108 protein-coding genes and 4 tRNA genes (2 of these 112 only partly in view) are annotated in these 113,536 nt (G+C 69.7%); 87 read left to right on the top strand and 25 right to left on the bottom strand.

Annotation, left to right across the window (positions count from 1 at the left end; translation table 11 throughout):
- On the top strand, window positions 1-329 hold the 3' end of the coding sequence (locus IPV10_RS00995; protein WP_307861022.1) for an alanine racemase C-terminal domain-containing protein. The gene continues 376 nt to the left of window position 1, outside the view; the window shows 329 of its 705 coding nt (coding positions 377-705); the start codon falls outside the window, past its left edge; the stop codon is at window positions 327-329.
- Entirely contained in the window at window positions 326-1,408 is a 1,083-nt protein-coding gene (locus IPV10_RS00990) for an alanine racemase (RefSeq protein WP_207479449.1), read from the top strand. Before IPV10_RS00995 ends, IPV10_RS00990 begins: the two co-directional genes overlap by 4 nt.
- Window positions 1,409-1,415: 7 nt before the next feature.
- Here the strand turns inward: IPV10_RS00990 and IPV10_RS00985 are convergent, their stop codons facing one another.
- Complete coding sequence (locus IPV10_RS00985) at window positions 1,416-1,634, bottom strand: hypothetical protein (RefSeq protein WP_207479446.1); 219 nt, start codon at window positions 1,632-1,634, stop codon at window positions 1,416-1,418.
- 182 nt (window positions 1,635-1,816) lie between these two features.
- Here IPV10_RS00985 and IPV10_RS00980 point away from each other — a divergent pair, with 182 nt between their 5' ends.
- A complete protein-coding gene (locus tag IPV10_RS00980) occupies window positions 1,817-3,916 on the top strand; it encodes a DNA topoisomerase IV subunit B (protein WP_307861021.1) in 2,100 nt (699 codons plus the stop codon).
- 6 nt (window positions 3,917-3,922) lie between these two features.
- Here IPV10_RS00980 and IPV10_RS00975 read toward each other — a convergent pair whose 3' ends face one another.
- Window positions 3,923-5,140, bottom strand: coding sequence for a glycosyltransferase (locus IPV10_RS00975; RefSeq protein WP_207479443.1), 1,218 nt, complete (start codon window positions 5,138-5,140; stop codon window positions 3,923-3,925).
- A 32-nt stretch (window positions 5,141-5,172) separates the two neighbouring features.
- Here IPV10_RS00975 and IPV10_RS00970 point away from each other — a divergent pair, with 32 nt between their 5' ends.
- Genes IPV10_RS00970 through IPV10_RS00955 form a run of 4 tightly spaced genes read left to right on the top strand, consistent with a single transcriptional unit; the run spans window position 5,173 to window position 9,176 of the window.
- The gene (locus IPV10_RS00970) at window positions 5,173-6,162 is read left to right on the top strand and encodes an NAD(P)-dependent oxidoreductase (RefSeq protein ID WP_207479439.1); all 990 of its coding nucleotides are present in this window, start codon (window positions 5,173-5,175) and stop codon (window positions 6,160-6,162) included.
- Window positions 6,159-6,956, top strand: coding sequence for an MBL fold metallo-hydrolase (locus IPV10_RS00965; RefSeq protein WP_207479436.1), 798 nt, complete (start codon window positions 6,159-6,161; stop codon window positions 6,954-6,956). Before IPV10_RS00970 ends, IPV10_RS00965 begins: the two co-directional genes overlap by 4 nt.
- Window positions 6,956-8,257 carry a F390 synthetase-related protein gene (locus IPV10_RS00960; RefSeq protein ID WP_207479433.1) on the top strand — a complete coding sequence of 434 codons (1,302 nt, stop codon included), beginning with the start codon at window positions 6,956-6,958 and terminating at the stop codon, window positions 8,255-8,257. The genes IPV10_RS00965 and IPV10_RS00960 overlap by 1 nt, the downstream gene beginning before the upstream one ends.
- On the top strand, window positions 8,244-9,176 hold the full coding sequence (locus IPV10_RS00955; protein ID WP_207479430.1) for a 3-oxoacyl-ACP synthase III family protein: 933 nt from the start codon (window positions 8,244-8,246) through the stop codon (window positions 9,174-9,176). Before IPV10_RS00960 ends, IPV10_RS00955 begins: the two co-directional genes overlap by 14 nt.
- 93 nt (window positions 9,177-9,269) lie before the next feature.
- Here the strand turns inward: IPV10_RS00955 and IPV10_RS00950 are convergent, their stop codons facing one another.
- A complete protein-coding gene (locus IPV10_RS00950; protein ID WP_207479427.1) occupies window positions 9,270-11,711 on the bottom strand; it encodes a DNA topoisomerase (ATP-hydrolyzing) subunit A in 2,442 nt (813 codons plus the stop codon).
- Between the two features lie 59 nt (window positions 11,712-11,770).
- Here IPV10_RS00950 and IPV10_RS00945 point away from each other — a divergent pair, with 59 nt between their 5' ends.
- Window positions 11,771-12,892 carry an alkaline phosphatase family protein gene (locus IPV10_RS00945; protein ID WP_242684465.1) on the top strand — a complete coding sequence of 374 codons (1,122 nt, stop codon included), beginning with the start codon at window positions 11,771-11,773 and terminating at the stop codon, window positions 12,890-12,892.
- A 36-nt stretch (window positions 12,893-12,928) separates the two neighbouring features.
- On the opposite strand, the gene sepH is transcribed toward IPV10_RS00945, so the two are convergent.
- On the bottom strand, window positions 12,929-13,960 hold the full coding sequence (gene sepH / locus IPV10_RS00940) for a septation protein SepH (protein ID WP_207479425.1): 1,032 nt from the start codon (window positions 13,958-13,960) through the stop codon (window positions 12,929-12,931).
- 198 nt (window positions 13,961-14,158) lie between these two features.
- Between sepH and IPV10_RS00935 the strand changes: the two genes are divergently transcribed.
- The gene (locus IPV10_RS00935; protein ID WP_207479422.1) at window positions 14,159-14,452 is read left to right on the top strand and encodes a DUF4193 domain-containing protein; all 294 of its coding nucleotides are present in this window, start codon (window positions 14,159-14,161) and stop codon (window positions 14,450-14,452) included.
- Window positions 14,453-14,513: 61 nt separating this feature from the next.
- Here the strand turns inward: IPV10_RS00935 and IPV10_RS00930 are convergent, their stop codons facing one another.
- Window positions 14,514-14,978 (bottom strand): DUF3093 family protein, encoded by a 465-nt coding sequence (locus IPV10_RS00930; protein WP_207479419.1) that lies wholly within the window; start codon window positions 14,976-14,978, stop codon window positions 14,514-14,516.
- A gap of 12 nt (window positions 14,979-14,990) precedes the next feature.
- Here IPV10_RS00930 and dut point away from each other — a divergent pair, with 12 nt between their 5' ends.
- From dut to dxs, 5 genes are all read left to right on the top strand, one after another.
- Window positions 14,991-15,482, top strand: coding sequence for a dUTP diphosphatase (gene dut, locus IPV10_RS00925; protein WP_207479417.1), 492 nt, complete (start codon window positions 14,991-14,993; stop codon window positions 15,480-15,482).
- Window positions 15,475-16,062, top strand: a complete 588-nt coding sequence (locus IPV10_RS00920; RefSeq protein WP_207479414.1) for a DUF3710 domain-containing protein — start codon at window positions 15,475-15,477, stop codon at window positions 16,060-16,062. Before dut ends, IPV10_RS00920 begins: the two co-directional genes overlap by 8 nt.
- A complete protein-coding gene (locus IPV10_RS00915) occupies window positions 16,059-16,793 on the top strand; it encodes a DUF3159 domain-containing protein (RefSeq protein ID WP_207479410.1) in 735 nt (244 codons plus the stop codon). The genes IPV10_RS00920 and IPV10_RS00915 overlap by 4 nt, the downstream gene beginning before the upstream one ends.
- 152 nt (window positions 16,794-16,945) lie before the next feature.
- Window positions 16,946-19,780 (top strand): aconitate hydratase, encoded by a 2,835-nt coding sequence (locus tag IPV10_RS00910; protein WP_207479408.1) that lies wholly within the window; start codon window positions 16,946-16,948, stop codon window positions 19,778-19,780.
- Between the two features lie 158 nt (window positions 19,781-19,938).
- Window positions 19,939-21,879, top strand: coding sequence for a 1-deoxy-D-xylulose-5-phosphate synthase (gene dxs, locus IPV10_RS00905; protein ID WP_207479405.1), 1,941 nt, complete (start codon window positions 19,939-19,941; stop codon window positions 21,877-21,879).
- A 16-nt stretch (window positions 21,880-21,895) separates the two neighbouring features.
- Here dxs and IPV10_RS00900 read toward each other — a convergent pair whose 3' ends face one another.
- The 3 genes from IPV10_RS00900 to IPV10_RS00890 form a co-directional block, all read right to left on the bottom strand.
- On the bottom strand, window positions 21,896-22,591 hold the full coding sequence (locus IPV10_RS00900; RefSeq protein ID WP_207479402.1) for an SPFH domain-containing protein: 696 nt from the start codon (window positions 22,589-22,591) through the stop codon (window positions 21,896-21,898).
- Window positions 22,592-22,732: 141 nt separating this feature from the next.
- The gene (locus IPV10_RS00895; RefSeq protein ID WP_207479398.1) at window positions 22,733-24,178 is read right to left on the bottom strand and encodes a glycerol-3-phosphate dehydrogenase/oxidase; all 1,446 of its coding nucleotides are present in this window, start codon (window positions 24,176-24,178) and stop codon (window positions 22,733-22,735) included.
- The gene (locus IPV10_RS00890) at window positions 24,175-24,783 is read right to left on the bottom strand and encodes a TetR/AcrR family transcriptional regulator (protein WP_207479395.1); all 609 of its coding nucleotides are present in this window, start codon (window positions 24,781-24,783) and stop codon (window positions 24,175-24,177) included. Before IPV10_RS00890 ends, IPV10_RS00895 begins: the two co-directional genes overlap by 4 nt.
- Window positions 24,784-24,803: 20 nt before the next feature.
- Between IPV10_RS00890 and IPV10_RS00885 the strand changes: the two genes are divergently transcribed.
- Genes IPV10_RS00885 through IPV10_RS00875 form a run of 3 tightly spaced genes read left to right on the top strand, consistent with a single transcriptional unit; the run spans window position 24,804 to window position 28,948 of the window.
- On the top strand, window positions 24,804-26,426 hold the full coding sequence (locus tag IPV10_RS00885) for an FAD-binding oxidoreductase (protein WP_242684464.1): 1,623 nt from the start codon (window positions 24,804-24,806) through the stop codon (window positions 26,424-26,426).
- A 1-nt stretch (window position 26,427) separates the two neighbouring features.
- Window positions 26,428-27,333 (top strand): YegS/Rv2252/BmrU family lipid kinase, encoded by a 906-nt coding sequence (locus tag IPV10_RS00880; RefSeq protein WP_207479392.1) that lies wholly within the window; start codon window positions 26,428-26,430, stop codon window positions 27,331-27,333.
- A complete protein-coding gene (locus tag IPV10_RS00875) occupies window positions 27,326-28,948 on the top strand; it encodes a GMC oxidoreductase (RefSeq protein ID WP_207479390.1) in 1,623 nt (540 codons plus the stop codon). Before IPV10_RS00880 ends, IPV10_RS00875 begins: the two co-directional genes overlap by 8 nt.
- 50 nt (window positions 28,949-28,998) lie before the next feature.
- Here the strand turns inward: IPV10_RS00875 and IPV10_RS00870 are convergent, their stop codons facing one another.
- From IPV10_RS00870 to IPV10_RS00855, 4 genes are all read right to left on the bottom strand, one after another.
- Window positions 28,999-31,143, bottom strand: a complete 2,145-nt coding sequence (locus IPV10_RS00870; protein WP_207479387.1) for a 3-hydroxyacyl-CoA dehydrogenase NAD-binding domain-containing protein — start codon at window positions 31,141-31,143, stop codon at window positions 28,999-29,001.
- Window positions 31,144-31,149: 6 nt separating this feature from the next.
- A complete protein-coding gene (locus tag IPV10_RS00865) occupies window positions 31,150-32,355 on the bottom strand; it encodes a thiolase family protein (RefSeq protein ID WP_207479384.1) in 1,206 nt (401 codons plus the stop codon).
- 73 nt (window positions 32,356-32,428) lie between these two features.
- The gene (locus IPV10_RS00860) at window positions 32,429-33,622 is read right to left on the bottom strand and encodes an HRDC domain-containing protein (protein WP_207479382.1); all 1,194 of its coding nucleotides are present in this window, start codon (window positions 33,620-33,622) and stop codon (window positions 32,429-32,431) included.
- Complete coding sequence (locus IPV10_RS00855; RefSeq protein WP_207479379.1) at window positions 33,615-34,196, bottom strand: DUF3000 domain-containing protein; 582 nt, start codon at window positions 34,194-34,196, stop codon at window positions 33,615-33,617. Before IPV10_RS00855 ends, IPV10_RS00860 begins: the two co-directional genes overlap by 8 nt.
- A gap of 25 nt (window positions 34,197-34,221) precedes the next feature.
- On the opposite strand from IPV10_RS00855, the gene IPV10_RS00850 reads away from it, so the two are divergent.
- The gene (locus tag IPV10_RS00850; protein WP_207479376.1) at window positions 34,222-35,376 is read left to right on the top strand and encodes a S9 family peptidase; all 1,155 of its coding nucleotides are present in this window, start codon (window positions 34,222-34,224) and stop codon (window positions 35,374-35,376) included.
- Here IPV10_RS00850 and IPV10_RS00845 read toward each other — a convergent pair.
- A complete protein-coding gene (locus tag IPV10_RS00845) occupies window positions 35,360-35,791 on the bottom strand; it encodes a SufE family protein (protein ID WP_207479373.1) in 432 nt (143 codons plus the stop codon). The two genes, IPV10_RS00850 and IPV10_RS00845, sit on opposite strands and share 17 nt — an antisense overlap.
- A 19-nt stretch (window positions 35,792-35,810) precedes the next feature.
- On the bottom strand, window positions 35,811-36,707 hold the full coding sequence (locus IPV10_RS00840) for a sulfurtransferase (protein WP_207479370.1): 897 nt from the start codon (window positions 36,705-36,707) through the stop codon (window positions 35,811-35,813).
- A 145-nt stretch (window positions 36,708-36,852) separates the two neighbouring features.
- Here IPV10_RS00840 and zapE point away from each other — a divergent pair, with 145 nt between their 5' ends.
- The 3 genes from zapE (at window position 36,853) to IPV10_RS00825 (ending at window position 39,884) form a co-directional block, all read left to right on the top strand.
- On the top strand, window positions 36,853-37,902 hold the full coding sequence (gene zapE / locus IPV10_RS00835) for a cell division protein ZapE (RefSeq protein ID WP_207479367.1): 1,050 nt from the start codon (window positions 36,853-36,855) through the stop codon (window positions 37,900-37,902).
- A gap of 114 nt (window positions 37,903-38,016) precedes the next feature.
- Window positions 38,017-39,255 carry an ammonium transporter gene (locus IPV10_RS00830; protein WP_207479365.1) on the top strand — a complete coding sequence of 413 codons (1,239 nt, stop codon included), beginning with the start codon at window positions 38,017-38,019 and terminating at the stop codon, window positions 39,253-39,255.
- A 20-nt stretch (window positions 39,256-39,275) separates the two neighbouring features.
- Entirely contained in the window at window positions 39,276-39,884 is a 609-nt protein-coding gene (locus tag IPV10_RS00825; RefSeq protein WP_307861020.1) for a type II toxin-antitoxin system PemK/MazF family toxin, read from the top strand.
- Here IPV10_RS00825 and IPV10_RS00820 read toward each other — a convergent pair.
- Entirely contained in the window at window positions 39,850-40,992 is a 1,143-nt protein-coding gene (locus tag IPV10_RS00820; protein WP_207479363.1) for a DUF1611 domain-containing protein, read from the bottom strand. The genes IPV10_RS00825 and IPV10_RS00820 overlap by 35 nt on opposite strands.
- Window positions 40,993-41,227: 235 nt before the next feature.
- On the opposite strand from IPV10_RS00820, the gene IPV10_RS00815 reads away from it, so the two are divergent.
- Window positions 41,228-41,611: an SPW repeat protein gene (locus IPV10_RS00815; RefSeq protein WP_207479360.1), complete on the top strand. Its 384-nt coding sequence runs from the start codon at window positions 41,228-41,230 to the stop codon at window positions 41,609-41,611.
- A 54-nt stretch (window positions 41,612-41,665) separates the two neighbouring features.
- Here the strand turns inward: IPV10_RS00815 and IPV10_RS00810 are convergent, their stop codons facing one another.
- Window positions 41,666-42,088, bottom strand: a complete 423-nt coding sequence (locus tag IPV10_RS00810; protein ID WP_307861019.1) for a GIY-YIG nuclease family protein — start codon at window positions 42,086-42,088, stop codon at window positions 41,666-41,668.
- A gap of 68 nt (window positions 42,089-42,156) precedes the next feature.
- Between IPV10_RS00810 and IPV10_RS00805 the strand changes: the two genes are divergently transcribed.
- Entirely contained in the window at window positions 42,157-42,405 is a 249-nt protein-coding gene (locus IPV10_RS00805) for a hypothetical protein (protein WP_207479357.1), read from the top strand.
- A 41-nt stretch (window positions 42,406-42,446) separates the two neighbouring features.
- Here IPV10_RS00805 and IPV10_RS00800 read toward each other — a convergent pair.
- Window positions 42,447-42,522: transfer RNA gene (locus tag IPV10_RS00800), tRNA-Val, on the bottom strand.
- A 152-nt stretch (window positions 42,523-42,674) separates the two neighbouring features.
- On the opposite strand from IPV10_RS00800, the gene IPV10_RS00795 reads away from it, so the two are divergent.
- The 8 genes from IPV10_RS00795 to IPV10_RS00760 all read left to right on the top strand — a co-directional run bounded on the left by IPV10_RS00795 (window position 42,675) and on the right by IPV10_RS00760 (window position 47,342).
- Window positions 42,675-42,747: transfer RNA gene (locus tag IPV10_RS00795), tRNA-Gly, on the top strand.
- Window positions 42,748-42,801: 54 nt separating this feature from the next.
- Window positions 42,802-42,872 (top strand) — tRNA-Cys (locus tag IPV10_RS00790).
- A 27-nt stretch (window positions 42,873-42,899) separates the two neighbouring features.
- Window positions 42,900-42,971 (top strand) — tRNA-Val (locus IPV10_RS00785).
- 138 nt (window positions 42,972-43,109) lie between these two features.
- Window positions 43,110-43,295 carry a hypothetical protein gene (locus IPV10_RS00780; RefSeq protein WP_207479354.1) on the top strand — a complete coding sequence of 62 codons (186 nt, stop codon included), beginning with the start codon at window positions 43,110-43,112 and terminating at the stop codon, window positions 43,293-43,295.
- A gap of 30 nt (window positions 43,296-43,325) precedes the next feature.
- Window positions 43,326-43,565 carry a hypothetical protein gene (locus tag IPV10_RS00775; protein ID WP_207479352.1) on the top strand — a complete coding sequence of 80 codons (240 nt, stop codon included), beginning with the start codon at window positions 43,326-43,328 and terminating at the stop codon, window positions 43,563-43,565.
- Window positions 43,558-44,616, top strand: coding sequence for an FUSC family protein (locus IPV10_RS00770; RefSeq protein ID WP_207479349.1), 1,059 nt, complete (start codon window positions 43,558-43,560; stop codon window positions 44,614-44,616). Before IPV10_RS00775 ends, IPV10_RS00770 begins: the two co-directional genes overlap by 8 nt.
- A gap of 156 nt (window positions 44,617-44,772) precedes the next feature.
- Window positions 44,773-46,719: a threonine--tRNA ligase gene (thrS, locus tag IPV10_RS00765; RefSeq protein WP_242684495.1), complete on the top strand. Its 1,947-nt coding sequence runs from the start codon at window positions 44,773-44,775 to the stop codon at window positions 46,717-46,719.
- 98 nt (window positions 46,720-46,817) lie between these two features.
- Entirely contained in the window at window positions 46,818-47,342 is a 525-nt protein-coding gene (locus IPV10_RS00760; RefSeq protein WP_207479627.1) for an HIT domain-containing protein, read from the top strand.
- A 77-nt stretch (window positions 47,343-47,419) separates the two neighbouring features.
- Here IPV10_RS00760 and pdxY read toward each other — a convergent pair whose 3' ends face one another.
- Window positions 47,420-48,271, bottom strand: coding sequence for a pyridoxal kinase PdxY (gene pdxY / locus IPV10_RS00755; protein WP_207479344.1), 852 nt, complete (start codon window positions 48,269-48,271; stop codon window positions 47,420-47,422).
- Window positions 48,268-49,608, bottom strand: a complete 1,341-nt coding sequence (locus IPV10_RS00750; RefSeq protein WP_207479341.1) for an aminotransferase class I/II-fold pyridoxal phosphate-dependent enzyme — start codon at window positions 49,606-49,608, stop codon at window positions 48,268-48,270. Before IPV10_RS00750 ends, pdxY begins: the two co-directional genes overlap by 4 nt.
- 107 nt (window positions 49,609-49,715) lie before the next feature.
- On the opposite strand from IPV10_RS00750, the gene pdxS reads away from it, so the two are divergent.
- Window positions 49,716-50,609: a pyridoxal 5'-phosphate synthase lyase subunit PdxS gene (gene pdxS / locus IPV10_RS00745; RefSeq protein WP_207479338.1), complete on the top strand. Its 894-nt coding sequence runs from the start codon at window positions 49,716-49,718 to the stop codon at window positions 50,607-50,609.
- Window positions 50,599-51,210 carry a pyridoxal 5'-phosphate synthase glutaminase subunit PdxT gene (pdxT, locus tag IPV10_RS00740; protein ID WP_207479336.1) on the top strand — a complete coding sequence of 204 codons (612 nt, stop codon included), beginning with the start codon at window positions 50,599-50,601 and terminating at the stop codon, window positions 51,208-51,210. Before pdxS ends, pdxT begins: the two co-directional genes overlap by 11 nt.
- Here the strand turns inward: pdxT and IPV10_RS00735 are convergent.
- A complete protein-coding gene (locus IPV10_RS00735; protein ID WP_207479333.1) occupies window positions 51,207-52,571 on the bottom strand; it encodes an aminotransferase class V-fold PLP-dependent enzyme in 1,365 nt (454 codons plus the stop codon). The two genes, pdxT and IPV10_RS00735, sit on opposite strands and share 4 nt — an antisense overlap.
- A gap of 123 nt (window positions 52,572-52,694) precedes the next feature.
- On the opposite strand from IPV10_RS00735, the gene IPV10_RS00730 reads away from it, so the two are divergent.
- From IPV10_RS00730 to IPV10_RS00695, 8 genes are all read left to right on the top strand, one after another.
- Entirely contained in the window at window positions 52,695-53,453 is a 759-nt protein-coding gene (locus IPV10_RS00730; protein WP_207479330.1) for a YebC/PmpR family DNA-binding transcriptional regulator, read from the top strand.
- Between the two features lie 64 nt (window positions 53,454-53,517).
- The gene (gene ruvC, locus IPV10_RS00725; RefSeq protein ID WP_307861018.1) at window positions 53,518-54,102 is read left to right on the top strand and encodes a crossover junction endodeoxyribonuclease RuvC; all 585 of its coding nucleotides are present in this window, start codon (window positions 53,518-53,520) and stop codon (window positions 54,100-54,102) included.
- Between the two features lie 9 nt (window positions 54,103-54,111).
- Window positions 54,112-54,732 (top strand): Holliday junction branch migration protein RuvA, encoded by a 621-nt coding sequence (gene ruvA, locus IPV10_RS00720; protein WP_207479328.1) that lies wholly within the window; start codon window positions 54,112-54,114, stop codon window positions 54,730-54,732.
- Window positions 54,725-55,750: a Holliday junction branch migration DNA helicase RuvB gene (gene ruvB / locus IPV10_RS00715; protein WP_207479325.1), complete on the top strand. Its 1,026-nt coding sequence runs from the start codon at window positions 54,725-54,727 to the stop codon at window positions 55,748-55,750. The genes ruvA and ruvB overlap by 8 nt, the downstream gene beginning before the upstream one ends.
- An 80-nt stretch (window positions 55,751-55,830) precedes the next feature.
- Window positions 55,831-56,259 (top strand): preprotein translocase subunit YajC, encoded by a 429-nt coding sequence (yajC, locus tag IPV10_RS00710; protein WP_207479322.1) that lies wholly within the window; start codon window positions 55,831-55,833, stop codon window positions 56,257-56,259.
- A 59-nt stretch (window positions 56,260-56,318) separates the two neighbouring features.
- Window positions 56,319-58,067 carry a protein translocase subunit SecD gene (secD, locus tag IPV10_RS00705; protein WP_207479319.1) on the top strand — a complete coding sequence of 583 codons (1,749 nt, stop codon included), beginning with the start codon at window positions 56,319-56,321 and terminating at the stop codon, window positions 58,065-58,067.
- Window positions 58,067-59,056, top strand: a complete 990-nt coding sequence (gene secF, locus IPV10_RS00700; RefSeq protein WP_207479317.1) for a protein translocase subunit SecF — start codon at window positions 58,067-58,069, stop codon at window positions 59,054-59,056. The genes secD and secF overlap by 1 nt, the downstream gene beginning before the upstream one ends.
- A gap of 69 nt (window positions 59,057-59,125) precedes the next feature.
- Complete coding sequence (locus IPV10_RS00695; protein WP_207479314.1) at window positions 59,126-61,381, top strand: bifunctional (p)ppGpp synthetase/guanosine-3',5'-bis(diphosphate) 3'-pyrophosphohydrolase; 2,256 nt, start codon at window positions 59,126-59,128, stop codon at window positions 61,379-61,381.
- Here IPV10_RS00695 and IPV10_RS00690 read toward each other — a convergent pair.
- The gene (locus IPV10_RS00690) at window positions 61,368-61,919 is read right to left on the bottom strand and encodes a hypothetical protein (RefSeq protein WP_207479311.1); all 552 of its coding nucleotides are present in this window, start codon (window positions 61,917-61,919) and stop codon (window positions 61,368-61,370) included. The two genes, IPV10_RS00695 and IPV10_RS00690, sit on opposite strands and share 14 nt — an antisense overlap.
- Window positions 61,920-61,986: 67 nt before the next feature.
- Window positions 61,987-63,357 carry a DUF349 domain-containing protein gene (locus IPV10_RS00685; RefSeq protein ID WP_207479308.1) on the bottom strand — a complete coding sequence of 457 codons (1,371 nt, stop codon included), beginning with the start codon at window positions 63,355-63,357 and terminating at the stop codon, window positions 61,987-61,989.
- 214 nt (window positions 63,358-63,571) lie between these two features.
- Here IPV10_RS00685 and nirB point away from each other — a divergent pair, with 214 nt between their 5' ends.
- Genes nirB through IPV10_RS00665 form a run of 4 tightly spaced genes read left to right on the top strand, consistent with a single transcriptional unit; the run spans window position 63,572 to window position 68,401 of the window.
- Window positions 63,572-66,148, top strand: a complete 2,577-nt coding sequence (gene nirB / locus IPV10_RS00680; protein ID WP_207479305.1) for a nitrite reductase large subunit NirB — start codon at window positions 63,572-63,574, stop codon at window positions 66,146-66,148.
- The gene (gene nirD / locus IPV10_RS00675) at window positions 66,145-66,513 is read left to right on the top strand and encodes a nitrite reductase small subunit NirD (protein ID WP_207479302.1); all 369 of its coding nucleotides are present in this window, start codon (window positions 66,145-66,147) and stop codon (window positions 66,511-66,513) included. Before nirB ends, nirD begins: the two co-directional genes overlap by 4 nt.
- 11 nt (window positions 66,514-66,524) lie before the next feature.
- Entirely contained in the window at window positions 66,525-67,277 is a 753-nt protein-coding gene (cobA, locus tag IPV10_RS00670) for a uroporphyrinogen-III C-methyltransferase (protein WP_207479299.1), read from the top strand.
- On the top strand, window positions 67,274-68,401 hold the full coding sequence (locus tag IPV10_RS00665; RefSeq protein WP_207479296.1) for a uroporphyrinogen-III synthase: 1,128 nt from the start codon (window positions 67,274-67,276) through the stop codon (window positions 68,399-68,401). The genes cobA and IPV10_RS00665 overlap by 4 nt, the downstream gene beginning before the upstream one ends.
- Before the next feature lie 71 nt (window positions 68,402-68,472).
- On the opposite strand, the gene IPV10_RS00660 is transcribed toward IPV10_RS00665, so the two are convergent.
- Both IPV10_RS00660 and IPV10_RS00655 read right to left on the bottom strand, forming a co-directional pair.
- Complete coding sequence (locus IPV10_RS00660; protein WP_207479293.1) at window positions 68,473-69,381, bottom strand: formate/nitrite transporter family protein; 909 nt, start codon at window positions 69,379-69,381, stop codon at window positions 68,473-68,475.
- Between the two features lie 141 nt (window positions 69,382-69,522).
- Window positions 69,523-69,834, bottom strand: coding sequence for a hypothetical protein (locus tag IPV10_RS00655; RefSeq protein ID WP_207479291.1), 312 nt, complete (start codon window positions 69,832-69,834; stop codon window positions 69,523-69,525).
- An 87-nt stretch (window positions 69,835-69,921) separates the two neighbouring features.
- Between IPV10_RS00655 and IPV10_RS00650 the strand changes: the two genes are divergently transcribed.
- The 11 genes from IPV10_RS00650 to IPV10_RS00600 all read left to right on the top strand — a co-directional run bounded on the left by IPV10_RS00650 (window position 69,922) and on the right by IPV10_RS00600 (window position 81,203).
- Window positions 69,922-71,253, top strand: a complete 1,332-nt coding sequence (locus tag IPV10_RS00650) for a replication-associated recombination protein A (RefSeq protein ID WP_207479288.1) — start codon at window positions 69,922-69,924, stop codon at window positions 71,251-71,253.
- 172 nt (window positions 71,254-71,425) lie between these two features.
- The gene (gene rpsD / locus IPV10_RS00645) at window positions 71,426-72,055 is read left to right on the top strand and encodes a 30S ribosomal protein S4 (protein WP_045280244.1); all 630 of its coding nucleotides are present in this window, start codon (window positions 71,426-71,428) and stop codon (window positions 72,053-72,055) included.
- Between the two features lie 114 nt (window positions 72,056-72,169).
- On the top strand, window positions 72,170-72,358 hold the full coding sequence (locus IPV10_RS00640) for a hypothetical protein (protein ID WP_207479286.1): 189 nt from the start codon (window positions 72,170-72,172) through the stop codon (window positions 72,356-72,358).
- 60 nt (window positions 72,359-72,418) lie between these two features.
- Entirely contained in the window at window positions 72,419-75,079 is a 2,661-nt protein-coding gene (gene alaS, locus IPV10_RS00635; RefSeq protein ID WP_207479284.1) for an alanine--tRNA ligase, read from the top strand.
- Window positions 75,076-75,549 carry a Holliday junction resolvase RuvX gene (ruvX, locus tag IPV10_RS00630; RefSeq protein ID WP_207479283.1) on the top strand — a complete coding sequence of 158 codons (474 nt, stop codon included), beginning with the start codon at window positions 75,076-75,078 and terminating at the stop codon, window positions 75,547-75,549. The genes alaS and ruvX overlap by 4 nt, the downstream gene beginning before the upstream one ends.
- Window positions 75,550-75,551: 2 nt before the next feature.
- The gene (gene mltG / locus IPV10_RS00625) at window positions 75,552-77,054 is read left to right on the top strand and encodes an endolytic transglycosylase MltG (RefSeq protein ID WP_242684463.1); all 1,503 of its coding nucleotides are present in this window, start codon (window positions 75,552-75,554) and stop codon (window positions 77,052-77,054) included.
- Window positions 77,051-77,887 (top strand): shikimate dehydrogenase, encoded by an 837-nt coding sequence (locus IPV10_RS00620; protein ID WP_207479281.1) that lies wholly within the window; start codon window positions 77,051-77,053, stop codon window positions 77,885-77,887. The genes mltG and IPV10_RS00620 overlap by 4 nt, the downstream gene beginning before the upstream one ends.
- 30 nt (window positions 77,888-77,917) lie before the next feature.
- Window positions 77,918-79,147, top strand: coding sequence for a chorismate synthase (aroC, locus tag IPV10_RS00615; RefSeq protein ID WP_207479279.1), 1,230 nt, complete (start codon window positions 77,918-77,920; stop codon window positions 79,145-79,147).
- A complete protein-coding gene (locus IPV10_RS00610; protein ID WP_207479277.1) occupies window positions 79,131-79,649 on the top strand; it encodes a shikimate kinase in 519 nt (172 codons plus the stop codon). Before aroC ends, IPV10_RS00610 begins: the two co-directional genes overlap by 17 nt.
- A 25-nt stretch (window positions 79,650-79,674) precedes the next feature.
- The gene (gene aroB, locus IPV10_RS00605; RefSeq protein ID WP_207479276.1) at window positions 79,675-80,763 is read left to right on the top strand and encodes a 3-dehydroquinate synthase; all 1,089 of its coding nucleotides are present in this window, start codon (window positions 79,675-79,677) and stop codon (window positions 80,761-80,763) included.
- Window positions 80,760-81,203 carry a type II 3-dehydroquinate dehydratase gene (locus IPV10_RS00600; protein ID WP_207479273.1) on the top strand — a complete coding sequence of 148 codons (444 nt, stop codon included), beginning with the start codon at window positions 80,760-80,762 and terminating at the stop codon, window positions 81,201-81,203. Before aroB ends, IPV10_RS00600 begins: the two co-directional genes overlap by 4 nt.
- Window positions 81,204-81,209: 6 nt before the next feature.
- On the opposite strand, the gene IPV10_RS00595 is transcribed toward IPV10_RS00600, so the two are convergent.
- Window positions 81,210-81,572, bottom strand: coding sequence for a hypothetical protein (locus IPV10_RS00595; RefSeq protein WP_207479271.1), 363 nt, complete (start codon window positions 81,570-81,572; stop codon window positions 81,210-81,212).
- 371 nt (window positions 81,573-81,943) lie between these two features.
- Here IPV10_RS00595 and IPV10_RS00590 point away from each other — a divergent pair, with 371 nt between their 5' ends.
- From IPV10_RS00590 to gltB, 31 genes are all read left to right on the top strand, one after another.
- Window positions 81,944-82,207: a hypothetical protein gene (locus IPV10_RS00590; protein WP_207479268.1), complete on the top strand. Its 264-nt coding sequence runs from the start codon at window positions 81,944-81,946 to the stop codon at window positions 82,205-82,207.
- 25 nt (window positions 82,208-82,232) lie between these two features.
- Entirely contained in the window at window positions 82,233-83,195 is a 963-nt protein-coding gene (locus tag IPV10_RS00585) for an IS1595 family transposase (RefSeq protein WP_207479265.1), read from the top strand.
- 162 nt (window positions 83,196-83,357) lie between these two features.
- Window positions 83,358-83,918, top strand: coding sequence for an elongation factor P (gene efp, locus IPV10_RS00580; protein WP_207479263.1), 561 nt, complete (start codon window positions 83,358-83,360; stop codon window positions 83,916-83,918).
- Window positions 83,919-83,921: 3 nt separating this feature from the next.
- Window positions 83,922-84,332 carry a transcription antitermination factor NusB gene (nusB, locus tag IPV10_RS00575; protein ID WP_207479260.1) on the top strand — a complete coding sequence of 137 codons (411 nt, stop codon included), beginning with the start codon at window positions 83,922-83,924 and terminating at the stop codon, window positions 84,330-84,332.
- 55 nt (window positions 84,333-84,387) lie between these two features.
- Entirely contained in the window at window positions 84,388-87,681 is a 3,294-nt protein-coding gene (locus tag IPV10_RS00570; protein WP_242684462.1) for a DEAD/DEAH box helicase, read from the top strand.
- 78 nt (window positions 87,682-87,759) lie between these two features.
- The gene (locus IPV10_RS00565; RefSeq protein ID WP_207479258.1) at window positions 87,760-89,346 is read left to right on the top strand and encodes a Rieske 2Fe-2S domain-containing protein; all 1,587 of its coding nucleotides are present in this window, start codon (window positions 87,760-87,762) and stop codon (window positions 89,344-89,346) included.
- 77 nt (window positions 89,347-89,423) lie between these two features.
- A complete protein-coding gene (gene pyrR / locus IPV10_RS00560) occupies window positions 89,424-89,954 on the top strand; it encodes a bifunctional pyr operon transcriptional regulator/uracil phosphoribosyltransferase PyrR (protein WP_207479254.1) in 531 nt (176 codons plus the stop codon).
- Entirely contained in the window at window positions 89,951-90,916 is a 966-nt protein-coding gene (locus IPV10_RS00555) for an aspartate carbamoyltransferase catalytic subunit (protein ID WP_207479251.1), read from the top strand. Before pyrR ends, IPV10_RS00555 begins: the two co-directional genes overlap by 4 nt.
- Window positions 90,913-92,217 (top strand): dihydroorotase, encoded by a 1,305-nt coding sequence (locus IPV10_RS00550; protein ID WP_207479249.1) that lies wholly within the window; start codon window positions 90,913-90,915, stop codon window positions 92,215-92,217. The genes IPV10_RS00555 and IPV10_RS00550 overlap by 4 nt, the downstream gene beginning before the upstream one ends.
- Window positions 92,218-92,225: 8 nt before the next feature.
- Window positions 92,226-92,747, top strand: coding sequence for a hypothetical protein (locus IPV10_RS00545; protein ID WP_242684461.1), 522 nt, complete (start codon window positions 92,226-92,228; stop codon window positions 92,745-92,747).
- Complete coding sequence (gene carA / locus IPV10_RS00540) at window positions 92,744-93,910, top strand: glutamine-hydrolyzing carbamoyl-phosphate synthase small subunit (protein WP_207479244.1); 1,167 nt, start codon at window positions 92,744-92,746, stop codon at window positions 93,908-93,910. The genes IPV10_RS00545 and carA overlap by 4 nt, the downstream gene beginning before the upstream one ends.
- Window positions 93,910-97,197, top strand: coding sequence for a carbamoyl-phosphate synthase large subunit (gene carB / locus IPV10_RS00535; RefSeq protein WP_207479235.1), 3,288 nt, complete (start codon window positions 93,910-93,912; stop codon window positions 97,195-97,197). Before carA ends, carB begins: the two co-directional genes overlap by 1 nt.
- The gene (gene pyrF, locus IPV10_RS00530) at window positions 97,194-98,039 is read left to right on the top strand and encodes an orotidine-5'-phosphate decarboxylase (RefSeq protein ID WP_207479230.1); all 846 of its coding nucleotides are present in this window, start codon (window positions 97,194-97,196) and stop codon (window positions 98,037-98,039) included. Before carB ends, pyrF begins: the two co-directional genes overlap by 4 nt.
- Window positions 98,032-98,940, top strand: coding sequence for a guanylate kinase (gene gmk, locus IPV10_RS00525; protein ID WP_207479228.1), 909 nt, complete (start codon window positions 98,032-98,034; stop codon window positions 98,938-98,940). Before pyrF ends, gmk begins: the two co-directional genes overlap by 8 nt.
- A gap of 65 nt (window positions 98,941-99,005) precedes the next feature.
- Window positions 99,006-99,263: a DNA-directed RNA polymerase subunit omega gene (rpoZ, locus tag IPV10_RS00520; protein ID WP_207479226.1), complete on the top strand. Its 258-nt coding sequence runs from the start codon at window positions 99,006-99,008 to the stop codon at window positions 99,261-99,263.
- A 91-nt stretch (window positions 99,264-99,354) separates the two neighbouring features.
- Entirely contained in the window at window positions 99,355-100,548 is a 1,194-nt protein-coding gene (gene metK, locus IPV10_RS00515) for a methionine adenosyltransferase (RefSeq protein WP_207479224.1), read from the top strand.
- 52 nt (window positions 100,549-100,600) lie between these two features.
- On the top strand, window positions 100,601-102,559 hold the full coding sequence (locus IPV10_RS00510; RefSeq protein WP_207479223.1) for a primosomal protein N': 1,959 nt from the start codon (window positions 100,601-100,603) through the stop codon (window positions 102,557-102,559).
- A 33-nt stretch (window positions 102,560-102,592) separates the two neighbouring features.
- Window positions 102,593-103,510, top strand: a complete 918-nt coding sequence (gene fmt, locus IPV10_RS00505; RefSeq protein WP_207479221.1) for a methionyl-tRNA formyltransferase — start codon at window positions 102,593-102,595, stop codon at window positions 103,508-103,510.
- The gene (locus IPV10_RS00500) at window positions 103,507-105,012 is read left to right on the top strand and encodes an RsmB/NOP family class I SAM-dependent RNA methyltransferase (RefSeq protein WP_207479219.1); all 1,506 of its coding nucleotides are present in this window, start codon (window positions 103,507-103,509) and stop codon (window positions 105,010-105,012) included. Before fmt ends, IPV10_RS00500 begins: the two co-directional genes overlap by 4 nt.
- A 4-nt stretch (window positions 105,013-105,016) precedes the next feature.
- Window positions 105,017-105,697 carry a ribulose-phosphate 3-epimerase gene (gene rpe / locus IPV10_RS00495; protein WP_207479218.1) on the top strand — a complete coding sequence of 227 codons (681 nt, stop codon included), beginning with the start codon at window positions 105,017-105,019 and terminating at the stop codon, window positions 105,695-105,697.
- The gene (locus tag IPV10_RS00490) at window positions 105,694-105,957 is read left to right on the top strand and encodes a phosphoribosyl-ATP diphosphatase (protein ID WP_207479216.1); all 264 of its coding nucleotides are present in this window, start codon (window positions 105,694-105,696) and stop codon (window positions 105,955-105,957) included. Before rpe ends, IPV10_RS00490 begins: the two co-directional genes overlap by 4 nt.
- Window positions 105,958-105,995: 38 nt before the next feature.
- Window positions 105,996-106,838 carry an ATP phosphoribosyltransferase gene (gene hisG / locus IPV10_RS00485; RefSeq protein WP_207479214.1) on the top strand — a complete coding sequence of 281 codons (843 nt, stop codon included), beginning with the start codon at window positions 105,996-105,998 and terminating at the stop codon, window positions 106,836-106,838.
- Window positions 106,838-107,599 (top strand): imidazole glycerol phosphate synthase subunit HisF, encoded by a 762-nt coding sequence (gene hisF / locus IPV10_RS00480; protein ID WP_207479213.1) that lies wholly within the window; start codon window positions 106,838-106,840, stop codon window positions 107,597-107,599. Before hisG ends, hisF begins: the two co-directional genes overlap by 1 nt.
- Window positions 107,596-107,988 (top strand): phosphoribosyl-AMP cyclohydrolase, encoded by a 393-nt coding sequence (gene hisI, locus IPV10_RS00475; RefSeq protein WP_207479211.1) that lies wholly within the window; start codon window positions 107,596-107,598, stop codon window positions 107,986-107,988. Before hisF ends, hisI begins: the two co-directional genes overlap by 4 nt.
- Window positions 107,985-108,575 (top strand): Trp biosynthesis-associated membrane protein, encoded by a 591-nt coding sequence (locus IPV10_RS00470; RefSeq protein WP_207479208.1) that lies wholly within the window; start codon window positions 107,985-107,987, stop codon window positions 108,573-108,575. Before hisI ends, IPV10_RS00470 begins: the two co-directional genes overlap by 4 nt.
- A 49-nt stretch (window positions 108,576-108,624) precedes the next feature.
- Complete coding sequence (locus IPV10_RS00465) at window positions 108,625-108,855, top strand: HGxxPAAW family protein (protein WP_207479206.1); 231 nt, start codon at window positions 108,625-108,627, stop codon at window positions 108,853-108,855.
- A complete protein-coding gene (gene trpC / locus IPV10_RS00460; RefSeq protein ID WP_207479204.1) occupies window positions 108,855-109,628 on the top strand; it encodes an indole-3-glycerol phosphate synthase TrpC in 774 nt (257 codons plus the stop codon). Before IPV10_RS00465 ends, trpC begins: the two co-directional genes overlap by 1 nt.
- 1 nt (window position 109,629) lies before the next feature.
- Window positions 109,630-110,865 carry a tryptophan synthase subunit beta gene (gene trpB, locus IPV10_RS00455; protein WP_207479203.1) on the top strand — a complete coding sequence of 412 codons (1,236 nt, stop codon included), beginning with the start codon at window positions 109,630-109,632 and terminating at the stop codon, window positions 110,863-110,865.
- A complete protein-coding gene (gene trpA, locus IPV10_RS00450) occupies window positions 110,862-111,665 on the top strand; it encodes a tryptophan synthase subunit alpha (protein ID WP_207479202.1) in 804 nt (267 codons plus the stop codon). Before trpB ends, trpA begins: the two co-directional genes overlap by 4 nt.
- A gap of 10 nt (window positions 111,666-111,675) precedes the next feature.
- On the top strand, window positions 111,676-112,716 hold the full coding sequence (gene lgt, locus IPV10_RS00445; protein WP_207479199.1) for a prolipoprotein diacylglyceryl transferase: 1,041 nt from the start codon (window positions 111,676-111,678) through the stop codon (window positions 112,714-112,716).
- Between the two features lie 111 nt (window positions 112,717-112,827).
- Window positions 112,828-113,536, top strand: partial view of a glutamate synthase large subunit gene (gene gltB, locus IPV10_RS00440; RefSeq protein ID WP_242684460.1) — the beginning only. Its footprint extends 3,839 nt past the window's final position; only the first 709 of its 4,548 coding nucleotides appear in the window; it begins with the start codon at window positions 112,828-112,830; the stop codon falls past the right edge of the window.

The following is a 113,536-nucleotide window of genomic DNA, read 5'->3' as shown; positions in this document are numbered from 1 at the left end:
CCTACGGCTACACGCATCGCGCCGCCGCTGACACCGTGGTGGCACTGGTCACCGGCGGCTATGCGCAGGGCATCGTCCGCGCGCTCGGCAACGAGGCGCATGTCGAGGTCGATTCGGTCGTGCGGCCGATCGTCGGGCGCGTCGCGATGGACGTGTGCGTTGTCGACCTGCAGGGCGCGGATGCGGCGGTCGGCACCGAGGTGACGTTTTTCGGCGGCAGCGGACCCGCGGCGCCGGCGCTGGCGCGCTGGCATGCGGTGACCGGGCTCAGTGTCGCCGAGCTCGTGACGGTCGCCGGTGCCCATGCGATCCGGGGGTGGGAGGCGTGAACCGGCCCGAGCTGCGCATCCACACCGAGCGCTTCCTCTCGAACATCCGGGCCGTGCGAGAGCGGATCGCCCCCTCGGAGCTGATGCTGGTCCTGAAGGACGACGCATACGGTCACGGCCTGAGCTGGGCGGTCGAGGCCGCGGAGCGCGGTGGAGTGGGCTGGTACGGCAGCTACGACGTCCGCAGCGCACTGGAGGTGCGCAGAGTCCTCCAGGCGGACGCGCGGATCTTCGCCTGGGCGACATCGACGGATGCCGAGATCGACGAGGCGCTGCTCCACCGGATCGATCTCGGCGTCGGCACGGCGGAGTACCTCGCGCGCATCGTGTCCCGTGCGCAGACGCTGGGCCTCCGCGCCGGCGTGCATCTGAAGATCGACACCGGCCTGCATCGCAACGGCCTGCTGCCCGAGGAGTGGGAGCAGACCGTCGCGGCGGCGCGCGCCGCAGAGGCCGGAGGGCACGTCGCGCTGGTCGGCGTCTGGAGCCACCTCGCCGAGGCCAGCGATGCGGAGGACGACGAGGCGCAGCGGGTCTTCCTCGAGGCCGTCAACCTGACGGGGGACCCGGCAGAGGCGCCGCAGGTGCTTCACCTCACGGCATCCGCCGCGTCATGGTGGCGGTCGGAGCTGCGCGGATCCCTGTCGAGGATCGGAGCGTTCTGCTACGGCATCCGCTCCGCAGACGGCCCCGAGCTCGCCGGAATCACGCCGGTGGCGGAGCTGGTCGCAACCGTCGTCGACGTGGTCGACGACTGCGCCCTTGTCGGCATCGGGTCCTTCGACGGGCTGCCCTCGACCCTCGCCGGAGCCGCCGTGGGCACACCCGCCGGAGCCAGGGCCCTGGAGCGGATCGATCATCTGGCGTCAAGGGTCGCCGGCTGGCCCGGGATGGCCGTCGGCGACGAGATCGTGCTCTTCGGCCCTGGGGGCCAGGGCGAGGAGAGCGCCACCTCCCTCGCAGAGCGCATCGGCACCGTCGGCGAGGAGATCCTCACCCGGCTCACCCCACGGGTGCGCCGAGTGATCGTCAGCCCTTCGACAGCCTCAGGGACCCAGGCGCTTCTGCGGGGCGACTGAGCGGCTGTCAGACCGTCTCGACGAGGCGCGCGGTCTCGTCGTGCCAGCTGGTGGCGATGCTGCGGAGCTTCTCCTCGTACTTGCGGCCGTGGTGGGCGCAGAAGAGCAGCTCGGATCCGTTGACCTCGGCGGCGATGTACGCCTGAGCGCCGCAGGAATCACAGCGATCCATCGCGGTCAGGCGGAACTCGACGGCGGAGGTCTCACGTTCGGTCGTTGCGTTCATCTCGGTGCCTCCTAGAGTGTCGGGTTCACGGTCGGGACTTGATCAATACAACCATGCTCAACCTGGAGGCATGCCCGGATATCGGCGTGTTTCGCTCACCGCGTACGCGGGCGCCATGGGATGGACAAACGCGGGGAGTGTCTGCCGGGTCCGAGACCCGGCCGCGAATAGACTCGGAGATTGTGACCGCCGAGTATTCCGCCCATCATCTCCAGGTGCTCGAAGGGCTCGAGGCCGTCCGCAAGCGACCGGGCATGTACATCGGCTCGAACGGATCGCCGGGCCTGATGCACTGCCTCTGGGAGATCATCGACAACGCCGTCGACGAGGCCGTCGCGGGCAACGGGTCGAGGATCGACATCATCCTGCACCCCGACGGCAGCGTCGAGGTGCACGACCAAGGCCGCGGCATCCCGGTCGACGTCGAACCGCGCACCGGACTGACGGGTGTCGAGGTCGTGTTCACCAAGCTCCACGCCGGCGGCAAGTTCGGCGGCGGGTCGTATGCGGCATCCGGCGGTCTGCACGGCGTCGGCGCGTCCGTCGTGAACGCGCTCTCCGAGCGGCTCGACGTGGAGGTCGACCGCGGCGGCAAGACCCACGCGATGTCCTTCCACCGTGGTGAGCCGGGGATCTTCAAGGACTCGGGGGAGAAGCGCCCGGATGCGCCGTTCTCGCCGTTCGAGGACAAGAGCGAGCTGCGGGTCATCGGCAAGACCGCCCGCGGGGTGACCGGCAGCCGCGTCCGGTACTGGGCCGATCGGCAGATCTTCACGAAGGACGCGGCGTTCCAGCTCGCCGAGCTCGAGACCCGCGCAAGGCAGACGGCGTTCCTCGTGCCGGGGCTCGAGATCGTGATCAGGGACGAGCGCGCCGCGGCGGCCGAGGGCGACCGCGCGCTGAACGAGACCTCCCACCGCTACGAGGGCGGCATCTCCGAGTTCGTCGAGTACCTCGCCACCGACGCCCCGGTCACAGACACGTGGCGGATCCAGGGCGAGGGCGTCTTCAAGGAGACGGTCCCTGTGCTCCAGGCCGACGGGCACATGGTCTCGACCGAGGTGGAGCGGGTCTGCGGCGTCGACATCGCGCTGCGCTGGGGAACCGGCTACGAGACGACCGTGCGCTCGTTCGTGAACATCATCTCGACGCCCAAGGGCGGCACCCACCAGCAGGGTTTCGAGCAGGAGATGCTCAAGACGCTGCGCGCGCAGGTCGAGCAGAACGCGCGCCGGCTGAAGGTCTCGGCGTCCGACAAGCTCGAGAAGGACGACGTCCTCGCGGGTCTCACCGCGGTGCTCACGGTCAACGTGCCGGAGCCGCAGTTCGAGGGGCAGACCAAGGAGGTGCTCGGCACGCCGGCCGTGCGCCAGATCGTCGCGCAGGTGCTCCGCAACGACCTCGGGGCCCGATTCAGCTCCACGAAGCGCGACGACAAGAGCCAGGCGACCCAGCTTCTCGACAAGATCGTCGCGGAGATGAAGGCCAGGGTCTCGGCACGCGCGCACAAGGAGACTCAGCGCCGCAAGAACGCGCTCGAGTCCTCGACGCTGCCGACGAAGCTCGTGGACTGCCGCACGAACGAGGTCGAGCGCAGCGAGCTGTTCATCGTCGAGGGCGACTCGGCGCTCGGCACAGCGAAGAACGCCCGCAACAGCGAGTTCCAGGCGCTGCTGCCGATCCGCGGCAAGATCCTCAACGTGCAGAAGGCGTCGGTCGGCGACATGCTCTCAAACGCCGAGTGCGCGTCGATCATCCAGGTGATCGGGGCCGGCTCCGGCCGCAGCTTCGACATCGACGCCGCTCGCTACGGCAAGGTGATCCTGATGAGCGACGCCGACGTCGACGGCGCGCACATCCGCACCCTGCTGCTGACGCTGTTCTTCCGGTACATGCGGCCGCTGATCGAGGACGGCCGGGTGTTCGCCGCAGTCCCGCCGCTGCACCGGGTGATCGTGATGAACCCCGGCTCCAAGCCGAACGAGACGATCTACACGTACAGCGAGCAGGAGATGCACGCGCTGCTCGCGAAGCTCCGCAAGGCGGGCAAGCGCTGGCACGAGCCCATCCAGCGGTACAAGGGTCTCGGAGAGATGGATGCCGAGCAGCTGGCGACCACGACCATGGACCGCGGCGGGAGGCTCCTGCGCCGTGTGCGGATGGAGGACGCCGAGGCCGCAGGTCGCGTCTTCGAGCTGCTGATGGGCAACGAGGTCGCGCCTCGCCGCGAGTTCATCATCGATTCGGCAGGTCATCTGTCGCGCGAGTCGATCGACGCCTGACCTGCGTTACGCTCCTGCGGCGCGAGCCGCGTCGTACACGCGGAGGAGTGCGTCCCGGTGCGTGGTCTGGGCGACGTGGTCGCGGTGCGCGACCGCGGCGGCGCTCATCCGCGTGACGAGGGCAGGGGCGTCGCGGAGCTCACGGAGGGCTGTGGCGAGGCCTGCGGCATCCGGTGTCCTGGTCACCAGCCTGCCGCCCGGCGGCAGCGACTCGGCGAGATCGGGGTCGGTCACGATGACCGGCAGTCCGGAGGCGATCGCCTCCAGCAGCACCATCGGCTGATTGTCGAAATCCAGAGAGCTGGACACCACGACGTGCGCCTCGCGCATGGCAGCCAGCACCCGCGCCTGCGGGACGCCGCCGTGGACGACGATGCGTCTGGCAGGCAGGCCCGCGACGCGCCGTCGCACGGCGCCGCCGGCGACACCGTCACCGAACATGTCCGCCGTGATCCCCGGCACCTGCGCGATCGCGTCGACGAACACCTGCGGGCGCTTCTCGGGGGAGAGCCGGCCGCACCACAGCACCCGCAGCGGTTCATCCGCGTCGACGACGCGCGTCACCGGTTCGCCGATGTCGTCGAGCACCGATGCCTCCAGCCCGTTCGACAGCACCGTGACCGGCGTCCGCACGCCCTGTGCGATCAGCTTCGACGCGAAGTGTGCGGAGGGGACGATCACCTGATCGGCGTGGTTGGCCTGACTGACCATGAGGCGCCACATCCGGCGCGCCGTCCGCGTGCGCGCATACGGCTGCGCAGGATCGATCGATGCGCGGCCGTGACTCATCCGGCGCCGGTGCATTACGGCGAGAAGTGCCGTGGTGACCGACGGCATCGGGAGCACGGAGCGGGTGTACACGTCGATGCGTCCGTGCATGGTCTGCACGACCGGGATGCCGATGGCCCCGGCAGCCTCGAAACCGGCGAGGGCCGCGAACATCTCGGTGTGCACGTGAACGACGTCGATCCGCCGTGCCCGCAGCTCCGCCGTCAGGAGCTCCGCGGCCGCGGCAGGACTCCACGTGAACGGGTAGCCGTCGGGAGCGAAACGGCGGGCGGTGGGGAGCCGCACGATCGCCGGATCCGTGCTCGGCGCGGACAGCGGGGCGAACACGGTCACCTCGTGTCCGTCCTGCTCCAGCGACTCCCTGTGCGCCTTGATCACGGTCTGCACGCCGCCGAGCGTCGGCAGGTAGTAGTCGGTGACCATGGCGATGCGCACCTCACCACAGTAGGGCCGCTAGGGTGTTGACCATGTCCGGAGCCCGTGTGCTGGTGACGGGGGCGAGCGGGTTCCTCGGCGGCCATGTGGTGCGCGATCTGCGGACGCACGGGCACGAGGTCTTCGCCGCCGGACGCAGCGCCGCCGCCCTCGCGGAGGTGGCCGATGCCGAGCATCGAATCGTCGGCGATCTGGCGTCGCTCCGGACCGAGACGCTGACGGTCGACGCCGTCATCCACTGCGCAGGGCTGTCGACTCCATGGGGTTCGTGGCCGGCGTTCCGCGAGGCGAACGTCGACGGAACGCGGCATGTCGTGGAGTTCGCGCGGCGCAATGGCGTGCGCCGCATAGTGCACGTCTCCTCGCCGAGCGTCTACGCCGCGGCGCGGGACCGCGTCGGCATCCGCGAGGACGAGTTCGATCCGGCCAACCGCCTCAACGGCTACATCCGCTCGAAGATCGCCGCCGAGCGGCTGCTGCAGGATGCGCGCAGCGCCGGCGAGATCGGCGAGCTCGTGATCGTGCGGCCGCGGGGGCTGATCGGGGTCGGCGACCCGAGCCTGATGCCGCGGCTGCTGGAGGTGCATGCTCGCATCGGCATCCCGTTGTTCGACGGCGGGAGCACCCTGATCGACGTGACCGCCGTCGAGAACGCCGCAGCCGCCCTGCGCCTGGCGCTCACGCGCGGCGACGCGGCGGGCGGCGTGTACAACATCTCCAACGACGACCCCCGCCCGTTCCGCGAGCTTCTGGTCACGCTCCTGGACCTGGTGGGGGAGACCCCGCGGCTGAGGCGGGTCAGCAGACGAGCAGCGTGGGCTGCAGCATCCGCTCTCGAAGCGGTGTGCGGCGTGATCCCCGGCCGGCCGGAGCCTCCGCTCACCCGCTACACGCTGAGCACGATCGCGTTCTCGCAGACGCTCGACATCTCCCGCGCGAAGGACGAGCTCGGCTATCGTCCGCAGGTCTCGCTCGACGAGGCCCTCGCCAGGGTCGCCGCCCATCTGCGGGCCGGCGCATGACGGGCCGGCTCCGTCACTACACGTGCGGCAGCACCACCCACGACGTCGGCGCGATGTTCCGCGGCGCCGCGAAAGACGTCAGGGAGTTCCCGTCCGGCGTCTTCCTCTTCGACGCGGCCGACGGCCGCCGCGTGCTGTTCGACACCGGCTACCGCACCGGTGAATGGCGCACCGGATGGCGCGGCGCCGCCTACCGCCGCCTTCTTCCTCCCCGCGTCGCGGATGCTGACGACATCGCCGCGCAGCTCGAGGGCGACGGCGTCGACCCCGGCTCAGTCACTCACGTCGTGCTGTCGCACCTGCACCCGGATCACGTCGGCGGCGTCCACCGGTTCCCCACTGCGACCTTCGTGCTCACCGAGGGGATGCTGCGCACACTCGCCGCCCCGCGGCTGCGCACAGGTGTGCTGCCGCGACTCCTCCCGGAGTGGTTCCCGACTGCGAGCCGCATCGTCCTGGACGACGCGGCCTTCCGTCAGGTCGAGGTGCACGGCGTACGGCTGCGCGCGGCGGATGTGCTCGGCGACGGCTCGTACCTGGTCGTCGAGCTGCCGGGACACGCCGACGGTCACGTCGGAGCGCTCGTCGAGGGGAGCGTGCTGCTCGCCGGCGATGCGGCCTGGGGCAGAGACCTCCTGGACGCGAGCTCAGGACTCCGGCCGATCCCGAGAGCCGTCCAGCACGACCCCGCGCGCTACGAGAGCACCGCGCGGGCCCTGCGCGCCCTCACTGATGCCGGCATCCGGATCGTCTGCAGCCACGACCCCCTCGGGGAGAGGGAGCTGCTGACCTGATGGGGAGGCTGCGCATCCTCGCCGAGTTCGCCGCCGTGCGCTGGCTGCGTCCACTGCGTTCGCGCGCCGCGATCGAACGGCGCCAGCGCCGGCTCCTGCGCGCGCATCTGCGGTTCCTTCGGCGGAAGTCGCCCCACTTCGGCGAACTCCTCGCGAGCGGCGGCTTCGCGGAGCTTCCGCTGATGGACAAGAGCATGATGATGGGGGCGTTCGACCGGATCAACACCGTCGGAGTGCACCGTGACGAGGCGCTCTCCCTCGCGATCGCGAACGAGCGGTCCAGGGAGTTCGACGCCGACCTCGGCTCGCACTCTGTCGGTCTCTCCAGCGGCACCAGCGGTCACCGCGGACTGTTCGTCGTCAGCAGCGCCGAGCGCGACGCCTGGGTCGGCACGGTGCTCGCCCGCACGCTCCCTCGCGGCCGGCTGCTCGGTCACCGCATCGCGCTCTTCCTGCGTGCCGACAACAGCCTCTACGAGTCCGTCGGCTCGAGGGCCGTGTCGTTCTCCTACTTCGACGTGTACGCCGACATGACGGAGAACATCGAGCGTCTGCGGCGCTACCGCCCGACGCTCCTCGTCGCCCCGCCTTCCGTGCTCAGGATGATCGCGCGGGCGGCGGACGACGGGCGCTTCGACGTGATCCCGCAGAAGGTGTACGCCGTCGCCGAGGTGCTGGAGATCGCCGACGTGCAGCGCATCGCCGCGTCTTTGCATCAGACCGTCGTGCACCAGCTCTACCAGTGCACGGAGGGCTTCCTCGCGCACACCTGCGAGCGCGGCGTGATCCACCTGAACGAGGACGCGATCCTGTTCGAGCGGGAGCCGCTGGATGACGAGAGATTCACGCCGATCGTCACCGACCTGCGCCGCCGGGCGCAGCCGATCGTGCGCTACCGGCTCGGCGACGTGCTCCGGACCCGCACCGAGCCGTGCGCGTGCGGCAGCGCCCTCACCGCGATCGAGCGGATCGAGGGCCGTGAGGGCGACACCCTGGCCTTCCGCGGCCCGGACGGATCCACGGTCCCGGTGTTCGCCGACCTCGTCGCCCGTGCGCTGCTGTACGCCGACGGGTTCGACGAGTACCGGGTCGTCCAGACAGGAGCGAACCTGCTGGAGGTCGGGCTGGATGTGCGGGACGCACGCGCCCGCGAGAGCGTCCGCGCGGAGCTGCGGACGCTCGCCGACCGGCTCGGGTGCGAGACACCGGAGATCATCTTCGTACCGTACGCGCACGACGGTTCGGTCAAGCTGCGCCGAGTGGTGCGGGCATGGAGGGGGGACGGCGATGAGGAGCTGTGAGATCGCAGGGTGGGGCACGGTGCTGCCGGAGCGCACGGTGCGTTTCGGCGAGGAGGTGCGCTACCGCATCGAGGATCACGTCTCCCATCTGGACATGCTCGCCGGCGCGTGCGAGAAGGCTCTGGGGCACGCCGGCATCAGCGCGGATGACGTCGACCTGGTGCTCGGCGCCTCTGCGGCCGGCATCCAGCCGATCCCGTGCACGGCCGCGCTCGTGCTGGAGCGCCTGACGCTCACCGGCCACGCGGCGGCCTTCGACGTGAATTCGACGTGCACGAGCTTCATCACGGCGCTCGACATGGCCTCGCACCTGCTCGAGTCCGGGGCGCATGAGACGATCCTGGTGTTCTCGGGCGACGTCGGATCCCGCTTCCTCAACATCGAGCAGCGGGAGAGTCACCAGCTCTTCAGCGACGCCGCCGCGGCCGTCGTGCTGCGACGGTCGGAGGACCCGGAGCAAGGGGTCATCGCGAGCGCCCAGCGCACCTGGCCCGCCTACGCCCACGACACGGAGATCCGCGGCGGCCTGTCACGCTCGCCTGCGCAGAACTACGCGGATGCCGACCCCGCCGACTACCTCTTCGACATGGACGGGCGACGGGCGCTGCTCGCGATGATGCGGGTGCTCCCGGAGTTCTTCGCCGCGTTCCACGCCTCGTCTGGCATCGCCCACGACGACGTCGCCCTGTGGATCCCGCATCAGGCGTCGGCCGCGCTGGGGCCGATGCTCGACCGGATCGGGGTGCCAGCCGATCGCCGCATCGACGAGGTGTCCGCGTTCGGGAACATGGTGTCGGCATCCGTGCCGTTCATGCTCGCCCGCGCGCTCGATGCCGGCCGGATCGGCCGCGGCGACACCGTGATCCTGTGCGGCACTGCGGCCGGACTCACCGCGAACGTCCTCGCGCTGCGCCTCTGACGCGCGACGCGCCCGCTCACAGCCCGCGAGACTTCACGAATGTCACGTTTTTCGCCGCAGAACGTGACATTTGTGAAGTCTCGCGAGCCGGGGTCAGACGAGGGTGCGGCCGATCGAGCCGATGACGCCGTCGATGGGCTGACCCGAGGCGTCGCGCCTCGCGCCGGCCTCGGGGAGCTTGCGCACCGCGCCGGTGGGGTCGACGGCCTGCGCGGGGCTCGGGCCGACCCAGGCGACCGTCAGGCGGTCCTCGCCCTTCAGGAACGCGTGCGCGCGCACTCCGCCGGTCGCACGGCCCTTGGCCGGGTACTCCGAGAACGCGGAGACCTTCGCGCGTCCAGGGTCGGTGCCCGGCAGGATGCTCTCGGCCCCGGAGACCGTGGCGACGACCGCCTCGGCGTCGGGGGAGACGGTGCCGAAGAAGAGCACCGAGGCGCCCCCGCCGAGCTTGATCCCGGCCATGCCGCCGGCGGGTGCTCCCTGCGGGCGCACGGCGGATGCCGGGAAGTGCAGCAGTTGCGCGTCGGTCGTCACGAACACGAGCTCGACGTCATCCGGCGCCTCCGCGGCGCCGACGACGCTGTCGCCCGGCTTCATGCCGATGACCTCGACCTCGGGGCGCACCGGGAGCGATGACGGGACGACGCGCTTGACCGTGCCCTGCGCGGTGCCGAGCGCGATCGGGATGTCGCTGTCGAACTTCACGAAGCCGACGATGCGCTCGCCCTTGGTGCTGATGACGAGATAGTCGCGCAGCACGGCGCCGGCGGCGAGCTGCACCGAGGTCGACGGCACTGAGGGCAGATCGACGGGGGAGAAGCGCACCACCCGGCCGGCGCTCGTCAGGGCACCGAGCTCCGCCCGCACCGTCGTCTCGATGGTCGTGAGGATCGCGTCGTGCTTGCTGCGGCGGGCGGGAACCGTGAGCTCCTGGCCCTCGCCGAGGTCCACGCGGACGGCGCGACCGGTGGTCGACAGCACGAGCACGGTCGGCGCGTCCGCGATCTGCAGGTCGACGGCGCCCCTGGTCGCGCGGGGCTTGGGCGGAGCGGCGTTCATCAGCAGCGTGCGACGAGGTGTCCCGTATGCGTCGGCCGCGGCATCCAGCTCCTTCGCCACTACCCCGCGCAGGAGGACAGGACTGCCGAGCAGCTCGCGGAGCGCGGCGATCTCGGCGAGCAGCGCGTCGCGCTCCGACTCGAGCTCGATGCGGGAGAACTTCGTGAGGCGCCGCAGGCGGAGCTCGAGGATGTACTCGGCCTGCAGCTCGCTGAGGTCGAAGACCGAACGCAGTCGCGCGCGGGCCTGCTCCGAGTCGTCGGACGAGCGGATGACCTGGATGACCTCGTCGATGTCGAGGATGGCGATGAGCAGGCCCTCGACCAGGTGCAGGCGCTCCTCGCGACGCGCGAGCCGGTAGCGGCTGCGGCGCGTGATGACCTCGAGCCGATGCGCCACGTAGACGCTGAGCATCTCCTTGAGGCCGAGCGTGCGCGGCTGCCCCTCGACGAGTGCGACGTTGTTGATGCTGAAGGAATCCTCCAGCGGGGTCAGCCGGTACAGCTGCTCGAGCACGGCGTTCGGGTCGAACCCGGTCTTGATGCCGATCGCGACGCGCAGGCCGTGGTTGCGGTCGGTGAGATCCGTCACATCGCTGATGCCCTGGAGCTTCTTGGACTGCACGGCGTCGCGGATCTTCTCGATCAGGCGCTCGGGGCCCACCATGTACGGCAGCTCGGAGACGATGATGCCGGTGCGCCGGGGGCCGAGCGGCTCGACGGACACCTTGCCACGGACCTTCAGCGCCCCGCGTCCGTTCGTGTACGCGTCCTTGACGCCGTCGAGGCCCATCAGGATGCCGCCGGACGGGAAGTCCGGACCTGGCACGAACTCCATGAGCTCTTCCGTCGTGGCGTCCGGGTGCTCGAGCAGGTGCGTGGCCGCGGCGACGACCTCGATCAGGTTGTGCGGAGCCATGTTCGTCGCCATGCCGACCGCGATGCCGCTGGCGCCGTTGACGAGCAGGTTCGGGAAGGCGGCCGGCAGGACCGCCGGCTGCTGGAACTGGCCGTCGTAGTTGGGGATGAAGTCGACGACGTCCTCATCGAGGTTCTCGGTGAGCGCGATCGCCGGCGACGCGAGGCGGGCCTCGGTGTACCGGGCGGCGGCCGGGCCGTCGTCGAGCGAGCCGAAGTTGCCGTGGCCGTCGACGAGGGGCACGCGGAGGGCCCACTCCTGAGCCAGGCGCACCAGCGCGTCGTAGATCGCGGTGTCGCCGTGGGGGTGCAGCTTTCCCATCACCTCGCCGACGACACGGGCGCTCTTCACATGGCCGCGGTCGGGGCGAAGGCCCATCTCGGCCATCTGGTACAGGATGCGTCGCTGCACGGGCTTGAGGCCGTCGCGGGCGTCGGGGAGTGCGCGCGAGTAGATGACCGAGTACGCGTACTCGAGGAACGAGCCCTGCATCTCGCTTTCGAGATCGATGTCCTGGATTCTCTCAGGGGCGAGCTCGGGCGGCGGGGTCTTCGGCATGGACATCCTGAATGGTGCGTGACTGAGGGCTTTCGGGAGCCTGTGTCAGACTGGCTCGGATGTCCCTCATGCTACCGTCCGAGTCGCCGACAGCCCGGAGCGTCGTCGGGGTGGCGGACGACCTGTTCGCCGCTCTGCGCGGAGAATCGCCGACGCTGCCGCGCCCGGACTCCGCAGTGCTCGTGCTCGTCGACGGCCTCGGAGCCATCAGCCTGCGCGCGCACGCGGGTCACGCGAGGGCGCTCACGGCCGGGATGGCGAAGAAGGATGTCGCGTACTCGGTGTTCCCCTCGACGACCGCTGCGGCGCTCACCAGCATCCTCACGGGCGTCGGCCCCGGCGAGCACGGACTGGTCGGCTACCGGGTGCTCGACCGTTCGAGGGACATCCTCGTGAATCAGCTCTCCGGCTGGGAATCCGAGGGCATCGACCCTCTCGTCTGGCAGCCGGCGCCCACCCTGTTCGAGCGCGCTCGGGGCGAGGGGCGGCCGTCGTTCGCCGTCGGGTTCGCCGGCTACGCCGACAGCGGGTTCACCAGAGCCACGCTGCGAGGAGCGGACTTCGTGGCTGCCCGCACGCCCGCCGACCGGGTCGCCGCTGCGTACGAGCTCGCTGAGCGGAATCCCGGCGCGATCGTCTACTGCTACCTCCCGGAGGCCGACAAGGCAGGGCACAAGCACGGCATCGCCTCGTCGAAGTGGGTGTCGGCGCTGGAGGAGATCGACGCGGCCCTGTCGGTGGCGGTCCCCGACGGCGTCGGCGTCATCATCACCTCGGATCACGGGATGCTCGATGTGCCGGAGCACCGTCAGGTGGTGCTGGAGGCGGAGCATCTCGACGGCGTGCGGCATGTGGGCGGCGAGCCGCGGATGCTGCACGTCTACCTGGAGCCGGATGCCGACCTCGGCGGCGTGGTGGCCCGTATGCGCGCGGATCTCGAGGGGCTCGCCGACGTCTGCGCGAAGGCCGAGGCCATCGCGGCCGGCATGTTCGGGCCGGTCGTGACGGATGCCGCGGCCTCGCGCATCGGCGACGTGCTCGTCGTCGCGCGCGGAAACGGGGCACTGTACGACGGCACGGCGGACGATCAGCGCAGCCGGGGCATGGTCGGACAGCACGGCGGCATCAGCGTCGAGGAGCGGCAGGTGCCGCTGCTCAGGCGCGGAGTGTTCGCGCGCTGACAGCCGGCTGCCGGCAGCCGGTGCTGACAGCCGGTGTCACTCGTCGGTGCGTGCTCCGAACACGATCTCGTCCCAGGACGGCATCGCGTTGCGCCTGCGGCGGCGTGCGCTGCCGTCGGTCGCAGGCTCGGGGGCCGGCTTCGCGTCATCGTCGTCGGCACTCGACTCGAACGCGTCGAACAGCGCGATCGGGCTGGACTCCTGGACGTCGTCCTCGAGATCATCGATCAGCGGAGCGGTCTCGCGCTGTCCGCGACGACGACGGAGCGCCTCGAGGAGATCGGCAGTCTCCGGGCTCGTGGTCTGGTGCTCCGGTGCGCGATTGATCGCGGCGTCCTGTGCGGCGGAGCCCGAGCGCTCCGGAAGCTCGCCCTCCAGGACGTCGGCTTCCGGCGCCGGAAGCAGTCGCGGACCGAACGCGCCGGAGTCGAAGCGGCTCTCGTCCTTGTACGGCGAGTTGGTGCGTTCCGCCTCGACCGCGCGAAGGCGCGGGATCAGGCCGTCCGGCAGGGATCCCTGCCGGGAGAGCTGGGTGGCGTCGGCGTTCAGCGGAGACAATGCGCTGCGCCGCGGGTCGAAGCTCCAGCGGGCGTCGTGATCGACGTCGTTGGCGGCGAACTCGAGCTTCACGATCCAGCCCGACTCGTCCTTCCAGCTCGCCCAGCGCTCCGCGGAGGCCTCGACGTCGGCGAGTTTGGCGCGGATGGCGGTGCCGAAGGTGGGCTGGGCGTCGGGTTCGACCTCGCTGCCGATCAGCACCGGCACAGCGAGGGCCTGGTCGATGATGTGCTCGCGCTCGGCGAGGACGGGACCCTCGAAGCGCACGACGTCCTCGATGCTGATGCCGAGGAGCTCCGCGACCTCGATGGCGGTGAGGCCGGCGCGGATCTGCGCCTGGATGTCGCGGGGGCTTGCGGCGAGGCGCTGCGTGGTCGGCTCGCTCTGACGGGTCGCTCGGCGGATCTCGCGGTGCAGCACGTCGTCGATGGGCAGCGAGAACCGCTCGCCCGACTCGGTCGCGAGTACGAGGACTCCTGCCTCTGTGCCGACGATGGTGACGTTTTCCATGCGAATGCCCCTCTGATGGGTGTTCGCTCATGGTGTCACGCGACGCCCGCCGGAGCCGGGAATACGGTGGGCGTGCCGCGAGTTTGCACTGTCGCAGCCCCTGGCATTTGCTTATTCGCCCGCGGTCGTGCAAACTATGGCCGCCGATTACCCGACGGCACACCACCCACTCGCACCATGAACGTGGAGATTTACCGCATGGCAACCGATTACGACGCTCCCCGCAAGAGTGAAGACGACTCCGAGTCGATCGAAGCCCTCAAGGAGCGTGTGCCGGACAAGCTCTCCGGCTCGTCAGGCGACGAGGACTCGGACAATCCGTCCAGCTTCGACCTCCCGGGTGCCGACCTGTCCGACCTCGAACTCGACGTCGTCGTGCTGCCTGCGCAGCAGGACGAATTCACCTGCATGAGCTGCTTCCTGGTGAAGCACCGCTCGCAGCTCGATCACGAGGACTCGTCCGGCCCCATCTGCAAGGAGTGCGCTGCCTGAGCGCACGACAGAGCGAGACATCACGCGCCCCCGGCCTGACGGTCAGGGGCGCGTCGTCGTCTCAGCCGCGCGCTGCGCGGATGGCCGCCGCCAGGCGATCCGGGGTGCGCGTGGAGATCGTCCACGAATCCACGGGGTCGTCTGGATCGATGTCGGGCACGACGACCACGCCGTCGATCCCGCCGCGGATCAGATGCCAGCCCCGTGCGGGCAGCCCGGGCCCGCGGGCCTGCCGTGCATCGTCGCCGGAGAGCGCCGCCGGCTCACCGAGGTGGCGGACGTCGATGTGCGCGCGCCCGGCGCGCAGCACCGTGCCCTCGACCGACACCACCGGCGTGAACGCGATGAACGCAGCGACCAGCAGGGCGGAGACGGCCGCGCCGATGACAAGGGCGGTCGTCGAGCCGACGGGCGTGAAGATCAGCGAGACCATGGGGCCGGCGAGTGCGACGGTCACCAGCAGCCACAGGCTCGGCGACAGCCGCTCGCGGTAGCGCGGGCGTGTCTCGGGGGCGGGGTTCTGCATTAGCCTCTTGGGGTGACTGATTCCGTTGATGTCCCCATTATCGCCCCTGTGCTGAACGGCGATGCTGTGGTCCCCTTCTACGCCCACCCCGGCGACGCCGGCGCTGACCTCGTCGCGGCCGAAGCGGTTCGCCTCGGACCGGGCGAGCGTGCGCTCGTCGCGACCGGAGTCCGCATCGCACTGCCCGAGGGCCACGCCGCCTTCGTCGTGCCGCGCAGCGGGCTCGCCGCGAAGCACGGCATCTCGATCGTGAACTCGCCGGGCACCGTCGACGCGGGGTACCGGGGCGAGATCAAGGTGAGCCTGATCAACACGGACATCCGCAGCGCGTACGATGTGGCGGTCGGCGATCGCATCGCGCAGCTGATCATCATGCCGGTGACACGTGCGACGTTCATCCCGGTCGACGAGCTGCCAGACAGCGTTCGCGGCGAGGGTGGATTCGGCTCCACCGGCTACCAGGCAGGACTCCACGAACAGCAGGCAGGCAAGGCCAATGACTGACAACAGCGCCACCCCTTCGAAGTCCGCACCCGAGAACCGGGCCAGCGAAGGACCGTTCGACGACTCCGAGGCGAATCCGGTCCGTCCGTACATCGACCTCGGCGGGATCAAGATCCTGCCGCGCGAGGGTCTGAACCTGCGCCTCGAGGTCGAGGAGCAGTCCAAGCGGATCGTCGCGGTCGGGCTCGACTACGCCGAATCCTCGCTGCAGGTGCAGCCGTTCGCCGCTCCTCGTTCCGGCGGGCTCTGGGATGAGACCCGTGTGCAGCTGCGCGACCAGGTCCGTGCCCAGGGTGGCCGCGTCGAGGAGCGCGAGGGCCCGCTCGGCCGGGAGCTTCTCGCCGAGGTGCCCGCGCCCGCGAGCGAGGGTTCGGAGCTGCGCCTGGCCCGTTTCATCGGCATCGACGGTCCTCGGTGGTTCCTGCGCGGCGTGATCGGGGGAGCGGCGGCATCCGATCTCGAGGCGGCGGCCAAGGTCGAGGACCTGTTCCGGTCGATCGTCGTGGTGCGCGGCAGCGCGCCGATGCCCCCGCGCGATCTGATCCCGCTTAAGATGCCGGCCACGCCGGGCTCGGCGTGAGCACCCCGGAGCCGGACGCAGATCGGGAGCCGAGCGCCTCCGAGCTGATCGGCGCGGCTCTCGGCGGCGCCGCACGGCGCGCAGGACTCGACCCGGCCGACAGCGCCAGCACGCAGAAGGTCGTCTGGTCGGCCATCGGCGGGTGGCGCGGCATCCTCGAATCGGTGCTGCCCAGCCTCGCGTTCGTCGTGCTTTTCACCATCCGCCCTGAGCCGCTGATCCTCGCGCTCGGCGTGTCGGTCGGTCTCGCGGCGGTGTTCACGATCGTGCGTCTCGTCCAGAAGTCGCCGCCGTCCGCCGCCATCGGCGGTCTGGTCGCCGCGGGAGCGGCGGCAGGTCTGGCTCTGTGGACCGGCCGCGGGCAGGACAACTTCGTGCCCGGGCTCATCACCAACGCCGCCTACGGCACGGCGATCCTCGTGTCGGCGCTGATCGGCTGGTCGCTGATCGGGATCGCCGTCGGATTCCTGATGGGCGAGGGCACCGCGTGGCGCCGGGACCGGCGCAAGCGCCGCGCCTTCCTCTGGCTCGGCATCGCCTGGGGTGCGCTCTTCCTCGCACGGCTCGCCGTGCAGCTGCCGCTCTATCTCGCAGGTGAGGTCACCGCGCTCGGCACGCTCAAGCTGATCATGGGGCTGCCGCTGTTCGCGCCGATGATCGCCGTCACGTGGCTCGTCGTCCGTGCGCTCTATCCGCGCGCGCCGACTGCGGACGTCTCGACGCAGGCGTGATAGATTTATCTTGACATCAAGATAAATCTACGGCTTCTGCCGAGAAGCCGAAGGGCGCAGACTGGTTAGGTCCGCCTTGCTAGCCGCGGCACGTCGTCGGCGAGCAAGATGGAGTCGCCTGTCGCTCCCATCCCATAGAAGGAGACGGATTCGTGTCCACGGTGAACAGCTTCGGTGCCAAGAGCACCCTGACGGTCGGCAGCACCGACTACGAGATCTTCCGCATCGACACGGTGCCCGGTTTCGACAAGCTCCCCTTCAGCCTCAAGGTCCTCCTGGAGAACCTGCTTCGCACCGAGGACGGCGCGAACGTCACGAAGGCGCAGATCGAGGCGCTCGGATCGTGGGATGCCGCGGCCGAGCCCAACACCGAGATCCAGTTCACGCCGGCACGCGTGGTCATGCAGGACTTCACGGGTGTGCCCTGCATCGTCGACCTCGCCACCATGCGCGAGGCCGTCACCGCCCTCGGCGGCGACGCGAACCGGATCAACCCGCTGTCTCCCGCCGAGATGGTCATCGACCACTCGGTGATCGCGGATCTCTTCGGCTCGGAGAACGCGCTCGAGCGCAACGTCGAGATCGAATACGAGCGAAACGGCGAGCGCTACCAGTTCCTGCGCTGGGGCCAGACCGCCTTCCAGGACTTCAAGGTCGTCCCGCCGGGCACCGGCATCGTCCACCAGGTGAACATCGAGCACCTGGCCAAGGTCATCTACGACCGCGACGTCGACGGCGTGCTCCGCGCATACCCCGACACCTGCGTCGGCACCGACTCGCACACCACCATGGTGAACGGCCTCGGCGTGCTCGGCTGGGGCGTCGGCGGCATCGAGGCCGAGGCCGCGATGCTCGGCCAGCCCGTGTCGATGCTCATCCCGCGCGTCGTCGGCTTCAGGCTCACCGGCGAGATCCCGGCGGGCGTCACCGCCACCGACGTGGTGCTCACGATCACCGATCTGCTGCGCAAGCACGGCGTGGTCGGCAAGTTCGTCGAGTTCTACGGAGCCGGCGTCGCATCGGTGCCGCTCGCGAACCGCGCCACCATCGGCAACATGTCGCCGGAGTTCGGCTCCACCGCGGCGATCTTCCCGATCGACGACGTCACCCTCGACTACCTGCGCCTCACCGGCCGCAGCGAAGAGGCCGTCGCGCTCGTCGAGGCGTACGCCAAGGAGCAGAAGCTCTGGCACGACGCCGCCCACGAGCCCGTCTTCAGCGAGTACCTCGAGCTCGACCTCGGCACGGTCGTGCCGTCGATCGCAGGCCCGAAGCGCCCGCAGGACCGCATCCTCCTCTCCGAGGCGAAGACGCAGTTCGAGAAGGACATCCAGAACTACGCATCCGCCTCGACCTCGGACGACATCGTCGATCTCGAGTCGAAGCACTCGTTCCCGGCATCCGACCCCGGTCAGGTCCCCGGCGAGGAGGAGACGACCACGCGTCCGGTGCACATCAACAGCGGTGCCCCCGCGCACGCGTCGACGCCCGTGCCCGTCACCACGCCCGCCGGGGAGAAGTACATCCTCGACAACGGCGCCGTCACGCTCGCGGCCATCACCTCGTGCACCAACACCTCGAACCCGTCGGTCATGATCGCCGCGGGCCTGGTGGCGCGCAAGGCGCTCCAGAAGGGCCTCAAGCAGAAGCCGTGGGTCAAGACCACGCTCGGCCCCGGCTCCAAGGTCGTCACCGACTACTACGAGAAGTCCGGTCTCGACAAGGACCTCGAGGGCCTCGGCTTCTACACCGTCGGATACGGCTGCACGATCTGCATCGGCAACTCGGGGCCGCTGATCGAAGAGGTGTCGGAGGCGATCAACTCGCACGACCTCGCGGTCACAGCGGTGCTCTCCGGAAACCGCAACTTCGAGGGCCGGATCAGCCCCGACGTGAAGATGAACTACCTGGCGAGCCCGCCGCTGGTCATCGCCTACGCGCTGGCAGGTTCCATGCACTTCGACTTCGAGGCCGACGCGCTCGGCAAGGACACCGACGGCAACGACGTGTTCCTGAAGGACATCTGGCCGACGCCCGACGAGGTGCAGGAGATCGTCGACTCGTCGATCTCGCGCGACCAGTTCATCAAGCAGTACGCCACCGTCTTCGACGGCGACGAGCGCTGGCGCAGCCTCCCCACCCCGGACGACGCGATCTTCCAGTGGGACGAGAACTCGACGTACGTCCGCAAGGCGCCGTACTTCGACGGCATGACGATGGAGCTCACCCCGGTGCGCGACATCCAGGGTGCGCGCGTGATGGCGACGCTCGGCGACTCGGTCACCACCGACCACATCTCCCCGGCCGGCAACATCAAGCCGGGAACGCCCGCGGCGAAGTACCTCGAGGAGCACGGCGTCGACCGCAAGGACTTCAACTCCTTCGGCTCGCGGCGAGGCAACCATGAGGTCATGATCCGCGGCACCTTCGCGAACATCCGCCTGAAGAACCTGATGCTCTCCGCCGTCAACAACGGCCAGGTCGTCGAGGGCGGCTACACCCGCGACTTCACCCAGGCGGACGGCCCCCAGTCGTACATCTACGACGCGTGCCAGAACTACGCCGGGCAGGGCACCCCGCTCGTCGTGTTCGGCGGCAAGGAGTACGGCTCCGGGTCCTCGCGCGACTGGGCGGCCAAGGGCACGAGCCTGCTGGGCGTCAAGGCAGTCATCACGGAGAGCTTCGAGCGCATCCACCGCTCCAACCTGATCGGGATGGGCGTCGTGCCGCTGCAGTTCCCGGCGGGCGAGAGCTGGGAGTCGCTGGGCCTCGACGGCACCGAGATCGTCTCGATCACCGGTCTCGAGGAGCTCAACAACGGCGTCACCCCGAAGACGGTGCACGTCACCGCCACGCCGAGCGAGCACTCGGCCGAGGGCAAGCAGATCGTCGAGTTCGACGCGGTCGTGCGCATCGACACCCCCGGCGAGGCGGACTACTACCGCAACGGCGGCATCCTGCAGTACGTGCTGCGCTCGCTGGTCTGATCGAACCGCGAAGGGGCTCGGATCCGACGGATCCGGGCCCCTTCGCCGTCTGTCAAGGGCGCCTCGTTCTCCGGGGTTTCCCGGGTGGGCGCGATAGGATCGACGAGATGTCCGCACCGGAAGCGGATGCTTTTCTGGGAGCCTGTGAGGAGGTGCAGATGCCCATTCTTCCGAGCATCTCAGGACCCCGTGATCTCGACGCCCTGTCTGCGGAGCAGCTGGTGGAGCTGGCGGCGGAGGTCCGTGAGTTCCTGGTCGAGAACGTCTCGCGAACCGGGGGCCATCTCGGCCCGAACCTCGGTGTGGTCGAGCTGACGATCGCCTTGCACCGCGTCTTCTCCTCGCCGGACGACCCCTTCATCTTCGACACCGGTCACCAGTCGTACGTGCACAAGCTGCTGACCGGGCGGAGCGACTTCTCCGGCCTGCGCCTGCGCGGCGGCCTGGCCGGTTACCCGCAGCGCGGCGAGAGCCCGCACGACGTCGTCGAGTCGTCCCACGCGTCCAGCTCGCTGAGCTGGGCCGACGGCATCTCGCGCGCCCTCACCGCCACCGGCCGCTCGGACCGCCATGTGATCGCCGTCGTCGGCGACGGCGCCCTCACCGGGGGCATGACGTGGGAGGCGCTGAACAACATCTCCGACGACAACGACCGCAACCTCATCATCGTCGTGAACGACAACGGACGCTCGTACGCCCCGACGATCGGAGGCATGTCCCGTTACCTGAACCGGGTGCGCACGGCCGCCGCGTACAAGGACCTGCACCGCAAGTCGGACCGCCTGTTCCGGGCTTTCGGACCGGTGGGCCGCGCGGTCTTCCGCGGAGTCCGCGGCGGCACGCACGGCTTCCTCTCGCGCTTCACGAACAACGAAGCGCTGTATTCCAATCTCGACATCAAGTACCTCGGCCCGGTGGACGGTCACGACCTCCCCGCCCTGCTCGAGACGCTCGAACTCGCCAAGTCCTACGGCGCGCCGGTCATCGTGCACACGATCACCGAGAAGGGCCGCGGCTTCCAGCCCGCCCGCGACGACGAGGCCGACCAGTTCCATGCCGTCGGGCGCATAGACCCGACGACGGGGGAGACGCTGTCGTCCGGCGGACAGGGCTGGACGGATGTCTTCTCCGATGCGCTCGTGCAGGTGGGGGAGCGCCGTGACGACGTGATCGCCATGACCGCCGCCATGCTGCGCCCGACAGGACTCGCGCCCTTCGCGGAGCGCTTCCCCGACCGCGTCTACGACGTGGGCATCGCCGAGCAGCACGCGGTCGCGTCCGCGGCCGGCCTCGCATACGGCGGTCTGCACCCGGTGGTCGCCCTGTACGCGACCTTCATGGGCCGCGCGTTCGACCAGGTGCTGATGGACGTCGCGCTCCACCGTGCCGGTGTCACGTTCGTGCTCGACCGCGCCGGCGTCACCGGCCCTGACGGGCCCAGTCACCACGGCATGTGGGATCTGGCGATGCTGCAGATCGTCCCGCACATCCGCATCGCCGCTCCGCGTGACGGTGCGCGGCTGAAGGAGGCGCTCGACGAGGCCGTCGCCATCGACGACGCGCCGACGGTCATCCGCTTCCCGAAGGGGGAGGTGGCTCCGGACCTTCCCGCCCTCGAGAGGCTGCGGGACGGCGTCGACCTGCTGGCGCGAGGAGAGTCCGAAGACGTCCTGCTGGTCGGGATCGGGCCGTTCGCGGCACTCGCGATGGATGTGGCGGCGCGCCTGCGGGCGCAGGGCATCGGCGCCACCGTGATCGATCCGCGCTGGGCGATCCCCGTGCAGCCCTCGGTCGTCGAGCTCGCCGCGCGTCACCGCCTGGTGATCACGCTGGAGGACGGCATCCGGGTCGGCGGCATCGGGACGCGCGTGCGGCAGGTGCTGCGCGAGGCTGGCATCGACACAGCCGTGGATGAGCTCGGTCTTCCGGACGAGTTCATCGATCACGGCTCGCGCGACGAGATCCTCGTGGATGCGGGGCTGACGGCGTCGAAGATCGCGCAGGACGTGGTGGCACAGGTGCTCGGCACCCGGATCCCGATCGCCCGCAACGCGGGGGAGACCGGCGCGATCGACCTGCCCCTGCACGAACGGCGCTGAGGAGACTTCTCGGTCGTCAGTTCAGGGCGTGCAGCGAAGCGATCGCCTGCGCTCCGCGGTCGGTGTCGCGCAGCGCCGTCGAGAGCAGGTAGCCGTCGGTCAGCGCATCGCCGGTGACCATCACGCGCACGAGCTCGACGCCGCAGGCGCGGCGGACCTCTTCGTCGCTCGCGGCGATCACGAGCGCGTTGATCTCGTCGTTGTGCGGCAGCTCGGCGCCGTCGAAGCCGCGGATCACATCTCGCAGAGTCGCGCTGACGATGTTCGAGGCGCGCTCCTTGACGTTCACGACGTCGAGCTCGAACACGCGCAGGTCGCGTCCCGTCGGGATCGGCCGCCATTCGAAGGATGCGTGCACCCGGTGCTGATGCCCGCTCGCACCGCTCATCTCCCTGACCGGCAGGTCTGTCGCCCGGCAGCGGACGTCGATGAGCTTGTACCAGTAGAAGAGCGGGAACGCGCCGTGCGAGCCCGGATCCAGGACGACGACCTCTCCGACCGCGCCACCACGGTTGGTCGGACGACGCTGCGGACGGTTGCGGATGATCGGCTTGCCGTTCCGGGTGCGGATCGCGGCCCAGCCCTCGTCGACCGTGACCACGAAGAGCTTGAGCAGTGCGGGGACCACCAGGAGCGTCGTGAGGATGGCGGTGCCGGTCTTGAACAGCCCCGACATCCCCTTGCCGCCCATCATCGAGAAGAGCATGTCCATGTCACCACTGTGCCGGGTCGCGGGACGTGAGGACCTCGTCTGAGGACCTCTCGTCCGGGTGTTCATGCGCTGTTCCGCCCGCGTTCCCCCCGGCGCCGCGCGGTGTCAACGCACTGCAGCGGAATCGCCCTCAGACCGGCGTCAGCCGAGTTCGGCCAGCGTCCGCGCGACGATCTCCTCGACTCGCGGCAGGCTCCGCTCGCGATCGGACTCGACGAGCCCGATGCGGGTTCGCCGGTCGAGCACATCGGCAGCCGTGAGCGCGAGCTCGGAGCGCACCGCGAACTCGATCTCCGCGGTGGCAGGCCAGGCCGCGGCGGGGGAGCGCTCCGGGTGCGTCACATCGTCGACCAGGCGCAGAGCAGAGGTCCTGCTGGGCGGTGCGTCCAACCCGCGGACACGGACGGCGAGGTCGACGGCATCCTCCGCCATCCGGCGATACGTGGTGAGCTTGCCGCCCAGCACGGTGACGAACCCCGCTTCGGATGCCGTGACGAGGTGCTTCCTCGACACGTCGGACGTGGCATCCATGCCGCTGTCCACCAGCGGGCGGAGTCCCGCGAACGCCCCGCGCACCTGGTCGCGGCGCAACGGCGCTCCGACCACGCGGTTGAGGCTCGCGAGCAGGAAGGCGATCTCGCCCTCCGTGGGCTGGGCCACGGACGGAACGGGCCCAGGCGCGTCTTCGTCGGTGAGCCCGACGATCAGTCGGCCGTGCTGCTGCGGCAGCGCGAAGACGTACCGGCTGATCGAGCCCTCGTGGGGGACCGTGAGCGCTGCGGCCGGCGAGCCGAGGTCCTGAGCGTCGAGCACGATGTGCGTGCCGCGACTCGGCCGGACCGTGATCGAGTCGTCGAGCGAGCCTGCCCAGACGCCAGTGGCGTTGATCACGCTGCGGGCACGGATCTCCAGCCGTGCGCCGGTCAGCGCATCCTCGGCGGTGATGCCGTCGGCACGCAGGGCGACCGCGCGCACGCGGGTGAGGATGCGCGCGCCGAGCGCCGCCGCGGTCCTCGCGACGGTGACCACCAGCCGGGCGTCATCCAGCAGCTGCCCGTCGTACGACAGCATCCCGCCGCGGAGTCCGCGAGAGGAGAGCGCCGGCACGAGGCGCTGCGCGGTGCGTGCCGAGACCACGCGCGGCGGAGGCAGGATCGCGCGCGGGGTGCGGGCGCGCAGGCGGAGGAGGTCTCCCACTGCCATCCCCGCGGCGCCCGCCGCGCGCTGGACGAGGGAGACGCCGGGGGCGAACGGCAGCAGCTGCCCGAGCGGGCGGATCAGGTGCGGTGCGATCGTCGTCATCAGCAGATGCCGCTCGATCGCGCTCTCCCTCGCGGTGGCGACGTCGCCGGTCGCGAGGTACCGGAGTCCGCCGTGGACGAGCTTGGAGCTGAAGCGGCTGGTGCCGAAGGCCAGGTCCTCCGCTTCGACGAGGGCGACGCTGAGCCCGCGGGAGGCCGCGTCCAGCGCGGCGCCGGCACCGGTGATGCCGCCACCGACGACGAGGACGTCCACGGTGCCCTGGGCGGCGCGCTGCAGTTCGTCCGCACGCCGTGCCGCGTGAAGATGAGGGGTGCCGGCTGTCATGGGCGCAGCAGCCCGTCCAGTGCGGCCCGGAGCTCGCGCTCCCACCCCGCCTCGTCGATGAGATCGGCGACGGTGCCGTGCGACAGCACGGCCGACTGCGCGATGAGCAGGAGCATGACGGCGATCTCCCGCGGCTCACCGGCGCGGACGGATCCTCCCTCCTGCGCGGCGCCGATCGCGACGCCGAGCCAGTCGAGGATCAGGCGCTGGCTGGAGCCGACGCGCCGCAGCGTGTAGCGCGTGAACGCCTCCGGCTCCTCCTCGAGGAGCCTGCCGTAGACCTCGTCCGTGCGGAACTGCGTGGAGAATCGAAGCACGTCGTCGACGAGCTGCGCTCGGGTCGGCGGATGCGAGGTGAAGGTGTCGATGATGCGGCTCACCCGGCGGAGCAGGGCCGCCCGGACCACATCGTCGGCGTCGTCCCAGTTCCGGTACACGGTGGGACGGCTGATCTCGGCACGCCTGGCGACCTCGGCGATCGTGACGCCCTTCAAGCCGCGCCTGCGGATCAGCGCGTCCGCGGCGTCGAGGACGCGCGACTGGGTGGCGTCCCATTCCGGTCGGCTTCCGGTGACCGGATGCTCCCTTGCGTGACGTTCTTCCATGATGTGTCAAACTGTAACGCATGAGTCGAGATGACGGCGGGGTCGACGACGATCCGCCGATGAAGTGGAACGGCTGGGGTGACCCCGAGAAGGCCAGGGACCTGCCTCTCGCGGTGCGCACGCTGCTCCCGCTGCTCCTGGGCCGGATCCGCAGGCCTGAGCCGGCGGTCGAGCTCGATGCCGTGCACATCTCCGCGTCGGCACTGAGCGCTGAGGATCGTGCGGCGTTCCGCGCCGCTGTGGGCGCGCAGCATGTGGACGAGTCCGCCGAGGCGCGCATCCGGCACGCCGGAGGCCGGTCGACGCCCGACCTGCTGCGTCGGCGACTCGTCGAGCAGGATGTGCCGGATGCGGTCATCCTCCCGGCCGATCATGACGAGGTGCGCGCGTGCCTTGCCGTCGCGGTCGAGCGCGGCATCGCGATGATCCCGCACGGCGGCGGGACGAGCGTCGTCGGGGCTCTCGATCCCGAGCGCGGCAGTCACCACGCGGTGGTGAGCCTCGACCTGCGACGGCTCTCCGGACTCATCCGCCTCGACGAGCGCAGCGGCGAGGCGGTGCTCGCAGCCGGCACCACGGGGCCGGACGCGGAAGCGTCGCTGGCCGCTCACGGGCTCGAGCTCGGCCACTATCCGCAGAGCTTTCGCTACGCCACGATCGGCGGCTTCGCCGCCGCCCGCTCGTCGGGTCAGAACTCCGCAGGCCACGGCCGCTTCGACACGATGGTGACCGGGATCCGCGTCGCCACCCCGACCGGCGACATCGAACTCGGCAGATCGCCCGGCACCGCAGCCGGACCCGACCTGATCAAGGTGTTCCTCGGCTCGGAGGGGATCTTCGGCGTGATCACCGAGGTGCGCGTGCGCGTGCACCCCGTCCCGCACGGCCGCGTGCTCGAGTCATGGTCCTTCCCCGACTTCGCCGCCGGCGCCGAGGGCCTGAGGCTCGTCGCGCAGCAGGGGGGCGGCCCCACCGTGATCCGGCTGTCGGACGAGGCCGAGACCGCCGTGAGCCTCGCCCAGGTCGGCAGGATAGGGAAGGCACTCGCCAAGGGTGCGAGCGTCGTGACGGTGTACGAGGGCGACGACATCGCCCAGCGCCGCGCGCGCATCAGCGCCCTGCTCGCCGAGGCAGGCGGCACGTCCGAGGGTGAGGGAGCCGCGGAGGAGTGGCTGAAGGGCCGATTCGACGGGCCGTACCTGCGCGACGCGCTGCTCGACGCCGGTGTCTTCTGCGAGACGCTCGAGACAGCGACCACCTGGTCGAACCTGCAGGCGCTGCGCTCCGCCGTGGACAGCGCCCTGAAGGCGGGCTTCGCGGATTCCGGGGCCAGGTCGTACGTCATGTGCCACGTCTCCCACGTGTATCCCACCGGGGCATCGCTGTATTTCACGGTGCTGGCCGGCGTCCGCTCCGATCCGCTCGCAGTGTGGGAGCCCGTCAAGTCCCGTGTGAACGACGCGATCATCGCGACCGGAGGCACCATCAGCCACCACCATGCGGTCGGCAGAGACCACGCGGCCTGGCTGGCGCAGGAGATCGGCGACACCGGCATCCGCATCCTCGCGGCGATCAAGCGCGAGCTCGACCCCACCGGCATCCTGAATCCCGGCGCCGTGATCCCGATCGAGCGGACGCACTGAGGTGGCCGAGCACATCGCCGTGCTCGCGAATCCCTTCGCAGGCAAAGGCCGCGGCCGGAAGGTCGCGGAGACGGCCGTCCGGCACCTCCGGGCACGCGGCGTCGAGGTGCGCGTGTTCGGGGGCGGTTCCGCCGCCGACTCGGCGCGGCTCACCGAGACCGCCCTGGCGGAGAACCCGCGCGCGCTGATCGTGGTCGGCGGGGACGGCACGCTGTCCGGCGTGCTCGACACGCTGTGCGCGGCATCCGTCCCCGTGGTGCTGGTGCCCGCCGGCACCGGCAACGACCTTGCGCGGGCGCTGGATCTGCCCAGCGGTGATGCCGCAGCCGCTGCCGAGCTCGCGCTCACCGGGGTGCCGCGCGCGATCGACGTCGGGGAGGTGCGCACCGCCTCCGGCGCGCGCAGGTTCCTCACCATCGCCGCACTCGGCTTCGACGCGAAGGTCAGCGACCGCACGAATCGCCTCCGCTGGCCGCACGGCGCGCTGCGCTACTATCTGGCGCTCGTGATCGAACTGGCGCGACTGCGCCCGATGTCGTTCACTCTCGCCCTGGACGACGACACTCCCGAGACGGTGCCCGCGACCCTGATCGCCGTCGGCAGCACGTCGACCTATGGCGGCGGGATGCCGGTCTGCGCGGGTGCGCTCCCCGACGACGGCCTGCTCGATGTGGTGCGCGTGGCGCCGCTCGGCCGGCTGCGGCTGCTGAGGCTGTTCCCGGAGCTGCTGCGGGGGACGCACCTCTCGCGTCCGGAGGTCGTGCACCGGCGCGCACGGAAGGTCAGCGTGTCGGCGACAGGACTCGTCGTCTATGCGGACGGCGAGCGGATCGGCGAAGCCGACTGCACCATCTCGGTGCTTCCGGCGGCGCTCACGATGATGGTGCAGAAGGAGAGAGATGAATGAGTTCGACGAGGACGTGATCGTCGTCGGTTCCGGTTTCGGCGGCTCCGTCGCGGCGCTGAGGCTGGCCGAGAAGGGCTATCGGGTGCGCGTCTACGAAGCCGGACGCCGCTTCGAGGACGAGGACTTCGCGAAGACGAGCTGGGACGTGCGCCGGTACCTCTGGGCACCCGCGTTCGGATGCTTCGGGGTGCAGCGCATCCACCGTCTCCCGCACGTGATGATCCTGGCCGGCGCCGGGGTCGGCGGCGGCTCCCTGAACTACGCCAACACGCTCTACCAGCCCGGAGCCTCGTTCTTCGCGGATCCGCAGTGGTGGGGGATAGCCGACTGGGCGTCGGAACTCGCCCCGCACTACGCGACCGCGAAGCGCATGCTCGGGGTCGTCGAGCACTACCCGCACACCGGCCCCGTTGAGCGGATCATGGCGGGCGCCGCCGCGGATCTCGGCGTCGGCGACACGTTCCGCCACGCTCCGGTCGGCGTGTTCCTCGGCACGCCCGGGGTGCGGGTGCCTGATCCGTACTTCGGCGGGGAAGGCCCCGAGCGCACCGGCTGCACGCTGTGCGGCAACTGCATGGTCGGCTGCCGCGTCGGCGCCAAGAACACGCTGATGAAGAACTACCTCGCGCTGGCCGAGCGCCGCGGCGTCGAGATCGAGGCTCTGCGCACCGTCAGCGAGGTGCGCGAGCTCCCCGAGGGCGGGTTCGCGGTGACGACCCGGCGCAGCGGCGCCTGGCTCCGGCATTCGCCGAGGACGGTGACGGCCGGGCACGTCGTCCTCGCGGCCGGCACCTGGGGCACCCAGCAGCTGCTGCACCGGATGAAGGAATCGGGGGCGCTGCCGCGGATCTCGGATGCCGTCGGCCGCCTCACCCGCACGAATTCCGAGGCTCTCGACGGCGCGATCGCGGTGAAGGTCCCCGAGTCCCTGCAGCTGGCCCGCGGCGTGGCGATCACCACCTCCTTCCACGTCGACGAGCGCACCCACGTCGAGAACGTCCGCTACGGTCCCGGCTCGAATCTGATGGGGGCGCTCGCGACGATCCTGGTGCCGGGCGATCTGCCGCTCTGGCGTCGCCTCGGCGCGCTCGTCGTGCATGCTCTCCGGGCTCCGGAGCGCCAGCTGCGGATCGGCACGCTGCGGCACTGGAGCGAGCGCGGGATCATCGCGCTCGTGATGCAGACGGCAGACAACTCGCTCACGCTGTCCCTGCGCCGCCGCCTCGGACGCCTGGTGATGACAAGCGCCCAGGGGCACGGCGAGCCGAATCCGAGTCACCTGCCGCAGGCGCACGCGGCCGCGGCGGCGATCGCCGCGCGCATGCAGCAGGACGGCGGAGAACCGGCGGAGGCCAGGGGAACGTGGCCGGAGGTGTTCGGCATCCCGTTGACCGCGCATTTCCTCGGCGGAGCAGTGATCTCGGCGACGCCGGAGGGTGGCGTGATCGACGCCTACCACCGGGCGTGGGGACACCCGGGCCTGCACGTCGTGGACGGTGCCGCGGTGCCGGCCAACCCCGGTGTGAACCCTTCGCTCACGATCACGGCGCTGGCCGAGCGCGCACTGTCGCACTGGCCGCGCAAGGGCGAGGCGGACCTGCGTCCGCCTCAGTAGACGCGGAACGGGGCCGCACCCGGAAGGAGCGGCCCCGTTCGCATAGGCGGTCAGCGCTGTTCGATGCCGCGGATCTGCGGGGTGTGGAAGGAGCTGCCGAACGCCCGCTCCGACGCACCCTCGCGGTCGAGGTACGGCGAGGCCCCGCCGTCGATGAACGGCCAGCCGGCGCCGAGGATGAGGCACAGGTCGATGTCCTCGACCTCGGGCACGACGCCCTCGTCGAGCATCAGCTTGATCTCGGTCGCGAGACCGTCCTGCAGGCGCTGCAGGATGGTCGCCGCCGACGCCGGCGTCTTGCCGACCGCGGGCTTGATCACCTTCTCGGCCTGCTTGGTCCAGCCGGTGACCCGACCGCCCTTGTCCTTCTCGACGACCGAGTCCAGCTCGGCGAGAGCGTGGAAGTTCTCGTTCGCGTAGAAGCGCTCGGGGAACGCGTGCACCATCGTGTCCTGCACGTGGGCCGCGACCTTCCAGCCGACCAGGTCGATCAGCTGGAACGGTCCCATCGGCAGGCCGAGCGGGGCGAACGCCTTCTCGACGTCTGCCACGGGAGTGCCCTCGTAGACGGCGCGGGCAGCCTCGCCCATGACCTTCGCCAGGAGACGGTTGACCACGAAGCCCGGAGCGTCCGCGGTCAGCACCGCACTCTTCCCGAGGTTCTTCGCGACGACGAACGCCGTCGACAGCGCAGCCTCCGACGTCACCGGCGTCTTCACGATCTCGATCAGCGGCATGACGGCGACCGGGTTGAAGAAGTGGAAACCCACGAGCCGCTCGGGGTGCGCGAGCTTCGAGCCGATCTCCTCGACCGACAGCGACGAGGTGTTGGTCGCGAGGATCGCGTCCTCGGCGATGATCCTCTCGATCTCGCCGAACACCTGCTGCTTGACGCCGACCTCCTCGAACACGGCCTCGATCACGAAGTCGCAGTCCGCATAGAGGCTCTTGTCGGTGGTGCCCGTGACGAGCGCACGGAGCCTGTTCGCGGCATCCGCGTCCAGACGGCCCTTGCCCTCGAGCTTGCCGATCTCCTCGTGTATGTAGGCGACGCCCTTGTCCACGCGCGCCTGGTCGAGGTCCGTGATCAGCACCGGCACCTGCAGCTTGCGCACGAAGAGCAGCGCGAACTGGCTGGCCATGAGACCGGCACCGATGATGCCGACCTTCGAGACCTTCTTCGCCAGCTCCTTGGGCGGTGCCCCCACCGGGCGCTTCGCCCGCTTCTGCACGAGGTCGAAGGCGTACATGGATGCCGCGAACTGGTCGCCGGTGACGAGCTCGGCGAGGGCCTCGTCCTCACGGGCGAAACCGTCTGCCCTGGTGCCGCTCTTCGCCTTGTCGAGCAGCTCGAGCGCGGCGTAGGGCGACTTCGGCACCGTTCCGATCTTCGACTCGAGCATGCCGCGCGCCATCTTGATCGCGATCGGCCACTTGGTCAGGCGTTCGATCTTGCCTGGCTCGTTCTTGCGCTCGACCTTCTTGCCGCCGAGGACGGAGTCCGCCCAGGCGAGCGAGTTCTCGAGGTAGTTCGCCGCCGGGAAGATCGCGTCGACGATGCCGAGCTCGAACGCCTGCTGCGGCTTCAGCATCCGGTTCTGCTTGAGCGGGTTCGAGATGACGACCTCGAGCGCGTTCTCGATGCCGATCAGGTTCGGCAGCAGGTAGGCACCGCCCCAGCCGGGGATGATGCCGAGGAACACCTCGGGCAGCGCGATCGCGGCGGCCGAGGCGTCGACTGTGCGGTACGTGGAGTTCAGCGCGATCTCCAGCCCGCCGCCGAGCGCGAGGCCGTTCACGAACGTGAACGACGGCACGCCGAGCTCGGAGAGCCGCCCGAGGACCTTGTGGCCGAGCTGTGCGATCAGGCGCGCGTTGTCACGCGAGCCGACCTTGCTGATGTCGGACAGATCGGCGCCTGCGGCGAGGATGTACTGCTTGCCGGTGATGCCGACCGCCTGGATCTCCCCGGCGGCCGCACGCGCCTTCAGCGCGTCGAGGGTCTCGCCGAGCTCGGTGAGGGTCGCGGGGCCGAGGGTGTTCGGGCGGGTGTGATCGCGGCCGTTGTCGAGCGTGATCAGGGCGAGGACCTTGCCGGAGGCGAGGCGGACGTCACGCACGGGGGAGTGCGTGATCACCTCGCCCTCGGTCAGCGCCTGGATGGGGGAGAAGTCGATCTCGTCGTAGTTCGTCATCGCGACTTACCTCTTCTTCTTGCCGTCGAAGTGCGGGTTCTCCCAGATGACCGAGCCGCCCTGGCCGAGGCCGACGCACATTGCAGTCAGGCCGTATCGGACGTCGGGACGCTCGGCGAACTGCGCCGCGAGCTGGATCATCAGGCGAACGCCGGATGCCGCGAGCGGGTGTCCGAGAGCGATAGCGCCGCCCCACTGGTTGACCCGGGGGTCGTCGTCGGCGATGCCGAAGTGGTCGAGCAGCGAGATCACCTGGATTGCGAACGCCTCGTTCAGTTCGAACAGGCCGATGTCGTCGATCGTGAGACCGGCGCGCTTCAGCGCCTTCTCGGTCGAGGGGATCGGGCCGATGCCCATGATCTCCGGCTGGACGCCGGCGAACGCGAACGAGACCATCCGCATCTTCGGGGCCAGGCCGAACTCCTTCACCGCGCCGCCGCCGGCGAGCAGCGACATCGTCGCGCCGTCGGTGAGAGGCGAGGAGGTGCCGGCGGTGACGCGGCCGTGCGGGCGGAACGGCGTCTTCAGGGCCGCGAGGTCCTCCATCGTGGTCTGCGGGCGGCGGCCCTCGTCCTCGGTGGCGAGTCCCCAGGCGCCGTCGGCGCCCTTGATGGCGACCTGGACGAGATCCGGCTGGATCCTGCCGGCGTCGTACGCGGCCTGCACCTTGTGCTGGCTGAGCATCCCGAATCGATCGGAGCGCTCCTTGGTGAGGTGCGGGAATCGGTCGAAGATGCGCTCCGCCGTGACACCCATGTTCAGGGCGCCGGGGTCGACCATCTTCTCCGCCACGAAACGCGGGTTCGGGTCGGCATTGCCGCCGATCGGGTGGTGCCCCATGTGCTCCACGCCGCCGGCGAGGGCGAAGTCGTACATGCCGACGCCGATCGACGCGCCCATGGTTGTCACGCTGGTCATCGCGCCGGCGCACATGCGCTCGATGGCGAGGCCGGGGACCGTCTGCGGGAGCCCGGCGAGGATCGCCACGGATCGTCCGAGCGTGAGGCCCTGGTCTCCGGTCTGGCTGGTCGCGGCGATCGCGACGTCGTCGATGCGGTCGGCCGGAACGGCCGCGTTCCGCTCCATCAGGCCGATGGTCGCCTTCACGGCGAGGTCATCAGCTCGGGTGTTCCAGTACATGCCCTTTTCGCCGGCGCGCCCGAAGGGGGTGCGCACTCCATCGACGAAGAAGACGTCCGAGATCTCGGCCACTCTGCCTCCAAGTTTGTGCGGTCGGCTCAGTCTACGAAGCGCCGAAAACCCGGAGGAATCGGTTGGATCGAACCTACGAAGCCGGTGCCGAGGTCGTGTCGGGCGCTTGCATGGCCTCTACAAAGGCGGCGCCGATCTTCTGTGCAGTCTGTTCAATCTGCCACGGACGAGCGCCGAGCGCTGCGAGCGCCTCGCCGATCTCCTCGGCCGTCGTCCCGGGCATATCCCACGCGACGCGCCGCAGGAACTCCGGGGTGAGCAGGTTCTCGGTGGGCATGGCCAGCTCCTCCGCGATCGCCTCGACGACCGGGCGGGCGATCTTCAGCCGCACATCCGCCTCGGGATTGCGGTCCGCCCACGCCCTCGGTGGCGGGAGCGCATCGCTGGGCACGCGCTCCCTGGGGAGCTCCTCCGTCGCGCGGCCGTCCACGAAGGCCTGCCACCAGCGGTCGATCTGGGTCCGGCTCGCGCGACCCTGGAAGTCCTTGATGCCCGCCAGCGCCTGCTTGCTCTGCGGGTTGGCGAGCAGAGCTGCGACCAGGGAGCGATCGGGGACGAGTCGTCCCGGGGAGACATCCTGCTCCTGGGCGTACGCCTCCCTGGCCCGCCACAGCTCGCGCGCGACGGCGAGGTTACGGGCGCCTCTGACCTGGTGGAGTCCGTTCAGCCGACGCCAGGGATCCTCGCGCGGCGGCTTGGGCGGGCGGGTGAGCGTTGCCGCGAACTCCTCCGCGGCGAACTCCGTCTTGCCCTGCTCCTCGAGCTCGGCCTGCAGCACCTCGTGCACGTCGATCAGGTGCAGGACGTCCAGCGCCGCGTACTCGAGCCAGGCGGCGGGAAGCGGCCTGGTCGACCAGTCGGCGGCGGAGTGCTCCTTCTTCAGCGTGATGCCGAGGGCGTTCTCCACGACCGCAGCGAGGCCGACGCGCTCGTGGCCGAGGAGGCGCGACGCGAGTTCGGTGTCGAAGATCGAGGCGGGAACCAGCCCGAGCTCGCGCAGAGACGGCAGATCCTGACTGGCGGCATGGAAGACCCATTGCACGTCGCCGATCGCGTCCTGCAGGGGCGCGAAGTCGCCGATCGGCGGCGGGTCGAACAGGAAGACCCCGGCACCACGGCGGAACACCTGCACCAGATAGGCGCGCTGCGAATATCGGAAGCCGGACGCCCTCTCGACGTCGACCGCGACCGGACCTGCGCCTGCCGCCAGTGCGGCGCACGCCGCGCGGAACTCCTCGGCATCCGAGATCACGGAGTATTCAGTCACGCGCAGCCTTTCGAGCGCCGATCACGGCGATGCCCTCGGAACCAGGCGGAAGACCCGCCAGCATTCCGACCAGCTCGGCCCATGCTTCGACGTGGGGTCGGAACGGGCCATCCGGAGTCCAGGACGCCCGCAATTCTATCTGTGCTCCGTCGCCTTCGACCGCGAGACCGCCGAAGCCCTTGGATAGCGTCTTGGTCGACGTGCCGGATGCCGAGCGGTAGGTGGCGTCTCGGGAGTCGAGCGCGTCGATGAGCCAGGACCACGTGACGTCGGCGAGCAGGGGGTCGGTGCCGATCTCGGTCTCGAGCGGCGCCTGCGCGAAGATGACGATCCGCCAGGGGCCGTCCCAGGCGCCCGGCTCGTCCGGATCGTGCAGCAGGACGAACCGCCCGGTGCCGTACACGGACTCGCCGTCTTCGCCGGGGCGCACGTCCGCCGCGAGCGCGATGGCGTACGGCGCGAGGCCCTGGGGCGTGGCGATCTCCCGAACGGTGATGTCCGCGCGGAACGCGGTGTCACGCAGTTCGGCCACGGCGGCGTCGAATCGGGTCCCGTCATCGGGCAGTGCGGTCACGGCAACAGGCTAGAGTCAGGAGGCGATGAAGAGTCTCAGGCACGCCGTTGCGCTCCTTGTCCCCGCACTGATCGCGCTCGGGGCCGCCATGGCCGTGCTCGTGTTCAGCATCGCGAGGAGGGTGGTTACCCCTGCCCGGCGAGCGGCCGACACCGTCATCCGCGCCGTCGACACCGGTGCGCAGACGATCGAGCTGAAGAGGACCCTCGACACCGAGCTCCCCGGACGCTATGGGCTCTTCACCACCGGGACCTACGGGTATGTCAAGCTCGGCGCCGTGCTGAGCGCGGATGCGACGACCGTGCGACGCAAGCTGCTCACCCAGATCGAGCCCGGTGCGAGGGTGGACCGCGACGCGACCTTCAGCGGCTGGTACTACTCCTCGCCGAGCGAGCTGCATCTGCGCTGGGAGAACCTGCTGATCGGCTCGCCTGCCGGCCCGTGTCCTGCCTGGCTCTTCCCCGCGGAGTCCACGACGTGGGTGATCCAGGTGCACGGCCGCGGCGCATCCCGCGCGGAGTGCCTGCGCGCGGTGCCGGTGCTGCACGCGGCCGGGCTCCCGAACCTGGTCATCTCGTACCGCAACGACGGTGAGGCGCCTCGCAGCCGTGGCGGCGCATACGCGCTCGGTGCGGCCGAATGGCGGGACGTGGATGCCGCGATCGCCTATGCGCTCCGGCACGGAGCTGAGAACGTGATCCTGATGGGCTGGTCGATGGGCGGCGCGGTGTCGCTGCAGGCCGCCGTCAACTCCGGCCACCGCGATCGCATCGCCGGCCTCATCCTCGAGTCGCCGGTCGTGGACTGGCGCACCGTGCTGCGCTTCCAGGCCAGGGAGGAGGGTATGCGGGCGCCGCTTCCCGATCTCGCCATGGGTGCGCTCTCACTGCCCCTCACTGCGCGGCTGAGCGGCGCGGAGGATGCGATCCCGTTCGACCGGCTCGACATGGTCGCGCGGGCCGAGGAGCTCACCGCGCCGATCCTGATCCTGCACAGCGAGGACGACGGGTTCGTTCCGACCGATGCATCCCACGCGCTGCAGGACGCGCGCCCAGGACTGGTCACGATGCCGCGGTTCACGGTCGCGCGGCACACGAAGCTGTGGAACTACGATCAGACCGGCTGGACCGTCTCGATCACCGACTGGCTCGAGGCCCAGGGCTTCAGCGCTTCTGCCTGACCTGGTTCTTCGCGCGCATCAGCATCCCCGTCATCCCGCTGATCCGCAGCGGCGACACGACCTTCGTCAGGCCGATCGACTGCGGGTAGTCGTCGGGGATGGCGAGCACCTCGTCGGCCGTCAGGCCCGTGATGCCCTGCGCCAGGATGCTGGCGAACCCGCGGGTCGTCGGCGCCTCAGGAGGCGCGGTCGCGTGCATGGTGACGACGCCGTCTTCGACCTCGACGAAGATGTACACCGGCGACTGGCACTCGGCGACGCGCTCGTACATCTCCGGGTGGCTCGCGACCTCCTCGGACACGGGCGGCAGCTCGTCCGAGTACTCCAGAAGGAGCAGCAGACGATCGGTCTCCGGGGTCTCCAGGAACCCGTCGCGGATCTCGGCGAGGGTGTCAGGAACGGCGCTCGTGCTCATCCCTGCCATTGTTCCACGGTCAGAGCGTTCCGGGCTCTGCGCCGGTTGCGATCGGCACGCGCACGGCGCTGCCCCACTCGGTCCACGATCCGTCGTAATTGCGGACGTTCTCGAATCCGAGCAGGTGCTTCAACACGAACCAGGTGTGGCTCGAGCGCTCACCGATGCGGCAGTACGCCACCACGTCGTCGCCGTCCTTCAGGCCGGCGCCCTCGCGGTAGATCGAGTCGAGCTCGGCTCGCGTCCTGAACCCGCCGTCCTCGGCCACGGCCTTCGCCCACGGCACGCTCTGCGCGGTGGGGATGTGGCCGGCGCGCAGAGCGCCCTCCTCGGGGTAGGCCGGAGCGCTGGTGCGCTCACCGCTGTACTCCTCGGGCGAGCGGACATCGATCAGCGGTCCCTGTCCGATGAACGCGACGACGTCCTCCCTGTAGGCGCGGATGACGGAGTCGTCGCGCTCCGCGACCGGATAGTCGGTCGGGGCCGGCGTCGGCTTCTCACGGGTGAGCTCACGACCCTCGGCGATCCAGCGGTCGCGTCCGCCGTCGAGCAGGCGCACGTCCTCGTGGCCGAAGAGCGAGAACACCCAGAGCGCGTATGCGGCCCACCAGTTGTTCTTGTCGCCGTAGATCACGACGGTGTCGTCGCGCGAGATGCCCTTGCGGCTGAGCAGGGCGGCGAAGCCCTCGCCGTCGACATAGTCGCGGACCACCGGGTCGTTCAGCTCCGTGTGCCAGTCGACCTTGACCGCCCCGGGGATGTGACCCGTCTCGTAGAGGAGGACGTCCTCATCCGATTCGACCACCACGAGACCGGGGGAGCCGAGCCGCTCGGCGAGCCACTGCGTCGTCACCAGCCGGCCGGGCTCGGCGTACTCGGCGAACTTGGACGAAGACGAATCGAACTCGATTGCCACAGGGATCTCCTAGACGTTGAGCGGGCGATGAAGGCGGTGCCGACGGCGTAATGTGGAGCCGTCCCTTCACGATAGATCCCCGCTGTGCGCCCGGAGGCGGATTCGTAAGACTTCGACACAGGCGGCGCCCGAATTCAGGATGGCGATGACCGATACCACGAGCCGCACGGGCGTCGTGCACCTCACCGACCGTCAGCCGACCGTGACGGGCCCCGAGATGCTGGCGAGCCTGGTGCCGCCGCCCCAGTTCGACGACGCCACCTTCGACAGCTACCGGGCGGATGCCGCGTACCCCTCTCAGGAGGAGGCGAAGGAGACGCTGATGCGCTTCGCCGGCCGCGGCGCTCCCGCGAAGCGCGGCGGATTCTTCAGCCGCGCGAAGAAGGAGCCGGAGGTCAAGCCCGGGGTGTACCTGGACGGCGGCTTCGGCGTGGGCAAGACCCACCTCCTCGCGTCGATCTACCACGCGATGCCGGCTCGCCGGAAGTACTTCGGATCCTTCATCGAGTACACGGCGCTGGTCGGCGCGCTCGGTTACAAGAACACCGTCGACCTCCTGAAGGGCGCGGATCTGCTCTGCATCGACGAGTTCGAGCTCGACGATCCGGGCGACACGATGGTGATGACCCGGCTTCTCGGCGAGCTGGTGCCGACGGGCACGCGGCTGGCCGCGACGTCGAACACGCCGCCGAACGCTCTCGGCGAGGGGCGATTCGCCGCGCAGGACTTCCTCCGCGAGATCCATGCGATGTCCGACAGCTTCCAGACGCTGCGCATCGACGGCGTCGACTTCCGTCAGCGCGCCCTCGACGGGCACGCCGTCGTGAGCAGCCCGGACGAGTACGCCGAGGCGATCGACGCCGGCGCGGCATCGGGCTCGGCATCCGACGACGCGTTCGGCGACGTCATCCGCCATCTCGCCAGGGTGCACCCCTCCCGCTACCTCCGGGTGATCTCGGGGCTCGGCCTGGTCGGCCTGAGCGACGTCCACGTGCTCACCGATCAGTCGGAGGCGCTGCGCTTCGTCGCGTTCGTCGACCGCGTCTATGACGCCCAGATCCCGATCGTCGCGTCCGGCGTGAGCCTCGACCAGGTGTTCGCCGAGGAGATGCTCGGCGGCGGTTACCGCAAGAAGTACCTGCGCGCGATCTCGCGCCTGAACGCTCTCACGCATGCGCAGCGGTCAGCCGCGTAACGTGAAGTTCACACAGGGCCGCCGCCTGTAACGTGCCGGCAACAAACCTCACGCTTTCCGGAAATCGGGCGTCGCCACACTGAAGCTCACACTTTCCCGAATGTGAGGTTCGACATGGATGCTCCAGGCAACATCTCCTGGGCGATCACCGCCACTGCTCTCGTATTGCTCATGACGCCAGGCGTCGCCTTCTTCTACGGCGGTCTCGTCAAGGCGAAGAGCGTCGTCAGCATGATGATGATGAGCTTCGGCTCGATCGGTCTCGTCGCCGTGCTCTGGGTTCTCTTCGGCTTCTCGATGAGCGCCGTCGAGAGCCCGACGCAATTCGCCGGCAACCCGTTCGCCGATTTCGGCCTGAGCTCGCTGGCGAGCGGTGAGGGCTCGAACGTCGCACTTCTCGGCGTCGCCTACGGCGCCACGTTCGCGATCATCACGGTCGCGCTGATCTCCGGCGCCATCGCCGACAGGGCGAAGTTCGGCTCCTGGCTGATCTTCGCCGGCGTCTTCGCGACCGTCGGCTACTTCCCGGTCGCGGCTTGGGTCTGGGGCGGCGGCTGGATCATGAATCTCGGCACCACGCTCTTCGGTGAGGAGAGCGGCATCGCCGTGATCGACTACGCCGGCGGAACGGCCGTGCACATCAACGCGGGTGCAGCCGCCCTCGCCCTCGCTCTCGTCCTCGGCAAGCGCATCGGCTTCCAGAAGGGCATCCTGAAGCCGCACAACGTGCCGCTGACGCTGCTGGGCGCCGCACTGCTGTGGTTCGGCTGGTTCGGATTCAACGCGGGTGCGGAATGGCTCGCGGAGGACATGGGCAAGGTCGGCCTGATCGGCATCAACACGCTCGGCGCAACGGCTGCCGCGATCCTCGGCTGGATCCTCGTCGAGCGCATCAAGGAGGGCAAGGCGACCTCGGTCGGCGCGGCATCCGGTGCTGTGGCGGGTCTCGTCGCGATCACCCCGGCCTGCGCGAACCTGACTCCGGGCTGGGCGCTCCTGCTCGGCGCCCTCGCCGGTGTGCTGTGCGCACTCGCGATCGAGCTGAAGTTCCGTCTCGGCTTCGACGACTCGCTCGACGTGGTCGGCATCCACCTCGTCGGCGGCCTGTTCGGAACCCTGTACCTCGGCTTCTTCGCCACCGGCACCGGCCTGTTCGTCGGAGGCGACTTCCGTCAGCTCGCGGTGCAGGCGATCGCCGCCATCGGCGTGCTGGTCTACTCGTTCGTCGCCGCGTACGTCATCGGCTTCGCCATCCAGAAGACGATCGGATTCCGCATCACCAACGAGGACGAGATCGCCGGCGTCGACCTGGTCGTGCACGGTGAAGAGGGCTACGCGCTCGCAGAGGCCTGAACTGCGGTTAGGGTGACCGTGTGAGCAACACCAACGGCATCCTGGCGGCACTGGCGCAGATCCTTCTCAAGATATTGGGATCGAACCGGGCGTCTCGGACACCAACAGGTCCGAGGCGCCCGGACGCGCGTCTGCGCACCTCATCCGACGAGGCTCCCACCGCCCAGGGCGCATCCGGCGGAACGGCCGTCGTCGTGGACGCGGGTCGCGGCGCCGGCACCGAGACCATCCGGATCGACCCGGATCGCATCCCCGGCGTCCGCATCTCCTATGCGCCGGATCGCGACGGCGCTCCGGACGCAGGTGAGATCGTCTGGACCTGGGTCCCCTACGAGGAGAACGACGGGCGCGGCAAGGACCGGCCTGTGCTCGTCATCGGCCGGGAATCGGCAGAGCGCGTGTACGCCGTGCGGCTGACGAGCAAGGCCCACGATCGCGACCGGGACTACCTGTCGATCGGATCGGGCGGGTGGGACTCGCAGGGACGCGAGTCCTGGGTCGACATCGAGCAGCTGTACAGCGTGCACGAGCAGGGGCTGCGGCGCGAGGCCGCCGTTCTCGACGCCGGCCGCTACGACAGGGTCGCCGACGCGCTCACACGCCGATACGGCTGGCGCGCAGCGGGTTGAGAGCAGGGAAGGCCTGCAGCACCATGTCGACGAGGGTGCTCGCCGGTCTCGTCAGTGGGTCGGTCGCGGGGATGCCGAGTTCCAGCTCGATCTCGTCGATCGCCGTTCCGATCTCAGCGTCTGTGAGATTCTCGTGATTCACGGTGACGCCGATCACGCGCGTGTCGGCGAACGACTCGATGAGCGCCACCTCGCTGGCGACGGTGGGCATCGCGACCATCGGGAAGTCACCGAGAGTGCGTCTGCCCGGCGCGTGCTGGACGATGACGGCCTCGGGACGGCTCCCTCGGAGGATGTGCGCTGACGTCAGATAGGCCGGGTGGCTGAGTGCGCCCTGACCCTCGACGATGATCACATCCGGATCCTCGGCCTCGAACGCGGCCACGACCTGGTGCTCGACCTCACCGGAGCAGAACTGCGGAACCAGGGCATCGAGTGCGACGCCGTAGCGGCCGCCCTGGATGATCGTGGTCTGCCCGGTGCCGACGAGGACCGCGCGGATGCCGCGGTCGTTGAGGGCGCGGACGAGAAGGGTGGCCGTCGTGCGCTTGCCGATCGCGCCGTCCGTGCCGAGGATCGCGATCCGGGGGCAGGTGACGTCGAAGATGCGACCCGAGAACAGGTGCAGGTCCTTCTTGTCCTTGGGACGTCTCACGTCGGTGATCGTCACACCGGCTGCGAGGCTCGCCGCGACGAACTCGGCGTCGTCGCCGAGGAACTCATGCAGGCCGCTGATGATGTGCATACCCCTCGCGATGCCGTCGAGGAGCACCACACGCTGCGCTGCGGAGAGCAGCCCGTCCGCCGGTGCGACGCCGCAGATCAGGTAGTCAGGAACGCGATCGGCATGGGCGATCGTCTGGAAGAGGTTCGCGAGGATCGGAATGCCGTTCGCGATGCCGTCGAGGTACTCGCCGGCGTCCTGGAACGCGCGAGTACTGTCGATGACGCTGAGGATCTCGTACTTCTCTGAGTGACGCACGAGGCCGTTGGCGGTCTTGCCGTCCTGCTCGCCGAACTGGCCCTCGCAGTACACGACCGCGGTCGAGCCTTCGGGCAGGGTGGTGGCGAACAGGGTCGCCGAAGTGGGCAGGGAGTCGATTGTCATCGGGTTCCTCACAGTCGCACAGAGGAGGCGACAAGAAACGGAGGGCCGTGAAGCTGTCGGTCGACGGAAGTCTTCCCTGATGATCGGCCAAGTGCCGACGTGGCTCACCGTAGCAGTCGCAGGTGCGGGTCGGCTGTGAGTGCTCCGACGCATGTGTGCTCGCGCACAATCCGTTTCCTCCTCCGCACCGAATCATCTGTGAGCCGCGATACGCGGCGAGACTCAAGGAGGAATCATGCGCTTCATCCCCACCAAGGTCCACGGAATCCTCGACTACATCGTCGGACTGGCGCTCATCGCGGCCCCGTGGCTGTTCGGATTCGCCGGCGTCGGCGGTCCCGCCGTGGTCATCCCGATCGTGCTCGGCGTCGGGCTGATCGTGTACAGCCTGTTCACGAAGTACGAGTGGGGCCCCTTCGGGTTCATCCCGATGCCGGTTCACCTCGTCTTCGACGTCGCCGCGAGCCTGTTCCTCGCGCTCTCGCCGTGGATCTTCGGCTTCGCCGGCGAGGCGCTGAACGTCTGGCTCCCGCACCTCGTCGTCGGAGTCGCGGTGATCGTCGTCGTGCTGTTCTCGCAGCCGCAGCCGGCGTCCGTCAGGGCCACAGCGCGAGCCTGAGCACCAGCCCGAAGCCCGCGTGGTTCCGCTCACAGCGACGGAGCCGCGCGGGCTTCAGCGTTGCAGCTCCTCGCTCAGCCATCGTGCGTAGAGACGCCAGGGCTCCCCGGATGCTCGCAGCGCAGTGACGTGCGTGCTGAGCGCGCCGGTGAATGTGAACCACTCGCCGCCCTCGCGAATCTCCGTGAACTGGCGGTGACGCTGCTGCTCGACTTCTCGTCCGCCGCGCTCGAACGCAAGCAGCTCCTCGTGCCGGATGCTCGCCAACCGCTGCCGTGGACGGCGGCTCGTGCCGATCTTGACGCGGCGGTCGTATCGCACGTAGTAGACCACCTCGATCACCGGGCGGGGGAGCTCCGGGTCGGGGGAGGTGCCGTAGGGCCAGCCGCACCACTCGCACAGCCAGACGCCGCCGGCACGTGTACCGCGCAGGCGACCGCAGAGACCGCAAGGGCCGGGGAGAGCGTTGCCGTTCACCGGGTGAACGGTACTCCCTGCTGCGGACAATCGTTGCCGGCCCCAGATGCTCGCGCTACTCTGCGAGCATGTCCGGGAGCGAGCCACGAAGCAGACATGCCGCGCCCTGGGTGTGGATGCTCCTGATCACCGTGACCGGGATCGCGGTGCTCGCCGTCACCAATGTCACAGTCGGTGCCTGCGTCGACTCGATCCACCCTGCGGAGAGCTACTGCGAGAGCGGACCCATGATCGGAGTGGCCGGCGTCTGGATCGCATGGGTCGCGTGGCTCGTGTTCACCGCATTCGGGATCTGGCGGCTTTCCCGCAGGACATGAAGAAGCCCCGACTGTCGCCAGGAGGCGAGGACGGGGCCGGATGGTGGGCGATACCGGACTCGAACCGATGACCTCTTCCGTGTGAAGGAAGCGCGCTACCAACTGCGCCAATCGCCCATACCCGCGGGGTACGTCAACCGATACTACCCGACGCCTGACGGCCATGATGACCACCCGCGCGGACACGCGCGAGATTCGGTCCCGGTTTTGACAGTCGCCGATCATCGGCTAATGTTTCATAAGTGCCCGGGACAACAACCGGGAACAACGCGGATGTAGCGCAGTTGGTAGCGCACAACCTTGCCAAGGTTGGGGTCGCGAGTTCGAGTCTCGTCATCCGCTCAAGTGCAAGAGGCCTTCTTCGGAAGGCCTTCGGCACGTGGGGTCAATCCACACGGTGGCGTGGCCGAGCGGCTAGGCACCGGCCTGCAAAGCCGTTTACACGGGTTCGAATCCCGTCGCCACCTCTCCTGTAAACTGAATAGCCCCAACGGGCGCGATTGGCGCAGCGGTAGCGCGCTTCCCTGACACGGAAGAGGTCACTGGTTCGATCCCAGTATCGCGCACACACAGAACCCCCGACTCCGGTCGGGGGTTTTCTCGTCTCCGGGCCGTACGAGCCGCCGCCCTGTCAACCCCCTGACGAACGCGGGCTCCTCGCCGCAGAGTGGTCGGCACACACCACGACCCGGAGGAGACGCGAGATGTCAGATCCGCGAGCGATACCCGACGACGAGCGGCCGATGATCCCCGAGGAGCTCGTGCCGCGCCAGGAGAGCGAAGACCCGATGCGTGCCGACGGCGCCGAGACGCCGGCGGATGCCGCGGAGGGCGATGACCGCCGCGACGACGAGGACGACGACTCGATCGAGGTCGAGGACCTGCCGTAGAAGCCCGCCATGATGCGTGAGAGGTGACCCATGTCCGATCCACGGGAACCCGAGAGCTCCGCCGATCCGCTCCTGCCGGAAGAGGAGGACGCGGTCGAGGAGGGGGTGTCTGACGACGTGCCCGCCGGTGGCGCCGGAGCCGACAGCGGGGCGGTGGACGCTGTGCGCGTCGACCCGGAGGACGAGGCCGAGATCCCCGACCGGTCGGCGCACAACGACGAGCCGGGTGTCGGCACGAGGGGCGGTCGCGAATCCGACTCCGGTGCGTGAGGCGGTCCGCGGCGAGCGGCTGATCCTCGCGGCGAAGGCGGCGGCCGCGGCATCCGTCGCCTGGCTCCTCGCCCCCTACGTGCCCTTCGCCGATGCAGAGTACTCGTACTACGCACCCCTCGGGGTGCTCGTCAGCATGTACCCCACCGTGGCCGGCTCCGCGCGTGCCGGGGCGCAGTCGCTCGCAGGCCTCGGCCTCGGGCTCGTGCTCGGCCTCGGTGCCCTCGGGCTGGTCTTCGTCGGGATGCCGGCCGTGATCGCGGTCGCGCTCGTGGTCGGTGCTGGCCTCGTCGCCAGCGGCATCCGCGTTCTCGGCGCCGGCGGAGACTGGGTCGCGATCGCCGCACTGTTCGTGCTGCTTCTCGGCGGACCGGATGCCGACGAGTTCTCGCTGTCGTACCTCCTGACGATGGCGTTCGGCGTGCTCGTCGGCGTGCTCACGAACGTCCTGGTCTTCCCGCCGCTCTACCTGCGCCGTGCCGCCGACGGGCTGACGGCTCTCCGCGACGCCGTCTGCGCGGACCTTCGGGATGTCGCCGACGCGCTCGACGGGCGGGCGATCGACGCGGCGCGGCTCTCGAACGCGGGAACCGGCCTCGCCGACATGCTCGACGACGCGGCGGCAGAGGTGCGTGTCGGGGAGGAGAGCACCCGAGCGAACCCGCGAAGCCGCCGCCGCGGCGCGGACAGGCGGCTCAACGAGAATCGCATGGCCGCGCTGGAGCGCTCGACGCGCGCCACCCTTGAGCTGGCCGATCTCCTCGCGCGCGCCGCGCATGAACGCGCCTTCACGGATGCCGCGACGAGGCACGGCCTCGCGACCGCCGTGCGCGCGAGCGCCGATCTCGTCGAGGCGCGCGCTGCCGATCCCCAGGTGGGATCGCGGCTGACCGCCGCCGATACGGCGCTCGACGGGGCCATGGCTCACATCGCCGGGCGGCCGGCGGCACCGGACGCCGAGGCCTATTCGCATGCCTACGCGTACGCGGCCGCTCTCTGTGTGCGGCGCATCGTCGACGCCTCCCGCGAGTTCGTCGCGGCGACCGGGTGAGCGCCTGCCGGATCATGATCCGCTGCTGACCAGGCGTGAGGGCTGTCCCCTTCAGGCGAGTAACCTGGACAGGACCCCGAGATGGAGTGCTCAGTGCCTGAAAATGCCCAGCCGAAAGACGGCTTCGCCCTGTTCTCTGATCGATCCGTCGTCGCCATGCGCGTCAACGGCATCCTCAAGGACCTCGCCGCCACAGTGACCGACGCCGACGAGGTCGAGCCCGTCACGATCGACAGTCCCGACGGGCTCGGCATCCTGCGCCACTCCACCGCGCACGTTCTCGCGCAGGCGGTGCAGCGCATCAACCCGCAGGCGAACCTGGGCATCGGCCCGCCCATCACCGACGGCTTCTACTACGACTTCGACGTCGAGCACCCCTTCACGCCCGAGGACCTCAAGGCGATCACCAAGGAGATGCAGCGCATCGTCCGGGAGGGACAGCGGTTCGTCCGCCGTGTCGTCACCGACGAGGAGGCGCGTGCCGAGCTCGCCGACGAGCCGTTCAAGCTCGAGCTGATCGGCCTCAAGGGCCCTTCGACAGGCTCGGGGCCCCATGTGGGCAAGGTCGAGGGCGCCTCCGTCGAGGTCGGCGAGGGTGAGCTCACGATCTACGACAACACGACCCGCGACGGCGAGGTGGTCTGGAAGGACCTCTGCCGCGGCCCGCATCTGCCGAGCACCCGCATGATCGGCAACGGCTGGGACCTCACCCGCATCGCCGCGGCCTACTGGCGCGGCAGCGAGAAGAACCCGCAGCTGCAGCGCATCTACGGCACGGCCTGGCCGACCAAGGATGAGCTGCGCGAGTACCAGCACCGCCTGGAGGAGGCCGCCAAGCGCGACCACCGCCGGCTCGGCAAGGAGCTCGACCTGTTCTCCTTCCCGGAGGAGATCGGCTCTGGTCTGTCGGTCTGGCACCCCCGCGGCGGTGTCGTCCGCGGCGAGATGGAGCAGCACGCCCGCAAGCGGCACATCGAGGGCGGCTACACGTACGTGTACACGCCGCACATCTCGAAGGAGGACCTCTTCCTCACCTCGAACCACCTCATCACGTACAAGGAGGGCATGTACCCGCCGATCGTGATGGACGAGGAGCGCGACGACGAGGGCAACATCACGAAGCAGGGCCAGGACTACTACCTGAAGCCCATGAACTGCCCGATGCACATCCTGATCTACAAGGAGCGTGCGCGCAGCTACCGCGACCTGCCGCTGCGCTTCGCCGAGAACGGCACCGTCTACCGCAACGAGCTCTCCGGCGCCCTGCACGGACTCACGCGCGTGCGCGGCTTCACCCAGGACGACTCGCACCTGTTCGTCACGCCCGATCAGCTGGAGGAGGAGGTCGGCAAGGTCCTCGAGTTCATCCTCTCGATGCTCCGCGACTTCGGCCTCACCGACTTCGAGCTCGAGCTGAGCATGAAGGACGACGAGAAGTCGAAGTGGATCGGCTCCGAGGAGTTCTGGGAGTCGTCCACGGATGCTCTGCGGCGCGTGGCTCTGGCCTCAGGACTCAAGCTCACCGAGGTCCCGGGCGAGGCGGCCTTCTACGGCCCGAAGATCGACCTCAAGACCCGCGACGCGATCGGCCGCACCTGGCAGCTGTCCACGGTGCAGGTCGACCCGAACCTCCCGGAGCGCTTCGAGCTCGAGTTCATGGACAAGGACGGGCAGAAGAAGCGCCCGATCATGATCCACCGGGCACTGTTCGGATCGATCGAGCGGTTCTTCGCGATCCTGCTCGAGCACTACGCCGGCGACTTCCCGGTCTGGCTCTCGCCCGTCCAGGTGGTCGGCATCCCCGTCGCCGACGATTTCGCCGACTACCTCGGCGAGGTCGTGAAGACGCTGCGGGACAGCGGCGTCCGCGCCGAGCTCGACACCTCCGACGACCGGATGCAGAAGAAGATCCGCACGCACACCACCGGCAAGGTGCCGCTGCTGCTGATCGCGGGGGAGAAGGACCGCGATGGCGGGACCGTCTCGTTCCGCTACCGCGACGGCACGCAGGAGAACGGAGTGCCGATCGCGGATGCCGTCGCGCGCATCCGCTCCGCCATCGACGCGCACGCGCTCGTGCAGACCGCAGGGGATCTGGCGTGAGCTCCGAGCGCGTGCCGCGGCGCTCCCTGCGGAGCGCGCAGCATGCCACGCCGCAGGAGGAGGCCGTCTCGCCCACGTCCCGGTCGTCCTCGGAGTCGCTGGAGGATGCCGGCCACCTGGCCGGCGTCCCGGACGAGTTCCAGCGTCTGTGGACCCCGCACCGGATGGCGTACATCCAGGCGGGGCCGGAGCCGCTGCGCGAGGAGTGCCCGTTCTGCGAGGCGCCCAAGCACGACGACGTCGACCGTCTCATCGTGGCGCGCGGCGAGACCGCCTACGTGCTGCTGAACCTGTTCCCGTACAACTCGGGGCACCTGCTGGTGTGCCCGTACCGCCACATCGCGACGTACGATCAGGCCACGCCTGAGGAGGTCGCCGAGATCGGGGCACTCACCCAGACCGCGATGCGGGTGCTGCACCAGGTGTCGCGCTGCGACGGCTTCAACCTGGGCATGAATCAGGGCGCGGTGGCCGGCGCCGGTGTCGATGCGCATCTGCACCAGCACGTTGTTCCGCGGTGGACGTCGGACGCGAACTTCTTCCCGATCATCGCGAAGACCAAGGCGCTGCCGCAGCTTCTCGGCGAGGTGCGCCACGCCGTCGCCGCCGCCTGGCCCCACTGACAGGACCGTCTGTCTGCGTCAGATGCACCTTCGCGGTGCGCTGGAGCATGCGTCGACGCAAACAGACGGTCTTGGGGTCAGCGGAGCGGGCGGGCGGTGAACTGGAGGCGCGGGTTCGCGTAGAACTCCTGCGCCTCGATCAGCTGCAACTCGCGCTCACCGGACTCCAGAGTCAGCGTCAGCAGGTCGAACACGCTGGATGCCGTGCGCTCCAGCGCGATCGGCGCACTGCCCGTCTCGACGTAATGCGCCGTGAACAGCGCTGCCGTGACGTCGCCCGAGCCGTTCGCCTTCATCGGCAGACGCGGGGTCTGCACGACCCACGCGCCGCTGCCGTCGGCCACGAGCATCTCGATCGTGCCCTCCTCGCGGTCGGGACGCTCAACGCTCGTGACCAGCACGGTCTTGGGACCCATCGCCATCGCGAGGTCGACCGAGGCGAGCGTCGACTCGAGCGTGTCCGGCTCGGTCTCGGTGAGGAAGCCCAGCTCGAACTGGTTCGGGGTGATGATGTCGGCGACCGGCACGACCTTCTCGCGCAGCAGCACCGGGATCGCCGGGGCGACGAAGCATCCCGACTTGGCGTTGCCCATCACCGGGTCGCAGGCGTACACGGCATCCGGGTTGGCCGCCTTGACGCGCGCGACGGCGTCGATGATGACGTCTCCGATGCCCTCGCCGCCCTGATAGCCGCTGAGGACGGCGTCGATCTGACCGAACACGCCGCGCTCCTCGATGCCGGTCACGACCTCGCGGACGTCGTCCGGGGCGATCAGCGGACCGCGCCAGGCGCCGTAGCCCGTGTGGTTCGAGAAGTTCACGGTGTAGACCGGCAGCACCTCGACGCCGATGCGCTGCAGCGGGAACACGGCCGCGGAGTTGCCGACATGGCCGTACGCGACGGCGGACTGGATGGAGAGGACCTTCATGTCCCGATCCTTTCATTCATGGAGGGCTGCCGCCCGACAGCCGAGACGAGATCCGCGACGAGCGTTCGCGCATCCTCGTCCGAGAGGTCGTGCACGGTCAGCCGCAGGTGCCGCGACGCCTCCGCCCGATCATCGAGAGCGAACTCGTCGCCGGTGCGCGCGAGCCAGCCGCGGCGCATCAGCCGTTCGGCGACGACACGGGCCGGACTCGGCAGCTCGACCCACAGGCTCAGGCCGTCCGACGCGGTCGCGGCGATGCCGTGCTCGCGCAGCATGCTCGCGAACCCCGCGTTGCGCGCCGCGTAGTGCGCGGCCGCCGCCGCGACCTTCGCCATCACGTCGGCATCGGTCAGCTGGGTCAGGGCAAGCCGCTGCAGCAGGTGGCTGACCCACGTGGTCCCGGGGCTCAGGCGCATCGCGAGCCGTTCGGCCGTCTCGGGGTCGGTCGCCGCGATCGCCAGGCACATGTCAGGTCCCAGGAACTTCGACACCGAGCGCACCAGCGCGAACCGGCGATGGTCCTGGCCGATCAGCGATTCGTACGGCCGCTGCGACAGCATCGAGAAGTGATCGTCCTCGATCACGAGCACGTAGGGGTGGTCGGCCAGCACGGCACGGAGTGCGGCCGCACGATCGGCGGTCAGGCTCGCGCCGGTCGGGTTCTGAGCGCGCGGCGTGCAGATGACGGCGCGCGCGCCGGCGTCCAGAGCGGCGCGCAGTCCGGCGACGGTCATGCCCTCGTCGTCGACCGGCACGGCGACCGCCCGGTATCCGCCGAGGCGGACGGTATGGATGCTGGCCAGGAAGCAGGGATCCTCCAGCGCCACCGCGTCATCGCGCATCAGCGCCTGCGCGAGGAGGCGCTCGACGGCATCCACCGCTCCGCTCGTGACAGTGATCCGGAAGTCGACGTCGTCGAGGTCGCCGGCGACCCAGTCGCGCGCCCATTCGTCGAGCTCGCGATCGATCACGGGCTCCCCGTAGAGCACCGGGCGGCCGGCGAGCGTCGCGAGGGCGGGGGAGGGATCGGGGATGAGCGTCGGATCGGGGTTGCCGGTGCCGACGTCGCGCAGGACGGTGTCGGCCGCGTACCCCTCCTGGGCGAGCGACTCGATACCGGTCACGACGGTGCCGGCACGGCCCCGGGAGACGACGAGCCCCGCCTGGGCGAGCTGACGGTATGCGGCGACCGCGGTGTTGCGGTTCACGCCGAGGGTCGCGGCCAGTTCGCGAACCGGGGGGAGGACGGTGCCGGGGCGGAGGACGCCGCGGTCGCGGAGCCCGCGGACGCTGTCGGCGATGTCCGCTGCGGTCGTTCCCGTGATGTCGTCGCTCATGTCTCCTCGCGACCGATTCTATGTCGTACCCGACAGTGCTATATTTTGACATAGATCAAACCCGAGTTGATCTCATCAGTTCCAGCGCATTCGACAGGAGCCTCCCCATGACCGATCAGACCACCACCGGATCCTCGCGCGTCAAGCGCGGCCTCGCCGAGATGCTCAAGGGCGGCGTCATCATGGACGTCGTCACCGCGGACCAGGCCAAGATCGCAGAGGATGCCGGCGCCGTCGCCGTCATGGCGCTCGAGCGCGTCCCGGCCGACATCCGCGCCCAGGGCGGCGTCTCGCGCATGAGCGACCCCGACATGATCGACAGCATCATCGACGCCGTCTCCATCCCGGTCATGGCCAAGGCCCGTATCGGCCACTTCGTCGAGGCGCAGATCCTGCAGGAGCTCGGCGTCGACTACATCGACGAGTCCGAGGTGCTCTCGCCCGCCGACTACGTCAACCACATCGACAAGTTCGGCTTCACCGTGCCGTTCGTCTGCGGCGCGACCAACCTCGGCGAGGCGCTGCGCCGCATCAACGAGGGGGCGGCGATGATCCGCTCGAAGGGCGAGGCCGGCACCGGCGACGTCTCCGAGGCCATGAAGCACATCCGCAAGATCCGTGGTGAGATCGCCGCCCTCGGCGCGCTCTCCAAGGACCAGCTCTACGTCGCCGCGAAGGATCTGCAGGCGCCCTACGAGCTCGTCGCAGAGATCGCCGAGACCGGCAAGCTCCCGGTCGTGCTGTTCGTCGCCGGTGGCGTCGCCACCCCCGCGGATGCCGCGATGATGATGCAGCTCGGGGCGGACGGCGTCTTCGTCGGCTCCGGCATCTTCAAGTCCGGCAACCCGGCCGAGCGCGCCAAGGCGATCGTCAAGGCGACCACGTTCTTCGACGACGCCAAGGTCATCGCCGAGGTGTCCCGCGGGCTCGGCGAGGCGATGGTCGGCATCAACGTCACCGACCTGCCCGCGCCGCACCGCCTCGCCGAGCGTGGCTGGTAACCCGCCGAAGGTCGGCGTCCTCGCGCTGCAGGGCGACGTGCGCGAGCACGCCGCCCTGCTCGAGGCGCTCGGCGCCGAGGTGACGCTGGTGCGCCGCCCCGCCGAGCTCGCCGCCGTCGACGGACTGGTGATCCCGGGCGGGGAGTCGAGCGTGATCGACAAGCTGACCCGGATCTTCGGGATGCAGGCGCCGATCCGCGCCGCGATCGCCGACGGGATGCCGATGCTCGGCACCTGCGCCGGCCTGATCATGCTCGCGGACACGGTCACCGACGCGATCGAGGGTCAGGAGTCGTTCGGCGGGCTCGACGTGGTCGTGCGGCGCAATGCCTTCGGTCGCCAGGTGGAGTCGTTCGAGGCCGAACTCGCCATCCCGGCGCTGGGCGCGGAACCGGTCAAGGCCGCATTCATCCGCGGACCGGTGGTCGAGTCGGTGGGGCCGGATGCCGAGGCGCTGGCGTCGCTTCCCGACGGGCGCGTCGTCGCGGTCGAGCAGGGCGGCCTGCTCGGGATCAGCTTCCATCCCGAGATCACGGGCGAGACGCGCTTCCACGAGAGGTTCCTGGAGCGCGTGCGGAAGTCCCCCCGGGCTTCGGCTTAGGCGTTCACGAGTCCGCGGATCGCGGACACCGTGCGGTCGATGTCGTCGGGTGTCGTCGCCCATGACGACATCGAGCAGCGCATCGCCGCCCGTCCGCGCCATTCCGCGCCGGTGACCACCGCGGTCCCCTCCGTGAGGATCGCGGCGCCGAGGGAGCGAGTGGCGGCATCCGAGGCGAGACGGAACATGACCTGGGTGTAGTCGACATCGTTCAGGACCTCCACCCCGTCGATGGACGCCAGGCCGTCGGCCATGCGCCGGGCGTTCGCGTGCAGTCGGTCGATCAGGGCCTCGATGCCGCTCCTGCCGAGGCTGCGCATCGCCGCCCAGGCCGGCACCCCGCGCGCGCGACGCGACAGCTCAGGAGTGACGTCCCACGGGTCGAGCCCGGAGTACATCAGGTAGTCGCCTCCGGTGCGGAACGCCGCGATGGAGTCCGCGGGGTCGCGCACGATCGCCATCCCGCAGTCGTACGGCACGTTCAGCGTCTTGTGAGCGTCGGTGGCCCAGGAATCGGCATCCGCGATCCCCGCGGTGAGCACACGCAGCGACTCGGAAGCGGCTGCCCAGAGGCCGAAAGCGCCGTCGACGTGCACCCAGGCGTCGTGCTGCCGCGCGACGGAGATCAGAGCGGCGAAGTCGTCGAAGGCGCCGGTGTGCACCTCGCCGGCCTGGAGGCACACGATGAGCGGGCCCTCCCCGTCGGCGAGAGCGCGCGCGAGCGACTCGGTCCGCATGCGGCCCTGATCGTCAGATTCGACGATGATGAGATCGGCGCTCCCGATGCCGAGGAAGCGTGCGGCGCGATCGATCGAGCCATGGCGGTCGGCGCCGACCACGAAACGCAGCGGCGGAGATGCGCGGAGTCCTCGTTCGGCCAGGTTCCAGCCTGCGCGCGACAGCACCGCATTGCGTGCGGCCGCCAGACACGTGAAGTTCGCGACCTGGCCGCCGGTGACGAAGCCGACGCTCGCCGTGGACGGAAGCCCGAACAGGTCGAGCATCCACCGCCCCGCGGTGCGCTCCAGCGCGACGGTGGCCGGCGTCAGCGTCGACGAGCCCGAGTTCTGATCCCACGCCGAGACCAGCCAGTCCGCGGCGAGAGCGGCCGGGTGAGTCCCCCCGATCACGAAGCCGAAGAAACGCCCGCCGGGGATCGCGACGAGACCGGGTCCGGCCTCCCTGGCGAGCTCTTCGACGACCGCCTCCGGAGCCGTCCCGTGCTCGGGCAGCGGGCCGCCGAACACCTCCAGCATCTCCTCCAGGCTCGCGCGCGGCCACACCGGCCTGTCGTCGAGTGTCCCCAGGAACTCGGTGGCGCTCCGATGCGCGGCGCCGAGAGCACGCTCCCGATCATCCATGCGCGAAGTCTCCCACCTGGGTTCCTCGCCGACAAGAGGCATATGCGAGGCGGCCGGCGCGATTCGTTAGACTGGACGATGCCCTGGGCCAGGCGCCCGGGCGGAGAAGACGAGCGGAGAACTATGTCCGGGCATTCCAAGTGGGCGACGACCAAGCACAAGAAGGCGATCATCGACTCGCGCCGTGCGAAGTCGTGGGCCAAGCTCATCAAGAACATCGAGGTCGCGGCCAAGCTCGGCGGCGCCGATCTGGCGGGCAACCCGACCCTGTTCGACGCGGTGCAGAAGGCGAAGAAGACCTCTGTCCCCAAGGACAACATCGACCGCGCGGTCAAGCGCGGCGCGGGCATCGGCGGCGAGGCCGTCGAGTACACCTCGATCATGTACGAAGGCTACGGACCCAACGGCGTCGCCCTCATGATCGAGTGTCTGACCGACAACAAGAACCGCGCCGCAGCCGAGGTGCGCACCGCGCTCAGCCGCAACGGCGGCACCCTCGCCGACCCGGGCAGCGTCGCCTACAACTTCAGCCGCAAGGGCGTCATCGTGGTGAGCTCCGAGGGCACGTCAGAGGATGACGTGATGATGGCGGCTCTGGAGGCCGGCGCCGAGGAGATCGAGCCGCACGCCGAGGGCTTCGAGGTCATCACCGAGGCATCGGACCTCGTCACCGTGCGCAGTGCCCTGCAGGAGGCCGGCATCGACTACGAGTCGGCCGATGTCGAGTTCGTGCCGAACCTCAAGGTCGAGATCGACGCCGACACGGCGCGCAAGGTGTTCCGCCTGATCGACGCTCTCGAGGACAGCGAGGACGTGCAGAACGTCTTCAGCAACTTCGACCTCACCGCCGATGTGCAGGCGGAGCTCGAGAACGACGAGTAGGCCTTCGGCGGGCGCCAGGGCGAGCCTCGCGGTCGACGTCCGCCACGGCGCCTAGCCTGGGGGAGTGACCTCCTCCTCGCTGCGCGTGCTCGGCATCGACCCCGGCCTCACCCGGTGCGGGGTGGGCGTCGTCGACGTCGACAGGGCTCGCCGCGGGACGCTCGTGCACGTCGGGGTGATCCGCTCGTCTCCTGACGCGCCGATCGGCGAGCGGCTGGCCGTCGTCGCCGCCGGCATCCGCGAGGTCATCGAGGTGCACCGGCCGGATGCCGTCGCCGTCGAGCGCGTGTTCGCGCAGCAGAACAGCCACACCGTGATGGGCACGGCGCAGGCGAGCGGGGTCGCGCTGCTTCTCGCGGCCGAGGCCGGCCTCCCGGCCGCCACGCACACCCCGAGCGAGGTGAAGGCCGCCGTCACGGGGTACGGCTCGGCCGACAAGCGCCAGGTGCAGGCGATGATCGCCCGCATCCTCCGGCTCGACGCGCCTCCACAGCCCGCAGACGCGGCAGACGCCCTCGCCATCGCACTGTGCCATGCGTGGCGCCGCGGCGCTGCAGGCGCCCCGGGGCAGGACGTGCTGACCCCGGCGCAGAAGGCGTGGGCCGACGCCGAGCGTGTCGCTCGAACATATCTACGATCCCACGCGTAGGCTGGCGGGATGATCTCCTCGCTGCACGGCACCGTCCTGCACACGACGCCGGACCAGGTCGTCATCGAAGTGGGCGGCGTCGGGTTCTCCGTCGCGGTGCCCGCAGACGTCGCGCACTCCACCGCGGTCGGCGAGCGTCTGCTCCTGCACACCAGCCTCATCGTCCGGGAGGACGCCCTGTCGCTCTACGGCTTCGCGGACCGGAGCGAGCTGGAGATCTTCGGACTGCTGATCAGCGTCACCGGCGTAGGTCCCAAGTCGGCGCTCGGGGTGCTCTCGCATCTCACCGTAGACCAGATCGCCGAGGCCGTGAACGGCGAGGACGACGCGCCGTTCCGCCGGGTCTCCGGCATCGGACCCAAGACCGCGAAGCTCATCGTCCTGCAGCTCTCCGGCAAGGTGCACGCGACGACCACCGCGGCCAGGGCGTCCGGCACCGCGGGCGGCGACGTCGCGGATCAGGTCGCCGCAGCCCTCGTCGGACTCGGCTGGTCGGAGCGGGTCGCCGCCGAGGCCGCAGCGCAGACCTCCGCCGACGCGACCGACGCGGAGCGCGCATCCGTCTCGGCCCTGCTGCGCCGGACGCTCGCCCTGCTGGGCCCGGCGCAGGGAGGCCAGACGCGTGTCTGACGCGCTCGACGCCACCGAGCCGGTCGACGAGACCGAGCTCGCGATCGAGGGCGCTCTGCGCCCCACCAGTCTCGGCGAGTTCGTCGGCCAGCAGAAGGTCCGCGGCCAGCTGCAGCTGCTCCTGGACGCCGCGCGCATCCAGAGCCGTCCCGCCGATCACATCCTGCTCGCCGGTCCTCCCGGTCTCGGCAAGACGACCCTGGCGATGATCGTCGCGCATGAGAGCGAACGGCCGCTGCGCCTCTCCAGCGGCCCCGCGATCCAGCACGCCGGCGACCTGGCCGCACTGCTGTCGAGCCTCGTCCCCGGGGAGGTGCTCTTCATCGACGAGATCCACCGCATGGCGCGCTCCGCCGAGGAGATGCTCTATCTCGCCATGGAGGATTTCCGGATCGACATCATGGTCGGGAAGGGGGCGGGTGCGACCAGCATCCCGCTCGAGCTCGCACCGTTCACCCTCGTCGGCGCGACCACCCGTTCCGGGCTGCTTCCCAATCCGCTGCGCGACCGGTTCGGCTTCACCGGCCACCTCGAGTTCTACGACGAGTCCGAGCTCGAGCGGGTCATCGCCCGCTCGTCGCGCGTGCTGGGCGTTGACCTCCCGCCCGATTCGCTCGCCGAGATCGCCCGCCGATCCCGCGGCACCCCTCGCATCGCCAACCGCCTGCTGCGGCGCGTCCGCGACTACGCCCTGGTGCACGGCGGGGGAGAGGCGACGCTCGAAGGAGTGCGGGCCGCCCTGGAGCTGTACGACGTCGACCCGATCGGTCTCGACCGTCTGGACCGCGCGGTGCTCGAGGCGCTGGTGCGCCGCTTCCGCGGCGGCCCGGTCGGCCTGAGCACGCTCGCGGTCGCGGTCGGCGAGGAGGCGGAGACGGTCGAGAGCGTCGTGGAGCCCTACCTGGTGCGCATCGGCTTCCTCGGGCGCACCCCGCGCGGACGCATCGCGATGCCGGAGGCGTACGCGCATCTCGGCGCGGCGCACCCGGACGGGGCGCTTCGCCTCGATGACCTATAATCGCTGAAGACTTCCCCCCGATACCGTTGTGCGCCCGAAGGCTCGTGCGTGCACCCAGAAAGGCGTTCGCACTCATGCCCATGGAAATCCTCCTCTTCGGCCTCCTCGCCGTCCTCGTCGTGTTCATGTTCTTCAACACGCGCAAGCGCCAGAAGCAGATGAAGGCGGAGCAGGAGGAGAAGGCCACCAAGACGGTCCCCGGCGTCAAGGTGCTCCTGCAGGGCGGCATCTTCGGCACGATCGTGGCCTACGACCACGAGGACCTCGACTCCCCGGCACTGGTCGAGATCGCACCGGGCACCGTGATCGAGGTGCACAGCCAGGCGATCCTGCGCATCGTCGAGCCCAAGGACGTCGTCGTGGACGACGCCGCGGATGCCGTCGACGGCGAGCTCGAGGCCGACCAGGCACTCGCTGCCGACAAGGCCTCCGAGACCGACGCCGGCGCCTCCATCGAGACGGCCGAGGAGACCCGCGCCCGTCTCGAGCGCGACGCGGACGACAAGTAACCCTCTCGGCAGCAGCGCCGCCTCTGCGGCGCTCAGGCAACTCAGAAAGCTGACCTCACGTGGCCACTTCCTCCCCGGTCCGTCATGCGTGGCGGGTCCTCCTCGGGCTCGTCCTCGTGACGGGCGTCCTGTTCGGCATCAACGCCGTCGGCGTGCACGTCTTCCAGAAGAGCTCCTGGTCGCCTGAGCTCGCCCTGGACCTCCAGGGCGGCACGCAGATCGTCCTGGGTGCCCAGACGGAGGATGGCGCCGCCCCCTCTCAGGAGCAGATGGATCAGGCCGCGGCGATCATCCGCCAGCGTGTCGACGCCTCCGGCGTCGCCGAGGCCGACATCACGACCGAGGGCGGACAGAACATCGTCGTCCAGATCCCGGGTGTCGCCGACGAGCAGACCCGGGAGCGCATCCAGTCCAGCGCCCAGCTCGAGTTCCGCGCGGTGCTGGCCACGAACGCGCCGACGAACGAGTTCGTCGGCGAGGACGGCAACCCGACGCCGTATCCGACCCCGGACGACTCGCTGAACGCGACGCCGACCGCGGATCCGACCGACGCGAGCGACCTCGCCTGGGTGACGGACAAGCTGGCGGCGGAGTTCCTCGCCTACGACTGCAGCAACCCGGAGAACAACGCGGCACGCGCGCCCAAGGATCAGCCGCTGATCGCCTGCGACGACATCGGCCAGGCGAAGTTCCTGCTCGGACCCGCCGAGCTCGACGGCACCGCGATCTCGGACGCCACCAGCGGCCGCGACCCGCAGACGGGCGCCTGGATGGTGCAGCTCACGATGACCGGCGCCGGCACCGACGCGTTCGGCAAGGTGAGCACGCGCCTCAACCAGTACCGCATCGACGGCCTCACCCCGCGCGACCAGTTCGCGTTCGTCCTCGACGGCAACGTGATCAGCGCGCCGCGGATGAACGGACTGATCCTCGACGGGCGGCCCAGCATCTCGGGCAGCTTCGACCAGGACTCGGCGAAGACGCTCGCCGACCAGCTGAAGTTCGGCGCCCTGCCGCTCAGCTTCGAGGTGCTGAACTCCGACACGATCTCCGCGACCCTGGGCACGCAGCAGCTGCAGATCGGCCTGATCGCCGGCCTGATCGGTCTCGCGCTGGTGGCGATCTACTCGCTGATCGTCTATCGAGCGCTCGGCTCGGTGATCATCGCCTCGATCGCCGTGATGGCGGTGCTGACCTACATCATCATCTGCATCCTGGCCTGGCGCCTCGGATTCCGGCTCTCGCTCGCCGGCGTCGCCGGCCTGATCGTGTCGATCGGCTTCACCGCCGACTCCTTCATCGTGTACTTCGAGCGCATCCGAGACGAGCTCCGCGACGGCAAGTCGATCATCGCCGCGGTCGAAGACGGCTGGGGACGCGCGAAGCGCACGATCTACATCTCCAAGTCGATCAACATCCTCGCCGCCGTCGTGCTCTACATCCTCGCCGACTCGACAGTGAAGGGCTTCGCCTTCACCCTCGGGCTCACGACGATCATCGACGTGCTCATCTTCGTGATCTTCACGCATCCGGTGATGCAGCTGCTCGCGCGGACCCGGTTCTTCGGCGGCGGCCACCGTCTGTCCGGCCTCGACCCCGAGGCGCTCGGCGCGGTGTACCACAGCCGTTCGCAGTTCCGCGACGTCACGACGGCCTCGGCAGGACGCGGTGCGAAGAACGCCCGATCGCGCGGCGAGGCCGATCGCCGGCAGACCATCGCAGAACGCAAGAGGGCCGAGGCTCTCGCGGGCGACAGGCCCGCGAATGCCGACAGATCCATCAGCGCAGCCAGTGAGGGAGACGCCTGATGGCCTCCATGAGTGAGTTCGGCAACAACCTGTACTCGGGGAAGACCTCTTTCCCGTTCGTCGGCAGGCGCCGGCTGTGGTTCATCATCGCGATCGCCCTCGTGGTCGGCTCGGCTCTCGTGCCGCTGATCCGTCCGATCCAGTTCTCGATCGAATTCACCGGCGGATCGCAGTTCACCGTCCAGGCTCCGCAGAGCACCGATCAGGGACTCGCCGCAGACGCAGTGAAGTCGATCGTCGCGGACGCCACCACCAAGGTGGTCACGGTCAGCGGCACCGACATCCGGGTGCAGACCGACCAGATGAGCGCCGACGAGACCCAGCAGGTGTCCAAGGCGCTGGCGGACATCTACGGGGTCGAGCCGGAGAGCGTCACCTCGTCGTTCATCGGCCCGCAGTGGGGTGAGAGCGTCACCAGGCAGTCGCTGTGGGGTCTCGCGATCTTCCTCGCGCTGACGTTCCTGATCCTCGCGATCTACTTCCGCACCTGGAAGATGTCTGCCGCCGCCATCATCGGACTGCTCGACGTGCTCGTCATCACCGTCGGCGTGTACGCGCTGGCCGGATTCGAGATCTCGCCGGCCGCCGTGATCGGATTCCTGACGATCCTCGCGTACTCGCTCTACGACACCACCGTCGTGTTCGACAAGATCCGCGAGAACACGACCGAGGACGGCGAGAAGTCGTCGCGGCTGTTCGGGGAGTCCGTGAACCTGGCCGTCAACCAGACGCTGGTGCGATCGATCAACACGTCGGTCGTCGCGGCCCTTCCGGTCGGCGCGATCCTCTTCATCGGCGCGTTCTGGCTCGGTGCGGAGACGCTCACCGACATCTCGCTGTCGATCTTCGTCGGCATCCTGGTCGCGACCTATTCGACGCTCTTCGTGGCGGCGCCGCTGTACTCGCTCTTCCGCGAGAACGAGCCGCAGATCGCTGCAAGGGACGCGAAGATCCGCGAAGCGCGCAGCAAGGCCACGGTCGACGCCTGATCGCCTCCGTCCGGCGGGGGCGCACCCCGCAGAGCACGCGTAGGATGATGTGATCAGGGAGGTGAGCGGATGGCGGAACCGCAGTCGTCGTCGCAGGGTTCGAGTCTGCGACGTCTGGTTCCCCGCATCTTCTCCCGCGCGCCCAGGGTCAACGACCTCGACAACCTGATCCGCACGGTCCGGGTGAATCACCCGCGCGGTGACTTCTCGGTCATCGAGCGCGCGTACGCGGTCGCCAAGGACAAGCACACGGGTCAGCTGCGGCAGAGCGGCGAGCCGTACATCACGCACCCGCTCGCCGTCGCGCAGATCCTCGCCGAGCTGGGCCTCGGTCCGCGAGCGATCGCGGCGGCGCTCCTGCACGACACCGTGGAGGACACCGGCTACGCGCTGACCGACCTCACCGCGGAGTTCGGCGACGAGGTGGCGATGCTGGTCGACGGCGTCACCAAGCTCGACAAGGTCAAGTACGGCGAGAGCGCGCAGGCCGAGACGGTCCGCAAGATGATCGTGGCGATGTCGAAGGACATCCGGGTGCTGCTGATCAAGCTCGCCGACCGGCTGCACAACGCCCGGACCTGGGGGTTCGTGCCTCCGGAGAAGGCCGCGAAGAAGGCCAAGGAGACGCTCGAGATCTATGCGCCGCTGGCGAATCGACTCGGCATCCAGGCGATCAAGTCCGAGCTCGAGGACCTCTCGTTCGCGGTGCTGCATCCGAAGATCTACAACGAGATCCACAGCCTGATCGCGCAGCGCACCCCGCAGCGGGAGAAGTACCTGAGCCAGGTCGTCGAGGAGATCGACGAGGATCTGCGCGATCTCCGCATCCGCGGGAAGGTCGTCGGTCGTCCGAAGCAGCTCTACTCCGTGTACCAGAAGATGGTCGTGCGGGGTCGCGAGTTCGATGACATCTACGACCTGATCGGCATCCGCGTCCTCGTCGCCTCGGTGCGCGACTGCTATGCGGTGCTCGGCGCCATCCACGCGAGATGGACGCCGCTGCCCGGTCGCTTCAAGGACTACATCGCCACGCCGAAGTTCAATCTGTACCAGTCGCTGCACACCACCGTCATCGGCCCGGCCGGCCGGACGGTCGAGATCCAGATCCGCACGCACGAGATGCATCATCAGGCGGAGTACGGCGTCGCGGCGCACTGGATGTACAAGGAGCGGATGAACGGCGGCAAGGCCGAGATCCGCTCTTCGGATGCCGACATGGCCTGGCTGGCGCACATCTCCGACTGGCAGGCCGAGACGGCCGACCCCGGCGAGTTCCTCGATTCCCTTCGCTTCGAGATCGGAGCGAAGGAGGTCTACGTCTTCACGCCGAAGGGCCGCGTGATCGGCCTTCCCGCCGGTGCGACCCCGGTGGACTTCGCATACGCCGTGCACACCGAGATCGGCCACCGCACCATGGGGTCCAAGGTGAACGGCCGGCTCGTCCCGCTGGAGTCGGAGCTCAAGAGCGGCGACGTCGTCGAGGTCTTCACGTCGAAGAACCCCGACGCGGGGCCGAGCCAGGACTGGCTCGGCTTCGTCAGGAGCACCCGCGCGCGCAACAAGATCCGCGGCTGGTTCACGAAGGAGCGCCGCGAGGAGGCGATCGAGCAGGGCAAGGAGGCCATCGCCCGCGCGATGCGCCGCCAGAACCTGCCGCTGCAGCGGCTGATGAGCCAGGACTCGTTCGCCGAGGTCGCGCATCAGCTCCGCTACGAGGACGTCTCGGCGCTCTACGCCGCCGTGGGCGAAGGCCACGTCTCCACGCAGTCCGTGCTCGAGAAGGTGACGGCCCTGGTCGCGGCCAACGACACGACCACCGGAGCCATCGAGATCCCCGGCCGCGTGCAGACCCGGGAATCGCGGGCCAGCGATTCCGGAGTGCTCGTCCGCGGGGCGGCCGACATCCTGGTCAAGCTCGCGAAGTGCTGCACGCCGGTGCCCGGCGACCCGATCGTCGGCTTCGTCACCCGCGGCAGCGGCGTGTCGGTGCATCGCGCCGACTGCGTGAACGTGAAGGCGCTCAGCACCGACGCGGAGAAGGAGCGCTTCGTCGAGGTGTCATGGGCGCCGACGACCAAGAGCGTGTTCCGGGTGCAGATCCAGGTCGAGGCGCTCGACCGATCGGGACTCCTGTCCGATGTGACGCGCGTGCTCAGCGAGCACCACGTGAACATCCTCTCCGCCACAGTGTCGACCACCGACGAGCGGCTCGCCCTCAGCCGTTTCGTGTTCGAGATGGGCGATGCCGTCCACCTCGACCGCGTCCTGAACGCGGTGCGGCGCATCGACGCCGTCTACGACGTCTACCGCGTCACCTCGTCCTGACGGCGGCGGCTTCGAGCGCGGCCAGCCCCGCCCGCGTGCCCGGGACCCGCGTCATGGCGCGCAGCGCGTGCGACGCCTCGACGACGGCATCCGGTGCGGCTGCAGCCAGCGCACGGACCCACGGCAGGCAGGACGGGTCGCGATGCACGCCGAGTGCCAGATCGGCGAGGGTCCGTCGCGCGGTCGTCACCGGGATGCCTCCGACCAGCACGAGATCGGATGCCGGCACGAACGTGTCGTGGAACACGAGCCGCTGATGCGACTGCGCGCGGATCCGGTGGCCGACGGCGCGCCGGACATGATGCGGAGAAGGCGGGGCGTCGCCTGCCCCGTGTATCCAGGCCGCTGTCGCGTCCGACGCCGCGGTTCCCGGCGCGATGAGCCGGGCCAGCGCACCGGCGCGGATGCTCGCGGCTTCGACGAGATCGGCGGGGACGTAGCCCTCGCCCATCTCGACGACATCGCCGTCGAGGCGCGCTGCGGTCAGCTCCGGCAGCGTCAGCCGGTCGCCGGGGAGATACAGGAACGCGGGGTGCATCACGCCAGTGTGGCGCAGTGCACCCCGCGTCCGGAGTCCGCTGAAGCGATCTGTGGAGAAGCGGCGGTCAGTTCCCGAGCGCGCTCAGCCAGGCGCGACGCGCCTCGAGAGCATCCGATGCGGCCTTGGCCGCCTTCTTGTCTCCGGACTTCTGCGCGGCGGCGAGCTCGGCCTCGAGCTTGTCGATGGCCTCCTGCAGCTGCGAGCTCATGTCGTTCGCACGCGCCTTGGTCTCGGGGTTGTTCCGCTTCCAGTCGACCTCCTCGCGCGCCTTGAGCGCCTGCTCGATGACTCGGAGACGGTCGTCGAGAGCGCGCTCCTTCTCGCGAGGGAAGATGCGGCCGATGTCGTCCCACTGACGCTGGATGCGCGTGAGCAGGGCACGGGCCCGCTTGATGTCCGCCTCATCGGCGACGGCCTTGGCCTCTTCGAGCAGCGCCTGACGCGCCTCGATCTTGGGAGCGGAGTCGGCCTCCTCGGCCGCTGCCTGTTCGGCGCGGGCGGAGTAGAGCGCGTCGCCGGCGGCCTTGAAGCGCGCCCACAGCGCGTCGTCCGCCTTGCGGCCGGCACGACCCGCGGCCTTCCAGTCGTCGAGGAGGGTGCGATACGCGGGGATGCCGTCGATGCCGCGGGGCGCGAGCGCCTCGGCGCGCTCGACCAGGCGGGTCTTCGCGTCGCGTGCCGACTTGTGCGCGTCGTCGAGCTCGGAGTAGAACGCCCGTCGCTGCTTGTCGACGACTGCGCGGGCATCCCTGAAGCGCTTCCAGAGCTGCTGCGAGATCCCCTTCGACAGGCGAGGGCCGCTCTGCTGCTGCGCCTGCCACGTGTCGAACAGCTCGCCGAGTTCGGCGGTGACCTGCTTCCACTGCACCTTCGACAGATCGCCTGCGGCGATGGCCTCGGCCCGCTCGACGAGGGCGGTGCGCTCCGCGATCGCCTGATCGATGAGCTCCTTCGCCTTCTGCGCCTCCAGCGCCGTCGCCTCGGACAGCGACTCGGTGAGCGCGTTCAGTCGCTCGCGGAGCCCCGCGAGATCTCCGACTGCGGCGGCATCCGTCGCCTCTTCGAGGACGTGACCGGCCTGCTTGACGAGATCGCTCGCCGACGCGCCGCCGGCCTGGTGCCGCTGCTCGAGCGTGCGCACCTTGAAGGCGATGTCGTCGAACTTGCGGGCGAAGTAGGCGAGGGCCTCGTCGGGCGTCCCGTCGGGGTACTGGCCGACGACGCGCCACTCATCGCCCTCGTGCACCTCGACGGTGCCGTCTTCGGAGACGCGGCCCCACTTGGCGATCTCCTCCGCGCTCTGCTGCGGCACGGCGGCGGCAGCGGCGGGTGCGGCCGGGGCGACCGCTGCCGGAGTCGGCACCTTCGGCGGACGCGGGACTGCGGGGGGAGCCGGGACGGGGGGAGTCGGCTTCGAGGACTCGTCGGAAGACACGTGATTCTCCTTGCGCGGAACATCCGCGGGAGGCGGAAAGGACGAGGTTCAGCCTAGTACGAGAGGAGGCGCCAGGTGGGGCGGCACATCTCACATCGCCGTTACCGATCTGTGAGGAGATCGTTCGACGGGTGAAACACGCCGCGTCACATCCGGGAAACACCGCGCTCCTATCGTCGCCAGCACGACTCTTCCCCCGTCGACAGGAGCCTTCATGAACGCCAGCATCCCCGCAGCCGAGATCGTGGTCGTCGGCGCAGGCATGGTCGCGCACCGGTTCGTGGAGAGCCTGCTCAGCCGCGCGGAGTCGCCGCTGCGGATCACCGTGATCGGCGACGAGGGGCGGCATCCGTACGACCGCGTCGGGCTGACGGGTTTCTTCTCCGGGACGACGCCTGCGGAGCTCGAGCTCGACAGGGCCGTCTTCGACGACGACCGTGTGCGGCTGATGCCGAACGATCGGGTGCTCCGCATCGACCGGTCGGCGCGCACCGTGACGACCAGATCACGGACCACGATCGGCTACGACACGCTCGTTCTCGCGACCGGGTCGTACGCGGCCAAGGTCGCCGTCGACGGGGCGGACCTCCCCGGCTGCTTCGTCTACCGGACGATCGAGGACGTGCAGAATCTCCGCGACTTCGTGGAGCGCCGCGGGCGGATGCTCGGGCGTCCGATGCGCGGCGCCGTCATCGGCGGCGGGCTCCTCGGCCTCGAGGCCGCCGGCGCGCTGCAGGGCATGGACGTCGAGGCGACGGTCGTGCAGTACTCCGACCGGCTGATGTCGGCGCAGCTCGACCCGGCGGGCGGCGGCATGCTCAGGCGCCTCCTCGAGGCCAGGGGCATCAGCGTGCGCACGGAGTCCCGCACCACCCGGCTCGATCCCGACTCGTCGGGTGCGGTGACCGCGCTCGAGTTCCAGGACGGGTCCTTCGAGCGCGCGGACGTGGTCGTGTTCACCGTCGGAGTGCGCCCGCGCGACGAACTCGCCCGCAATGCCGAGCTCGATGTCGATCCGCGTGGCGGCGTCATCATCGACGAGCGCTGCTCGACCTCGGATCCCCACATCCTCGCGATCGGCGAGGTCGCCAGCTTCGAGGGCCGCTGCGTCGGTCTCGTCGCCCCCGGGTATGCGATGGCGGAGGTCGCGGCTACCCGGCTGCTCGGCGGGGATGCCGGCTTCCCCGGATACGACGACTCGTCGAAGCTGAAGCTCTCCGGTGTCGACGTGGCGAGCTTCGGCGACGCGTTCGCCACCACCCCGAACGCTCTCGACGTCGTCTACGCCGACCCGGTGGCCGGGGTGTACAAGAAGCTGGTGCTCTCCGACGACGCGCAGACCCTGCTCGGCGGCATCCTGGTCGGCGACGCCTCGGCGTACGGATCGCTGCGCCCCCTCGTCGGCGCGAAGCTCGGCGCGGACCCCGCCGCCTACCTGCTGCCTGAGGGCGGCAACGAGGCACCGGGCGGCGCGCTCCCAGACGAAGCAGTGGTGTGCTCCTGCTCGAACGTCACAGCGGGCAGGATCCGCCAGGCGGTGCACGAGGAGGACTGCCGGGATGCGGCGGCCGTCAAGGGCTGCACCAAGGCCGGCGCCACCTGCGGCTCCTGCGTCCTGATGGTCAAGAAGCTCGTCGGGCAGGAGCTCGCGTCTATGGGCCAGACGGTCTCGAACGCGCTCTGCGAGCACTTCGACATGTCGCGCAGGCAGCTCTTCGACGCGGTGCGGGTCGCGCAGCTCACGACCTTCAGCGGGATCGTCGAGCGCTTCGGGCGCGGGCGCGGCTGCGACGTCTGCAAGCCCGCGATCGCCAGCATCCTCTCCGTCCTCGTCGGCGCGCACGTCCTCGACGGCGAGAACGCGACGCTGCAGGACACGAACGACCACGTCATGGCCAACATGCAGAAGGACGGCACCTACTCCGTCGTGCCGCGGATGCCGGGCGGCGAGGTGACCCCGGAGGGCCTTCTCGCGATCGGCCAGATCGCGAAGGACTACGCGCTGTACACGAAGATCACCGGCGGTCAGCGCATCGACATGTTCGGGGCCAGGCTGGAGCAGCTGCCTCTGATCTGGCAGCGGCTGGTGGATGCCGGCTTCGAGTCGGGGCATGCGTACGGCAAGTCGCTGCGCACCGTGAAGTCCTGCGTCGGATCGACCTGGTGCCGCTACGGGGTGCTCGACTCGGTCGGCATGGCCGTGCGGCTGGAGCTGCGGTACCGCGGGCTGCGCGCCCCGCACAAGCTGAAGCTCGGCGTCTCCGGCTGTGCGCGGGAGTGCGCCGAGGCCCGGGGCAAGGATGTCGGCGTGATCGCGACCGAGACCGGCTGGAACATGTACGTCGGCGGCAACGGCGGCTTCTCGCCGAAGCACGCCCAGCTGCTCGCGACCGACCTGGACGACGACGGCCTGATCCGGGCGATCGACCGGTTCTTCATGTACTACATCCGCACCGCCGATCGCCTGCAGCGCACCGCGCCCTGGCTCGACGACCTCGAGGGGGGACTCGACGGGCTGAAGGACGTGATCTTCGACGACAGCCTCGGCCTCTGCGCCGATCTCGACGCCGCGATGTCGCAGCACGTCGAGCGTTACGAGGACGAGTGGGCGGCGACGCTCCGCGACCCGGAGAAGCTCCAGCGGTTCCACTCCTTCATCAACGCCGCCGACACCCCCGACCCTTCGCTCGCCTACGTCGCCGAGCGCGGCCAGATCCGCCCGGCCACAGCAGAAGAACGACGCAGCGGCGGTGTCCTCATCGCCGGCACAGCATTGGAGGTCCGCCGATGACGACATCGATCGCCGAGGAGACGATGGTGCGTGTGTGCGCCGTCGCCGATCTCGAGGTGGAAAGGGGCCGGGCGGCCCTGCTCGGCGACGAGCAGGTCGCGCTGTTCCTGCTGCCTGACGGCAGCGTGCACGCCGTGGACAACCTCGATCCGTACAGCGGCGCCCAGGTGATCTCGCGCGGCATCGTCGGGACCAGGGGCGACGCGACGACGGTCGCCTCGCCGCTGCACAAGCAGGTGTTCGATCTGCGCACCGGCATCTGCGTGGAGACCCAGGGAAAGGCCGGCGCGGCGCTGCGGGTCTGGCAGGTGCACGTGATCGACGGCATCGTGCACCTCGACGGTCCCCGGGCGGTGCAGTCGTGAGGCGGGCGCGGATGGGACGGGTCGACCTCGTCGGCGGCGGTCCAGGGCCCGCGGATCTGATGACCGTCCGGGCTCACCGTCTGCTCATGGAGGCCGACGTGGTCGTCGCCGACCGCCTCGGACCGTTCGAGGAGCTCCGCTCCCACCTCGGCGCGGGCGTCGAGGTGATCGACGTCGGCAAGCGCCCTGGACACCATCCCGTGCCGCAGGACGAGATCAACGCCCTGCTGGTCCACCATGCCAGGGCCGGCCGGCGGGTGGTCAGGCTGAAGGGCGGAGATCCGTTCGTGTTCGGCCGCGGCGGCGAGGAGGTCCTCGCGTGCCAGGCCGCCGGCATCCCGGTCACGGTGACGCCCGGAGTCAGCAGCGCGATCTCGGTGCCGCAGGCCGCCGGGATCCCGGTGACGCATCGCGGTGTCTCGGCGGCCCTGCACGTCGTGAACGGGCAGGGAGAGCTCACCCCGAGCGCCCTGGCATCCATGGCCGACCCTGCCGTGACGACGGTCGTGCTGATGGGCGTCGCCGCCATCCCCCGCCTCGCCGCGATCGCGCTGGCGAGCAGCGTCCCCTCGACCACCCCGGTGGCGATCGTCGAGAACGGGCACACCGCCGTGCAGCGCACCATCCGCAGCACCGTGGGCACTATCGTGGCGGATGCAGAGGAGGCCGATGTGATCAACCCCGCGGTCATCGTGATCGGAGAGGTCGCGCGCGAAGGACTCCTCCTCCCGACGGCCGAGATGCTCGCGGAGAGCTCAGCGTGACGCCCGCTCGAACGCTCGATTCCGCACTCGCCGGCTGCACGATCATCGTCGCAGCCGATCGTCGTTCGGCCGACCTCGCGACCGCGCTCGAGCGACGCGGCGCCGTAGTGCACCGAGCCCCGGCGCTGAGCATCGTGCCGAACGCCGACGACGCGGAGCTGCTGCGCCGCACACGGCAGCTGGTCGCAGCCCCGCCCGACATCGTCGTGGTCACCACCGGAGTGGGATTCCGAGGGTGGATGGATGCAGCGCACGAGCACGGCCTCGATGAGCGGCTGGATTCCGCGCTGCAGGACGCTCAGTTCATCGCCAGAGGACCGAAGGCGCACGGGGCCATCCAGCAGGCCGGATTCACCGCCGACTGGGTCGCCGATTCGGAGACGTCGGCCGAGGTGGGGGAGTACCTCCTCGCCTCCGGTGTCGACGGCAAGCGCATCGTCGTGCAGCATCACGGCGCGGGCTCCGACGGACTGGACGAGCTTCTCAGCGACGCCGGAGCCGACGTGCTGAGCGTGACCGTCTACCGGTGGGGGCCACCGCCCGACCCTGAGGTCGTCCGGCGTTCGACGCTGCAGGCGGGCGCCGGCGAGGTGGACGCCGTGCTGTTCACCTCCGCCCCCGGCGCGGCATCCTGGATCGAAGTGGCGGAGAAGGCGGGCGCGCTGGACGGCATCAGGAGACGCGCCGAGTCAGGACGACTGCTCCTCGCCTCCGTCGGCCCGATCACGGCCATGCCGCTGCACGACGCGAACCTGCCGACCACGATCGCGGATCGCGGTCGTCTCGGCTCCCTCGCACGCAGCGTGATCGCGCATTTCGGCGGCGGACATGCGCCGTCGATGCACACCGAATTCGGACGGGTCGAGGTCCGCAGCGGCGGAGTGCTCGTCGACTCGCGCTTCATCCCGCTCTCGCGCACAGCCACCGCCATCATGGGGGCGCTGTCCGAGGCAGGGGGCAGGGTCCTGTCGAGGGCCGAGCTGGGCAGGGTGCTCCCCGGCGGGGACCGCAACGCCCACGCCGTCGAGGTCGCCGTGGCGCGGCTGCGCGACGCGCTGTCCGGGATCGAGCTGATCCAGACCGTGGTCAAGCGCGGATACCGGCTGGCCGCCACCGAGCACTGAACGCGGAGACGGCGATGCCCGGTGAGCGGATGAGCTCCACCGGGCATCGCCGTCTCCGGCGGCCGATCCGCTCAGCCGGCGTTCACCGTCTCCGGCGTACGTCCGACGGGCGTCTCGACCGGCGTCTCGACCGCGTGCACGGGCTTCGCGCTCTCGGTCCTGGTGCGCGGGGCGCGGACCCGTCGGGTCGCTGGACGCCCGTAGGTGAAGTAGAGCGGCAGTCCCGCGAGGAGCAGCCCGCCGACGAGATTGCCGACCACCGTCGGGATCTCGTTCCAGATCAGGTAGTCCATGATCGTGAAGTCGGCGCCGAGCAGGAGCCCGGACGGGAACAGGAACATGTTCACGATCGAGTGCTCGAAGCCCATGTAGAAGAACAGCGCGATGGGCAGCCACATCGCCACGATCTTGCCCAGCACGTTCTCCGAGACCATCGCGAGGATGACGGCCGTGGACACCATCCAGTTGCACAGGACCCCGCGGATGAACAGCGTCAGCATGCCGGCGGCGCCGTGCTCGGCGTACCCGACGGTGCGCCCGTGGCCGATCTCGCCGATCGCGAGCCCCACCGGGCTGGTGTCGGCCGAGAATCCGTACGTGAAGTACACGGCCATCAGCACCGCGACCAGGAACGCCCCGCCGAAGTTGCCGAGGAACACCAGGCCCCAGTTGCGCAGCACGGCACCTGCCGTGGCACCCGGGCGGCGGTCGAGCACCGCGAGCGGGGTGAGGGTGAAGACTCCGGTGAGCAGGTCGTAGCCGAGCAGGTACAGGAGCACGAACCCGATCGGGAACAGCAGCGCGCCCAGCAGCGGCTGGCCGGTCTGCGTCGACACGGTCACGGCGAAGGCCGCGCCGAGGGTGAGGATCGCGGCGCCCATGAAGGCGCGGATCAGCGTGTCCCTGGTGGACAGCTGGAGCTTGTAGGCCCCTGCATCCACCATCCGGGTGACGAGTTCAGCAGGCTTGACATAGGACATGGGCGACCTCCACGGGGATTCCGGCAGCAGCGTGTTCGCTGCATCCAGCGTCGCCGATTCGCGTTTCGGCCGGTCGCCGTGCGCGTTACGACCGTGGTGCCAAGCGCTCACATCCGGTGGACTCCGGTGTGAGCGCTCGAGTCACGGGGCCGGGGTTCCGGTCGGCGTCGGCTCGGAGGACGGGGTGGTGCCGGGGGCCGGAGTGCCGGTGGGCGTCACGGTCGGGGTCACGGTCGGCGTCGGAGACGGCTCGGGTGCGGTGACCTGGGCATGCACGAACTGGCTCGCGATCGCGGCGGCGACGATGAGTCCGCCTACGACGCCGGCGATCGTGTTGTCGCGGACGCGCCGCCGGATCACGCCGTCGTGCCACGCCCTGCGGGCCGAGTGCACCCGTGCGCGCTCCGCCTGCGCACGTGAGCGGTGCGTGGTCTTCGAACCGCGTGCTGCCATGCCGTGCTCCCTCTACTGGCCGTGGATCGGCGACGTCGCTGAGAGCCTACCGTCGTGAACGTCTGCCGCCCGCATTAGCCTGGGAGGGTGACCAAAGCCTCCGCACTGCTCTCCGGGCAGACGCCGCTCGCCGTGCGCATGCGGCCGGTGTCGCTCGCAGAGATCGCGGGGCAGAAGCATCTGCTGAGGGCCGGATCCCCGATCGTCGCACTCGCAGACCCTGCGGCGACCTCGCCCGGTGCCGTCTCGATCATCCTGTGGGGGCCGCCCGGCACGGGCAAGACCACCCTCGCACAGGCGATCGCCCGGTCCTCCGGCCGGCGCTTCGTCGAGCTCTCCGCGATCACCGCCGGCGTCAAGGACGTCCGTGAGGTAATGCAGGAGGCGATCACGCAGCGCGACCTGTACGGCCAGACGACGATCCTGTTCCTCGACGAGATCCACCGCTTCACGAAGGCGCAGCAGGACGCGCTGCTGCCCGGCGTCGAGAACGGCTGGGTCATCCTGATCGCCGCGACGACGGAGAACCCCTCGTTCTCGGTGATCTCGCCGCTGCTGTCCCGTTCGCTGCTGCTCACCCTGCAGCCCCTGACCGACGACGACATCGGACTGCTGACCGATCGCGCCGTGAGCGATGCGAGGGGCCTCAACGGGGCCGTGACGCTCGCCGACGAGGCGCGGGCGGCGCTGATCCGCCTGGCCTCCGGCGACGCGAGGAGGGCGCTCACCGGGCTGGAGGCCGCGGCCGCCGTCGCGCTGTCGCGAGCCGACGACGGGGCAGCGCCGGAGGTCTCCGCCGATGACGTCTCCCAGGCGGTGGACAAGGCTCTGCTCCGCTACGACCGGCAGGGCGACGAGCACTACGACGTCATCAGCGCGTTCATCAAGTCGATACGCGGATCCGATCCCGATGCCGCGCTGCACTATCTGGCGAGGATGATCGAGGCGGGGGAGGACCCGCGGTTCATCGCCAGGCGCCTGGTGATCTCGGCATCCGAGGATGTGGGTCTTGCCGACCCGCAGGCGCTCGGCATCGCGGTCGCCGCGGCCGACGCCGTCGCCTTCATCGGAATGCCCGAGGGACGCATCCCCCTCGCCGAGGCCACGGTGTACCTGGCGACGACCGCGAAGTCGAACGCGGCGTACGTCGGCATCGACGCGGCGATCGCCGACATCCGCGCCGGCGGCTTCGGCAGGGTCCCCGTGCATCTGCGCGACGCGCACTATCCCGGTGCGAAGCGGCTCGGCCACGGCCGGGGCTACGCCTACCCGCACGACAGCGAGTTCGGCGTCCTCCCGCAGCAGTACCTGCCGGATGAGCTCGACGGCCGCCGCTACTACGAGCCGAAGAACCTGGGAGCGGAGCGCGACATCTCCGCACGTCTGGAACGGATCCGCCGGATCCTCGGGGATCGCTGATCAGCGCCCGGGCGGCGATCTGTTAGACTTGAGCGGCTCGAAACCGAGTTTTCGGGCATCTCCTCGTTCATACCCACCTTGCTGGCGCCCCGGCGTGCGCTCCAAGGCAGAACGCGGACGATACGTCCGTGAGTCGTGAAAGACGCGACCACGTCATCGGAAGGATAACTTCGTGACCACGAAGTCCCAGGACCGCCGCAAGGTCCGTCTGAGCCGTGCCCTCGGCATCCCGCTCACCCCGAAGGCCGCCCGCTACCTCGAGAAGCGTCCCTACGCTCCGGGTGAGCACGGCCGCACCAAGCGCAAGGCAGACAGCGACTACGCCGTCCGTCTCCGTGAGAAGCAGCGTCTGCGCGAGCAGTACGGCATCCGCGAGAAGCAGATGCGCAACACGTTCAACGAGGCTCGCCGTCAGGACGGCCTGACCGGTGAGAACCTGGTCGAGCTGCTCGAGATGCGTCTCGACGCGCTCGTCGTGCGTTCGGGCTTCGCCCGCACCACCGCGCAGGCTCGCCAGCTCGTCGTGCACCGTCACATCCTCGTCGACGGCCAGCTCGTCGACCGCCCGTCCTTCCGCGTGAAGCCGGGTCAGCTCATCCACGTCAAGGCCAAGAGCGAGGGCACCGAGCCCTTCCAGGTCGCAGCGGCCGGCGGTCACGCCGAGGTCCTGCCTCCCGTTCCCGGCTACCTCGAGGTCGAGCTCGACAAGCTTCAGGCCCGCCTGCTCCGTCGTCCGAAGCGCGCCGAGGTCCCCGTGACCTGCGAAGTGCAGCTCGTCGTGGAGTACTACGCGGCTCGCTGAGTTCAGCGAATCCAGCGATTCAGCAGAAGGCGTCGGGGTGACCCGACGCCTTCTGTCGTTTCCGCATACGATGGAGGCACCGCGCCATCGCGGGTCAAGTGCGAGGATGACGACATGAAGAACGTGCTGTGGTTCCTGATCGGTGTGATCGGCGGCTTCGTCGCGGCGCATTTCATGAACAAGGACCCGCGCGGTCATGACCTCCTCGCCGAGGTCGACGCCCGGATCAACGAGTTCACCGCGATCATTGGCGACGCCTACCGCCAGCAGGAGGCGCGGCTCACCGACCCCGCCGACGACTGACCCGCCCGCGCTCTCGCGCGTCAGCATCACACCTCTCAAGCAAGGACACCCGGCACAGCTATGAACACTGCGGAGATCGCGCAGCGCTATCTCGACTTCTTCGAGAAGAACGACCACCTCATCGTCCCGTCGTCCTCGCTGGTCAGCGACGACCCGTCGCTGCTCTTCACGGTCGCCGGCATGGTGCCGATGATCCCGTATCTCACGGGTGTCGTTCCCGCGCCGCATCCGCGCATCGCCGATCTGCAGAAATGCATCCGCACCAATGACATCGAAGAGGTCGGGCGCACGGCACGGCACGGCACGTTCTTCCAGATGCTCGGCAACTGGTCGTTCGGCGACTACTTCAAAGAGGGCGCGATCCGCTACGCCTGGGAGCTGCTCACCGGCTCCGAGTCGGACGGCGGACTCGGCTTCGACGAGAAGGACCTCTGGGTCACCGTCTACGAGACGGATGACGAGGCGGAGGCGATCTGGCGCGACATCATCGGCCTCAAGCCCGAGCGCATCCAGCGCCTCGGCCGCGCCGACAACTACTGGAACACGGGTCAGCCAGGCCCCGGCGGTCCCGACAGCGAGATCTTCTTCGACCGCGGTCCGGCCTACGGCAAGGACGGCGGGCCCGCAGCCGACGACTCGCGGTTCCTGGAGATCTGGAACCTCGTGTTCATGCAGGACTTCATCGAGAACATCCGCGGCAAGACCGAGTTCGACATCGTGGGCGAGCTGCCCATGAAGAACATCGACACCGGCATGGGGCTCGAGCGCGTCGCGTTCCTCAAGCAGGGCGTCGAGAACATGTACGAGACCGATCAGGTGCGCCCGGTCCTCGACCGCGCCATCGAGCTCTCCGGGCGCAGGTACGGTGCCGTGCACGAGGACGACGTCCGCTTCCGCGTGATCGCCGACCACGTGCGCTCCTCGCTCATGCTGCTCTCCGACGGCGTGCGCCCGTCCAACGAGGGCCGCGGGTACATCCTCCGCCGCCTGATGCGGCGCACTGTCCGCGCGATGCGGCTGCTCGGCGTCGACGAGCCCGCGTTCCCCGAGCTGTTCACCGCGTCCCGCGACGCCATGAAGACCGCGTACCCCGTGCTGGAGAAGGACTGGTCGATCCTGTCGGCTGCGGCCTTCGCCGAGGAGGAGACGTTCCGGCGCACCCTTGCGTCAGGCTCCACGATCCTCGACCTCGCGCTCGACGAGACCAGGAAGGGCGGCGGGACCACGCTCAGCGGCCCCGAGGCCTTCCTGCTGCACGACACCTACGGCTTCCCGATCGACCTCACCCTCGAGGTCGCCGAGGAGGCAGGGCTCGACGTCGACCGCACGGCGTTCGACACGCTCATGCAGGAGCAGCGCCAGCGCGCGAAGGCGGATGCCCGCAACCGCAAGCGCCAGCTCGCCGACGTCTCGGTGTACCGGAGCCTGCGCGCGCTCGGCGAGACCGGCTTCGACGGCTATTCCGAGCTCGAGGTGCAGTCCCGCATCCTCGGCATCCTCGTCGACGGTCAGCCGGCGCAGACCGCGACCGAGGGGCAGATCGCCGAGGTCGTGCTCGCCGAGACGACACTGTACGCCGAGTCCGGCGGTCAGGTCGCCGACAAGGGGACCATCGTGGGGCCCGGCTTCGAGCTCGAGGTCCTCGACGTGCAGCGACCTGTCCCCGGCCTCATCAGCCACACCGTCGAGGTGAGCCGCGGCGCGGTCGCGGTCGACGACGCGGCGACCACGGTCGTGGACGCCGCGAATCGCCGGTCGGCCCGCCAGGCCCACTCAGCGACCCACCTCGTGCACGCGGCCCTCCGCGACACGCTCGGCCCGACCGCGACGCAGGCCGGCTCGCTGAACCGCGCGGGCTACATGCGCTTCGACTTCTCCTGGTCGCAGGCGCTGTCGGCCGACACCCGCAGCGAGATCGAGGAGATCACGAACCGCGCGGTGCAGGATGCGCTCGAGGTGACGACCCGGATCGTCTCGCTCGATGAGGCGAAGGAAGCCGGCGCCATGGCGCTGTTCGGCGAGAAGTACGGCGACGTCGTGCGCATGGTCGACATCGGCGGTCCCTGGTCTCGCGAGCTCTGCGCCGGCACGCACGTGTCATCGAGCGCCGAGATCGGCCTCGTCAGCCTCGTCGGCGAATCGTCCGTCGGCGCGTCGAACCGCCGCATCGAGGCGCTCGTCGGACAGGACGCGTTCCGAGAGCTCGCCGCGGAGCGCGCCATCGTCTCGCAGCTCACCAGCTCGCTGAAGACCCCGCGCGATCAGCTGCCGGCGCGCATCGCCGACCTCGCCGCAGGCCTCAAGGCGGCGGAGAAGCGCATCGCCCAGTTCGAGGCCAAGGAGCGCGCAGGTCAGGTCCCCGCGATCGCCGACGCGGCTACGCGGGTCGGCTCGTTCCGGCTCGCGGCGCAGTCCCTGGGAGAACTCGACTCGGCGGATGATGTGCGCGAGCTCGTCCTGGGCGTGCGTGACAGGCTCGGCGCGGATGCCGCGGTCGTCGCACTCGGCGCCGTCGTGAACGGCCGTCCTGTCGTTGTCGTGGCGACCAACGACGCCGCGCGTGCGGCTGGAGCCAAGGCCGGTGCGCTCGCGAAGCGCGCGGCGTCGGTCCTCGGCGGCGGCGGAGGCGGTCGTGACGACGTGGCTCAGGGCGGCGGCACCGACGGCTCGGCGCTGCCTGCTGCGCTGGAGGCCATCTCGCAGGAGCTGCACGCAGCGTGAGCGGCTTCCGCCGCGGGGTGCGGCTCGGAATCGACGTCGGCAGGGCCAGGGTCGGGGTCGCCCGGTGCGATCCGGACGGGATGCTCGCGGTTCCGGTGGAGACGGTGCAGCGGAACGAGACGTCGATCCAGCGCATCGCGGAGATCGCGGCGGAGTACGAGCCCCTCGAGCTCGTCGTGGGCCTCCCCGTGAACATGCAGGGGGCCGATACCGCCTCGACCACGGATGCCCGGGAGTTCGCCGCGGCGCTGCAGGCGCAGATCGGCACTCCGGTGCGGCTCGTCGACGAGCGTCTCAGCACCGTCACCGCGCACGCCGCGCTGAGGTCTTCGGGCAGAACTCAGAAGAACTCTCGTAGCATTGTGGATCAGATCGCCGCCGTGGTGCTTCTGCAGCAGGCGATTGACACGGAGAAGAGCACCGGAAACCCGCCCGGCGCCACGATTCCGTCTGATGAGGAGTCCCGCTGACAATGCCCGAACGCGAGAGTGCTTCCCCCCGGCACGATCCGGGAGCCCGTCTGGGCGACCTGTTCGAGAATCTTCCCGCACCGACGCGGCAGATCCCGCAGCAGGAGAGCACTCCGCCCGTGCCCGGCTCCCGCCGCGCGGCGCGCGAGGCCGCCGCCGCGCAGTCGTCCGGAACCGACGCGCCGACGCCGACCACCCACTCGACGCCCCCGACCCACTCAACCGCGCCGATCGCCGCTGCGACCGGGCCGATCGCCGCTGCGGCGGCGGCCATGGACCGCGTGTCAGCGCGGACCGAGACCACCGCCGACCCGACGCCGGACTCGTCTCCCGCCACATCGGTCGCGGAGAGCGCTTCCTCCGCGCCCGGACTCGAAGACCTCTTCCACGGGCATCACGACGACCACCACGACCACGGTGTGCCGAAGAAGAGGCGGCGCCGTGGCTGCCTGATCGCTCTGATCGTCGTGCTGGCACTGCTCGGCGGACTCGCCGCCGGCGGAGCATGGGCGTGGAACACCTATGGCGACCGGATCAGCGAGCTCATGGGCTGGGGCGACCCGGAAGACTGGGAACCCGGGCTCGCGACCGGTGAGGTCTTCGTCACGATCGAGCAGGGTGACACCGGCGGCCCGGTCTCGGCGGCCCTCTACGAGGCCGGAGTCACTCGCACCGAGGACGTCTTCTACGACTACCTGATCGACGAGAACGTCGCCTTCACGTTCTATCCGGGTGTGTACAAGCTTCAGGAGAAGATGACGGCGGAGGCTGCGGCCGCTGCCCTGAAGGACCCCGCCAGCAAGATGGAGAACACCGTCAGCGTCGGCGAGGGAGCGACGATCAAGTCGTCGCTGCCGACGATCGCTGAGACCCTCGGTCTGCCGCTCGCGGACTTCGAGGCGGCTGTCGCCGATCCTGCGGCCTACGGCGTCACCGCACAGACTCTCGAGGGCTGGCTGTTCCCCGCCCTCTACACCTTCGATCCCGGACTCACGGCGACGCAGGTGATCCAGCAGATGGTCGATCGCACCCGCGATTCGCTTGCCGAGGCGGGTGTGCCGGCCGGTGACGAGCAGCGCATCCTCACCATCGCGTCGATCATCCAGCGCGAGGGACTGACCGCAGACTTCCCGAAGGTCTCACGGGTGATCCAGAACCGCCTGGACATCGACATGAAGCTGCAGATGGACTCCACCGCCCAGTACGGCTACGGGTCGCTGCACGAGGGCGTCGTGTCGAGTTCGGCAGAGGCGCTGGCAGATCCCAACCCGTGGAACACGTACGTGCACACGGGCCTGCCTGCCACGCCGATCGCGAGTCCGAGCGACGCCGCGATCGACGCGGCCATGCATCCGGCCGACGGCCCGTGGCTTTACTTCGTCACGATCAACCTCGCGACGGGGGAGACGCAGTTCTCGGAGACCTATGAGGAGCATCTCCAGGGTGTCGAGAAGTGGGACGCCTGGTGCAGGGCGAACCCCGACGGCGGCTGCGCCGCAGAATGAGCCGCGACCGCCTCGCGGTCTGGGGTGACCCGATCGCGCACTCCAGGTCTCCGCAGCTGCACGCGGCCGCGTACGACGTGCTGGGCCTGGACTGGGACTACGGACGCCGCCAGGTGACGGAGGCCGGGTTCGCAGAGGCCTTCGCCTCCCTCGACGAATCCTGGCGCGGACTGTCGCTCACGATGCCGCTGAAGGAGGAGGCGCATCGGGTGGCGGACGTTCGAGACCGGCATGCGGAGCTCACGGGTGTCGCGAACACGCTGCTGCTCGGTGAGCGGGTGCTGGCCTTCAACACCGACGTCGGCGGAATCGTCGACGCCCTCGCAGAGCACGGGATCACGCGGGTCGATACGGTGCGGGTCCTCGGCGGCGGCGCCACCGCGGCATCCGCCCTGGTCGCGGTCGCCGACCTCGGAGCGGCGCAGATCGACGTGCGCGTACGGCGACCGGAGGGTGCCGCCCCGCTCGCGGAGCTGGGCGGTCGTCTGGGCGTCCGCGTCGAAATCGGCACGCTCAGTGCGGAGTCCGACGCCGTCGACCTCACCGTCGCGACGCTGCCCGGCGGCTCGGCGCTGCCCGACGAGGTGTCCGCACCTCTCGCCGCTCACGGCGGGGCGCTGTTCGACGTCGCCTACTCGCCGTGGCCGTCGGCGCTCGCCTCGATCTGGGGCGATGCGCCCGCGATCTCGGGGCTCGGGATGCTGCTGCACCAGGCCGTCCGCCAGATCCGGGTCTTCCGGCACGGTGATCCGGAGGTGTCGCTGCCGGACGAGGCGACGGTGATCGCCGCGATGCGCGCGGCGCTGCAGTCGCAGGACGAAACGCGGGCCTGAGGGGGCCCGAACGCATGGGAGACTAGAGCAATGCTCCGCGTGCTCACGGCCGGCGAATCCCACGGCCCAGAACTCATCGCCGTCATGGAGGGTCTTCCCTCCGGCGTCCCGGTGTCCTCCGAGGCCATCCAGGCCGATCTCGAGCGTCGCAAGCTCGGCTACGGCCGCGGCTCGCGGATGAAGTTCGAGCAGGACGCGCTCACGATCTCCGGCGGCGTCCGCCACGGCAAGACGCTCGGCAGCCCGATCGCGCTGCGCATCGGCAACACCGAGTGGCCGAAGTGGATCGAGGTCATGAACCCCGAGCCCGTCGAGCTGACCGACAAGTCGCGCGGCCGCAGCGCTCCGCTGACACGGCCTCGTCCCGGTCATGCCGACCTCGTCGGCATGCAGAAGTACGACTTCGACGAGGCAAGGCCCATCCTCGAGCGGGCGAGCGCCCGCGAGACCGCCGCCCGCGTCGCTCTGGGTGCGATCGCGCGCTCGTTCCTCGGCGAGCTCGGCATCCGCCTGGTCAGCCACACGCTGTCCATCGGACCGGTCCAGGTCCCGGAGGGCTCCGCGCTGCCGACACCGGACGACGTCGACGCACTGGATGCCGATCCGCTGCGCTGCTTCGACCCGGCCACCTCAGCCCTGATGGTCGCCGAGGTCGACGACGCGAAGAAGGACGGCGACACCCTCGGCGGCATCGTCGAGGTGCTGGCCTACGGCCTCCCGCCGGGGCTCGGCTCCCACGTGCACTGGGACCGCCGCCTCGACGCACGCCTCGCACAGGCGCTGATGAGCATTCAGGCGATCAAGGGCGTCGAGGTCGGTGACGGCTTCGAGACCACACGCCGCCGCGGCTCCGCGGCGCACGATGAGCTGTTCGCCACGGCCGACGGCATCACCCGAGGATCCGACCGCGCCGGTGGCACCGAGGGCGGCATGTCGACCGGCACCGTGCTGCGCGTCCGCGCCGGGATGAAGCCGATCGCGACCGTTCCGCATGCGCTCCGCACGATCGACGTCGCCACCGGCGAAGACGCCTCCGCGCACCATCAGCGCTCGGACGTGTGCGCCGTGCCGGCCGCGGGTGTCGTCGCCGAGGCGATGGTCGCGATCGAGTTGGCCCGCGCTGTTCTCGAGAAGTTCGGCGGCGACAGCATCCGCGAGACCCGCCGCAACGTCGAGGGCTACCTGGCGGGTATCCCCGAGGAGCTGCGTACGGCCCCCGCGTCCGAGGCGGCGCTCATCGCGCATGACGAGCGAGGCTGATCCGCTCACGCTGGTGCTCGTCGGCCCGATGGCGGCCGGCAAGACCAGCGTCGGCAGGCGCGTCGCCCGCAGACTCGGAGTCGGGTTCATCGACACCGACAGGCGTGTGGCTGCGGAGCACGGTCCGATCCCGGAGATCTTCGCCGAGCACGGTGAGGAGCATTTCCGGGCGCTGGAGCGCGCCGCAGTGGCTGCTGCCCTGCAGGAGGGCGGCGTCGTCTCGCTGGGTGGCGGAGCTGTCACGGATGCTGGGACGCGCGCACTGCTGCGCGCGCATCCCGTCGTGTTCCTCACCGTCACCGACGAGGCCGTCGCCGAGCGGATCACCGGCGGCGGCCGTCCGCTGCTCGAAGGGGACGACCCGCTGGAACGGTGGAAGCGCATCTTCGAGGAGCGGCGAGGCTGGTACGACGAGGTGGCGGACGTGACGTTCGACACGTCACGCCGCCCGATGCAGCGCATCGCCGATGACATCGCGACATGGAGGAGAGAGCATGCTTGAGAGGGCAGAGTCGGAGAGGACACAGATGAGCACCACGACCATCAGCGTCACGGGGAACGACCCGTACGACATCACGATCGGGCGCGGCATCCTCGACACCGTGTCCGCAGCCCTCGCACCGGGCGTGCGCAAGGTCCTCGTGGTGCACCCGCCGACCCTGGCGGCCCGAGCCGCCGAACTGCGCGACCGGCTGCTCGCCGACACCGAGAACGGCCCCCGTGAGGTGCTCCTCGCCGAGGTGCCGGACGCCGAGCAGGGCAAGCGCATCGAGGTCGCGGCGTTCTGCTGGCAGGTCATGGGTCAGGCCGATTTCACCCGCACCGATGCCGTGATCGGCTACGGCGGGGGAGCAGTGACCGATCTCGCAGGCTTCGTCGCCGCCACGTGGCTGCGCGGCGTGCAGGTCGTTCAGGTGCCGACGACGGTGCTCGGTCTCGTCGACGCCTCCGTCGGCGGCAAGACCGGTATCAACACGGGCGAGGGCAAGAACCTCGTCGGCGCGTTCTGGGCCCCGAGCGCCGTGATCGGAGACCTCGACGAGCTCGGCAGCCTGAGTGCGAACGAGGCCACCGCAGGCTTCGCCGAGGTCGTGAAGGCCGGCTTCATCTGGGCGCCGGAGATCCTCGACATCATCGAGGCCGATCCCGCCCGCGCTGTGGACACGACGACTCCGGAGTTCCGTCGCGCGGTCGAGCTCGCGATCGACATGAAGGCGCGCGTCGTCTCCGACGACTTCCGCGAGGCCGGTCAGCGCGAGATCCTCAACTACGGGCATACCCTCGGTCACGCGATCGAGCACGCGGAGCGCTACAAGTGGCGTCACGGTGCGGCGATCTCGGTAGGCATGCTCTACGCAGCCGAGCTCTCCCGCCTCGCCGGTCGACTGTCGGACGCGGGGGCCGAACGCCACCGCGCCGTCCTGGAGTCGCTCGGACTTCCGACGTCGTACCGCGCAGGGGCGTGGAAGCAGCTGCTCGCGACTATGCAGCGCGACAAGAAGAGCAGAGGCGGGATGCTGCGCTTCATCCTGCTCGACGACATCGCGAAGCCCACTGTGCTTCAGGCGCCGGACGAGTCGCTGCTGTTCGCGGCCTACCAGGAGGTCGGGGAGTGACATCGCCCCGCCGCCTTCTGCTCGTCAACGGCCCGAACCTGAACCTGCTCGGCATGCGAGAGCCCGGGATCTACGGCGCAGCCAGCCTCGCCGACGTGGAGCGCCTCACGGCGGATGCCGCGGCTGCAGCAGGGTTCGAGCTGCGGGCGATCCAGAGCAATCACGAGGGCGTGCTGATCGACGCGATCCATGCGGCACGCGAGGACTGCGCGGGGATCGTGATCAACCCCGCAGGCCTCACGCACACCTCGGTGTCGCTGCGCGATGCGCTCACCGGCGTCGGCCTGCCGTTCGCCGAGGTCCACATATCGGACGTGTACGCCCGCGAGGAGTTCCGGCATCACTCCTATCTGCACGACGTGGCGGCGGTGCGGGTCATCGGGCGCGGCGTCGACGGCTACGCGGATGCAGTGCGCGAACTCACGGCCCTCATCCCGTAGGCCGGCTCACGCCCGCAACGGCGCCCAGACGATCATCACGCAGGTCGCCACGCCGATCAGTGCGACTGCGGCCATCGCGATGAAGCACACCGCCAGTGCCCGGAGCCGGGGCGGCCCTGGACGCACCGTGAGGCGCATCAGCACCATCGCGGCAAGCAGGCAGACCACGATGACGGCCGTCCACATGGCCACGGTCGCCGCAGCACCCCCTTCGGCGACGATGCCGACCAGCGGCACGAGGGAGACGGCCGTGAAGACGGACGCCACGATGATCCAGATCGAACCGGATGACGTGCGCAGCGCCGGCTGATTCCGCACCAGAGTCGGATCCGGAAGCCTGCCGGCTCGCCTGCGCTGTGCTTTCGACATGAGCGGACCTCCTGCTCCTCTATGCTCGTCCTGTTCTTTGATCCAACGTGCGCCGAGCGCGCGCGATCGTCAATGGGGTGGACAGGTGCCGGAACAGGCGTCGCGGCATCAGAACGGCGGCGGTGCGCTGCTGGGGGATGCGTTCCTGCTGGTGAATCCGGTGGGTGTGGTGATTTCGACGGTGCGGTCGGGGCGGGTGCGGTAGTGGGCTCTGGTGCGGTGCCGGTGGACGTGGTCACGGGGGCAGAGCGGGCGCAGGTCGGCGAGGTTCGTCTTCCCGCCGTGTGCCCAGGGGCGGTCGGTCGTGGTCGAGGTCGGCGTCGATGGCGAGGCGGGCGCAGCCGTCGCGGGAGCAGGTGCCGTGCTGGAGGATGAGCCAGTCGCGCTGGGCGCGGGGTGGGGCGGTAGGAGCGGCGATCGAGGTCGACGATCACGCCTTCGACCGGGTCGGTGATGACCCGGTGGAAGGTGTTCGTGCTGAGGAAGAGCTGCTTCGCGGTGAGCGGGTCGATGGTGTCGCCGCCGACGACCGTGGCCTGTTCGACGGGGACGGGTTCGCCGGCGAGGAGCTGGCGGACATCCTCGACGAGTTCCACGCATCCAGTATAGAACATAGCTACTGGGTATCTGCTTAGATCAAGTAGAGCGTAGGCTCGGGATATGGCGGAGCGTCTGATCGGTGGGGTGGACTATCCGCGGACGGTTCTGGAGTTCCAGGAGTGGTTCGCGACGGACGCGGCCTGCCTGGACTTCCTGGCGCGGCTGCGGTGGCCGGACGGGTTCGTGTGCCCGAAGTGCGGCGTGAGCGAACAGGCCTGGCGTATCGCGGGCGGCCTGTGGATGTGCCGGGCCTGCGGCCGTCAAACGAGCGTGACCGCGGGCACGATCTTCGATCGGACTCGGTCCCCGCTGCGGATGTGGTTCCACGCGGCGTGGTACATCACCTCGCAGAAGACCGGGGTCTCCGCTCAAGGGCTGCAGCGGGTGCTCGGGTTGCGGTCGTATGAGACGGCGTGGACATGGATGCACAAGTTCCGCCGCGCGATGGTCGTGCCCGGCCGGGAGCTGCTGCACGGCATCGTGGAGCTCGACGAGACCTACGTCGGCGGGATCAGCCGCGGAAACGCGGGGCGGAGCAGCATGAAGGTCGGGGTCATGGTCGCCACTGAGATGCTCGGCGGCAAGCGGCTGGGCCGGATCCGGCTCGAGCCCAGCCCCGGTGAGAGCCTGCAACTGATCAGCTTCGCACAACGCGTTATCCAGCCGGGAGCCATGGTCCGAACTGACGGGGCACGTGAGTTGAAGCGCCTCGCGAACCTCGGATACGAACATGAGCGCCACGTCGAGCTCGGCTCCGATGTCCCCGCCCACGTCTCGCTCTACGGCGTGCACACGGTCGCTTCGCTCCTCAAACGGTGGCTCGAAGGCACCCTCCATCAAGGCATCAGCAACGACCACCTCAGTTACTACCTCGACGAGTTCACCTTCCGATTCAATCGCCGGGCATCCCGAAGCCGAGGCCTGCTGTTCTACCGACTCCTCGATCAGGCCATGCGCACCGACCCCGCCCCGCTGCCCACTCTCGTCGCCGCCAAAGAACAAGATGACACCAACTTGACCTAAGCAGATACCCAGTACATAGCTACGAAACTCGCGAGGATTCTTCCGTTCGAATCGACGTAGATCGGGCGTCACCCGGGCATCCCGTAGAATCGACTGTCGGCCCGTCGCGGATCTCGCGTCCGCCGGCCCCTGAACTTCGATACGAAACGGAACCTCCAGCGCATGGCATCTACCGCAGACATCAAGAACGGCGTCGTACTCAGCATCGACGGACAGCTCTGGAACGTCATCGAGTTCCAGCACGTCAAGCCCGGCAAGGGCGGTGCCTTCGTGCGCACCAAGCTGAAGAACGTGATCTCGGGCAAGGTCGTCGACCGCACCTACAACGCCGGCGCCAAGATCGACATCGAGAACGTCGACCGCCGCGACTTCACCTACCTGTACGCCGACGGCGACGGCTTCGTCTTCATGGACACCTCGGACTACGACCAGATCACGGTCTCCGGCCCGACCGTCGGCGACGCGAAGAACTTCCTGCTCGAGAACCAGCAGGTCACGATCGCGCTGAACAACGGCAACCCGCTGTACATCGACCTCCCGGCATCCGTCATCCTCGAGGTGACCTACACCGAGCCCGGCCTGCAGGGCGACCGCTCCTCGGCCGGCACCAAGCCCGCGACCGTGGAGACCGGGTACGAGATGCAGGTTCCGCTGTTCGTCGAGACCGGGACGAAGATCAAGGTCGACACCCGCACGGGTGAGTACCTGGGTCGCGAGAAGTAAGGCGTGAGCGCTCGAACGAAGGCGCGCAAGCGCGCACTCGACATCATGTTCTCCGCGGACGTGCGCGGGGATGACGTCTCGGTGGCTCTCGCGGCCGAGGCCAAGCGCGCAGCGAGCGAACCGGCCCGTGAGGCCTCCTGGCTGTACGCACGCGAGATCGTCGACGGCATCATCGATCACCACGACGAGATCGACGAGCTGATCACCACGCACAGCCGTGACTGGAAGCTCGAGCGGATGCCCGCCGTCGACCGTGCGCTGCTGCGCATCGGCGTCTGGGAGATCCTGTTCAACGACCAGGTGCCCACCGCCGTGGCGATCGACGAGGCGGTGGAGCTCGCCAAGGAGTTCTCCACCGATGACTCCGGCGCCTTCGTGCACGGCGTCCTCGCTCGGGTGTCGCGCGCCGCCTGAGCGCCGCCTCGGACGCAGCATCCGCGATGTCGGATGCCGCGGGAAGGATGCCGGCATGCCCGCGCCTCACGTCGATCTCCGTGATCTCATGCAGATCACGGATGCCGGCGGATACTCTCGCGGACTCGCCTACTTCCGGGAGGGCAACGTCCTCGACCTCATCTGGCACGAAGACCGCCAGGAGCTCGAGGCGTATGTCAAGGGCAGCCGCGATGCGCAGTACCTGACCGAGATCGGCTTCGTCTCCTCCAACGGCAAGAGGCATGTCCGCTCGACGCGGTGCTCGTGCCCGGTGCGCACGGCGTGCAAGCACGTGGTCGCTGCGCTGCTCGCCTCGAACGTGCACGAGTACGCGCAGCAGGCGGGTGCCAGGGCCGCCGACCGGCCACCCACGCCGACGGTGCCGGCCGCACCGCCGCCGGCACCGTCCTGGAGGGCGCTTCTCGACCCCGCCGCCGCCTCTCGCACGCAGGCGCTGGCCCTCGGCGTCGAGTTGCGGCATCGTGAGGCACGCGGTGAGAATCACTGGGCGCCTCGCCCCGTGCGCCCGGCGACGCCGCGCGATCTCGCGAAGCCCGCCGGCGAGCTCCTGCTGGCGATCCGCCCGCTGATGCGCAGCGGCCAGACCGGAGCCTGGATCCAGGGTCACGCGGGCTGGGACACCGTCCGGCGCGACGCCTCGCAGTTCGGTCGCGCACAGACCCGCTGGTTCGGCGACCTCCTCAGCATCTCGCGGGACTCGCTGCTGTCGGGGAACGCCGGCGACTGGCTGGTCGCCGACCAGATCGAGTCGACGCTCCTGTGGGGGCACCTGCGTGCCGGCGCCGCACTCGGGATCCCGCTGGTGGCGAGCCAGAAGCACACGACGGTGCGGCTCGCGGACTCCGCCGAGATCTCGGCGGTCATCGGCCGCGACGACGACGGCGCGCTCACGGTCGCCGCTGATGTCACCATCGAGGGGCACGCCGTCGCATCGGCCGAGGCCCACCCGATCGGGCGCAGCGGCGTGTACGCGGCGACGCTGCTCGGCAGTCGCATGGAGATCGTGCTCGCCGAGGTCGCGCTCAGCGAGCAGGTCCGCGCCCTGGTCGGGGCACGGCAGCCCATCGTCGTGCCGCCGGCCGAGGAGGAGGCTTTCGTCGCCGAGGCCTACCCGCTCCTCGCCAGAAGAGCGGCGGTGCAGACGACCGCCGGAGTGGCGCTCCCGGAGGTGCCGTCGCCGGAGCCCGTGCTCACCGTCGCCTTCGAACGCGGCGACGTCGTCAGCTACCGATTCGAGTGGTCGTACCGCGGGTTCGGCACCGTTCCCTTCGCGCCCAGCCGTGCAGCGGTGCGCGACGCCGACGCCGAGGCGACCACCCGGGCGGAGCTCGAGCAGGTCTGGCAGGAGCACGCCGCGACCCGGTTCGCGGCATCCGGATCCTTCCACGACATCGACGCCGCGGCGTTCGTCGCGCAGGTCGTCCCCGCGTTCGCGCGCATCGGAGTGACCATCGTCACGACGGGGACCGCCAAGGAGTACCGCGAGCTCACCGGCGCTCCCGAGGTCACCGTGTCGACGGTCGAGACGACGGATTCGGACTGGTTCGACCTGGGCATCATCGTCACGATCGACGGCCGCACCATCCCCTTCGGGCCGCTGTTCACCGCGCTCAGCAGAGGCAGGAAGAAGCTGCTGCTCGCCGACGGCGGATACTTCACGCTCGCCCACCCCGCATTGGACCGCCTCCGCGAACTCATCGACGAGGCCGGCGAGCTCGACGAATGGGAGACCGGGCCGCGCATCAGCCGCTACCAGACCGATCTCTGGGAGGAGTTCGAGGACCTCGCCGACGAATCGCTCCCCGCGGTGAGCTGGCGGGCGACAGCCGAGGGTCTGCGCCAGGCGACCGGCGTGCCGTCGACTCCGCTTCCCCCTGGGCTGCTCGCGGAGCTGCGACCGTATCAGAAGACCGGCTTCGACTGGCTCGCGTTCCTGTGGCGGCACCGGCTCGGCGGGATCCTCGCCGACGACATGGGGCTCGGCAAGACGCTACAGCTGCTCGCGTTCGTGCAGCACACCCGGGATGCGGGGGAGCGGCGGCCGTTCCTCGTCCTCGCGCCGACGTCGGTGCTCAGCACCTGGAAGACGGAGGCGGCCCGCTTCACCCCGGGTCTGCGTGTGCGGATCGTGGAGAGCACGAGCAGCACGCGCGCGGACCGGCTCGCGGATGCCGCCGCATCCGCCGACGTCATCGTCAGCTCCTACACGGTCGCCCGGCTCGACGCAGACGAGTTCGGCGGTATCGAGTGGGCGGGTCTCATTCTCGACGAGGCCCAGTTCGTCAAGAACCCGAAGACGAAGCTGCACCGCGCGATCTCCGCCTTCCGCGCCGACGTCACCTATGCGGTCACAGGCACGCCGATGGAGAACAGCCTCTCCGAGCTGTGGTCGCTGTTGAAGCTGTCAGCGCCAGGCCTGTTCCCATCGGCACGGAAGTTCCGCGATCGCTACATCCAGCCGATCGAGAAGGGCAAAGTCCCCGAGAACGAGGAGGGCGGCGCGTATCGTCAGCGCCGTCTGGAGCAGCTGCGTCGTCGCATACGTCCGCTCATGCTCCGACGTACGAAGGAGCTGGTCGCCGCCGACCTGCCGCCGAAGCAGGAGCAGGTGCTCGAGATCGAGCTCAGCCCCGCGCACCGAGCACTCTACGACGTGGTGCTGCAGCGTGAGCGGCAGAAGGTGCTCGGCCTGATCGACGACCTCGACCGGAACCGTTTCATCGTGTTCCGCTCGCTGACCCTGCTGCGGATGCTGAGCCTCGCTCCGGCGCTCGTCGACGAGGGCGACGCGCACATCGGGTCGGGCAAGCTCGACACGCTTCTCGAGCGGGTCGCCGAGCTGCAGGCCGAGGGGCACCGTGCGCTGGTGTTCAGCCAGTTCACCTCGTTCCTCGACATGGCGGCCGCCCGACTCGACGATGCCGGCATCCCCTACGCGCATCTCGACGGCTCCACGCGCCGCCGGCAGGACGTCATCGACGGATTCAAAGCCGGCGAGCAACCGGTGTTCCTGATCAGTCTCAAGGCCGGCGGATTCGGCCTCACCCTCACCGAGGCCGACTACGTCTTCCTGCTCGACCCGTGGTGGAACCCCGCCGCGGAGGCGCAGGCCATCGACCGCACGCATCGCATCGGGCAGACCAGCCAGGTGTTCGTCTACCGGATGATCGCGGCGGGGACCATCGAGGAGAAGGTCCGCGAGCTGCAGCAGCGCAAGGCGCGGCTGTTCACCGCGGTGATGGATGACGAGGCGCTGTTCGCACAGTCGCTCAGCGCGGACGACATCCGCGGGCTGTTCGAGGACTGAGTCGTTCTCACGGCCCGTCTCCGCGGGCCCTCAGGAGCCCGCCGGTAGACTCGTACGGTTCGATCAGGAGGTAGGCACATGCGGATCACGGGACTCGGCCACGCCGGGATGTTCATCGAGACGACCGGCGGCAACATCATCTGCGACCCCGTGCTCGGCCCCTCGTTCTACGGCTCCTGGTTCCCGTTCCCGGACAACCGCGGGCTCGACTGGGAGCGCTTCGGACGCGAGGCCGACTTCCTCTACATCTCGCACCGGCACCGCGACCACTTCGACCCGAAGCTGCTCGAGCGCCACATCCGCAAGGACATCGAGGTGCTCCTGCCGGAGTACCCGATCGACGACCTCGAGCAGGACATCCGCGCGCTCGGCTACACCAACATCACCTACGCTCCCGCCGGCGAGATCATCGAGCGCGGCGATCTCAAGATCATGATCACCCCGCTGCGCGCACCGAGCGACGGCCCCATCGGTGACTCCTCGCTGAGCGTCGACGACGGCACCGGCTCCGTGCTGAACCAGAACGACTCGCACCCCCTCGACCTCGAGAAGCTGCTGCACTTCGGCAGGCCCGACGCCTACTTCACGCAGGTCTCCGGGGCCATCTGGTGGCCGATGGTCTACGACCTGCCGCTGGACGCGAAGCAGAACTTCGCGAAGCTCAAGCGCGATGCGCAGAACAAGCGCGCCATGTACTACATCGAGAAGGTCGACGCCCCGCACGTATTCCCGATGGCGGGGCCCCCGATGTTCCTCCGCGACGACCTGTTCGACTTCAACGGCACCGGCCGCAGCGGCGAGTCGATCTTCACCGACCAGAAGCAGTTCCTCGCGCACATGAAGGAGCTCGCGCCGCAGTACGACGGCCGCGTGTTCATCCCCGGCACGGTCGTGACGGTCGACGGCGGGAAGGTCGCCACAGAGCAGACCCTCTACTCGGATGCCGAGATCGCGCACATCTTCGACGAGAAGTGGGACTACCTCGAGGAGCAGCGGGCGAGCCGCCAGCAGGAGATCCGCGACGAGGAGGCCTCGCGCGCCGAGATCATCCCGCCGGCGGAGATGCTCGCAGCCATCAAGGACTGGTGGGAGCCGCTGCTGAAGAAATCGCGCACCATCCGGCTCGGCGTCGGCGGCTGCGTGCGCTTCCGCATCGGCGATCTCGACATGGTCGTGGACTTCCCTCGCGCCAAGGTCCGCGAGTACGCGGGGGAGGAGTGCATCTACTGGTACACGATCCCCGCCGACCTCGTCTCGACCAACATCGTCGACCACGAGATCGACTGGTCGAACTCGATCTTCCTGTCGATGCAGTTCCAGGTGGGCCGCAGCGGCAAGTTCAACGAGTTCCTCACCACGTTCCTCAAATGCCTCTCGGTCGACCGCATCGAGTACGTCGAGAACTGGTACCAGGAGCAGACCGACCAGACCGAGGATGCCGAGATCGGCGACTGGGTCGTGCAGCGTCGCTGCCCGCACCTGCGAGCCGACCTCACCCGCACCGGGACGGTGGACGAAGACGGCATCCTCACCTGCAGCATGCACGACTGGAAGTGGGACCTGAAGACGGGGCGGTGCCTGTCGACCAGCGGCCATCCGATCCGCTCCTCGCGCATCATCGAGACCGGCTCCGCGGCCGCGGAGGCGCTCCAGCCCGCGACATGAGCCGGCCTCCGCTCCGATAGACTGTCATCGCAAGCAACCTTTAACACCGTCCTGTGAGGCGGAGAAGGGAGTGGCTGATGGGCACGCGCACCGTGCTGCATGAAGCCGACATCTCGCGGGCACTCACCCGCATCGCGCATGAGATCCTCGAGTCGAATCGAGGGGCTGAGAACCTCGTCCTGCTGGGCATCCCGACCCGCGGAGTGACGCTCGCCCGCCGTCTCGGCACCCTGATCAGCGGCATCGCCGAGACCGACATCCCCGTCGGCGCCCTCGACATCACGCTGTTCCGCGACGACCTTTCGAAGCATCCGACTCGCTCGCCGCACCCGACCGAGATCCCCGCCGGCGGAGTCGACGGCAGGACAGTGGTCCTGGTCGACGACGTGCTCTTCTCCGGCCGCAGCATCCGGGCAGCCCTCGATGCGATCCAGTCCATCGGGCGGCCCTCAGCGGTCCGTCTGGCGATCCTGATCGACCGAGGCCACCGCGAGCTGCCGATCCGGCCCGACTTCATCGGCAAGAACATCCCGTCCTCCCGTGAGGAGCGCGTCAACGTGCGCCTGCACGAGCACGACGGCGCCGAGGGGGTGACGATCGAGGCATGAGGCATCTTCTCGACACCAGGAACCTGGACAGGGCGGCGGCCCTGCGCATCCTCGACGTCGCCGAGGACATGGCCGACACCCAGTCCCGCGAGGTCAAGAAGTTGCCGACGCTGCGCGGCAAGACGGTCGTGAACCTCTTCTTCGAGGACTCGACTCGCACCCGCATCTCGTTCGAGGCCGCAGCCAAGCGGCTCTCCGCAGACGTGATCAACTTCGCCGCGAAGGGCTCCAGCGTCTCCAAGGGCGAGAGCCTCAAGGACACAGCCCAGACCCTCGAGGCGATCGGCGCGGATGCCGTCGTGGTCCGCCACCCCGCATCTGGCGCCCCGCAGACGCTCGCCACCAGCGGCTGGATCTCCGCCGGCGTGGTGAACGCCGGCGACGGGACGCACGAGCATCCGACCCAGGCGCTCCTCGATGCCTACACGATCCGCAAGCGCCGCTTCGGCGCGGCCAGCCGCGGACGCGACCTCAGCGGCGTCCGCGTCGTGATCGTCGGCGACATCCTGCACTCTCGCGTCGCGCGCTCGAACGTCTGGCTGCTCAGCACGCTCGGCGCAGAGGTCACGCTGGTGGCGCCGCCGACGCTCGTCCCGCAGAACGTGTCGCTGTGGCCTGCTCAGGTCGTCTACGATCTCGATCAGGCTCTCGCGAGCGGCCCCGACGCCGTCATGCTGCTGCGCATCCAGCTCGAGCGGATGAACGCGGCGTATTTCCCGACTGAGCGGGAGTATTCCAGGCGCTGGGGTCTCGACGCGCTGCGCGTGGCGGGGCTTCCCGCAGGTAGCATTGTGATGCACCCCGGACCCATGAACCGCGGGCTGGAGATCTCCTCCGAGGCAGCCGACTCCGAGCGCTCCACCGTGCTCGAGCAGGTCGCCAACGGGGTGTCCGTCCGCATGGCGGTGCTCTACCTGCTGCTCGCAGGAGAACGAGACGACGAACGAGGGGGAGACCGGTGAGCGAGACCCTCGTCATCACGGGCGCGCAGCTTCTCGGTGCCGAGAGCGCCGACATCATCGTCGAGGACGGGGTGATCACCGAGATCGGCTCCGGCCTCAGCCGTGCGGGCGCACGCGTCATCGACGCAGACGGCCTGGTGGCGCTGCCCGGGCTCGTCGACCTGCACACGCACCTGCGCGAGCCCGGCTACGAGGCCTCCGAGACGATCCTCACCGGTACCAGGGCCGCAGCCGCCGGCGGGTTCACCGCGGTGTTCGCGATGCCGAACACCTCACCCGTGGCCGACACGGCCGGCGTCGTCGAGCAGGAGCTCGCGCTCGGCGAGGCGGCCGGCTACGCCACCGTGCAGCCGATCGGCGCGGTCACCGTCGGGCAGAAGGGCGAGCGACTCGCCGAACTCGGCGCGATGGCGAACTCGCGTGCCCGCGTCCGGGTGTTCAGCGATGACGGCTTCTGCGTCTTCGACCCGCTGATCATGCGCCGGGCCCTCGAGTACGTGAAGTCCTTCGACGGCGTCATCGCACAGCACGCCCAGGACCCGCGCCTCACCGAGGGCGCGCAGATGAACGAGGGCACGGTGTCCGCCGAGCTCGGACTCGCCGGATGGCCCGCGGTCGCCGAGGAGTCGATCATCGCCCGCGACGTCCTGCTGGCCGAGCACGTCGGCTCGCGACTGCACGTCTGCCACCTCTCCACCGCCGGGTCCGTCGACATCATCCGCTGGGCCAAGAAGCGCGGCATCGCCGTCACCGCGGAGGTCACTCCGCACCACCTTCTGCTGACCGACGAGCTGGTGCGAGGCTACGACGCCCGCTACAAGGTCAACCCGCCGCTGCGCCGCGAGGAAGACGTCCTCGCCGTCCGCGAGGGCCTCGCCGACGGCACCATCGACATCGTCGCCACCGACCACGCCCCGCACCCGAGCGAGCACAAGGCGTGCGAGTGGCAGGCTGCCGCCAACGGCATGGTCGGTCTCGAGAGCGCACTCAGGGTCGTGCACCAGTCGATGGTGCAGACCGGCCTGATCGGCTGGTCCGACGTCGCCCGCGTGATGAGCGCCGCCCCGGCGCGCATCGGGCGGCTCGCCGGCCACGGAACCCCGCTCGAAGTCGGCGCCCCCGCCCAGATCGCCCTCTACGACGCCTCGGTCGAGGGAGTCTTCACGGAGGCGGACCTCAACGGGCGCAGCGTGAACTCGCCGTACCTCGGGCTCGCGCTCCCCGGACGCGTTCAGTACACGCTGCACGGCGGCCGGGTCACGGTCGACGGCGGCGCAGTGGTGGCGGAGCTCGGCGCATGAGCATGAGCATGAGAGATCTCGCCATCGCGATCACCATCGCCGTGGCGCTGCTGGTGCTGCTGTCCATGCTGTTCGCCTGGCGCCGGCGTCTGCGCCGCGACTCGGCTCTCTCGGCCCCCCTCGGCGTCCCGGAGCATGCGGAGGTCACCGACCGCCACGAGGTGCTGTACGTCTCCACGACCAGGCATGATCAGCCTCTGGAGCGCATCGCGATGTCGCCGCTCGCCTATCGCGCACGCGGTGAGGCCGCAGTGACGGATCGCGGTCTCGCGCTCTGCCTCGACGGCGCACCCACGGTCTTCCTCGCCTCATCCCGCCTCGTCGGCGTGGACCGCGCCACGGTCACGATCGACCGCGTCGTCGAGCCGGGCGGCCTCGTCCGCGTGGCGTGGAGCGTCGACGACGACACGATCGTCGACTCCTACCTGCGCGTCGCCGACGGCGATCCTCAGAACCTCATCTCAGAACTGCAGCGGCTCGTCCCCGATACCGGCGACACCGCGACCCCAGACTCAGGAGTGAACTCATGAACCCTTCGTCAGGCTCAGGAACCGGGCTTCCCCAGAAGGCGGTCCTCGTGCTCGAGGACGGCACCCGCCACGTCGGCCGCGCCTACGGCGCCCGCGGCACCACTCTCGGTGAGGTCGTCTTCGCCACCGGCATGTCCGGATACCAGGAGACGCTCACCGATCCCTCGTACGCGGGACAGATCGTGCTGCAGACCGCGCCGCACATCGGCAACACCGGGATGAACGACGAGGACCCCGAGTCCCGGCGCATCTGGGTCGCCGGATACATCGTGCGCGACCCCTCGCGGGTCGTCTCCAGCTGGCGCGCCAACGCCTCGCTCGACGAGATCCTGGAGCGCGACGGCATCGTCGGCATCAGCGGCATCGACACCCGCTCCGTCACCCGTCACATCCGCTCGGCCGGGTCCATGCGCGGCGGCGTCTTCTCCGGTCCGGATGCCGAGCTGGACGAGGACGAGCAGCTGCGCGTCGTCCGCGACGCGCCGCAGATGGCGGGCCGGAACCTGTCCGCCGAGGTCTCGGTGGAGGTCGCCACGGTGACACCGGCGGTGGGGGAGAAGGTCGGCAACCTCGCCGTCCTCGACCTCGGCGTCAAGCAGGCGACGATCGACAACCTCGCCGCCCGCGGATTCGAGGTCCACGTGCTTCCGCAGGACGTCACGATCGAGGGCATCCGCGCGATCGATCCCGTTGCGGTCTTCTACTCCAACGGCCCAGGCGATCCTGCCGCATCCGGCGACCATGTCGCGCTGCTGCGCAGCGTCCTGGACGAGGGCCTGCCGTTCTTCGGCATCTGCTTCGGCAACCAGCTGCTCGGCCGCGCGCTGGGCCTCGGCACCTACAAGCTGCCCTTCGGGCACCGCGGCATCAACCAGCCGGTCCTGGACAAGTCCACCGGCAAGGTCGAGATCACGGCGCACAACCACGGCTTCGCGGTCGAGGCGCCGCTGGAGGGCGCGTTCGACAGCCCCAACGGCTACGGCAAGGTCGAGGTGAGCCACGTGGGGCTCAACGACAACGTGGTCGAGGGTCTGCGCGCTCTCGACATCCCCGCGTTCTCCGTGCAGTACCACCCAGAGGCCGCAGCCGGCCCGCACGACGCCAACTACCTCTTCGACCGGTTCCGCGACCTGGTCGTCGCGACTAAGAAGGACGCCAAGTAATGCCAAAGCGCGACGACATCCAGTCCGTCCTCGTCATCGGCTCCGGCCCGATCGTGATCGGCCAGGCCTGCGAGTTCGACTACTCCGGCACCCAGGCGTGCCGCGTGCTGCGCGAGGAGGGGGTCCGGGTCATCCTGGTCAACTCCAACCCGGCCACGATCATGACCGACCCCGACTTCGCCGACGCGACCTACATCGAGCCGATCACCCCCGAGGTCATCGAGACGATCATCGCGAAGGAGAAGCCCGACGCGATCCTGCCGACGCTCGGCGGGCAGACCGCGCTCAACGCGGCGATGGCACTGCACGAGCGGGGCATCCTGGAGAAGTACGGCGTCGAGCTCATCGGCGCCAAGGTCGATGCGATCCGCAAGGGCGAGGACCGGCAGATCTTCAAGCAGCTCGTCCTCGACGCGGGTGCCGACGTCGCCCGCAGCGTCATCGCGCACACGATGGACGACCTTCTGGCCGGCGCCGCCGAGCTCGGCTACCCGGTCGTCGTCCGCCCCTCCTTCACCATGGGCGGTCTCGGCTCCGGCTTCGCCTACGACGAGGAGGACCTGCGCCGCATCGGCGGAGCCGGCCTGCGCGACTCGCCGACCACCGAGGTCCTCCTGGAGGAGTCCATCCTCGGCTGGAAGGAGTACGAGCTCGAGCTCATGCGCGACACCGCCGACAACACGGTCGTGGTCTGCTCGATCGAGAACGTCGACCCGGTGGGAGTGCACACCGGCGACTCCATCACGGTCGCCCCGGCGCTCACGCTCACCGACCGCGAGTACCAGAAGCTGCGCGACATCGGCATCGACATCATCCGCGCCGTCGGCGTGGACACCGGTGGCTGCAACATCCAGTTCGCCGTCGACCCGGCGAACGGCCGCATCATCGTCATCGAGATGAACCCGCGCGTGTCCCGCTCCAGCGCGCTGGCGTCGAAGGCCACCGGATTCCCGATCGCGAAGCTCGCCGCCAAGCTGGCGCTCGGCTACCGTCTCGACGAGATCCCGAACGACATCACCGGAGTGACCCCCGCGAGCTTCGAGCCGACGCTCGACTACGTCGTGGTCAAGGTGCCCCGCTTCGCGTTCGAGAAGTTCCCGGCCGCCGACGCGACCCTCACCACCACCATGAAGTCGGTCGGCGAGGCCATGGCGATCGGACGCAACTACGCGACCGCCCTGCAGAAGGCGCTCCGATCCCTCGAGAAGCGCGGCTCCAGCTTCCACTGGGGCGCGGAGGAGCGCGGCGTCGAGGAGCTCCTCGAGATCGCGAAGGTCCCGACCGACGGTCGCATCGTGACCGTGCAGCAGGCCCTGCGCAAGGGGGCGACGATCGAGCAGGCGTTCGAGGCCACCGCGATCGACCCCTGGTTCCTCGACCAGATCGTGCTGATCAACGAGGTCGCCGACATCGTGCACGGCGCCGCCGAGCTGGACGCCGCGACGCTGCGCTACGCGAAGGAGCACGGCTTCTCCGACGCGCAGATCGCGGAGCTCCGGGGACTCGGCGAGCCCGAGGTCCGCGGCATCCGCCATGGTCTCGGGATCCGCCCTGTCTACAAGACGGTCGACACCTGCGCCGGCGAGTTCCCGGCACTCACGCCGTACCACTACTCGAGCTACGATTTCGAGACCGAGGTCGCCCCGTCGGAGCGCACCAAGGTCGTCATCATCGGCTCCGGCCCCAACCGCATCGGCCAGGGCGTCGAGTTCGACTACTCCTGCGTGCACGCCTCGTTCGCGCTGTCGGATGCCGGGTTCGAGACCGTCATGGTGAACTGCAACCCCGAGACCGTCTCCACCGACTACGACACGTCGGACCGTCTCTACTTCGAGCCGCTGACACTCGAGGACGTGCTGGAGGTGCTGGATGCCGAGGCTGCCAGCGGCACGATCCTCGGCGTCGTCTGCCAGCTCGGCGGACAGACCCCTCTGGGACTCGCGAAGGGCATCGAGGCCGCGGGCTACACGGTGCTCGGCACCAGCCCCGCCGCGATCGACCTCGCCGAGGAGCGCGAGCTGTTCTCCCGTCTGCTCGACGACGCGGGTCTCCTCGCCCCGCGCAGCGGCACCGCGATCGACGCGGACGGCGCCGTCGCGATCGCCGAGGAGATCGGCTACCCCGTGCTGGTGCGCCCGAGCTTCGTGCTCGGCGGCCGCGGCATGGAGATCGTCTACGGCACCGAGGCGCTGCGCGACTACTTCGTGCGCACCGCCGGAGAGGTCATCATCGAGGAGGGCAAGCCCCTGCTCGTCGACCGGTTCCTCGACGACGCGATCGAGCTCGATGTCGACGCGCTGTACGACGGCACCGACCTGTTCATCGGCGGTGTCATGGAGCACCTGGAGGAGGCCGGCATCCACTCCGGTGACTCCAGCTGCACCCTGCCGCCGATCTCGCTCGGACGCACCGACGTCGACCGCGTCCGCGTGGCGACCCTCGCGATCGCCGAGGGCGTAGGCGTCCGCGGGCTACTGAACGTGCAGTTCGCGATCAGCGCCGGCGTGCTCTACGTCATCGAGGCGAACCCGCGCGCGAGCCGCACGGTTCCGTTCGTCTCCAAGGCGCTCGGGATCCCGATGGCGAAGGCGGCGAGCCGGATCATGGCCGGATCCACGATCGCCGAGCTCCGCGCCGAGGGCATGCTCCCCGAGCAGGACGGCTCGCGGGTGCCGCTCGGCGCTCCCGTCGCCGTCAAGGAGGCCGTGCTGCCGTTCAAGAGGTTCCGCACGGCCGACGGCAAGACCGTCGACTCGGTCCTCGGGCCGGAGATGCGCTCCACCGGCGAGGTCATGGGGATCGACAAGGACTTCCCGACAGCGTTCGCGAAGAGCCAGGCGGCCGCATACGGCGGGATGCCGACCTCCGGCACGGTGTTCATCTCGGTCGCCGACTCCGACAAGCGTGCGGTGATCCTGCCGGCGCACCGCCTGCAGCAGCTCGGCTTCACGATCGTGGCCACCGAGGGCACCGCCGAGATCCTGTCCCGCAACGGCATCGCGGTCTCCGTCGTCGAGAAGTACAGCGACACGCAGGAGTCCGGTGCGCGGAACATCGTCGACCTGATCAACGCCGGTGAGATCGACATCGTCGTGAACACCCCTTCCGGTGGCGCCGCGCGTGCGGACGGGTACGAGATCCGCGCCGCGGCGGTCGCGGCCGACAAGGCGCTGTTCACCACGATGGCGGTGCTCGGTGCGGCCGTCAGCGGGATGGACGCGGCCGACGAGGGCTTCGATGTCCGGAGCCTGCAGGAGTATGAGCTGGACAGAAGGGCGGCGGTGTGAGCGAACGCTTCGGTGAGCGGGTGCGCGCGGCTCTCCGCACGCACGGCCCGCTGTGCGTCGGCATCGATCCGCACGCGGGTCTCCTCGAGTCCTGGGGGCTGCCCCAGGATGCTCGGGGCGTCCGCGAGTTCGGTCTGCGGACGGTCGAGGCCGCCGCAGGGCTGGTCGGCGTCGTGAAACCGCAGGTGTCGTTCTTCGAGCGATTCGGCTCGGCCGGCATCGCGGCGCTCGAGGACGTGCTGTCGGCCGCCCGCGCCGCGGGGCTGCTCGTGATCGCCGACGCGAAGCGCGGCGACATCGGCTCCACCATGGACGCGTATGCCGAGGCGTGGCTCACCCCTGGGTCCCCGCTGGAGGCCGATGCGCTGACCGTGAGCCCCTTCCTGGGTGTCGGTGCGCTCGGCGGCGCATTCGATCTGGCCGAGGCTAACGGCAAGGGCCTGTTCGTGCTCGCAGCGACCAGCAACCCTGAGGCGACCGGCCTGCAGCGGTCGTCGTCCGCTGACGGCGCGACCGTGTCGTCCGCGATCATCTCGGAGGTCTCCGCCCGCAACGTCGCGGCATCCGGCGAAGGGGAGTGGGGGAGCTTCGGCTTCGTCATCGGCGCGACGGTCGACTGGGCGGATGCCGGCATCGGCCCGTTCGCACCGTTCGCGCCCATCCTCGGTCCGGGCTTCGGCGCTCAGGGTGCGACGCCCTCCGATCTCCACGACCGCTTCGGCGCGATGGCCGAGGCCGTGATCGCGAGCGAGAGCCGCAGCATCCTGTCCGCAGGACCCGACCTTCTGGCCGACGCGATCCGCACGCGCGCTGCCGAGTACCGTGAGGCGAACCATGACTGAGTCCCGCGCTGTCCCCGAGGTCGACCGTGTCGCCGCCGCCCGCAGGGCGGTCGAACGCCGCCGCGCCCGTGCCTCGCTCAAGCGCGACCTCACGATGCGGGTCGTCACTCCGCAGGCGGTGCTGGCCAGGGCCGTCGCGGATGCCGACTCCGTCGAGGGGTCGATGCGCATCACCGACTTCCTGCTCGCGCTGCCGGCGATCGGCGCGGGCAAGCGCGACCGCATCCTCGACGAGCTGCACATCTCGCCGGTCAAGCGCCTCGGCGGGCTCGGCGTGCGTCAGCGCGGAGTCCTGGCGCGGTGGCTGAACGGCCGCTTCCCGCTGCTCGAGCCCCGCGGTGCCAGGAGCCGGCTCCTCGTGCTCGCCGGGCCGACCGCGGTCGGCAAGGGCACCGTCGCCGCGTACATCCGCGAGAACCACCCGGAGATCCATCTCTCGGTCTCGGCCACGACGCGCCCGCCGCGACCGGGGGAGGTCGACGGCGTGCACTACTACTTCGTCGACGACACCGAGTTCGACCGGCTGATCGCGGAGGGCGAGCTTCTCGAGTACGCCGTCGTGCACAACCGCTCCCGGTACGGCACGCCCAGGGCACCCATCGACGCCGCGCTGGCTGAAGGGAAGACGGTCCTGCTGGAGATCGACCTGCAGGGCGCGAGGCAGGTGCGGAGGGCGGAGCCGTCGGCGACGCTCATCTTCCTGCTCCCTCCGAGCTGGGACGAACTGGTCCAGCGGCTGGTCGGCCGGGGCACAGAGGAAGCCGAGGAGCGGGCCCGACGGCTGCGCACCGCGAAGGTGGAACTGGCGGCTCAGAACGAGTTCGATCACCTCATCGTGAACGAGGACGTCGCCGCTGCCGCCGCCGAGGTCGTAGAATTGTCATCAAGCTCTGCGCGCTGAGCGTACTCGCGCGCCCATTGCACCGTCTTCGCGACGATCCCGTCGCCTGATCAGGAGGTCCCACCATGGCCGGACACCACAAGAACGGCATCATCGATCCCCCCATCGACAACCTGCTCGACCGTGTCGACTCCAAGTACGAGCTCGTGATCTACGCCGCCAAGCGCGCGCGCCAGATCAACGACTACTACTCCGACCTGCACGAGGGCAACCTCTTCGACAACGTCGGCCCGCTGGTCGACTCCTCCGTCGAGGACAAGCCGCTCACCATCGCGCTGCACGAGATCAACGAGGACAAGCTCCGCCTCCGTCACGTCGAGTGACACCCGATGACCGCGCCGCCCGGCATGTCGGGGGCGCGGTCCAGAATGGGGTCAGCCCCCTTTCACCGTCCGACCCCGTTCTGGAGCACCGATGAGCGCCCTGCGTCTGTTCACGTCCGAGTCCGTCACCGAAGGGCATCCGGACAAGATCTGCGACCAGATCTCTGACAGCATCCTGGACGGGCTGATCGGGAAGGACCCGGGCTCGCGCGTCGCGGTCGAGACTCTGGTCACCACCGGGCTCGTTCACGTCGCCGGTGAGATCCGCACCGAGGCGTACGTGGACATCCCCACGATCGTGCGTCAGGTCGTCAACGGCATCGGCTACACCTCGAGCGACACCGGCTTCGACGGCGACTCGTGCGGCGTCAGCGTCTCGGTGGGCGAGCAGTCCACCGACATCGCGCACGGCGTCGACAACGCCCAGGAGCACCGTGACGGCGGCTCGGTCGATCCGCTCGACGCCCTCGGCGCCGGCGATCAGGGCATCATGTTCGGGTTCGCGACCAACGAGACCCCGCAGCTGATGCCGATGGCCGCGTGGACCGCGCACCGCATCGCCGAGCGCCTCACCGAGGTCCGCCGGTCCGGTCTGCTGCCGTTCCTCCGCCCGGACGGGAAGACCCAGGTCACCCTCGGCTACGAGGGGTTCACCCCGAAGACGGTCGACGCGATCGTGCTGTCCACGCAGCACAACCCCGACATCTCGCAGGACGAGATCAAGGCGCAGGTGCGCGAGCACGTGATCGACCCGATCCTCGCCGGCACCGGACTCGACCTCGACGACGTCACGTACTACATCAATCCCGCCGGGCCGTTCGTCACCGGAGGCCCCAAGGGCGACGCGGGGCTCACCGGCCGGAAGATCATCATCGACACCTACGGGGGAGCAGCCCGCCACGGCGGCGGCGCCTTCAGCGGCAAGGACCCGTCGAAGGTCGACCGCTCCGGCGCGTATGCCACGCGCTGGGTCGCGAAGAACGCGGTCGCCGCGGGACTCGCCGACCGGCTCGAGGTCCAGGTCGCGTATGCGATCGGCGTCGCGCGCCCCGTCGGCCTGTATGTCGAGACCTTCGGCACCGGCAAGGTGTCTGACGAAGTCATCATCCGCGCCATCACCGACGTGTTCGACCTCCGCCCGCAGGCGATCATCGAGCAGCTCGACCTGCTGCGTCCGATCTACGCGCAGACCGCCGCATACGGGCACTTCGGCCGCGAGCTCCCCGACTTCACCTGGGAGCGCACCGACCGCGTCGAAGAGCTGCGGCGCGCCGCCGGACTGTGACGATCGATCGGCTCCCGCCGATGACGGGGTTCGGCCGATCGACGGTCCGCTGATGACGACGCAGAGCAGGCGCATCGCGCGCGTGCTCCTGGACTCGCCGCTGCCTCAGCTGGATCGGCTGTTCGACTACGCGCTTCCGGCCGAGCTCGGCGATGTGCCGCTCGGGGCGCGAATCCGCGTGCCGCTGCGCACCGCCGGCCGCCTGCTGGACGGCTACGTCGTCGAACTCGATACCGAGGACGACGCCGATCGGCCGCTGTCCGAGGTCGAGAGCGTCGTCTCCCCGGTCTCCGTGCTCCCCGACCGGCTGTACCGCCTGGCGCGGCGCGTCGCGGACCGGGCGGCGGGGTCGGCATCCGACATCCTCCGGCTCGTGATCCCGAAGCGGCAGGTCCGCGTCGAGAAGGCCTGGACCGCCTCCTCTGCCGCGGTCGTGCCCGAGGAGGCCGCGCTCGCTCGTGCGACGACGATCGTGGAGGCCTACGACGGTCTCGCCGCCGCCCTCGATGACGGCGGGCGAGCTGCGGTCGAGGCGATCCCGGTGCTGCAGGACGGCATGCCGGGCTGGGCGGCGACGCTCGCGGCCTCGGCCGCGCACATGCTTGCCGCCGGGAGATCGACCGTGCTGGTGGTGCCGGATCACCGCGATCTGGACCGTCTCATCGACGCACTCGCGGAACTCGTGCCGTCCGAGTCCGTGGTCAGGTTCGACTCCCGTCAGGCGAACCCCGACCGGTACCGCGCCTTCCTGCGGACCCTCGAGGATGCGCCGTGCATCGTGATCGGCAACCGCTCCGCGGTCTACGCGCCGGTCACAGCGGGGCTGGTGGCGATCTGGGATGACGGAGATCCCCTTCTCGCCGAGCCGCTGGCGCCGTACGTCAACGCCAGGGACGCCGCTCTTCTGCGTCAGGAGCAGGAGGGTTCGGCGCTGCTTCTCGCGGGTCACACCCGCACAACCGATGTCGAGCGCCTCGTCGCGCACGGCTGGCTGCAGGATGTCAGGGCGGCCAGACGCGTGCTGCCGCGGGTGATCCTGAGCACCCCTCAGGAGATGGAGCTCCCCACGGCGCAGCGGATGCCGTCATCGGCGTTCCTGTCCGCCCGCGCTGCGGCCGCGGACGGACCGGTGCTCGTGCAGGTGTCGCGCCCCGGGTTCGCGCCCTCGCTGGTGTGCGCCGGGTGCAGGGCCCCTGCGCGGTGCGCGCACTGCGGCGGGCCGCTGGGAGCGAAGCATCGCGGTGCGGTGCCGGTGTGCGGCTGGTGCGGCAGGGGCGCCAGGGCGTGGGCGTGCCCCGCGTGCTCCTCCACGCAGCTGCGGCTGGCGTCCTCCGGCAGCGAGCGCACGGCCGACGAGCTCGGGAAGGCGTTCCCCGGCATCCGCGTCATCGTCGCCGACAGCGCGCACCCGGTCGCGCACGTGGCGGACAAGCCCTCTCTCGTGGTCGCGACACGCGGAGCCGAGCCGCTCGCCGACGGGGGATACCGGGCGGTCGTGCTCCTTGACGGTCCGCGGATGCTGCAGGCACCGGATCTGCGGGTCGGCGAGGCGTGCCTTCGATGGTGGTCGAACGCCGCCGCCCTCGCAGCTCCCGGCGCACCCGTGCACCTCGTGGGCGTCGACGGGCAGATCGCGCGCGCCTTCGCCACCTGGAACCAGGCCGCCTACGCCCGGACGGAACTGAGCGAGCGCGCCCCGCTGCACATGCCGCCGGCCGCACGGGTGGCTCTCGTGGAAGGCACCTCGGCAGCAGTGGGCCGAGCGCTCGCCTCCCTCGGCGAGCTCTCGCTGCCGTCGGATGCCGTCCTCGGCCCGGTGCCCGTCGAATCCGACGACCTGCCGCCGAGGGTGCGTGCGCTCGTGCGCTTCGACTACGGTGCCGGTGCGCGCGTCTCGACCGTGCTGCGCGCGGCCGTCGTCGCCGAGGCGGTGGCGAGCCGTCGGGGCAGGGGCAGGAACACGCGCATCCCGCTCGCGGTGCGTCTCGATATCCTCGATCCAGAGCTCTGATCCCCTCAGCCGCCATCCATCCGGAGAACCTTCATGCGCCTCGTCTTCGCCGGCACGCCGTCGGCCGCCGTCCCCACGCTCCGCCGCCTCGCGGCAGAGCACGACATCGCTGCGGTCGTCACGCGACCCGATGCGCCGCTGGGCCGCAAGCGCGTGCTCACGCCGTCGCCCACCGCAGCAGCGGCCGCAGAGCTCGGCCTGCGCGTGATCAAGGCCGCCCGGCTCGATGAGGAGGTGACGGCCGCGATCGCCGCGCTCGACGCCGACCTCGGCGTCATCGTCGCGTACGGCGGGCTGGTGCGGGAGCCGCTGCTCTCGACACCTGCCCACGGCTGGATCAACCTCCACTTCTCGCTGCTCCCGCAATGGCGGGGCGCGGCCCCGGTGCAGCGGGCGCTCATCGCGGGTGACCCGGAGCTGGGTGCCAGCGTGTTCCAGCTGGTCCCGGCGCTGGATGCCGGCGACGTCTTCGCCTCCCGCGTCGTCGACGTGGCGGCCGACGAGACGGCGGATGCCGCGCTCGAGGCGCTCGCAGCCGACGGCGCCGAGCTGACGGCCGACGTCGTCGCCGCCATCGGGGACGGCACGGCGCGTGCCGTGCCGCAGGAGGGCGAGCCGACGCTGGCACCGAAGCTGACGCTCGCCGACGGCGAGCTGGACTGGACGCAGCCTGTGGAGCAGGTCTTCGCCCGGTTCCGCGGCGTCACCCCGGAGCCGGGAGCGCACACGGCGATCGACGGACTCCGGCTGAAGGTGCTGGAGGCGCTGCCGAGCACCGAATCGCCCCTGGAACCGGGCGAGATCGTCGCGACGAAGACGCACGTCCTCATCGGGACCGGGACGTCTCCGCTGGCCGTCGCACGCGTGCAGCCCGCAGGGAAGGGCGCGATGAACGCGGTCGACTGGTGGCGCGGACAGCGTGGCGTCGAGAGCCTGCGAGCGGGTTCATGAGCGGCCGGCAGCGCGACGAGCGCTCTCCCCGGAACGGCCGAGGCCAGGGCGGCCGCGATCAGGGCAATCGTGGCCAGGCGCGCTCCGGCCAGAGCCGGAGGGAACCCTCGCGCACGGTCCAGCCTGCCCGCCGCGTCGCGTACGACGTGCTGCGCGCCGTGTCGGAATCCGACGCGTACGCGAATCTCGTGCTCCCTTCGGCCATCGCCGAGGCGGGGCTCGATACGCAGGATGCGGCGCTCGCGACCGAGCTCGCCTACGGCACGCTGCGGCGCCGTGGCACCTACGACGCGATCATCGCGGCCGCCGCGGATCGCGAGATCGCCGACATCGATCCTGCCGTGCTGGACGCCCTCCGCCTGGCCGCGCACCAGCTCCTCGCGACGCGCGTGGCCTCGCACGCGGCGGTCAACGAGTCGGTGAACCTCGTCGGCGCCGTCAAGGGCAGGGGCGCTGCGAGCTTCGCGAACGCGGTGCTCCGCCGCATCTCGCGGGAGACGCCGGGGCAGTGGCAGGAGCGCATCGAGCAGGCCGCCCGTTCGGACGACGAGCGGCTCGCACTGCGCTCGGCGCACCCGGTGTGGGTGATCAGGGCGCTGCGGCGGGCACTGTCCGCCGAGGGCAGGGTGGACGAGCTGGAGGCGCTCCTCGAAGCCGACAACGCCTCACCCGAGGTGACCCTCGTCGCACTCCCGGGCCTCGCCGTGCCGGGGGAGCCCCGGCGCCCCTATGCGCCGACCGCGTTCGCCTCTCCGGGCGGCGACCCGCATCGCGTGGTCGCGGCATCCGGCGGGACGATCCGCGTGCAGGACGAGGGCTCCCAGCTCGTCGCGCTCGCACTGACCGCGGCCGCGCCGATCCGCGAGGGCGAGCGCTGGCTCGATCTCTGCGCCGGCCCCGGCGGCAAGACGGCGCTGCTCGCGGCGATCGCCCGAACCCACGACGTCACCCTGGAGGCGAACGAGATCGTCCCCACGCGTGCCCGGCTCGTGCGCAGCGCTCTGCGTGCCGTTCCCGGTGACGTGGTCGTGCACGAGCTGGACGGACGGCAGCTCGCGGCCGAGCACCTCGGAGGGTTCGACCGCATCCTGGTCGACGCCCCCTGCACCGGCCTCGGCGCCCTGCGGCGCCGACCGGAGGCGCGATGGCGGAAGTCCCCGGCGGATGTGGCCGATCTCGTGCCGCTGCAGGTCGATCTGCTGGGCGCCGCGATCGACGCGCTCGCACCGGGAGGAATCGTCGCGTACGCGACGTGCTCGCCGCACCTCGCCGAGACGACGGGTGTCGTCCAGGAGGTCCTCCGCGGGCGCACGGACATCACGGAGCTCGATGCGCGTGCGGTGATGGCGGGCGTGGCCGACGCGCCACTCGACCTCGGCACGGACGGCTCCGGGCGCGTCCAACTCTGGCCGCACCGCCACGGCACCGACGCCATGTTCCTCGCTCTCCTGCAGCGCACGGCCCCCGATCAGACGACAGCACCCGATCAGAAGGAAGACTGACCACATGCACCTGCCTGACGCGCCGCGCATCAACCCCAGCATCCTCGCCGCCGACTTCGTCAACATGCAGCGCGACCTCGCGAAGATCGCGACGGCCGACTTCGCCCACGTCGATGTCATGGACAACCACTTCGTCCCGAACCTCACGTTCGGGCCGCAGATGGTCGAGCGCATCCAGGCGACGAGCCCGATCCCGCTCGATGTGCACCTGATGATCAGCGACCCCGACCGGTGGGCGCCCGGGTATGCGGAGCTCGGGGCTGCGAGCGTCACCTTCCACCTCGAGGCGGCCGCCGACCCGATCGCGCTGGCTCGGCGCCTGCGCGACATCGGCGCGCGCGCGGGCGTCGCCATCAAACCAGGCACACCCGCTGACGGGCTCTTCGAGATCCTCGACGAGTTCGACCAGATCCTCGTCATGACGGTCGAGCCGGGGTTCGGCGGACAGGGGTTCATGCCCGAGACCATGCCGAAGCTCCGCGCACTCGCCGACGAGGCGAAGCGCCGAGGATCGGACGTCTGGCTCCAGGTCGACGGCGGCATCTCGGACAGCACGATCGAGATCGCCGCGGCGGCGGGCGCGAACACCTTCGTCGCGGGCTCCGCCGTCTACGGCGCCGACGACATCGAGGCCGCCGTCACCCGGCTCAGAGACCTGGCAAGAGCCGGTAGCCTGGAACCGTGAAGACTTTCGACGAGCTGTTCGCCGAGCTCAGCGTCAAGGCCGAGACCCGCCCCGAGGGGTCGGGAACTGTGGCAGAGCTCGACGGCGGTGTGCACACGATCGGCAAGAAGATCGTCGAGGAGGCCGCCGAGGTCTGGATGGCCTCGGAGTACGAGTCCGACGAGGCGGCGGCCGAGGAGATCTCCCAGCTGCTGTACCACCTGCAGGTGATGATGATCGCCAAGGGCCTGAGCCTGCAGGACGTCTACCGACATCTGTGATGCGCTCCGCCACATCCGATCCGATCTGAAGGCTGTTCATGCTGCGCATCGCTGTTCCCAACAAGGGCTCTCTCTCCGAGACCGCCGCCGAGATGCTCGCGGAGGCCGGTTACACCGGACGCCGTGACTCCAAGGACCTGCACATCGCCGACCCGGTCAACGGCGTCGAGTTCTTCTACCTCCGTCCCAAGGACATCGCCACCTACGTCGGCTCCGGCGCCCTCGATGTCGGCATCACCGGACGCGACCTGCTCCTCGACGCCCGGATGCCGGGTGCCCGTGAGATCGAGGCACTCGGCTTCGCGGGCTCGACCTTCCGCTTCGCCGCGCCCTCGGGCCGCTTCGGCGAGCTGACCGAGCTCGACGGGGTGCGCATCGCGACGTCGTACCCCGGGCTCGTCGACGCGTTCCTCGACGAGCGCGGGATCGCCGTCGATCTGGTGCCGCTCGACGGCGCCGTGGAGTCGGCTGTGCGCCTCGGCGTCGCCGACGCGGTCGCCGACGTCGTGGAGACCGGCACGACTCTCCGCCAGGCGGGTCTCGAGGTCTTCGGCCCCGTGATCCTCGAGTCGGAGGCCGTGCTGATCGCCGGCCCTTCGGACGCCGAGGGATCCGAGACTCTGCTGCGCCGCCTGCGCGGCGTGATGGTCGCCCGCCGGTTCGTGATGATCGACTACGACCTCCCGGTGGCGCTCCTGGACGACGCGGTGAAGATCGCCGGCGGCATCGAGTCGCCCACGGTCTCGCCGCTGCGCGACCCCGAATGGGTCGCCGTGCGCGTCATGGTCTCGCGCACCAGGGTCAACCAGGTGATGGACGAGCTCTACGCCCTCGGCGCCAGGGCGATCCTTGTCACTGCCATCCACAACGCGAGGCTCTGATGGCCCTCGCCAGCCGGGTCATCCCGTGCCTCGACGTGGCCGCTGGCCGCGTCGTCAAGGGCGTCAACTTCGAGAACCTCCGCGACATGGGCGACCCGGTCGAGCTCGCCCGGCACTATGCGGAGCAGGGTGCCGACGAGATCACGTTCCTCGACGTCACCGCGACGGTCGACGCGCGGGCCACGACCTACGACGTGGTGCAGCGCACCGCCGAGCAGGTCTTCGTGCCGCTGACGGTCGGCGGGGGAGTGCGCAGCGTCGACGACGTGTCACGGCTGCTCGCGGTCGGCGCCGACAAAGTCGGCGTGAACTCCGCAGCGATCGCGCGTCCCGAGCTGATCGGCGAGATCGCCGACCGCTTCGGCGCCCAGGTGCTCGTGCTCTCGCTCGACGTGAAGCGCGCGGAGACGGCGCCCTCCGGGTACGTCGTCACGACGCACGGCGGGCGCACGCAGACGACTCTCGACGCGGTCGCCTGGGCGCGGGAGGGTGCCGAGCGCGGGGCCGGAGAGCTGCTCGTGAACTCGATCGACGCCGACGGCACGCGCGACGGGTTCGACCTCGAACTCGTCCGCCTCATGCGCGAGGCGGCCTCCGTGCCGGTGATCGCCTCAGGCGGAGCCGGCGCCGTGCAGCATTTCGCCCCGGCGATCAAGGCCGGAGCGGATGCCGTGCTCGCGGCGAGCGTGTTCCACACGGGCATGCTCACCGTCGGCGATGTCAAGGAGGCGCTCCGCGCCGAGGGGGTGCTGGTCCGGTGAGCACATCCGAGCGCCCGGAGCCTGACGCCCCGAGCACCGTCGACCAGAGGATCGCCCAGGTCGTCTTCAACGCGGACGGCCTCGCCCCGGTGATCGTGCAGCAGTGGGACACCCGTGAGGTGCTGATGCTCGCCTGGGTGGATGCCGAGGCGCTGCGCCGATCGCTCACCACTGGACGCGCGGTCTACTGGTCGCGCTCCCGGCAGGAGTACTGGCGAAAGGGCGACACATCGGGCAACATCCAGGTCGTCCGCGAGGCCCGCCTGGACTGCGACGGCGACGCGATCCTGCTCCTCGTCGAGCAGACGGGGCCGGCCTGCCACACCGGCACGCGCACCTGCTTCGACACCACCGACCTCGGCGCGACGCCCGGGAGCTCCGTCGCATGAGCCTGGCGCGAAGAGGACGCTCGATCGCCGTCTCCGGCTTCCTGCTCGCGGGAGCGGTGGGCATCATCTCCTCGACGCAGACGTGGCTGACGATCGAGCGCGCTGACGCAGGCGAGGCGATCCTCGTCCCCGGAGCATCCGCTCTGCCGCTGCTCGCCCCCCTCAGCCTCGCCGTGCTCGCGCTCGGCGCCGCGCTGTCGATCGTCGGCCCGATCCTGCGGCTCGTCTTCGGCATCGTCGCAGCCGCCGCGGCCCTGTTCCTCGGCTGGACGACGGCGCAGCTGCTGCTGACGGCGCCGGTGAGCGCGGTGGCCTCGACCGTCACCGAGACGACGGGGCTCGCGGGCCCCGAGGCACTGTCGGATCTGATGTCGGCGATCGTGCCGTCCGCGTGGCCGGCGCTGGCGCTCGTCGGCTGGGTCGTCCTGCTGGCAGCCGCCGTGGTCACCGTGCTCACCTGGCGCTCCTGGCGAAGCGGCGGCCGTCGCTATCGGACCGTTGCCGCGCCGACCGGGCCGAGCGCCGGTCCCGTCGACGCCGTGGATTCCTGGGACGACCTGTCCCGCGGAACCGATCCGACGCGCTGACCCCGATAGACTGATCCCCGATCCAGCACGTCGTCCCCCGGAGGAGAACATGACCAACCCGATCGCCGACCCCGGCCACGGACACTCGCCTGCGGCCTGGACCGCTGTGATCATCATGCTCGTCGGCTTCACCGCCGGTACGGTCGCATACTGCTTCGAGCAGCCCGCCCTCGTCTGGGCGTCCGTCGGCATCATCCTCATCGGCGCGATCGCGGGCTGGGTGCTCGCGAGGGCCGGCTACGGCGTGAAGGGTCCCAAGTACTCGCCGAAGGGCCACTAATGGTCCTCGCCGACCTGACGGCCGGCGCAGTCGCAGACGCCGAGCGTCGCGCCCTCACCCGACCCCTGGCCGAGGTCGAGCGCGCCGCGCTCGCCCGCCCGGCGGCGAAGGACGCCCTGTCCTTCCTGGCCCCGGCCGATCGGGTCAGGATCATCGCCGAGGTCAAGCGCGCGAGCCCGTCCCGCGGCGCCCTCGCTGAGATCCCCGATCCGGCGCTGCAGGCCTCGCTGTACGAGACGGGCGGCGCTTCGGCGATCAGCGTGCTCACCGAGGAGCGCCGCTTCGGCGGCAGCCTCGCCGACCTCGAGGCCGTGACCGCACGCGTCTCGCTGCCGGTGCTCCGCAAGGACTTCATCGCGAACCGCTACCAGGTGCTCGAGGCGCGTGCGGCGGGCGCTGACCTCGTCCTGCTGATCGTGGCGGGGCTCGAGCCCCAGGTGCTCCGCGACCTCTTCGGCTTCATCACCGAGCTCGGCATGACGCCGCTCGTCGAGACGCACTCCGCCGACGAGCTCGAGGCCGCGATCGATCTGGGCTCGCCCCTGATCGGCGTGAACGCCCGCGATCTGAAGACGCTCGAGCTCGACCGCGACCTGTTCGGCCGTCTCGTCGACCGCATCCCGGCCTCCGCGGTGAAGATCGCCGAATCCGCCGTGCTCACACCCGCCGATGTCGCGCACTACCGCTCCGCGGGTGCGGAGGTCGTCCTGATCGGGGAGGCCCTCGTCACGGGCGACCCCGTGGCAACGCTCAAGAGCTTCCTGGAGGTCTGAAGTGACCAGCAACGACCGGCCGGAGGGGAGCCTCCGCGACCAGCACGGTCCGCTGTTCGGCGACTACGGCGGACGCTACATGCCCGAGTCCCTCATCGCCGCGATCGACGAGCTCACCGAGGCCTACGCCGAGGCGATCGCCGATCCGGCGTTCCGCGCCGAACTGGCCGCGCTCCTGAGCTCGTACGCCGGCCGGCCGTCGCCGCTCACCGAGGTCGCCAGGTTCGCGGAGCACGCGGGCGGGGCGAGGGTGTTCCTCAAGCGCGAGGACCTCAACCACACCGGCTCGCACAAGATCAACAACGTCCTCGGCCAGGCCCTGCTCACCAAGCGCCTCGGCAAGACCCGCGTGATCGCCGAGACGGGCGCTGGCCAGCACGGCGTGGCCACCGCGACCGCGGCCGCGCTCTTCGGCCTCGACTGCACGATCTACATGGGCGAGGTAGACACGCAGCGGCAGGCGCTCAACGTGGCGCGCATGCGCCTGCTCGGCGCCGAGGTCATCCCCGTCACCTCGGGCTCCCGCACGCTCAAGGACGCGATCAACGACGCCTACCGCGACTGGGTCGCCTCGGTCGAGACCACCAACTACATCTTCGGCACCGCGGCGGGTCCGCACCCGTTCCCCGCGATGGTGCGCGATTTCCAGAAGATCATCGGCGAGGAGGCGCGCCAGCAGCTGCTCGACGAGGTCGGCCGGCTCCCGGACGCCGTGATCGCCTGCGTCGGCGGCGGCTCCAACGCGATCGGCATGTTCGACGCGTTCCTGGACGACGCGGGCGTCAAGCTCTTCGGCGTCGAGGCGGCAGGAGACGGCGTCGACACCCCGAACCACGCCGCGTCCATCGAACGCGGCCGTCCCGGCATCCTGCACGGTGCCAAGACGTACGTCCTGCAGGACGAGGACGGCCAGACGATCGAGTCGCACTCGATCTCCGCGGGTCTCGACTACCCCGGCGTCGGCCCCGAGCATTCCTGGCTCGCCGACATCGGACGCGCCGAGTACATCCCCGCGACGGATGACGAGGCCATGCAGGCGCTGCGCCTGCTCAGCCGCACCGAGGGCATCATCCCCGCGATCGAGTCGGCGCACGCCCTGGCCGGCGCACTCCGCCTCGGACGGGAGATGGGCCCTGACGCCCTGCTGGCCGTGTGCCTCTCCGGTCGCGGCGACAAGGACATGGACACCGCAGCCCGCTACTTCGAGCTGTACGACGACGCGGAGGCCGCACAGTGAGTCGCGTCGAAGACGCCATCCGGAAGGCGGAGGCGGCAGGACGCAGCGCCTTCGTCGGCTATCTCCCCGTCGGCTTCCCCGATCTGGAGACGAGCATCCAGGCGGCCATCGCCCTCGCCGAGAACGGCGTCGACATCATCGAGCTCGGCCCGCCCTACAGCGACCCGGTGATGGACGGATCGGTCATCCAGGAGGCCACCACCGCGGCACTGGCCGCCGGCTTCAGGATGAAGGACCTGTTCACCGCCGTCCGCGCGATCACCGCCGCGACCGACGTCCCCGTGCTGGTGATGACCTACTGGAACCCGGTGTTCCAGTACGGCGTCGACCGGTACGCCGACGACCTGCTCGCCGCGGGCGGCGCCGGCCTGATCACCCCCGACATCACGCCGGAGGTCGCAGGGGAGTGGATCGCCGCGAGCGAGCGCACCGGCCTCGACCGCGTGTTCCTGGCGGCGCCGACGTCATCGGACGAGCGCCTCGACCTGGTCGTCTCGTCGTCCACCGGCTTCGTGTACACCGTGTCCACGATGGGCATCACCGGTGAGCGCGCGGAGCTCGACCGCGCCGCGCGCACGCTCGTCGGGCGTCTCCGCGAGCACGGAGCGACGCGCGCCTGCGTCGGCATCGGGATATCCACCGCCGAGCAGATCGCCGGCGTCTCCGAGTACGCCGACGGAGCCATTGTCGGCACGGCGCTCGTCCGCGCACTCCGCGACGGCGGCATCCCCGCCCTCGCCGAGGTCACCCGAACCCTGGCCGTCGGCACGTCGTCGGCGCGCCCCGTACACGAGAACTAGAATCGCACTCATGTCCCTCGCGCTCCACAGCACCTTCACCGGCGTGCTCGCCAGCATCCCGAGCCCTCCCGTCTCGTACATCGACATCCCGATCTTCGACTGGAACCTCCGGATCCACTTCTACGCGCTCTGCATCATCGCCGGCATCATCGCCGCCGTGCTGCTGACCAACCACCGCCTGACCAGGCGCGGGGCGGAGCCGTGGGTCGTGGTCGACATCTCGATCCTCGCGGTGCCGATCGCCATCATCGGCGCACGCATCTTCCACGTGCTCACCCACCCCGGCTTCTACTTCGGCGAGGGCAAGAACACCTGGAACCCGTTCGAGCCCGGCTCGGTGTGGGCGATCTGGGAGGGCGGCATCGCCATCTTCGGCGCCCTCATCGGCGGCGCGATCGGCGCGTACCTCGGATGCCGGTGGACCGGCATCCGCTTCTGGACCTTCGCCGACGCCCTCGCACCCGGGCTCCTGCTCGCGCAGGCCATGGGCCGCTTCGGCAACTGGTTCAACAAGGAGCTCTACGGGCTCCCCACCGACATGCCGTGGGGGCTGGAGATCCCCTCCGACAACGCCGCGTTCCCTCCCGGCCTTCCCGAGGGCACGCTGTTCCACCCGACCTTCCTCTACGAGGTCCTGTGGAACGGGCTCGGCGTGATCGTCCTGCTGTGGCTGAGCCGCAAGGCCACCTCGCTGCAGTGGGGCCGCCTCTTCGCGATCTACCTGATCTGGTACAGCGCCGGCCGCATCGTGTGGGAATCCATCCGGATCGACCCGAGCGAGATCATCCTCGGACTCCGCAGCAACGTGTGGGCCGCGATCATCGGCGTCGTCGTGGGTCTCGCGATCCTCGCCGTGCAGAACCGCCGTCACCCCGGACTGGAGCCTTCTCCCTACCAGCCGGGTCGTGAACGGCGCGATCTCGACGCTGATGTAGAATCGCAGGACAATCCCCCAGAATTCGTCGACCTGAGCGAGCCTCCGGCCGAAGAAATCACCGCAGGAGCCAGCGCCACAAGCACCGCTCCCACGGACACGGCAGGCACCCGATAGCCACCGGTCCGTGAGGACCTCCCATCCACCCGGCCAATGACGTCCCCGGGTCATCTGAAGATCTGAGGACGGTACCGCATGGCATCAAGCGACCTCCGCCCCACTGCCGGGATGAATCTCCCTCCCAAGCAGGGCATGTACAACCCCGCGTTCGAGAAGGACGCCTGTGGCCTCGCCATGGTCGCGACACTGCGCGGCGAAGCAGGGCACGACATCATCGCGCTGGCACTCGAGGCGCTGCGCAACCTGGAGCACCGCGGTGCGATCGGGTCGGATGCCGGCACCGGTGACGGCGCGGGCATCCTGACCCAGATGCCCGACGAGTTCCTGCGCGCGGTCACCGCGTTCGAACTGCCGCCGGTCGGCGAGTACGCCGTCGGACTCGGGTTCCTGCCGCGCGATTCGAGCCAGCGCCGTCAACAGAAGGCCGGGATCGAGAAGATCGCCCGCGCCGAGGGCCTGCGCGTCCTCGGCTGGCGCGAGGTCCCGACGGTCAACGAGCACCTCGGCAAGCTCGCCGACGAGGCGCGCCCCGCGTTCGAGCAGCTGTTCGTCAGCGCCGGCGGAGCGACGCTCGCCGACGCACCTCTCACCGGCATCGCCCTGGACCGGGTCGCGTACCGCCTCCGCAAGCGCGCTGGGCACGAGCTGGGCGCGTACTTCGTGTCGCTGTCCAGCCGCACCCTCGGCTACAAGGGCATGGTCACGACGCTGCAGCTCGAGCCGTTCTACCCCGACCTGCAGGACGAGCGGTTCATGTCCGAGCTGGCTGTCGTGCACTCGCGCTACTCGACCAACACGTTCCCGTCCTGGCCGCTCG

Origin of the sequence: Microbacterium sp. SD291, from assembly GCF_017355365.1 — a bacterium.
Lineage (GTDB): Bacteria > Actinomycetota > Actinomycetes > Actinomycetales > Microbacteriaceae > Microbacterium.
The sequence above is the reverse complement of the archived record's forward strand: the minus strand, read 5'-3'. Positions and strand labels throughout refer to the sequence as shown.

What these genes read in the sequence shown, in the direction of transcription:
- IPV10_RS00985 (WP_207479446.1), bottom strand. Translation starts at nt 1,634, where the DNA reads ATGAACGCAACGACCGAACGTGAGACCTCCGCCGTCGAGTTCCGCCTG.
- IPV10_RS00970 (WP_207479439.1), top strand. Translation starts at nt 5,173, where the DNA reads ATGTCCGGAGCCCGTGTGCTGGTGACGGGGGCGAGCGGGTTCCTCGGC.
- IPV10_RS00965 (WP_207479436.1), top strand. Translation starts at nt 6,159, where the DNA reads ATGACGGGCCGGCTCCGTCACTACACGTGCGGCAGCACCACCCACGAC.
- IPV10_RS00960 (WP_207479433.1), top strand. Translation starts at nt 6,956, where the DNA reads ATGGGGAGGCTGCGCATCCTCGCCGAGTTCGCCGCCGTGCGCTGGCTG.
- IPV10_RS00955 (WP_207479430.1), top strand. Translation starts at nt 8,244, where the DNA reads ATGAGGAGCTGTGAGATCGCAGGGTGGGGCACGGTGCTGCCGGAGCGC.
- IPV10_RS00950 (WP_207479427.1), bottom strand. Translation starts at nt 11,711, where the DNA reads ATGCCGAAGACCCCGCCGCCCGAGCTCGCCCCTGAGAGAATCCAGGAC.
- IPV10_RS00945 (WP_242684465.1), top strand. Translation starts at nt 11,771, where the DNA reads ATGTCCCTCATGCTACCGTCCGAGTCGCCGACAGCCCGGAGCGTCGTC.
- sepH (WP_207479425.1), bottom strand. Translation starts at nt 13,960, where the DNA reads ATGGAAAACGTCACCATCGTCGGCACAGAGGCAGGAGTCCTCGTACTC.
- IPV10_RS00935 (WP_207479422.1), top strand. Translation starts at nt 14,159, where the DNA reads ATGGCAACCGATTACGACGCTCCCCGCAAGAGTGAAGACGACTCCGAG.
- IPV10_RS00930 (WP_207479419.1), bottom strand. Translation starts at nt 14,978, where the DNA reads ATGCAGAACCCCGCCCCCGAGACACGCCCGCGCTACCGCGAGCGGCTG.
- IPV10_RS00920 (WP_207479414.1), top strand. Translation starts at nt 15,475, where the DNA reads ATGACTGACAACAGCGCCACCCCTTCGAAGTCCGCACCCGAGAACCGG.
- dxs (WP_207479405.1), top strand. Translation starts at nt 19,939, where the DNA reads ATGCCCATTCTTCCGAGCATCTCAGGACCCCGTGATCTCGACGCCCTG.
- IPV10_RS00900 (WP_207479402.1), bottom strand. Translation starts at nt 22,591, where the DNA reads ATGGACATGCTCTTCTCGATGATGGGCGGCAAGGGGATGTCGGGGCTG.
- IPV10_RS00895 (WP_207479398.1), bottom strand. Translation starts at nt 24,178, where the DNA reads ATGACAGCCGGCACCCCTCATCTTCACGCGGCACGGCGTGCGGACGAA.
- IPV10_RS00890 (WP_207479395.1), bottom strand. Translation starts at nt 24,783, where the DNA reads ATGGAAGAACGTCACGCAAGGGAGCATCCGGTCACCGGAAGCCGACCG.
- IPV10_RS00885 (WP_242684464.1), top strand. Translation starts at nt 24,804, where the DNA reads ATGAGTCGAGATGACGGCGGGGTCGACGACGATCCGCCGATGAAGTGG.
- IPV10_RS00875 (WP_207479390.1), top strand. Translation starts at nt 27,326, where the DNA reads ATGAATGAGTTCGACGAGGACGTGATCGTCGTCGGTTCCGGTTTCGGC.
- IPV10_RS00870 (WP_207479387.1), bottom strand. Translation starts at nt 31,143, where the DNA reads ATGACGAACTACGACGAGATCGACTTCTCCCCCATCCAGGCGCTGACC.
- IPV10_RS00850 (WP_207479376.1), top strand. Translation starts at nt 34,222, where the DNA reads ATGAAGAGTCTCAGGCACGCCGTTGCGCTCCTTGTCCCCGCACTGATC.
- IPV10_RS00845 (WP_207479373.1), bottom strand. Translation starts at nt 35,791, where the DNA reads ATGAGCACGAGCGCCGTTCCTGACACCCTCGCCGAGATCCGCGACGGG.
- zapE (WP_207479367.1), top strand. Translation starts at nt 36,853, where the DNA reads ATGACCGATACCACGAGCCGCACGGGCGTCGTGCACCTCACCGACCGT.
- IPV10_RS00830 (WP_207479365.1), top strand. Translation starts at nt 38,017, where the DNA reads ATGGATGCTCCAGGCAACATCTCCTGGGCGATCACCGCCACTGCTCTC.
- IPV10_RS00820 (WP_207479363.1), bottom strand. Translation starts at nt 40,992, where the DNA reads ATGACAATCGACTCCCTGCCCACTTCGGCGACCCTGTTCGCCACCACC.
- IPV10_RS00815 (WP_207479360.1), top strand. Translation starts at nt 41,228, where the DNA reads ATGCGCTTCATCCCCACCAAGGTCCACGGAATCCTCGACTACATCGTC.
- IPV10_RS00805 (WP_207479357.1), top strand. Translation starts at nt 42,157, where the DNA reads ATGTCCGGGAGCGAGCCACGAAGCAGACATGCCGCGCCCTGGGTGTGG.
- IPV10_RS00780 (WP_207479354.1), top strand. Translation starts at nt 43,110, where the DNA reads ATGTCAGATCCGCGAGCGATACCCGACGACGAGCGGCCGATGATCCCC.
- IPV10_RS00775 (WP_207479352.1), top strand. Translation starts at nt 43,326, where the DNA reads ATGTCCGATCCACGGGAACCCGAGAGCTCCGCCGATCCGCTCCTGCCG.
- thrS (WP_242684495.1), top strand. Translation starts at nt 44,773, where the DNA reads ATGCGCGTCAACGGCATCCTCAAGGACCTCGCCGCCACAGTGACCGAC.
- pdxY (WP_207479344.1), bottom strand. Translation starts at nt 48,271, where the DNA reads ATGAAGGTCCTCTCCATCCAGTCCGCCGTCGCGTACGGCCATGTCGGC.
- IPV10_RS00750 (WP_207479341.1), bottom strand. Translation starts at nt 49,608, where the DNA reads ATGAGCGACGACATCACGGGAACGACCGCAGCGGACATCGCCGACAGC.
- pdxS (WP_207479338.1), top strand. Translation starts at nt 49,716, where the DNA reads ATGACCGATCAGACCACCACCGGATCCTCGCGCGTCAAGCGCGGCCTC.
- IPV10_RS00735 (WP_207479333.1), bottom strand. Translation starts at nt 52,571, where the DNA reads ATGGATGATCGGGAGCGTGCTCTCGGCGCCGCGCATCGGAGCGCCACC.
- IPV10_RS00730 (WP_207479330.1), top strand. Translation starts at nt 52,695, where the DNA reads ATGTCCGGGCATTCCAAGTGGGCGACGACCAAGCACAAGAAGGCGATC.
- ruvA (WP_207479328.1), top strand. Translation starts at nt 54,112, where the DNA reads ATGATCTCCTCGCTGCACGGCACCGTCCTGCACACGACGCCGGACCAG.
- yajC (WP_207479322.1), top strand. Translation starts at nt 55,831, where the DNA reads ATGGAAATCCTCCTCTTCGGCCTCCTCGCCGTCCTCGTCGTGTTCATG.
- secF (WP_207479317.1), top strand. Translation starts at nt 58,067, where the DNA reads ATGGCCTCCATGAGTGAGTTCGGCAACAACCTGTACTCGGGGAAGACC.
- IPV10_RS00695 (WP_207479314.1), top strand. Translation starts at nt 59,126, where the DNA reads ATGGCGGAACCGCAGTCGTCGTCGCAGGGTTCGAGTCTGCGACGTCTG.
- IPV10_RS00690 (WP_207479311.1), bottom strand. Translation starts at nt 61,919, where the DNA reads ATGCACCCCGCGTTCCTGTATCTCCCCGGCGACCGGCTGACGCTGCCG.
- nirB (WP_207479305.1), top strand. Translation starts at nt 63,572, where the DNA reads ATGAACGCCAGCATCCCCGCAGCCGAGATCGTGGTCGTCGGCGCAGGC.
- nirD (WP_207479302.1), top strand. Translation starts at nt 66,145, where the DNA reads ATGACGACATCGATCGCCGAGGAGACGATGGTGCGTGTGTGCGCCGTC.
- cobA (WP_207479299.1), top strand. Translation starts at nt 66,525, where the DNA reads ATGGGACGGGTCGACCTCGTCGGCGGCGGTCCAGGGCCCGCGGATCTG.
- IPV10_RS00660 (WP_207479293.1), bottom strand. Translation starts at nt 69,381, where the DNA reads ATGTCCTATGTCAAGCCTGCTGAACTCGTCACCCGGATGGTGGATGCA.
- IPV10_RS00655 (WP_207479291.1), bottom strand. Translation starts at nt 69,834, where the DNA reads ATGGCAGCACGCGGTTCGAAGACCACGCACCGCTCACGTGCGCAGGCG.
- IPV10_RS00640 (WP_207479286.1), top strand. Translation starts at nt 72,170, where the DNA reads ATGAAGAACGTGCTGTGGTTCCTGATCGGTGTGATCGGCGGCTTCGTC.
- alaS (WP_207479284.1), top strand. Translation starts at nt 72,419, where the DNA reads ATGAACACTGCGGAGATCGCGCAGCGCTATCTCGACTTCTTCGAGAAG.
- mltG (WP_242684463.1), top strand. Translation starts at nt 75,552, where the DNA reads ATGCCCGAACGCGAGAGTGCTTCCCCCCGGCACGATCCGGGAGCCCGT.
- IPV10_RS00620 (WP_207479281.1), top strand. Translation starts at nt 77,051, where the DNA reads ATGAGCCGCGACCGCCTCGCGGTCTGGGGTGACCCGATCGCGCACTCC.
- aroC (WP_207479279.1), top strand. Translation starts at nt 77,918, where the DNA reads ATGCTCCGCGTGCTCACGGCCGGCGAATCCCACGGCCCAGAACTCATC.
- IPV10_RS00610 (WP_207479277.1), top strand. Translation starts at nt 79,131, where the DNA reads ATGACGAGCGAGGCTGATCCGCTCACGCTGGTGCTCGTCGGCCCGATG.
- aroB (WP_207479276.1), top strand. Translation starts at nt 79,675, where the DNA reads ATGAGCACCACGACCATCAGCGTCACGGGGAACGACCCGTACGACATC.
- IPV10_RS00595 (WP_207479271.1), bottom strand. Translation starts at nt 81,572, where the DNA reads ATGTCGAAAGCACAGCGCAGGCGAGCCGGCAGGCTTCCGGATCCGACT.
- IPV10_RS00590 (WP_207479268.1), top strand. Translation starts at nt 81,944, where the DNA reads ATGAGCCAGTCGCGCTGGGCGCGGGGTGGGGCGGTAGGAGCGGCGATC.
- IPV10_RS00585 (WP_207479265.1), top strand. Translation starts at nt 82,233, where the DNA reads ATGGCGGAGCGTCTGATCGGTGGGGTGGACTATCCGCGGACGGTTCTG.
- efp (WP_207479263.1), top strand. Translation starts at nt 83,358, where the DNA reads ATGGCATCTACCGCAGACATCAAGAACGGCGTCGTACTCAGCATCGAC.
- IPV10_RS00570 (WP_242684462.1), top strand. Translation starts at nt 84,388, where the DNA reads ATGCCCGCGCCTCACGTCGATCTCCGTGATCTCATGCAGATCACGGAT.
- IPV10_RS00565 (WP_207479258.1), top strand. Translation starts at nt 87,760, where the DNA reads ATGCGGATCACGGGACTCGGCCACGCCGGGATGTTCATCGAGACGACC.
- pyrR (WP_207479254.1), top strand. Translation starts at nt 89,424, where the DNA reads ATGGGCACGCGCACCGTGCTGCATGAAGCCGACATCTCGCGGGCACTC.
- IPV10_RS00555 (WP_207479251.1), top strand. Translation starts at nt 89,951, where the DNA reads ATGAGGCATCTTCTCGACACCAGGAACCTGGACAGGGCGGCGGCCCTG.
- IPV10_RS00545 (WP_242684461.1), top strand. Translation starts at nt 92,226, where the DNA reads ATGAGAGATCTCGCCATCGCGATCACCATCGCCGTGGCGCTGCTGGTG.
- carA (WP_207479244.1), top strand. Translation starts at nt 92,744, where the DNA reads ATGAACCCTTCGTCAGGCTCAGGAACCGGGCTTCCCCAGAAGGCGGTC.
- carB (WP_207479235.1), top strand. Translation starts at nt 93,910, where the DNA reads ATGCCAAAGCGCGACGACATCCAGTCCGTCCTCGTCATCGGCTCCGGC.
- gmk (WP_207479228.1), top strand. Translation starts at nt 98,032, where the DNA reads ATGACTGAGTCCCGCGCTGTCCCCGAGGTCGACCGTGTCGCCGCCGCC.
- rpoZ (WP_207479226.1), top strand. Translation starts at nt 99,006, where the DNA reads ATGGCCGGACACCACAAGAACGGCATCATCGATCCCCCCATCGACAAC.
- metK (WP_207479224.1), top strand. Translation starts at nt 99,355, where the DNA reads ATGAGCGCCCTGCGTCTGTTCACGTCCGAGTCCGTCACCGAAGGGCAT.
- IPV10_RS00510 (WP_207479223.1), top strand. Translation starts at nt 100,601, where the DNA reads ATGACGACGCAGAGCAGGCGCATCGCGCGCGTGCTCCTGGACTCGCCG.
- fmt (WP_207479221.1), top strand. Translation starts at nt 102,593, where the DNA reads ATGCGCCTCGTCTTCGCCGGCACGCCGTCGGCCGCCGTCCCCACGCTC.
- IPV10_RS00500 (WP_207479219.1), top strand. Translation starts at nt 103,507, where the DNA reads ATGAGCGGCCGGCAGCGCGACGAGCGCTCTCCCCGGAACGGCCGAGGC.
- rpe (WP_207479218.1), top strand. Translation starts at nt 105,017, where the DNA reads ATGCACCTGCCTGACGCGCCGCGCATCAACCCCAGCATCCTCGCCGCC.
- hisG (WP_207479214.1), top strand. Translation starts at nt 105,996, where the DNA reads ATGCTGCGCATCGCTGTTCCCAACAAGGGCTCTCTCTCCGAGACCGCC.
- hisF (WP_207479213.1), top strand. Translation starts at nt 106,838, where the DNA reads ATGGCCCTCGCCAGCCGGGTCATCCCGTGCCTCGACGTGGCCGCTGGC.
- IPV10_RS00470 (WP_207479208.1), top strand. Translation starts at nt 107,985, where the DNA reads ATGAGCCTGGCGCGAAGAGGACGCTCGATCGCCGTCTCCGGCTTCCTG.
- IPV10_RS00465 (WP_207479206.1), top strand. Translation starts at nt 108,625, where the DNA reads ATGACCAACCCGATCGCCGACCCCGGCCACGGACACTCGCCTGCGGCC.
- trpC (WP_207479204.1), top strand. Translation starts at nt 108,855, where the DNA reads ATGGTCCTCGCCGACCTGACGGCCGGCGCAGTCGCAGACGCCGAGCGT.
- lgt (WP_207479199.1), top strand. Translation starts at nt 111,676, where the DNA reads ATGTCCCTCGCGCTCCACAGCACCTTCACCGGCGTGCTCGCCAGCATC.